The 115,343-nt window shown below is 41.3% G+C and carries 112 protein-coding genes and 1 tRNA gene (1 of these 113 running past the window's edge); 83 read left to right on the plus strand and 30 right to left on the minus strand.

Annotated elements, in window-relative coordinates:
- Window positions 1-178: 178 nt before the first annotated feature.
- From ACTFWY_RS07735 to ACTFWY_RS07745, 3 genes are all read right to left on the minus strand, one after another.
- Window positions 179-361: a hypothetical protein gene (locus tag ACTFWY_RS07735; RefSeq protein WP_029487242.1), complete on the minus strand. Its 183-nt coding sequence runs from the start codon at window positions 359-361 to the stop codon at window positions 179-181.
- Window positions 362-799: 438 nt separating this feature from the next.
- Window positions 800-1,171, minus strand: coding sequence for a hypothetical protein (locus ACTFWY_RS07740; protein WP_103300577.1), 372 nt, complete (start codon window positions 1,169-1,171; stop codon window positions 800-802).
- Window positions 1,172-1,524: 353 nt separating this feature from the next.
- Window positions 1,525-1,911, minus strand: a complete 387-nt coding sequence (locus ACTFWY_RS07745) for a YxeA family protein (protein WP_003127394.1) — start codon at window positions 1,909-1,911, stop codon at window positions 1,525-1,527.
- Between the two features lie 242 nt (window positions 1,912-2,153).
- Here ACTFWY_RS07745 and ACTFWY_RS07750 point away from each other — a divergent pair, with 242 nt between their 5' ends.
- The 3 genes from ACTFWY_RS07750 to ACTFWY_RS07760 all read left to right on the plus strand — a co-directional run bounded on the left by ACTFWY_RS07750 (window position 2,154) and on the right by ACTFWY_RS07760 (window position 4,531).
- The gene (locus tag ACTFWY_RS07750; RefSeq protein WP_005471646.1) at window positions 2,154-2,768 is read left to right on the plus strand and encodes a LysM peptidoglycan-binding domain-containing protein; all 615 of its coding nucleotides are present in this window, start codon (window positions 2,154-2,156) and stop codon (window positions 2,766-2,768) included.
- Between the two features lie 122 nt (window positions 2,769-2,890).
- On the plus strand, window positions 2,891-3,592 hold the full coding sequence (gene nagB, locus ACTFWY_RS07755; RefSeq protein WP_003127396.1) for a glucosamine-6-phosphate deaminase: 702 nt from the start codon (window positions 2,891-2,893) through the stop codon (window positions 3,590-3,592).
- Between the two features lie 228 nt (window positions 3,593-3,820).
- Window positions 3,821-4,531 carry an MgtC/SapB family protein gene (locus ACTFWY_RS07760; RefSeq protein WP_005471648.1) on the plus strand — a complete coding sequence of 237 codons (711 nt, stop codon included), beginning with the start codon at window positions 3,821-3,823 and terminating at the stop codon, window positions 4,529-4,531.
- A gap of 39 nt (window positions 4,532-4,570) precedes the next feature.
- Here the strand turns inward: ACTFWY_RS07760 and ACTFWY_RS07765 are convergent, their stop codons facing one another.
- Window positions 4,571-5,368 (minus strand): DUF92 domain-containing protein, encoded by a 798-nt coding sequence (locus ACTFWY_RS07765; protein WP_103300579.1) that lies wholly within the window; start codon window positions 5,366-5,368, stop codon window positions 4,571-4,573.
- Between the two features lie 129 nt (window positions 5,369-5,497).
- On the opposite strand from ACTFWY_RS07765, the gene ACTFWY_RS07770 reads away from it, so the two are divergent.
- The 6 genes from ACTFWY_RS07770 to ACTFWY_RS07795 all read left to right on the plus strand — a co-directional run bounded on the left by ACTFWY_RS07770 (window position 5,498) and on the right by ACTFWY_RS07795 (window position 13,591).
- Window positions 5,498-6,808: an NAD(P)/FAD-dependent oxidoreductase gene (locus ACTFWY_RS07770; RefSeq protein ID WP_138371576.1), complete on the plus strand. Its 1,311-nt coding sequence runs from the start codon at window positions 5,498-5,500 to the stop codon at window positions 6,806-6,808.
- On the plus strand, window positions 6,798-8,237 hold the full coding sequence (locus ACTFWY_RS07775) for a helix-turn-helix domain-containing protein (protein WP_208774663.1): 1,440 nt from the start codon (window positions 6,798-6,800) through the stop codon (window positions 8,235-8,237). The genes ACTFWY_RS07770 and ACTFWY_RS07775 overlap by 11 nt, the downstream gene beginning before the upstream one ends.
- Window positions 8,238-8,375: 138 nt before the next feature.
- The gene (gene glpK, locus ACTFWY_RS07780; RefSeq protein ID WP_003127402.1) at window positions 8,376-9,896 is read left to right on the plus strand and encodes a glycerol kinase GlpK; all 1,521 of its coding nucleotides are present in this window, start codon (window positions 8,376-8,378) and stop codon (window positions 9,894-9,896) included.
- Between the two features lie 3 nt (window positions 9,897-9,899).
- A complete protein-coding gene (gene glpO, locus ACTFWY_RS07785; protein WP_349703894.1) occupies window positions 9,900-11,720 on the plus strand; it encodes a type 1 glycerol-3-phosphate oxidase in 1,821 nt (606 codons plus the stop codon).
- A 1-nt stretch (window position 11,721) separates the two neighbouring features.
- Window positions 11,722-12,438 carry an MIP/aquaporin family protein gene (locus ACTFWY_RS07790; protein WP_349703895.1) on the plus strand — a complete coding sequence of 239 codons (717 nt, stop codon included), beginning with the start codon at window positions 11,722-11,724 and terminating at the stop codon, window positions 12,436-12,438.
- A 136-nt stretch (window positions 12,439-12,574) separates the two neighbouring features.
- Window positions 12,575-13,591 (plus strand): alpha/beta hydrolase, encoded by a 1,017-nt coding sequence (locus ACTFWY_RS07795; RefSeq protein WP_349703896.1) that lies wholly within the window; start codon window positions 12,575-12,577, stop codon window positions 13,589-13,591.
- 49 nt (window positions 13,592-13,640) lie between these two features.
- Here ACTFWY_RS07795 and nrdF read toward each other — a convergent pair whose 3' ends face one another.
- From nrdF to nrdH, 3 genes are all read right to left on the minus strand, one after another.
- Window positions 13,641-14,609 (minus strand): class 1b ribonucleoside-diphosphate reductase subunit beta, encoded by a 969-nt coding sequence (nrdF, locus tag ACTFWY_RS07800; protein ID WP_349703897.1) that lies wholly within the window; start codon window positions 14,607-14,609, stop codon window positions 13,641-13,643.
- Window positions 14,610-14,799: 190 nt separating this feature from the next.
- Window positions 14,800-16,959, minus strand: a complete 2,160-nt coding sequence (gene nrdE / locus ACTFWY_RS07805) for a class 1b ribonucleoside-diphosphate reductase subunit alpha (protein WP_103300584.1) — start codon at window positions 16,957-16,959, stop codon at window positions 14,800-14,802.
- A gap of 98 nt (window positions 16,960-17,057) precedes the next feature.
- Window positions 17,058-17,282, minus strand: a complete 225-nt coding sequence (gene nrdH / locus ACTFWY_RS07810; protein WP_003127409.1) for a glutaredoxin-like protein NrdH — start codon at window positions 17,280-17,282, stop codon at window positions 17,058-17,060.
- 357 nt (window positions 17,283-17,639) lie between these two features.
- On the opposite strand from nrdH, the gene ACTFWY_RS07815 reads away from it, so the two are divergent.
- From ACTFWY_RS07815 to ACTFWY_RS07890, 16 genes are all read left to right on the plus strand, one after another.
- Window positions 17,640-18,107 carry a ferrous iron transport protein A gene (locus ACTFWY_RS07815; RefSeq protein WP_138371580.1) on the plus strand — a complete coding sequence of 156 codons (468 nt, stop codon included), beginning with the start codon at window positions 17,640-17,642 and terminating at the stop codon, window positions 18,105-18,107.
- Window positions 18,104-20,251, plus strand: a complete 2,148-nt coding sequence (gene feoB, locus ACTFWY_RS07820) for a ferrous iron transport protein B (protein WP_171917645.1) — start codon at window positions 18,104-18,106, stop codon at window positions 20,249-20,251. The genes ACTFWY_RS07815 and feoB overlap by 4 nt, the downstream gene beginning before the upstream one ends.
- Window positions 20,248-20,379 (plus strand): FeoB-associated Cys-rich membrane protein, encoded by a 132-nt coding sequence (locus ACTFWY_RS07825; protein ID WP_071870149.1) that lies wholly within the window; start codon window positions 20,248-20,250, stop codon window positions 20,377-20,379. Before feoB ends, ACTFWY_RS07825 begins: the two co-directional genes overlap by 4 nt.
- Before the next feature lie 299 nt (window positions 20,380-20,678).
- Window positions 20,679-21,935, plus strand: a complete 1,257-nt coding sequence (locus ACTFWY_RS07830) for a CapA family protein (protein WP_208774666.1) — start codon at window positions 20,679-20,681, stop codon at window positions 21,933-21,935.
- Window positions 21,936-22,302: 367 nt separating this feature from the next.
- A complete protein-coding gene (locus tag ACTFWY_RS07835) occupies window positions 22,303-22,767 on the plus strand; it encodes a PTS sugar transporter subunit IIA (protein ID WP_060815089.1) in 465 nt (154 codons plus the stop codon).
- Entirely contained in the window at window positions 22,760-23,035 is a 276-nt protein-coding gene (locus tag ACTFWY_RS07840) for a PTS sugar transporter subunit IIB (RefSeq protein WP_005471675.1), read from the plus strand. The genes ACTFWY_RS07835 and ACTFWY_RS07840 overlap by 8 nt, the downstream gene beginning before the upstream one ends.
- A gap of 23 nt (window positions 23,036-23,058) precedes the next feature.
- The gene (locus ACTFWY_RS07845) at window positions 23,059-24,321 is read left to right on the plus strand and encodes a PTS ascorbate transporter subunit IIC (protein ID WP_156248206.1); all 1,263 of its coding nucleotides are present in this window, start codon (window positions 23,059-23,061) and stop codon (window positions 24,319-24,321) included.
- Between the two features lie 116 nt (window positions 24,322-24,437).
- On the plus strand, window positions 24,438-25,052 hold the full coding sequence (locus ACTFWY_RS07850; protein ID WP_003127416.1) for an SIS domain-containing protein: 615 nt from the start codon (window positions 24,438-24,440) through the stop codon (window positions 25,050-25,052).
- A complete protein-coding gene (dapA, locus tag ACTFWY_RS07855; protein WP_252712092.1) occupies window positions 25,049-25,942 on the plus strand; it encodes a 4-hydroxy-tetrahydrodipicolinate synthase in 894 nt (297 codons plus the stop codon). The genes ACTFWY_RS07850 and dapA overlap by 4 nt, the downstream gene beginning before the upstream one ends.
- Entirely contained in the window at window positions 25,935-26,567 is a 633-nt protein-coding gene (locus tag ACTFWY_RS07860; RefSeq protein ID WP_349703898.1) for a ketohydroxyglutarate aldolase, read from the plus strand. The genes dapA and ACTFWY_RS07860 overlap by 8 nt, the downstream gene beginning before the upstream one ends.
- A gap of 20 nt (window positions 26,568-26,587) precedes the next feature.
- The gene (locus tag ACTFWY_RS07865) at window positions 26,588-28,684 is read left to right on the plus strand and encodes a BglG family transcription antiterminator (RefSeq protein ID WP_439926901.1); all 2,097 of its coding nucleotides are present in this window, start codon (window positions 26,588-26,590) and stop codon (window positions 28,682-28,684) included.
- Window positions 28,685-29,202: 518 nt separating this feature from the next.
- Window positions 29,203-30,246: a DUF916 and DUF3324 domain-containing protein gene (locus tag ACTFWY_RS07870; protein ID WP_439926899.1), complete on the plus strand. Its 1,044-nt coding sequence runs from the start codon at window positions 29,203-29,205 to the stop codon at window positions 30,244-30,246.
- Window positions 30,247-30,388: 142 nt separating this feature from the next.
- A complete protein-coding gene (locus tag ACTFWY_RS07875) occupies window positions 30,389-31,129 on the plus strand; it encodes a WxL domain-containing protein (RefSeq protein ID WP_156248204.1) in 741 nt (246 codons plus the stop codon).
- Between the two features lie 48 nt (window positions 31,130-31,177).
- Entirely contained in the window at window positions 31,178-32,935 is a 1,758-nt protein-coding gene (locus ACTFWY_RS07880; RefSeq protein WP_349703901.1) for a WxL domain-containing protein, read from the plus strand.
- A complete protein-coding gene (locus tag ACTFWY_RS07885; protein WP_171917652.1) occupies window positions 32,932-33,207 on the plus strand; it encodes an LPXTG cell wall anchor domain-containing protein in 276 nt (91 codons plus the stop codon). Before ACTFWY_RS07880 ends, ACTFWY_RS07885 begins: the two co-directional genes overlap by 4 nt.
- Window positions 33,208-33,976: 769 nt before the next feature.
- Window positions 33,977-35,092 (plus strand): AI-2E family transporter, encoded by a 1,116-nt coding sequence (locus ACTFWY_RS07890; RefSeq protein ID WP_156248202.1) that lies wholly within the window; start codon window positions 33,977-33,979, stop codon window positions 35,090-35,092.
- Between the two features lie 597 nt (window positions 35,093-35,689).
- Here ACTFWY_RS07890 and ACTFWY_RS07895 read toward each other — a convergent pair.
- A tRNA-Lys gene (locus ACTFWY_RS07895) sits at window positions 35,690-35,762 on the minus strand.
- Window positions 35,763-36,045: 283 nt separating this feature from the next.
- On the opposite strand from ACTFWY_RS07895, the gene ACTFWY_RS07900 reads away from it, so the two are divergent.
- The 8 genes from ACTFWY_RS07900 (at window position 36,046) to ACTFWY_RS07935 (ending at window position 43,863) form a co-directional block, all read left to right on the plus strand.
- Entirely contained in the window at window positions 36,046-36,612 is a 567-nt protein-coding gene (locus ACTFWY_RS07900) for a DUF1836 domain-containing protein (RefSeq protein ID WP_005471696.1), read from the plus strand.
- Entirely contained in the window at window positions 36,605-37,474 is an 870-nt protein-coding gene (locus ACTFWY_RS07905) for a DegV family protein (protein ID WP_279282456.1), read from the plus strand. Before ACTFWY_RS07900 ends, ACTFWY_RS07905 begins: the two co-directional genes overlap by 8 nt.
- Before the next feature lie 379 nt (window positions 37,475-37,853).
- Window positions 37,854-38,141: a DUF1905 domain-containing protein gene (locus tag ACTFWY_RS07910; protein WP_003127432.1), complete on the plus strand. Its 288-nt coding sequence runs from the start codon at window positions 37,854-37,856 to the stop codon at window positions 38,139-38,141.
- 156 nt (window positions 38,142-38,297) lie between these two features.
- Window positions 38,298-39,002, plus strand: coding sequence for a response regulator YycF (gene yycF / locus ACTFWY_RS07915; RefSeq protein WP_005471699.1), 705 nt, complete (start codon window positions 38,298-38,300; stop codon window positions 39,000-39,002).
- A 3-nt stretch (window positions 39,003-39,005) separates the two neighbouring features.
- Window positions 39,006-40,847 (plus strand): cell wall metabolism sensor histidine kinase WalK, encoded by a 1,842-nt coding sequence (gene walK, locus ACTFWY_RS07920; protein ID WP_003127434.1) that lies wholly within the window; start codon window positions 39,006-39,008, stop codon window positions 40,845-40,847.
- Window positions 40,844-42,148, plus strand: a complete 1,305-nt coding sequence (locus ACTFWY_RS07925; RefSeq protein WP_060813632.1) for a YycH family regulatory protein — start codon at window positions 40,844-40,846, stop codon at window positions 42,146-42,148. The genes walK and ACTFWY_RS07925 overlap by 4 nt, the downstream gene beginning before the upstream one ends.
- Complete coding sequence (locus tag ACTFWY_RS07930) at window positions 42,149-43,003, plus strand: two-component system regulatory protein YycI (protein WP_060813631.1); 855 nt, start codon at window positions 42,149-42,151, stop codon at window positions 43,001-43,003.
- Between the two features lie 53 nt (window positions 43,004-43,056).
- Window positions 43,057-43,863, plus strand: coding sequence for an MBL fold metallo-hydrolase (locus ACTFWY_RS07935; protein WP_003127437.1), 807 nt, complete (start codon window positions 43,057-43,059; stop codon window positions 43,861-43,863).
- A gap of 132 nt (window positions 43,864-43,995) precedes the next feature.
- On the opposite strand, the gene ACTFWY_RS07940 is transcribed toward ACTFWY_RS07935, so the two are convergent.
- On the minus strand, window positions 43,996-44,640 hold the full coding sequence (locus ACTFWY_RS07940; RefSeq protein WP_349703943.1) for a CPBP family intramembrane glutamic endopeptidase: 645 nt from the start codon (window positions 44,638-44,640) through the stop codon (window positions 43,996-43,998).
- 232 nt (window positions 44,641-44,872) lie between these two features.
- Here ACTFWY_RS07940 and groES point away from each other — a divergent pair, with 232 nt between their 5' ends.
- Entirely contained in the window at window positions 44,873-45,157 is a 285-nt protein-coding gene (gene groES / locus ACTFWY_RS07945) for a co-chaperone GroES (protein WP_003127440.1), read from the plus strand.
- Between the two features lie 28 nt (window positions 45,158-45,185).
- On the plus strand, window positions 45,186-46,814 hold the full coding sequence (gene groL / locus ACTFWY_RS07950; RefSeq protein ID WP_060813629.1) for a chaperonin GroEL: 1,629 nt from the start codon (window positions 45,186-45,188) through the stop codon (window positions 46,812-46,814).
- Between the two features lie 394 nt (window positions 46,815-47,208).
- Here the strand turns inward: groL and ACTFWY_RS07955 are convergent, their stop codons facing one another.
- The gene (locus ACTFWY_RS07955) at window positions 47,209-47,460 is read right to left on the minus strand and encodes a helix-turn-helix domain-containing protein (RefSeq protein WP_060813628.1); all 252 of its coding nucleotides are present in this window, start codon (window positions 47,458-47,460) and stop codon (window positions 47,209-47,211) included.
- A 187-nt stretch (window positions 47,461-47,647) separates the two neighbouring features.
- Here ACTFWY_RS07955 and ACTFWY_RS07960 point away from each other — a divergent pair, with 187 nt between their 5' ends.
- Both ACTFWY_RS07960 and ACTFWY_RS07965 read left to right on the plus strand, forming a co-directional pair.
- Complete coding sequence (locus ACTFWY_RS07960; protein WP_003127443.1) at window positions 47,648-47,920, plus strand: hypothetical protein; 273 nt, start codon at window positions 47,648-47,650, stop codon at window positions 47,918-47,920.
- Window positions 47,921-47,930: 10 nt separating this feature from the next.
- The gene (locus tag ACTFWY_RS07965) at window positions 47,931-48,866 is read left to right on the plus strand and encodes a LacI family DNA-binding transcriptional regulator (protein ID WP_005471706.1); all 936 of its coding nucleotides are present in this window, start codon (window positions 47,931-47,933) and stop codon (window positions 48,864-48,866) included.
- 27 nt (window positions 48,867-48,893) lie between these two features.
- On the opposite strand, the gene ACTFWY_RS07970 is transcribed toward ACTFWY_RS07965, so the two are convergent.
- On the minus strand, window positions 48,894-49,655 hold the full coding sequence (locus ACTFWY_RS07970; RefSeq protein WP_060813627.1) for a MerR family transcriptional regulator: 762 nt from the start codon (window positions 49,653-49,655) through the stop codon (window positions 48,894-48,896).
- Window positions 49,656-49,767: 112 nt separating this feature from the next.
- Between ACTFWY_RS07970 and ACTFWY_RS07975 the strand changes: the two genes are divergently transcribed.
- The 5 genes from ACTFWY_RS07975 (at window position 49,768) to ACTFWY_RS07995 (ending at window position 55,624) form a co-directional block, all read left to right on the plus strand.
- Window positions 49,768-50,646 (plus strand): HAD-IIB family hydrolase, encoded by an 879-nt coding sequence (locus ACTFWY_RS07975; RefSeq protein ID WP_349703903.1) that lies wholly within the window; start codon window positions 49,768-49,770, stop codon window positions 50,644-50,646.
- Window positions 50,633-50,983, plus strand: coding sequence for a DUF1827 family protein (locus ACTFWY_RS07980; RefSeq protein WP_005471710.1), 351 nt, complete (start codon window positions 50,633-50,635; stop codon window positions 50,981-50,983). The genes ACTFWY_RS07975 and ACTFWY_RS07980 overlap by 14 nt, the downstream gene beginning before the upstream one ends.
- Before the next feature lie 200 nt (window positions 50,984-51,183).
- Entirely contained in the window at window positions 51,184-52,650 is a 1,467-nt protein-coding gene (locus ACTFWY_RS07985) for a nicotinate phosphoribosyltransferase (protein WP_003127448.1), read from the plus strand.
- A 51-nt stretch (window positions 52,651-52,701) separates the two neighbouring features.
- Window positions 52,702-53,526, plus strand: a complete 825-nt coding sequence (gene nadE / locus ACTFWY_RS07990) for an ammonia-dependent NAD(+) synthetase (RefSeq protein ID WP_060813626.1) — start codon at window positions 52,702-52,704, stop codon at window positions 53,524-53,526.
- Window positions 53,527-53,794: 268 nt separating this feature from the next.
- Window positions 53,795-55,624: an LTA synthase family protein gene (locus tag ACTFWY_RS07995; RefSeq protein ID WP_439926895.1), complete on the plus strand. Its 1,830-nt coding sequence runs from the start codon at window positions 53,795-53,797 to the stop codon at window positions 55,622-55,624.
- Window positions 55,625-55,816: 192 nt separating this feature from the next.
- Here the strand turns inward: ACTFWY_RS07995 and ACTFWY_RS08000 are convergent, their stop codons facing one another.
- Window positions 55,817-57,463 (minus strand): MutS-related protein, encoded by a 1,647-nt coding sequence (locus tag ACTFWY_RS08000; protein ID WP_081131199.1) that lies wholly within the window; start codon window positions 57,461-57,463, stop codon window positions 55,817-55,819.
- A gap of 54 nt (window positions 57,464-57,517) precedes the next feature.
- The gene (gene nrdI / locus ACTFWY_RS08005; RefSeq protein WP_005471716.1) at window positions 57,518-57,955 is read right to left on the minus strand and encodes a class Ib ribonucleoside-diphosphate reductase assembly flavoprotein NrdI; all 438 of its coding nucleotides are present in this window, start codon (window positions 57,953-57,955) and stop codon (window positions 57,518-57,520) included.
- Window positions 57,956-58,067: 112 nt separating this feature from the next.
- Here nrdI and gloA2 point away from each other — a divergent pair, with 112 nt between their 5' ends.
- On the plus strand, window positions 58,068-58,445 hold the full coding sequence (gloA2, locus tag ACTFWY_RS08010) for an SMU1112c/YaeR family gloxylase I-like metalloprotein (protein WP_060813623.1): 378 nt from the start codon (window positions 58,068-58,070) through the stop codon (window positions 58,443-58,445).
- Between the two features lie 93 nt (window positions 58,446-58,538).
- Window positions 58,539-59,105 carry a GNAT family N-acetyltransferase gene (locus ACTFWY_RS08015; RefSeq protein WP_228159901.1) on the plus strand — a complete coding sequence of 189 codons (567 nt, stop codon included), beginning with the start codon at window positions 58,539-58,541 and terminating at the stop codon, window positions 59,103-59,105.
- Between the two features lie 5 nt (window positions 59,106-59,110).
- On the opposite strand, the gene ACTFWY_RS08020 is transcribed toward ACTFWY_RS08015, so the two are convergent.
- Entirely contained in the window at window positions 59,111-59,632 is a 522-nt protein-coding gene (locus ACTFWY_RS08020; RefSeq protein ID WP_003127456.1) for an LURP-one-related/scramblase family protein, read from the minus strand.
- Window positions 59,633-59,670: 38 nt separating this feature from the next.
- Window positions 59,671-60,540, minus strand: coding sequence for a Cof-type HAD-IIB family hydrolase (locus ACTFWY_RS08025; RefSeq protein WP_005471720.1), 870 nt, complete (start codon window positions 60,538-60,540; stop codon window positions 59,671-59,673).
- A gap of 128 nt (window positions 60,541-60,668) precedes the next feature.
- Here ACTFWY_RS08025 and ACTFWY_RS08030 point away from each other — a divergent pair, with 128 nt between their 5' ends.
- The 5 genes from ACTFWY_RS08030 to ACTFWY_RS08050 all read left to right on the plus strand — a co-directional run bounded on the left by ACTFWY_RS08030 (window position 60,669) and on the right by ACTFWY_RS08050 (window position 64,706).
- Window positions 60,669-61,358: a uracil-DNA glycosylase gene (locus ACTFWY_RS08030; protein WP_311810922.1), complete on the plus strand. Its 690-nt coding sequence runs from the start codon at window positions 60,669-60,671 to the stop codon at window positions 61,356-61,358.
- Between the two features lie 141 nt (window positions 61,359-61,499).
- Window positions 61,500-62,483 (plus strand): phosphate acetyltransferase, encoded by a 984-nt coding sequence (gene pta, locus ACTFWY_RS08035; RefSeq protein ID WP_003127459.1) that lies wholly within the window; start codon window positions 61,500-61,502, stop codon window positions 62,481-62,483.
- Window positions 62,484-63,185: 702 nt separating this feature from the next.
- Window positions 63,186-63,659 (plus strand): tRNA (adenosine(37)-N6)-threonylcarbamoyltransferase complex ATPase subunit type 1 TsaE, encoded by a 474-nt coding sequence (gene tsaE / locus ACTFWY_RS08040; RefSeq protein WP_003127460.1) that lies wholly within the window; start codon window positions 63,186-63,188, stop codon window positions 63,657-63,659.
- Window positions 63,652-64,179 (plus strand): GNAT family N-acetyltransferase, encoded by a 528-nt coding sequence (locus tag ACTFWY_RS08045; protein ID WP_003127461.1) that lies wholly within the window; start codon window positions 63,652-63,654, stop codon window positions 64,177-64,179. Before tsaE ends, ACTFWY_RS08045 begins: the two co-directional genes overlap by 8 nt.
- A gap of 5 nt (window positions 64,180-64,184) precedes the next feature.
- Complete coding sequence (locus ACTFWY_RS08050; RefSeq protein WP_349703905.1) at window positions 64,185-64,706, plus strand: GNAT family N-acetyltransferase; 522 nt, start codon at window positions 64,185-64,187, stop codon at window positions 64,704-64,706.
- Window positions 64,707-64,752: 46 nt separating this feature from the next.
- Here the strand turns inward: ACTFWY_RS08050 and ACTFWY_RS08055 are convergent, their stop codons facing one another.
- Window positions 64,753-65,286, minus strand: a complete 534-nt coding sequence (locus tag ACTFWY_RS08055; protein ID WP_005471732.1) for a 3'-5' exonuclease — start codon at window positions 65,284-65,286, stop codon at window positions 64,753-64,755.
- A 106-nt stretch (window positions 65,287-65,392) separates the two neighbouring features.
- Window positions 65,393-66,145 carry an exodeoxyribonuclease III gene (locus tag ACTFWY_RS08060; RefSeq protein ID WP_005471734.1) on the minus strand — a complete coding sequence of 251 codons (753 nt, stop codon included), beginning with the start codon at window positions 66,143-66,145 and terminating at the stop codon, window positions 65,393-65,395.
- A 90-nt stretch (window positions 66,146-66,235) separates the two neighbouring features.
- On the opposite strand from ACTFWY_RS08060, the gene ACTFWY_RS08065 reads away from it, so the two are divergent.
- From ACTFWY_RS08065 to ACTFWY_RS08075, 3 genes are all read left to right on the plus strand, one after another.
- Entirely contained in the window at window positions 66,236-67,165 is a 930-nt protein-coding gene (locus ACTFWY_RS08065; RefSeq protein WP_003127467.1) for a Gfo/Idh/MocA family protein, read from the plus strand.
- Window positions 67,166-67,240: 75 nt separating this feature from the next.
- A complete protein-coding gene (gene murB, locus ACTFWY_RS08070) occupies window positions 67,241-68,131 on the plus strand; it encodes a UDP-N-acetylmuramate dehydrogenase (protein ID WP_369914735.1) in 891 nt (296 codons plus the stop codon).
- A 251-nt stretch (window positions 68,132-68,382) separates the two neighbouring features.
- A complete protein-coding gene (locus tag ACTFWY_RS08075; RefSeq protein ID WP_349703906.1) occupies window positions 68,383-69,543 on the plus strand; it encodes a hypothetical protein in 1,161 nt (386 codons plus the stop codon).
- 92 nt (window positions 69,544-69,635) lie between these two features.
- On the opposite strand, the gene ACTFWY_RS08080 is transcribed toward ACTFWY_RS08075, so the two are convergent.
- The 4 genes from ACTFWY_RS08080 to ACTFWY_RS08095 are packed head-to-tail and all read right to left on the minus strand — an operon-like array spanning window position 69,636 to window position 72,581.
- Window positions 69,636-70,271, minus strand: coding sequence for an ECF transporter S component (locus tag ACTFWY_RS08080; protein WP_003127470.1), 636 nt, complete (start codon window positions 70,269-70,271; stop codon window positions 69,636-69,638).
- A 1-nt stretch (window position 70,272) separates the two neighbouring features.
- Window positions 70,273-70,830, minus strand: coding sequence for a phosphopantothenoylcysteine decarboxylase (gene coaC / locus ACTFWY_RS08085; RefSeq protein WP_003127471.1), 558 nt, complete (start codon window positions 70,828-70,830; stop codon window positions 70,273-70,275).
- Window positions 70,831-70,842: 12 nt separating this feature from the next.
- Window positions 70,843-71,595 carry a phosphopantothenate--cysteine ligase gene (locus ACTFWY_RS08090; RefSeq protein ID WP_349703907.1) on the minus strand — a complete coding sequence of 251 codons (753 nt, stop codon included), beginning with the start codon at window positions 71,593-71,595 and terminating at the stop codon, window positions 70,843-70,845.
- A complete protein-coding gene (locus ACTFWY_RS08095) occupies window positions 71,592-72,581 on the minus strand; it encodes an acrylyl-CoA reductase family protein (RefSeq protein WP_349703908.1) in 990 nt (329 codons plus the stop codon). The genes ACTFWY_RS08090 and ACTFWY_RS08095 overlap by 4 nt, the downstream gene beginning before the upstream one ends.
- Window positions 72,582-72,942: 361 nt before the next feature.
- Between ACTFWY_RS08095 and ACTFWY_RS08100 the strand changes: the two genes are divergently transcribed.
- The 8 genes from ACTFWY_RS08100 (at window position 72,943) to ACTFWY_RS08135 (ending at window position 80,337) form a co-directional block, all read left to right on the plus strand.
- On the plus strand, window positions 72,943-73,485 hold the full coding sequence (locus ACTFWY_RS08100) for a helix-turn-helix domain-containing protein (RefSeq protein ID WP_003127476.1): 543 nt from the start codon (window positions 72,943-72,945) through the stop codon (window positions 73,483-73,485).
- 16 nt (window positions 73,486-73,501) lie between these two features.
- Entirely contained in the window at window positions 73,502-74,590 is a 1,089-nt protein-coding gene (locus ACTFWY_RS08105; RefSeq protein WP_003127477.1) for an ABC transporter ATP-binding protein, read from the plus strand.
- Between the two features lie 10 nt (window positions 74,591-74,600).
- On the plus strand, window positions 74,601-75,410 hold the full coding sequence (locus ACTFWY_RS08110; RefSeq protein WP_003127478.1) for an ABC transporter permease: 810 nt from the start codon (window positions 74,601-74,603) through the stop codon (window positions 75,408-75,410).
- Window positions 75,407-76,243, plus strand: coding sequence for an ABC transporter permease (locus ACTFWY_RS08115; protein WP_349703909.1), 837 nt, complete (start codon window positions 75,407-75,409; stop codon window positions 76,241-76,243). Before ACTFWY_RS08110 ends, ACTFWY_RS08115 begins: the two co-directional genes overlap by 4 nt.
- Window positions 76,240-77,313, plus strand: coding sequence for an ABC transporter substrate-binding protein (locus tag ACTFWY_RS08120; protein WP_349703910.1), 1,074 nt, complete (start codon window positions 76,240-76,242; stop codon window positions 77,311-77,313). Before ACTFWY_RS08115 ends, ACTFWY_RS08120 begins: the two co-directional genes overlap by 4 nt.
- Before the next feature lie 684 nt (window positions 77,314-77,997).
- The gene (locus ACTFWY_RS08125) at window positions 77,998-78,291 is read left to right on the plus strand and encodes a hypothetical protein (protein ID WP_176333205.1); all 294 of its coding nucleotides are present in this window, start codon (window positions 77,998-78,000) and stop codon (window positions 78,289-78,291) included.
- A 335-nt stretch (window positions 78,292-78,626) separates the two neighbouring features.
- Window positions 78,627-79,436, plus strand: coding sequence for a restriction endonuclease (locus ACTFWY_RS08130; RefSeq protein ID WP_029487211.1), 810 nt, complete (start codon window positions 78,627-78,629; stop codon window positions 79,434-79,436).
- A 70-nt stretch (window positions 79,437-79,506) separates the two neighbouring features.
- On the plus strand, window positions 79,507-80,337 hold the full coding sequence (locus tag ACTFWY_RS08135) for a sugar phosphate isomerase/epimerase family protein (protein ID WP_349703911.1): 831 nt from the start codon (window positions 79,507-79,509) through the stop codon (window positions 80,335-80,337).
- Window positions 80,338-80,601: 264 nt separating this feature from the next.
- Here the strand turns inward: ACTFWY_RS08135 and add are convergent, their stop codons facing one another.
- The 4 genes from add to ACTFWY_RS08155 form a co-directional block, all read right to left on the minus strand.
- On the minus strand, window positions 80,602-81,618 hold the full coding sequence (gene add / locus ACTFWY_RS08140; RefSeq protein WP_349703912.1) for an adenosine deaminase: 1,017 nt from the start codon (window positions 81,616-81,618) through the stop codon (window positions 80,602-80,604).
- 266 nt (window positions 81,619-81,884) lie between these two features.
- A complete protein-coding gene (gene ald / locus ACTFWY_RS08145; RefSeq protein ID WP_171917660.1) occupies window positions 81,885-82,994 on the minus strand; it encodes an alanine dehydrogenase in 1,110 nt (369 codons plus the stop codon).
- A 208-nt stretch (window positions 82,995-83,202) separates the two neighbouring features.
- Window positions 83,203-83,919 (minus strand): C39 family peptidase, encoded by a 717-nt coding sequence (locus tag ACTFWY_RS08150; RefSeq protein ID WP_195957482.1) that lies wholly within the window; start codon window positions 83,917-83,919, stop codon window positions 83,203-83,205.
- A gap of 67 nt (window positions 83,920-83,986) precedes the next feature.
- Complete coding sequence (locus ACTFWY_RS08155) at window positions 83,987-85,945, minus strand: ABC-F family ATP-binding cassette domain-containing protein (protein WP_311810910.1); 1,959 nt, start codon at window positions 85,943-85,945, stop codon at window positions 83,987-83,989.
- A 215-nt stretch (window positions 85,946-86,160) separates the two neighbouring features.
- Here ACTFWY_RS08155 and ACTFWY_RS08160 point away from each other — a divergent pair, with 215 nt between their 5' ends.
- Window positions 86,161-86,838, plus strand: a complete 678-nt coding sequence (locus tag ACTFWY_RS08160; RefSeq protein WP_060813607.1) for a redox-sensing transcriptional repressor Rex — start codon at window positions 86,161-86,163, stop codon at window positions 86,836-86,838.
- Between the two features lie 65 nt (window positions 86,839-86,903).
- Here ACTFWY_RS08160 and ACTFWY_RS08165 read toward each other — a convergent pair whose 3' ends face one another.
- Complete coding sequence (locus ACTFWY_RS08165; protein WP_156248190.1) at window positions 86,904-87,272, minus strand: thioredoxin family protein; 369 nt, start codon at window positions 87,270-87,272, stop codon at window positions 86,904-86,906.
- 195 nt (window positions 87,273-87,467) lie between these two features.
- Here ACTFWY_RS08165 and ACTFWY_RS08170 point away from each other — a divergent pair, with 195 nt between their 5' ends.
- From ACTFWY_RS08170 to ACTFWY_RS08190, 5 genes are all read left to right on the plus strand, one after another.
- On the plus strand, window positions 87,468-88,394 hold the full coding sequence (locus ACTFWY_RS08170; RefSeq protein WP_208774685.1) for a permease: 927 nt from the start codon (window positions 87,468-87,470) through the stop codon (window positions 88,392-88,394).
- A gap of 3 nt (window positions 88,395-88,397) precedes the next feature.
- A complete protein-coding gene (locus ACTFWY_RS08175) occupies window positions 88,398-89,225 on the plus strand; it encodes a TIGR03943 family putative permease subunit (RefSeq protein ID WP_349703913.1) in 828 nt (275 codons plus the stop codon).
- A gap of 165 nt (window positions 89,226-89,390) precedes the next feature.
- Window positions 89,391-89,657, plus strand: a complete 267-nt coding sequence (locus ACTFWY_RS08180; protein WP_003127496.1) for an IreB family regulatory phosphoprotein — start codon at window positions 89,391-89,393, stop codon at window positions 89,655-89,657.
- Window positions 89,657-90,088 (plus strand): Holliday junction resolvase RuvX, encoded by a 432-nt coding sequence (gene ruvX / locus ACTFWY_RS08185; RefSeq protein ID WP_005471772.1) that lies wholly within the window; start codon window positions 89,657-89,659, stop codon window positions 90,086-90,088. Before ACTFWY_RS08180 ends, ruvX begins: the two co-directional genes overlap by 1 nt.
- Before the next feature lie 22 nt (window positions 90,089-90,110).
- A complete protein-coding gene (locus ACTFWY_RS08190; protein WP_003127498.1) occupies window positions 90,111-90,437 on the plus strand; it encodes a DUF1292 domain-containing protein in 327 nt (108 codons plus the stop codon).
- Between the two features lie 129 nt (window positions 90,438-90,566).
- Here ACTFWY_RS08190 and ACTFWY_RS08195 read toward each other — a convergent pair whose 3' ends face one another.
- Complete coding sequence (locus tag ACTFWY_RS08195; RefSeq protein WP_349703914.1) at window positions 90,567-92,063, minus strand: helix-turn-helix domain-containing protein; 1,497 nt, start codon at window positions 92,061-92,063, stop codon at window positions 90,567-90,569.
- 352 nt (window positions 92,064-92,415) lie between these two features.
- On the opposite strand from ACTFWY_RS08195, the gene ACTFWY_RS08200 reads away from it, so the two are divergent.
- From ACTFWY_RS08200 to trhA, 4 genes are all read left to right on the plus strand, one after another.
- Window positions 92,416-95,877 carry a SpaA isopeptide-forming pilin-related protein gene (locus ACTFWY_RS08200; RefSeq protein WP_349703915.1) on the plus strand — a complete coding sequence of 1,154 codons (3,462 nt, stop codon included), beginning with the start codon at window positions 92,416-92,418 and terminating at the stop codon, window positions 95,875-95,877.
- Between the two features lie 119 nt (window positions 95,878-95,996).
- On the plus strand, window positions 95,997-97,859 hold the full coding sequence (locus tag ACTFWY_RS08205; protein WP_195957485.1) for a SpaA isopeptide-forming pilin-related protein: 1,863 nt from the start codon (window positions 95,997-95,999) through the stop codon (window positions 97,857-97,859).
- Between the two features lie 39 nt (window positions 97,860-97,898).
- Window positions 97,899-98,759 carry a class C sortase gene (locus tag ACTFWY_RS08210; protein ID WP_349703916.1) on the plus strand — a complete coding sequence of 287 codons (861 nt, stop codon included), beginning with the start codon at window positions 97,899-97,901 and terminating at the stop codon, window positions 98,757-98,759.
- Window positions 98,760-98,832: 73 nt separating this feature from the next.
- Entirely contained in the window at window positions 98,833-99,474 is a 642-nt protein-coding gene (gene trhA / locus ACTFWY_RS08215) for a PAQR family membrane homeostasis protein TrhA (RefSeq protein WP_021149355.1), read from the plus strand.
- Window positions 99,475-99,665: 191 nt separating this feature from the next.
- On the opposite strand, the gene ACTFWY_RS08220 is transcribed toward trhA, so the two are convergent.
- Window positions 99,666-100,187 carry an FUSC family protein gene (locus ACTFWY_RS08220; protein ID WP_349703917.1) on the minus strand — a complete coding sequence of 174 codons (522 nt, stop codon included), beginning with the start codon at window positions 100,185-100,187 and terminating at the stop codon, window positions 99,666-99,668.
- Between the two features lie 248 nt (window positions 100,188-100,435).
- On the opposite strand from ACTFWY_RS08220, the gene ACTFWY_RS08225 reads away from it, so the two are divergent.
- The 10 genes from ACTFWY_RS08225 to ACTFWY_RS08270 all read left to right on the plus strand — a co-directional run bounded on the left by ACTFWY_RS08225 (window position 100,436) and on the right by ACTFWY_RS08270 (window position 112,398).
- Window positions 100,436-101,539 carry an alpha-hydroxy-acid oxidizing protein gene (locus tag ACTFWY_RS08225; RefSeq protein ID WP_171917666.1) on the plus strand — a complete coding sequence of 368 codons (1,104 nt, stop codon included), beginning with the start codon at window positions 100,436-100,438 and terminating at the stop codon, window positions 101,537-101,539.
- A 248-nt stretch (window positions 101,540-101,787) separates the two neighbouring features.
- Window positions 101,788-102,414, plus strand: coding sequence for a glycosyltransferase family 32 protein (locus tag ACTFWY_RS08230; protein WP_219645188.1), 627 nt, complete (start codon window positions 101,788-101,790; stop codon window positions 102,412-102,414).
- Between the two features lie 147 nt (window positions 102,415-102,561).
- The gene (locus ACTFWY_RS08235) at window positions 102,562-103,068 is read left to right on the plus strand and encodes a GNAT family N-acetyltransferase (RefSeq protein WP_005471780.1); all 507 of its coding nucleotides are present in this window, start codon (window positions 102,562-102,564) and stop codon (window positions 103,066-103,068) included.
- 197 nt (window positions 103,069-103,265) lie between these two features.
- Window positions 103,266-104,108, plus strand: a complete 843-nt coding sequence (locus ACTFWY_RS08240) for a DUF368 domain-containing protein (protein ID WP_003127514.1) — start codon at window positions 103,266-103,268, stop codon at window positions 104,106-104,108.
- Between the two features lie 1,049 nt (window positions 104,109-105,157).
- Window positions 105,158-105,976 carry an alkaline phosphatase family protein gene (locus ACTFWY_RS08245; protein ID WP_029487204.1) on the plus strand — a complete coding sequence of 273 codons (819 nt, stop codon included), beginning with the start codon at window positions 105,158-105,160 and terminating at the stop codon, window positions 105,974-105,976.
- A gap of 485 nt (window positions 105,977-106,461) precedes the next feature.
- Window positions 106,462-108,234: an oleate hydratase gene (locus tag ACTFWY_RS08250; RefSeq protein ID WP_138371611.1), complete on the plus strand. Its 1,773-nt coding sequence runs from the start codon at window positions 106,462-106,464 to the stop codon at window positions 108,232-108,234.
- Window positions 108,235-108,585: 351 nt separating this feature from the next.
- Entirely contained in the window at window positions 108,586-110,037 is a 1,452-nt protein-coding gene (locus tag ACTFWY_RS08255; protein WP_103300629.1) for an amidase, read from the plus strand.
- A 46-nt stretch (window positions 110,038-110,083) separates the two neighbouring features.
- Window positions 110,084-110,926 carry a transporter substrate-binding domain-containing protein gene (locus ACTFWY_RS08260; RefSeq protein ID WP_439926891.1) on the plus strand — a complete coding sequence of 281 codons (843 nt, stop codon included), beginning with the start codon at window positions 110,084-110,086 and terminating at the stop codon, window positions 110,924-110,926.
- Window positions 110,926-111,597 (plus strand): amino acid ABC transporter permease, encoded by a 672-nt coding sequence (locus ACTFWY_RS08265; RefSeq protein ID WP_176333195.1) that lies wholly within the window; start codon window positions 110,926-110,928, stop codon window positions 111,595-111,597. The genes ACTFWY_RS08260 and ACTFWY_RS08265 overlap by 1 nt, the downstream gene beginning before the upstream one ends.
- A 159-nt stretch (window positions 111,598-111,756) precedes the next feature.
- On the plus strand, window positions 111,757-112,398 hold the full coding sequence (locus ACTFWY_RS08270; protein WP_005471783.1) for a GyrI-like domain-containing protein: 642 nt from the start codon (window positions 111,757-111,759) through the stop codon (window positions 112,396-112,398).
- A 68-nt stretch (window positions 112,399-112,466) separates the two neighbouring features.
- Here ACTFWY_RS08270 and ACTFWY_RS08275 read toward each other — a convergent pair whose 3' ends face one another.
- Complete coding sequence (locus ACTFWY_RS08275; RefSeq protein ID WP_005471785.1) at window positions 112,467-113,642, minus strand: AI-2E family transporter; 1,176 nt, start codon at window positions 113,640-113,642, stop codon at window positions 112,467-112,469.
- 170 nt (window positions 113,643-113,812) lie between these two features.
- Between ACTFWY_RS08275 and ACTFWY_RS08280 the strand changes: the two genes are divergently transcribed.
- Window positions 113,813-114,016: a hypothetical protein gene (locus ACTFWY_RS08280; RefSeq protein ID WP_003127523.1), complete on the plus strand. Its 204-nt coding sequence runs from the start codon at window positions 113,813-113,815 to the stop codon at window positions 114,014-114,016.
- Window positions 114,017-114,033: 17 nt separating this feature from the next.
- Window positions 114,034-114,246 (plus strand): DUF2922 domain-containing protein, encoded by a 213-nt coding sequence (locus tag ACTFWY_RS08285; protein ID WP_003127524.1) that lies wholly within the window; start codon window positions 114,034-114,036, stop codon window positions 114,244-114,246.
- Window positions 114,247-114,456: 210 nt separating this feature from the next.
- On the opposite strand, the gene ACTFWY_RS08290 is transcribed toward ACTFWY_RS08285, so the two are convergent.
- Complete coding sequence (locus ACTFWY_RS08290; RefSeq protein WP_003127525.1) at window positions 114,457-114,822, minus strand: PaaI family thioesterase; 366 nt, start codon at window positions 114,820-114,822, stop codon at window positions 114,457-114,459.
- 126 nt (window positions 114,823-114,948) lie between these two features.
- Between ACTFWY_RS08290 and menB the strand changes: the two genes are divergently transcribed.
- Window positions 114,949-115,343, plus strand: partial view of a 1,4-dihydroxy-2-naphthoyl-CoA synthase gene (gene menB, locus ACTFWY_RS08295; protein WP_003127527.1) — the start only. 421 nt of this gene lie beyond the right edge of the window; 395 of the gene's 816 nt are visible here — the first part of the coding sequence; it begins with the start codon at window positions 114,949-114,951; the stop codon falls past the right edge of the window.

A 115,343-nucleotide genomic window follows, 5' to 3' on the forward strand; every position in this document is an offset into this window, starting at 1 on the left:
AAGATGGGTATAGGTCATTTGTACTCACTCCTTATAATTCTTTGGTCGGAACTATTTTGAGTGTAGCACAAATGACTTTTTTAGTTGTCTAGCTTAATTTTACAATCGGCGTATCAAAAAAAATTGATACTTAATCAGTTATTCACCAAATCAGGCAACTAACGAGATGAAATCAGATTCAGTTTTGCTTTTCAGATTTTTTAAGTTTAATTGCTCGTATTAGGTGGACACAAAAGCTCGCAAAAAATAAAAGCCCTGCAATTTTTGGAATGGCACCAATTGAAGCTAAAAATAAAAAAGCTGCTATAAAGTTTACACAAGCGGCTAGCAGGTAAAGGTAGAAACTAGTTTTTCTTTTCAAAGTGCTCACTCCTTTTGAACAGCATATCATACTTTATTTTCAATGTGAAAAAATAATGCCAAAGAAAATCGAAATAAATAATTTCACTATCCGACGAAATAAAAAAGAAATAGAAAGAACTTCTATTTCTTCGAGCGATTTTTATTCGAATACAGGGCAATGATTATAGCTACGGCTATGCAAAAGATTAATACTTTTAACATATTCACACATCCTTTTTAGATTAGTTTAAATTATAACTTTCTAAAAATATATAGGGCTTTAGGCCTATTAGTAAAAGATAATTCAGTCCCACAAGTTATCGAACTCTTTTTTTCGATTATTCCTCGGCAATCAAGAGGGCCAATTTTTTCAAACAACTGTTAAAACAAAAAAGTGAAGAAACTACTGGAACTAAAAGTTTCTTCACTACTCATCAAGTAATCAATAAACCTTTGTTTATTCAAATATGTAACATCTAAATTTTTTGAAGCAAGGAAAAACAAACATACAGAACAATAGAAAGAGTTGAAAAAGTAAGATAATCGTTAAATTGACAGTTCCGTAACGCTGGTAAAGGTAGATATGTACGAGTAATTCACCAAGATTCATGAGAATCAAGATAAGATAACTACTCGCTTTTACTTGGCATCTTTTTAGTAGGTGATAGCTGATGTAATAATCGAGTAGGACAAAAAAAAGTAATAATAGTTTGTTTAAAGCAGTGATGGTATCATGTTGTTCGGCAAGCTGTTGAAAGAACAAAAGTGCTGTGGGAAAAGGGATATAAATGATTAATAAAGAAAGAAAAAAATATACAACAAAAGGCATGTTCACACTTCTAAAAAAAAATTACCAAAAGGCAGAAAATAATTTAGCAAATTTTTATTCAGAGGTCAACAGTAGGATTTGTTATTTCAATGGTTCGAGCATTAGGCATGATTGTTTTTGCTTAAGAAATGAAATCTTGGTTTACAGACTGAGGAAAATTGCGGTGATTTTCTGTCACGGAGGAATGCACCTTGATAAACCCCGTCACAATAAGGTTATAAGAGGGGTTGAATATTATTATTAAAACAATGTATAAATAAAAAAACTCCTGAAAGCAGAGTGGAGAAGACAGTTACTCTTGAGTTCAGAAGTTTTTGGTTTTTGAAAAAAATCAATTTTATCAATGAAAAATGTTATTTTTGTGCATTTAATTTTTTTAATACATCAGCTGGCACATCTTTTTCAGCGACCTCATTCGGTCCGGAGATGATACGTTTTTGACTGATCTCTGCTTTAACTAGTGTGTTAGGAGCATAAGGCTGGATATCTTCACCAGACAATTCATAGGTCATTTCTTGTCTTTCGCCATTTTCTTTAACAAATTCAAACGTATATTTATAAGAAGAATAGCCTTCGATTTTTTTTCCTGAACCGTCTACTGTTTGTTTCCTTTCAGGTGTTTCTTTTGGTGTGCGTGCATAGGCAGTGACTCCTTGATAGGTCTCAGAATAGTATTTATAACTAAAATAGCCTCCTACACCAAGTGCGACTACAAGAAGAGCAAGCATCATTTTTTTCATAATTAACCCTCATTTCTTTTTTGCTGAGACGACTATAACACGGACTAGCTTAAAAATTTCATTGAAAAAGATAACACTATTGTAAGTTTTTGATTGTTTACATGAAAATATAGCTGTAATTTTCTGTCGAGGAATTGTGATAGAAGAAAATAGAATTGAAATCATTTTGCAATATTGTAATGTTAATCTTTTATTTGTGCCTGGGGAGAGGTACAAATACACAAAAAGAGAGGTTTTTTCATTTGAAAAAATTTGTATTCACAGCTGTTGCAGGACTAGGTTTATTTATCGGAGGCACTGTTGCATCTGCAGAGGAACAAACCCATGTGGTTGCTCCAGGAGACACACTGTCAGGATTAGCAACTGAATATGGTACGACAGTGGATGACCTTTTAGCATTGAATGAATCCATTCAAGACCCTAATTTGATTTTTGATGGCGAAACATTGCTGATTTTTAGTGATGCACAACCGATGACACGCGCGCAAGAAACGACAGAAACAGCGCAAGCGCAAACTGAAACTGCGCCGGCAGCTACACAATCAAACGCTGCTAGCACTAGCGCTGCAAGTACACCAAGTACTGGTTCAGGAGTCTTGAATCCAGTGGACGGTATCAATTACTATAATGGTGTCAGAGAATCTTATTATTCACAAAAAGTATTAGCTGGTGGCGGCTTAAATATTCCTGGCCGACATGTTGCCGCTGACGGAACGATCCGTGATGCAGATGGTTATATCGTTGTAGCTAGTGACAATCAAGCCAAAGGCTCAACAGGGCAATCTTCTTTGGGTGCCTACAAAGTCTATGATACAGGCGTTGGTCACAGCGGAATCGACGTTTACACAAACTGGTAATCAGCAAAAACAGCTGCATGAAATATGCAGCTGTTTTTTTGTTATGGTCTAGACTAATTCTTGTCAAAAAAATGAGAGTGTGGTATCATTGGACTATACCAAAACGAAATGAGGAGCGTATCATGGAAATTATTCGCGTGAAAGATGCAGCTGAAGGTGGAAAAAAGGCATTTGAATTGATTCAGCAAGGCGTTGAAAACGGCGCTAAAGTTCTTGGATTGGCGACAGGCAGTACGCCAGAAACATTGTATGCAGAGATGACAGCTAGCGATGTCGATTTTTCAAACATGACTTCTGTTAATTTAGATGAATATGTCGGACTTGGCGGCGAAGATGATCAAAGTTATCGCCACTTTATGAATGCTCATTTATTTGACAAAAAACCATTCAAGGAAACCTTTGTACCGAATGGAAAAGCCGAAGATTTGCAAGCGGAATGCAAACGATACGATGAAGTGATCGCGGAACATCCAGTTGACATCCAAATCTTAGGAATTGGTCAGAACGGTCACATTGGCTTCAATGAACCTGGGGCATCTTTTGATGGCACAACATCAGTCGTTGATTTGACTGAATCAACGATCAATGCCAACAAACGCTATTTTGACAAGGTAGAAGATGTACCCACTACTGCAATCTCAATGGGTATCGGTTCAATTTTGAAAGGTAAAAAAATTATTTTGATGGCCTTTGGACCAGCTAAAGCGGACGCAATCCAAGGGATGATTGAAGGTCCGGTAACGACGGATCTGCCTGCATCTGCTTTGCAAAATCATCCAGATGTCACAGTCATCGTGGATGAAGCAGCGGCAGCCAATCTTTAACATCAATTAGTTGGCAGAGCGTCCAATCTAATCGACAAAATCCGAATGAACATCGGAAAAACCAGCTACTTCCCCATTTCATCCAGTCGGATGAAAAGTTGGTATTTTCGATGATTCTTCGGTTTTTTTTATTTTTCATGGAATACAGCTTAAAGATGGGTTGCGGAATTTGGACCTTCCTTTTTTCATTTTTAAAAATAGATGGTATAGTTGAAAAGGGGTGTTTCAATGGTTGATATGGTCTTATCGATTCCAGAAATTATTCTTAGACTCGTTTTAGCAATGGTCATGGGAGGCGCTATCGGTTTTGAGCGACAGTACAAAAGTCGGCCAGCGGGATTACGGACCCATATTTTAGTCTGTATGGGAGCATGTGTCATTGCACTGATCCAAGTAGAGATCGCTAGTGGGGCGATGCGTGATGCGTTGAATCATCCAGATCTCGCAGGGGTCATTCGTTCAGATGAAGCTCGATTGATCGCACAAGTGGTAAGTGGGGTTGGTTTTTTGGGTGCCGGGACGATTATCGTGACAAAACGCTCGGTAACTGGATTGACGACAGCTGCTTCATTATGGGCGATTGCTGGCTTAGGGATTGCGATCGGCATGGGATTTTATGCGATTTCGATTACTAGTTTTGCCGGGATCTTTTTTGCACTGACGGTGATCAAGCGAATTGTGCGAGTCCCGACAGCCAAAAAATTGGAGATTCAATACATTCATCGTGCGGAAACAAAGGAATTTTTGACAGAGTATTTTCTTGATCGAAAAATCGTGATCGAAGATGTCAACTTTGATGTGAAGTTCATGGAAGACTATCGGATCTATACCAATATTTATACGATCAACTTACCGTGGGGGCTGAGTTTCTCTGATGTTATCGAAGAATTATCAGTTTATAAAAATATCACTAAGCTGCGGTTGGTTGATGTTAGTTAAAAAAGTACTGCCAAAGGTCACACCTTTGGCAGTACTTTTTTAGTTAGGAAAGAAACATGCGATCCCGACAATCGCTAGATTGCTAAGAAAGTTGACTGCTTCATTTGTGATCAAAGCATAGCCATGCACTTTTTTCGTTGGCTGCTGGTGATGACTTTTTTGTTCGGTAAATTGATGACAAACCGTGCATTGGTAACGTACTTGAATCGTTGCTCCCAATAAACTATCGATTATACTACCGCTAAATCCTAACAAGAGTACCCAAATCAATGCTGTCAAAGAGAGCGGTTGGCCGCTGAGCCAGAGACAGATCGCCAGAAGTAAAACGATACCGCCGCTGCCCGCAAAAGAAGCAATGGTACCTAGGAGGCTGACACCGCCAGAAAGACCCGCAGGTAATTTTTTTCCCGTTAAGAGATTTCGGGGTGCCTTTTTGCTCAAAACACCGATCTCTGATCCCCAAGTGTCGGCGGTACAGCTAGCGATCCCGACAATAAATGCCCAGAGATAGTTCTCATTGTTGAAAGAGGCGTAACCGATCAATGCCAATAAACTAGGCGATAAATTAGCCAGCACTTGGATGGCATCGCGGCGCGCACCTTTGATCACCAGATCATCGGCTGAGTTTTTTTTCTTTAAGTGATTGATGATCCCAGAGCTGGCAAAAAAGAAACCAACTAAAAAGATACTGAACCAAGGTCCCAAAGCAATGATGATCGTCCCACTTAAGGCAGCTGCTAAAGCACCGGATAAAGACAACCACTGCAAAATAAAAGCGGATCCTGCTACAAACGCACTACAGATCAGTCCCAGTAAAAATTGATAGAAAAAGACCACAGCTTCCACCTCGCTTTTTTCATCAGTTTAGCATAAAGCAAACTTGTATGTAGCTTTTTTTCGTTGCTGACAGCATTTTACTCGTCAAATGAGAGCGTTTCATTTAAGCTTAGACTAAGAGGTGAGTGTATGAAAATCGTGATCATCGGCGGTTCATTCGGAGGGATCAGCTGCGCCATCGAAGCACGCAAAATCTATCCAGAATCTGAAATCGTATTGATTGAAAAAAAAGCCCATATCGGGTTTATTCCCAGCGGGATGCTCCTGTATTTAGAAGGCAAGATTCCTTCGTTGCAAGACGCATTCTTTTGCTCCAAGGAACAGCTTGAGCAGCTGGACATTCAAGTAGCATTGCAAGAAACAATGTTGAAACTTGATCCTAAGAACCATTTCGTTCAAACAGATCAGCGCAGAATCGCTTATGATCGGTTGATCTTAGCAGCAGGATCTGCACAAGAATCAGAAATTCTCTTACCGATGAATGAAGCCGCATTGACCTATAAAGATTACGGCGCTGCCAAGCAATTTATTCAGGAATTAGATCAGGCAGAAACGATTACGATCGTTGGGGCTGGACAAGCAGGTATGGAAGCAGCCAACACATTAACGGCGCTAGGAAAACAAGTCCAACTAGTGGAATCAATGACGTATCCTTTATTCAAATATTTTGATCAATCGTTTCTGGCTCCTTTTTTAGATGAATTAGCACAAATAAAAAATCTGCAGCTTTATCTGGCAGAACCTACCATTGCCATTGAATCCACGGAAACAGGCTTCCGAGTGGAGACCGCCAATCGGACATTGCTCAGCGCGCTTGCATTGACGACCGTCAATGTCCGACCGCGGCCGCACCCAGCATTTCAGCAGCTGCGCTTGCACAGTGATCATACGATTTGGACGGATGCTTATTTGGAAACTTCCGAAAAGGGTATTTTTGCTGTCGGTGACTTGATTCAGATCTACAGTCCAATTACACGGGATACGGCTTATATGCCATTGGTAAACAATGCAGTTCGTTCCGGAATCGCTGCTGCGCATAATTTGCAAGAGAAAAAAGAACCTTTTCGCGGCGGCTTACGGACAGTGGGAACCCATCTGTTTGGCTGGTATCTGGCTAGTACAGGAATGACTGAATCAGATCGCTTCTTTTATGAACAAGAAATTACCGTCAAAAAATTTACCGCTAAAGCTTCATTAGTAGATGACACACCGATCCACGGGAAACTGATCATTGCCAAGACAAGCGGGCAAGTATTGGGCGCTCAGTTACTGTCAAAGTACAATCTCTTAGAAAAAATCAACCTGCTGGCATTTGCCATTGAAAAGGAGAGCACATTGTCAGAGTTAGCGCAAAAAGATTTCTTTTTTCATCCTCATTTTACTGATGTCTTTGAACTGTCCAATGCGATTGCTTTAGGAAGTGCTGCCAATGAAATTTGAACAATTATTAGAAAAAAAAGAAGCCAAGCAATTACAGCTACTGAAAAAGCTGCTTCTAGTTGGAGGTGAACTAGAGCTTCATGAGATGGCTGCTTACCTTAGGATCAGCAAACCATCCTTAGAAAAATATGTTGATGAGTTATTTCTATATTTAGCTCCTTATTCTGATCAATGCCATCTTTTTTATCAAGGTTCATCATTAGTTCTAGAAACGAGCCCAGAGTTCTCGTTGAATCAGATTGAATATGTGTTCTACCACTCGTCGATCAAATTTCAAGTGCTGGAACATGTATTGATCAATCAAGAAATCGCCACGATTCCGTTAGCGCAAAAATTAATGATTAGTGAATCCTCCCTGTTTCGCAAAATCAAAGAATTGAATCAAGTGTTGGCAGAATTTGGATTAGAGATTTGGCAGGGGAAACTCATGGGGGAAGAAGCTCAGATTCGCTATTTTTATTTTCAGCTGCTTTGGTACTTAAATTCTTTCAAGAGTCAGCCATTACCGATTGATACAAAATTTGTGGGACTGATCGCTCGTGGGCTCAATCTGACCTTTACCGAGGAAGCACAGCAACGGGTCAGTTTGTGGCTGAAGATCATGAAGTATCGTTTGAAAGCGTCCGGACAATCGTTTCAAAGACTACGGGAAAACATGGCATTTTATGAGAAAGATCCATTGTATCAGCAACTGCGGGAACTTGTCTTTCGCAGTTTTGGGCATTATGCACTGGAAGTTCGTGAAGAAGAGGCGATGCTCCATTTTGTTTTCTTGCTTTCCTTTTCCGTTTTCTCTGAACAAGATTTTCGCCAGTACATGCTGCAACGCTCCCGATTTACGCCGACAGCACTTACCGATACGCTGATCTTGGAACATATCTTGCATTTGTATCGACCGGCTGTCCCGCAAGAAATCGAAGCCAATTGTTATTTTCATCTTTCTCAGATCCATAGTCGTTTGTATTTTTTTAAAGGAGATGTCGAAGTTTTTGATCGAGAAAATATTTGGCAATTAGAAGCAAAACTCTCAAGTCGTAATATTCGCCAGATCAGTGAACGTTTATTGAATACTGCTGTACAAGAAATGAAGCTGGAAGCATCAGAAGAAAATACATTGTATATGATGACCATGGTCAAATATTTGAGTGTCCTGACGATCATTGATTACCAAATCAATCGGGAATTTCGGGTAGGCATCGCGTTGAATATGGATGCACTTTTCAAAGAGGCAGTCTTTTATATGTGGCTGCTGTACTTAAAAAATTTGAATGGGGTCGTCGTTGAGCGCTATGCTAAAGAACAAGACTATGATCTGATCTTGACGAATTATCCGATTGAAACATCGATTCCTACATATCGGATCAGTGAGTTAGGGACGACTTACGATCGAGAAAAAATCAAAAAGATGATTCGCGAACGCTTCAACTAATGGCGTTTTTCCAGATTTCGTCAATTTCTTAGAAAATCTCTAAAAAGTTGACGAGATCACTACAGGTAATTCGAGTAAGATAAATGTAAGAAAACGGTATCAAAAGAATAAATCAACCATTTAAAAGGAGAGAGAAACATGGCAGAGAAAAACTATATTATGGCAATCGATCAAGGAACTACAAGCTCAAGAGCAATTATTTTTGACCGCAACGGACAAAATGTCGGTAGTTCGCAAAAGGAATTTCCCCAATATTTTCCAAAATCTGGTTGGGTAGAACACAATGCCAATGAAATCTGGAACTCTGTTCAATCGGTTATCGCGGGAGCCTTTATCGAATCTGGGATTCGACCTGAAGCAATCGCCGGAATCGGGATTACCAACCAACGGGAAACAACAGTTGTTTGGGATAAAAATACCGGTCAACCGATCGCCAATGCGATCGTTTGGCAATCGCGCCAATCTTCTCCGATTGCTGACCAATTGAAAGCCGACGGACATACAGACATGATCCATGAAAAGACAGGGTTAGTGATCGATGCTTACTTCTCTGCTACGAAAATCCGCTGGCTGCTTGATAATGTGGAAGGTGCACAAGAAAAAGCAGAGAATGGGGATCTACTATTCGGTACCATTGATTCGTGGCTTGTCTGGAAACTGACAGATGGGCAAGTCCACGTGACGGATTACTCCAATGCGAGTCGGACCATGCTTTATAACATCCATCGTTTAGAATGGGATCAAGAAATTTTGGATTTGTTAAATATTCCAGCATCCATGTTGCCGGAAGTCAAAAGCAACTCCGAAGTTTACGGCCATACTCGCAGCTATCATTTTTATGGCAGTGAAGTACCGATTGCTGGGATGGCAGGGGACCAACAGGCTGCTCTCTTTGGGCAAATGGCTTTTGAAAAAGGCATGATCAAAAATACGTACGGTACAGGGGCGTTTATCGTTATGAATACCGGAGAGGAACCACAATTATCCGACAATGATCTGTTGACCACGATCGGCTATGGAATCAATGGTAAAGTATACTACGCATTGGAAGGTAGTATTTTTGTTGCCGGCTCAGCGATCCAATGGTTGCGGGATGGCTTACGTATGATCGAGACGTCTCCGCAATCTGAAGAATTAGCGGCAAAAGCGACTGGCGACAATGAAGTCTATGTCGTACCAGCCTTTACGGGATTAGGTGCACCTTATTGGGATTCTGATGCTCGGGGAGCAGTTTTTGGCTTGACTCGCGGGACAACGAAAGAAGACTTCGTGCGGGCGACCTTGCAGGCTGTCGCTTATCAATCGAAGGATGTCATCGATACCATGAAAAAAGATTCAGGGATCGATATTCCATTGTTGAAAGTGGATGGCGGGGCTGCTAAAAATGATCTTTTGATGCAATTCCAAGCAGATATCTTAGATATTGAAGTACAACGGGCAGCCAATCTTGAAACGACAGCACTGGGGGCGGCTTATTTAGCTGGCTTGGCCGTCGGCTTCTGGAAAGACCTCGACGAATTGAAAGCAATGGCAGAAGATGGTCAACTCTTTACACCAGAAATGCCAGCTGATGAACGTGAGAACCTTTATGAAGGATGGAAACAAGCAGTGGCAGCGACTCAGATGTTTAAATTCAAAGTGAAGAAAGAAGGCGAGTAAGCCATGACTTTTTCTTATAAAGATCGGCAACAAGCCCTAGCAGAAGCAAAAAATACGACCTATGATGTATTGATCATTGGTGGCGGAATCACTGGTGCTGGAGTCGCCGTGCAAACGGCAGCTGCTGGCATGAAAACGATTTTGGTAGAAATGCAGGATTTTGCTGAAGGAACCTCCTCTCGTTCGACGAAACTGGTTCATGGGGGCATCCGCTATTTGAAAACATTTGATGTCGAAGTTGTGGCAGATACAGTGAGGGAACGAGCGATCGTGCAACAGATCGCTCCCCATATTCCTAAACCAGATCCCATGCTTTTACCTATCTACGATGAGCCCGGTGCAACCTTCAATCTTTTTTCTGTCAAGATTGCCATGGATTTGTATGATCGTCTGGCAAATGTAACAGATAGTAAATATGCCAATTATACGTTGACGAAAGAAGAAGTATTGGAACGAGAACCGCAACTGCAACATGAGAACTTGACCGGAGGCGGAGTCTATCTGGATTTCCGCAACAACGATGCCCGTTTAGTGATCGAAAATATCAAACGGGCCCATCAAGATGGTGCTGCAATGATCAGCAAAGCCAAAGTTGTCGGTATGCTTCATGATGAACAAGGAAAAATCAATGGTGTTCAAGTAGAAAATCAATTAACGAAAGAACAATTCGCCATCCATGCGAAAGTTGTGATCAATACCACTGGACCATGGTCTGATATCGTTCGAGAATTAGATAGCAATGATAACTTACCGCCGCAAATGCGCCCAACCAAAGGTGTCCATTTAGTGGTGGATCGTGAAAAGCTGAAAGTACCTCAGCCAACTTATTTTGATACTGGCAAGAATGATGGTCGGATGGTTTTTGTGGTTCCTAGGGAGAACAAGACGTATTTTGGTACGACAGATACGGATTACACGGGCGATTTTGCCCATCCGACTGTTACGCAAGAAGACGTCGATTATCTTTTAGAGATCATCAACCATCGCTTTCCAGAAGCTGCGATCCAACTGGATGATATTGAAGCTAGCTGGGCGGGGTTACGCCCGCTGATCACGGCTAATGGCGGTTCTGATTACAACGGCGGAGCTAAGAGCAAACTTTCGGATGAAAGCTTTGATCAAATCGTGCAAACTGTAGAAGCGTATTTGGACGATCACCGCAAACGCCCGCAAGTCGAAAAGGCGATCAAACAAGCAGAGGAACGTCTAGAAGCCAGCAGTGTGGATCCTTCACAAGTTTCTCGGGGCAGCAGCTTGGAAATGTCTCAAGACGGACTGTTGACACTGGCCGGAGGCAAGATTACAGATTATCGGTTAATGGCTGAAGGCGCCGTCAAACGAATCAATGAATTACTGGCTGCAAAAGGGCAGCAGTTTGAATTAGTGGATTCCACGCGTTATCCGGTATCTGGCGGCGAAATTGATCCGACCAATGTCGAGGACGAACTGGCGCAATTGGCGAAAACCGCCGAAGCTGCCGGTTTTTCCCCAGAAGATGCGCGATACTTGGCCGATCTTTACGGTTCAAACTTACCGATAGTCCTTACCTATAAAACCACGTTTGCGGGGCTGGATGAAAAAGAAAGCACGGCATTGAATTATGCCTTGCAAGAAGAACTGGTTCTGACCCCTGTGGATTATTTATTGCGACGAACCAATCATGTTCTCTTTATGCGAGATACGTTGGATCAGATCAAAGTTGGTGTGATCGATGCAATGGCGGATTATTTTGAATGGACAGCTGCAGACAAGCAAATGTATGCCGAAGAATTGGATCAAGTAATTGCGGAATCAGATTTGAGTGCCTTAAAAGGAGGAGAATGATATGAGTGATGCAACACAAATCTTTAGTGAATTTCTGGGAACGGCAATTTTAGTTTTACTGGGGGATGGTGTTTGTGCGGCAGTCAACCTTAAAAAGAGTAAAGCACAAGCTTCCGGCTGGATCGTGATCGCGACAGGCTGGGCAACAGCTGTGACGATTGCTGTTTATGCCTCTGGCTTCATGGGACCTGCCCATCTGAACCCTGCTGTAACGTTGGGAATGGCAATGACGGGTAATTTTTCTTGGGGATTGGCGGTACCTTTCATGTTGGCACAGTTAGCAGGCGGGATCGTCGGTGCAATTCTTGTTTGGCTCAATTACTTGCCGTTATGGGATGAAACAGAAGATCAAGGCGCTATTTTAGGGACATTTGCCACTGGACCTGCCGTTCGTAACTTAGCCGCGAATACGATGACCGAAGTGATCGGTACGTTTGTTTTAGTATTTGGCTTGTTGGCATTTGGTGCAAATACCTTTACGGATGGCTTGAACCCAATCGTAGTCGGAATCTTGATTTTGGCGATCGGTCTTTCTTTAGGCGGACCGACAGGATATGCCATCAACCCAGCTCGAGATTTAGGTCCGCGGATCGCCCATCAAATTTTGCCCATCAAAAATAAAGGAACATCTGACTGGGGATATGCGTTTGTACCAATCATTGGACCTTTTATCGGTGCAGCATTGGCAGCCGGACTATTCATGATTTTACCGCTCTAATTGACTCATTGATCTTTTAAACGATAGCGATCTGCTAGATGGCTATCGTTTCTTTTTTTTGATAAATTCCTTCGTTTGATTGAATTCTTCCAGCAAAAGTGGTTAAATAAAGAAGCTGAAAAAAGAGCAAAGGAGCATGTATGTGAAAAAATTTTTGCGTGTTTGTTTATGGCTTGTCGGTATTCTAGTAACACTAGCACTAGTCGTACTGATTGCTTTTCAAGTGTCGCCTCGTCCAGGGGCCTATCTGATTGGAAAAATGTTTAATGACGAGGTGAAGATCACAGATGAAACCGCGTATCAAAAAAGTTTGCCTCATGTGACGGTAAAAAATGATCTGACCTATACTTCTGACTATGATCGTAGTACATTTGACCTCTATTATCCCCAAGGTGCTTCGAAAGTACCAGTTGTTTTCTGGGTGCATGGTGGTGGTTACGTCGGTGGTGATAAGGAAGGGGCCAAAGAATTTGCGACCTACTTAGCAGATCGCGGACAAGTGGCAGTGGTTTCATTGAACTATGAGTGGGCTCCTAGTCTAGAATACCCAGGGCAAGTCAAACAAATCAATCAAGCCTATCAATCGATCAAGAAAGAGGCAGCGCAATATCCAATGTTAGACTTTAAAAAAGTCATTTTTGGTGGAGACTCTGCCGGCTCACAGATTGCTGGGCAATTCTTAGCGATCCAAACCAATTCGGATTACGCCAAAGATATGAAGATGACGCAAGTGATCCCATCAGGAGATATAAAAGGATTCATTTCTTATTGCGGACCTGTTGACTTGAAGCAAATGGCTCATCAAACTTCTGATGATCGCTTCATGAAATTCTTTGTTAAAACAGTCGCGTGGTCTTTATTAGGAACCAAAGATTGGAAAAACAGTAAGGAATTGCAGCAAGTGTCATTAGTCAATAAATTGACCAAAGAATTTCCGCCAACCTATATCACGGATGGCAATGCCTATTCTTTCCAGGATCAAGGAATCGCTTTTGATCAGAAGCTTCAAGAGCTAGATGTGCCAGTTAAATCTCTCTTTTACAAAGATGTTCCTGAGGCAGTCAATCATGAATACCAATTTGATTATTCGCTAGAAGAATCAAAGAAATGTTTGGATGAAACCCTCGACTTCCTTAAAAATGTGATGCTGTAAGGCTTCAAAACGCGAAAAAAAGTTGACCCTAATAAAAGGTCAACTTTTTTTAATCTCCTAGACCGATGAAATAGTCATCATCTTTCATTGCTTCTACCGTTCCTAATAGATAGCCATTCCCCACTTGAGAGAAGAAATCGTGATTGCTGGTTCCGGTAGAGATACCATTCATTACGATCGGATTGACATCATTGGCCGTATCTGGAAACAGGGGATCTTGGCCTAAGTTCATCAATGCTTTGTTTGCATTGTAGCGCAAGAAGGTTTTGACTTCTTCCGTCCAGCCGATCGCGTCATACAATTCTTCGGTGTACCGTTCTTCATTTTCATACAATTCATACAACAAATCGTACATCCAGTCCTTCAAACGCTGTTGTTCTTCTTCAGGAAGCTCATTGAAACCTAATTGGAATTTGTAGCCGATATACGTTCCATGTACCGATTCATCACGGATAATCAGTTTAATGATCTCTGCAACGTTAGCCAATTTATTATTGCCTAAATAATAGAGCGGTGTATAAAAACCGGAATAAAAAAGAAACGTTTCTAGAAAAACACTCGCAATTTTCTTTTCAAGGGGAGTACCGTTCTTGTAAATCTCATTGATACGTTCTGCTTTTTTTTGCAGATAGGGATTCGTATTGGTCCATTCAAAGATTCCATCGATCTCGGCTTTTGTATTCAATGTGCTAAAGATAGAAGAATAACTTTTGGCATGGACAGATTCCATGAATTGAATATTGTTCAAAACAGCTTCTTCATGGGGCGTGCGTACGTCTTTACGCAGCTGATCCATTCCGCTTTCTGATTGAACCGTATCGAGCAGTGTTAGCCCGCCAAATACATAACCAACCGTTGTTTTTTCTAGATCTGAAAGTGTCCGCCAATCATCTAAATCATTGGATAATGGAATACGCGTATCTAGCCAGAATTGTTCTGTCAGCTTTTCCCAAGTTGATTTATCGATGATGTCTTCAATCGCATTCCAGTTGATTGCTTCATAATAAGTTTTGCCCATCTTAGGTTCCTCCAATAGTAGTCTTGATACCAGAGACAAGAACAAAAGGAGCCTACCTGATTGTCAGTCGCAAATGCCTTCAACCTTTCGGGAGGATCTCTAATCCATCTCGATCATGCTTTGGTGAAGACAGTTGATTCAATCAGGTAGTTTTTTTGTTCTTAGTCAGTGCTTAGCTTAGCGTGCGTGATTAAATCACACAGCTTTCGCATTGATTGCTGCCGATTTCTTCTGCGTCATCCGTAAAGGTCCGTACATAATAAATCGATTTGATCCCTTTATGGAACGCATAATGACGCAGAATGTTCAAGTCACGGGTTGTCTGTTTACTGGTTTCTTTCCATTCATAGAGCCCTTCTGGAATATCTGAGCGCATGAAGAGGGTCATACTCATTCCTTGATCCACGTGTTTTTGTGCAGTTGCATAAACATCGATAACTTTACGCATATCCATATCATAGGCTGAGCGATAGTAACCAATCGTATCATTGCTCAAGTAAGGTGCAGGATAGTAAATCTTCCCAATTTTCTTTTCTTGCCGTTCTTCGATCATTCGTGTGATTGGATGGATACTCGCACTTGTATCATTGATATAAGAGATAGAACCATTTGGCGCAACGGCTAAACGGTTTTGGTGGTACAAGCCGTCTTTTTTGACTGCTTCTGCCAATGCGGCCCAATCTTCTCCAGAAGGAATAAAGACACCGTCGAATAACGCTTTGATTTTGTCTGATTTTGGTTGGTAATCCCCTGTGATATAGTCTGTGAAATAGCTGCCATCCGCATAAGCTGATTTCTCAAAGTTATGGAACACTTCGCCCCTTTCTTTGGCGATGTTATTGCTTTCTACAAGTGTCCAGTAGTTGAGCAACATAAAGTATAAGTCTGTGAATTCTAATGATTCAGGAGAACCATATTCCATTTGATTCTTCGCAAAATAGGTATGCAAGCCCATTGCACCTAAACCAATCGTATGGTTCAACGCATTTCCATTTTGAATAGAAGGAACAACGTCGATGTCAGAAGCATCTGTAACAAAAGTCAACGCGCGAGTCATGGCACGGACGGATTTTCCAAAATCAGGACTGTCCATCAAATTGACGATGTTTGTTGAACCAAGATTACAACTAATGTCGGTACCAAGTACTTCATATTCTTGCTTGCCGTTGATCACAGAAGGTTCTTGCACTTGGAGGATCTCGGAACAAAGGTTACTCATAATGATCTTGCCGTCGATTGGGTTGGAACGATTGGCCGTATCAATATTGATGATATAAGGATAGCCGGATTCTTGTTGCAATTTCGAAATTTCGTTTTCAAGATCCCGGGCTTTGATTTTGGTTTTACGAATTTTAGGATTCATGACTAAATTGTCGTATTCTTTGGTGATGTCGATATAAGAGAACGGGATACCGTATTCTTTTTCGACACTATAAGGGCTGAATAAATACATATCTTCATTTTTACGGGTCAATTCATAGAATTTATCAGGAACGATCACACCAAGAGAAAGAGTCTTGACCCGGATTTTTTCATCCGCATTTTCTTTTTTGGCAGATAAGAAACTGATGATGTCTGGATGGAACACGTTGAGATAGACGACACCAGCACCTTGACGCTGTCCTAGTTGATTGGAGTAGCTAAAGCTATCTTCGAACAATTTCATGACTGGCATCACACCGCTAGCAGCTCCTTCGTAACCTTTGATAGGCGCGCCAGCTTCCCGCAAGTTAGACAACGTGATCCCTACGCCGCCGCCGATCCGAGAAAGTTGCAATGCGGAATTGATCCCCCGACCGATTGCGTTCATATCGTCGGTCAACTGGATCAAGAAACAAGAGACCAATTCACCTCGGCGTTTGCGGCCAGCATTCAAGAAAGAAGGCGTTGCCGGTTGATAACGCTGATAGATCATTTCATCAGCCAAAGCCAAAGCTAATTCTTCATCGCCATCTGCAAAATAGAGAGCATTGAATGCCACACGGTCTTCATAACTTTCCAAATAGGCTGTTCCGTCATTGGTTTTCAATGCATATTGAGAATAAAATTTGTACGCTGCCATGAAGGACTTGAAGGTAAAATGCTGTTCAGATAGAAACTGATAAAGTTCTTCGATAAACGCAGGACGATACTTACGAATGAAAGCTTCTTCTAAGTAGTCATGTTCAATCAAGTAATTGATTTTGTCAGTAACTGTATCGAAAGTCATCGTATTTGGCTCAACATTTTCTTTGAAAAAAGCCGCTAGTGCTTCTTTATCTTTGTGTAGAGGGATCTGTCCATCAACGGGGCGGTTGATTTCATTATTCAATTTAAAGTAGCTTACATCCTTGATTTCTTTTAAGCTCATAAAAGGCAACCTCTTTCCTTGTTTTGATCGTATAAAAAAGGATCTGCAGGTCTTGACGACTGACAAATCCTCCAAAAACACATTGGTTAAGTTACTGCTTAGCTGGCCAATTGACGTAATTGATCCGGACGGAAGCCAATGATTGTTTGTGCATCAGAAGTGATGATCGGAACGCTTTGGAATCCTTGTTCTTTCAAAAACTCAATTGCTTCAGGCTGGTTGTCAATATTGATTTCTTCAAAAGAAATATGATTATCGCTTAAAAAGCGTTTTGCCATTTTACATTGCATACAGTTGTTTTTTGAAAATAGTTTAATATTCATAATGATTTCCTCCGAGTCAGTAGTAGTTATAAATCTAGTATAAATAAGTCTAGGAGAAAGTCAACGAAAAAACACTATATCTAGTGCTTGTGAAAATTACATACACTATTTATAGTGTTTATCTGGTTTTTATACAACCGAAAAAAGCCGATTTTTCCTAGGAAATCGCGATTTATAGCCAAAAAGATCCGAGAATATGCAATGGATGTGAGTAAAAAAAATTCGAATTGTGAACGAACTTTCAAGTTCATCTGTGAAACAGATTGACTTTAGTCCTAAATCGCTCTATTATAATGATAATCATTCTCAATTGAACGGATAAATAATAGGAATCTTTCACAAGAGGAGGAAGAAATCATGAAAATGGCGCAAACAGAGGCTTCCAAAATATACCAAATCGAAGCGATCGCGACACCAAAGAACGTCACGGCGCATTTAAATGATTTGGGTCTTCGGGTAGGCGTTGACATTCTCATGGTTCAAAAAAACCGCAAAAGCGGCATCATCTTGCATCGGGACAACCGGATCGCATTGGATGCCAGCGTCATGGAGCAGATTGACGTGTCCGAAAGACAACAGCAGACGGTTTTGACTTCTCTAGATCAATTACATGTAGGAGAGCAGGGCAAGGTGGTAAAAATTGCAACGACTGGTGCTTTGCGGCGGCGATTGATGGATATGGGGATCACCAAGAATGTGCCGATTCATATCGTGAAACTAGCGCCACTAGGTGATCCGATCGAGATTCGCTTAAGAGGGTATGAATTGTCGCTGAGAAAACAAGAAGCAGCTTTCGTCTTTGTTGAAAAAGGAGTAGAGGAATGACCTATCAATTCGCATTAGTCGGCAATCCCAATAGCGGCAAAACTAGCACCTTCAACCAACTGACGGGGGCCAAGCAAACCGTTGGGAACTGGCCGGGAGTGACAGTCGAACGAAAATCAGGAAAGCTCCGTAAAGCCAAAGAAATCACGATCCAGGATTTGCCGGGTATCTATTCATTGTCTCCTTATACTCCTGAAGAAGTGATCTCGAGAAATTATTTGGCAGAAGCCCCCATCGATGCTGTCTTAGATATCGTTGATGGAACGAACTTGGAGCGGAATCTCTACCTCACTTTACAATTGTTGGAAATGGGTCTGCCTACAATAGTGGGAATCAATATGATCGATCTCTTAAAGCGCAAAGGGATCCAGATCAACTTTGAGAAGCTGTCCTATGGTCTAGGCGTACCTGTTGTTGGCTTCAGTGCTTTAAAACAACATGGATTGAATAAGCTGATTGATGCCGCAAAGAAAAAAGCTGGGAATGGCGACTCAGTGGTTGTCTATGATTCCCGTTTGGAGGCTGCCTTAGCAGAGATCAAGGCCCTTTTGCCCGAAGAGATTTCTGAAAGCAAACGACGTTGGATTGCCATCAAACTGTTTGAAGGCGATGAATTGATTCGTCAACAAGTCACTTTGACGCCGAGCAATGAAAAAGAATTAGCGGAAATTATCAAAATCACGGAAATGATTTTTGACGAGCACAGTGATGCGATTATAGTAAACGAACGGTATGAATTCATTCAGCAGTTGTTGGCTTTAGCAACGATCAAGGAAGAGGAATACCGCTTGTCCTTAAGTGATAAAATCGACCGTGTGTTGACCCACCGCCTACTGGCACTACCGATTTTTGCCTTTTTCATGTGGGGAATCTACTTCTTATCTATCCAAACGATTGGCACGATGGGCACAGACTGGGTCAATGATGTGTTATTTGGCAGTTGGGTTCCGGATATTCTACAGCAGTTGATGAACCAATGGCAGGTGGCACAATGGCTGCAAGAATTGATCCAAGATGGGATCGTGGCAGGTGTCGGGGCTGTCCTTGGATTTGTCCCTCAAATTTTTGTGCTCTTTTTTTGTTTGGCTTTATTAGAAGATTGTGGCTACATGGCACGAATCGCTTTTGTGATGGATCGTTTGTTCCGGAAGTTTGGCTTATCTGGGAAATCCTTCATTCCGATGCTGATCGCTACTGGCTGTGGGGTTCCAGGAGTCATGGCGAGCCGAACCATCGAAAATGAAAAAGATCGTCGTTTGACCGTTATGGTCACGACTTTTATGCCTTGTTCTGCCAAACTGCCAATCATTGCACTGATTTCCGGGGCGTTCTTTCCCGAAAGCTCATGGGTCGCACCATCGGCTTACTTCATTGGGATGGGAGCCATTGTTTTATCAGGCATTGCATTGAAAAAGACCGCTCTCTTTGCCGGCGATCCAGCGCCTTTTATCATGGAATTGCCTGCCTATCATTTGCCGCAACTAGGAACCGTGTTGAAAAGTGCGATTGATCGGGCCGTAGCTTTCATCAAAAAAGCCGGAACGATCATCTTCGTTGCATGTATCTTTATCTGGTTTACTTCTAGCTACAACTTTACCTTTGATCGAGTGGGGGAAGAAGAAAGCATCTTAGCCTTTTTCGGCCGTTTGTTAGCACCGATTTTTGCGCCACTAGGCTGGGGCACTTGGCGAGGTGCCGTGGCGACCATTACAGGATTGGTGGCAAAAGAAAATGTCATCGGGACTTTTGGGATTTTGTACGGCCAAAGTGGGGTTTCTGAAACCGGTACAGAGATCTGGCAAGTGCTGCGAGGCGATTACACCCCAGTAGCCGCCTACTCCTTTTTGATTTTTAACTTATTGTGTGCCCCTTGTTTTGCGGCCATCGGCGCGATCCATCGTGAAATGGGGGATAGCAAGTGGACTTGGTTGGCTATTAGTTATCAGTGTGGACTGGCTTATTGTGCAAGTCTGATTGTTTACCAATTCGGGCATATCTTCTTTGAAGGAGGGCAACTGACAGTAGGAACCTTGGCAGCGTTGATTGTTCTTGGTTTGTTGCTGTTTGCTCTGATAAAGAGACCCCAACAAAAAAATTCACCACTATTACAAGTAGTCGGAGAAGTAATAGGAGGCGAAAAATGATTGCAACGATTCTTTTAAGTCTAGTGATCTTTGGCTATGCAGGAAAAGTGCTTTATCGAATGGTCAAAAAAGGCAGTTGTTCTGATTGCCATCAAAGCTGTCCGGTAAAGCATGAAGAGAAAATCTAAAATCATCCATGAATCTAACGCCAGTTTTATTAGGTAACTAGCGAGTATGAGTAAAGCAGTTAGGCAGAAATGCCTAGCTGCTCTTTTTATGAGAAAGGGCTATCAAAAGAACTGTTTCTTTAGTATGATTAATTATATATATAATATTTATTTGCTATATATAGTTCTTTTATCGAAAGGAAATTAGCGATTTTAGCTCATTCAAAGCAGAAAAGCAAGAAACCGTGCAATGCATAACGTGATAGGTAATGAGAAAATGTTGACAAAGAAGGCTAATATTGGGAAGGCGGAGAGCAGCAATGAGGCAGCAACGAAGGATTGAACAACGGAAAAGACAGCTTCTATGGGCATTGAGCATAAGTTTACTGCTTGTTACGATTGCCGTTAGTTATTGGCTGATTCACACCATGCGTACTGGGACTGATTCGTCAACAAGCTCCCCAGATAACCAAGTGGCACTGTCTACTTCCAGCCAAGAAACAACAACGGCCTCTCAATCGTCGAAAATCACTCTGACAGCAAGTGGCGATATGCTCTATCACAGACCAGTTTATATGAGTGCATTTGATGGGAAACGCTATGATTTTGACAATGACTTTGAGCAGGTGCAACCGTTGATCGCTTCTGCCGATATTGCTTTTGGTGACTTTGAAGGCACCATCAATCCCAACAAAGAACTAGGCGGTTATCCTACCTTTAATGCGCCTCCGAATGTAGTAGAAAGTATCAAAGCAGCTGGTTTTGATGTGATTGATCTAGCCCATAATCATATTTTGGATACTGGAATCGAAGGGCTTAAAACGACTGCTAATGCTTTTCAGGAGATTGGATTGGAGCCGATTGGTGTCAATGTAAATGATCAAGGGATATTCGTCAAAGAAGCCAATGGCATCAAAGTAGCGATGCTGGCTTATGCTTACGGATTCAATGGCAATGAAGCTAGCTTGGCACCGGAAGAATATACGACCTATTTAAAAGATTTATCCATGGAAAAAGTAGCAGCTGAAATCAAAGAGGCAGAGAAAGTAGCCGACATCACCGTTGTTATGCCGCAACTCGGTGTAGAATATTCCTTAGAACCTACAGAAGAACAGCAGAAGATTTATCGACAAATGATCGACCTCGGAGCGGACATCATTTTTGGCGGTCATCCACATGTCGCTGAACCAACAGAAATCATCGAAAAAGACGGCGAGAAAAAATTTATTCTCTATTCAATGGGAAATTTGCTATCCAATCAACGCTACGAAACAGTCAACAACTATTGGACCGAGCGAGGGGTCATTCCAGAAGTCGAGCTCACAAAAGAAGGTGATCGTACATTTTTGAGTGATATCAAGCTGCATCCAACATGGGTCTCTAAAGAACCGATCCCTGATCGTAGATATAACGATCCGGAGTTTGGCACTACCGAAGCCTATGATTTTCAAGTTGTACTGGCAGAAGAATATCTTCCTGGGGGGAAGTATGCGGATAAAGTACCCGAAGACAAACGCCAGCGAATCGAAACCGCGTATCATGAAATGATGGAGCTGCTAAATTTAAAATGGAAATAAGCAGCTGAATCTGTCTCACTAACCTATGACATGTATTAAGCAGACATCTTTTGAATCAAGATGTCTGCTTTTTTCTGTTTTATTCAGTGTTTAGATCAATGTGCAGCAGATCTTAAGAAGCATTTAGTCCAATTTTTCTAGTAATGGTACCTATAAGTTGAACAGAATGACAAAAACTGAGAGAGGGATAGCTGTTGTAAGTTGGTAAAACAGCAAAATTCAGCAAATTTCATTGGCTACAGTTCAGTTTTTCAAGCTTTTTTCTAGAAGAGATGAACGCAATCACTATTGCCGGTACCAGTGATATTGCTTATAGTAAACGCATACAAGAAGACTCGAGAATTCTTTGTACGAGAGGTGGTTAACTTTGTTAAGCGAATTATTAAAAGAAGACTATATCCAATTGGATATCTCAGTAGAAAATTTTGACGAAGCAATCAAAGCATCCGCACAGCCGCTATTGACTGCCGATGTCATCGAGAATGAATACATTTCATCCATCCTTTCCATTTATCATGAGATTGGGCCTTACATTGTTATTACGAAACAAATTGCGCTGCCTCATGCACCCATAGAGAAGGGTGCAAAGAAATTAGCATTAGGATTCACTCGATTAGAACGACCCGTCATTTCTGGTCATGAATCAAATGACCCCGTCAAGTTTTTGTTTCCTCTTAGCGCACCAGACAATGAATCCCATATTTCATTGTTATCCGAACTGGCTGAGTTGCTGGGCAACAAAGACTTTCTGGAATTATTAGGAAGGATGACCGAAAAAAAAGAGCTAATCGCATTTCTAAAAAAATTTGAAGGAGAGAATAACTATGCATAAAGCATTGATTGCCTGTCGAGCAGGCGTAGGCTCAAGTCTGATGTTAAAAATCAAAGTGAATGAAGTCATCCGGGAAAACGACTTTCCAATCGAGGTGGAACATGCGTCTTTAGATGCTGTCTCCGGCTTTACGGGAGATTTGATCATTACTTTGACAGATGTTGCCAATGAATTAAGAGAAAAAAATTTACAGCAAACCATTATTGGGATCAACAACATCGTTGATAAGAAAGAAATCAAAGAAAAAATCGCAGCCGCATTAGTCTAAAAATCAATGAAGGAGAAACGCTCATGGATTTAATTATCAGTTTTCTTAGTACGCCAGCCGTACTTTTAGGTTTAGTTGCAATGATTGGGTTATTGGCCCAAAAAAAATCAATGACCGAAGTGTTGACTGGAACCTTTAAAACCATCATCGGTTTCTTAGTATTCAGTTCCGGCGGTTCGATCATGACTGGCGCACTACAGAATTTCAATACCCTATTCCAAAAAGGGTTCAACATCGTAGGGGTCGTTGCATCGCCAGAGGCCGCCACTGCACTAGCCCAAACAGAATTTGCATTTGTGACCAGTTGTACATTGATTCTCGGCTTTTTGATGAACTTAGTCATTGCTCGAATCACGCCATTTAAAAATATTTTCTTTACCACAGGACATAGTTTGTTTTTCGCTTGTGTGTTGTCATTGATTCTAAAGGCTCATCAGTTTGCTGATATTCCAGCGATATTAATTGGCGGAACATTACTCGGCTTTTTCTCTGCTGCGTTACCTCAGCTGTGCCAACCATTTATGCGGCGCATTACTGGCAGTGATGAGACCGCCATTGGACACTTTAACATGGTGGGTTATGCATTGTCTGGTTACATTGGGATGCTATTTGGTAAACACAAAGATAAAACAACGGAACACATCAATTTTCCTAAATGGTTATCCTTTTTTAGAGACTTCTTGATGGGCGTTGCGGCAGTTATGCTAGTGCTATTCTATATCTCCGCATTAAAAGCGGGGCGAGATGTCACTCAAGAATTAGCAGGAACGACTCATTGGCTGGTCTTTCCTTTCGTGCAGGCATTTACCTTTACTGCGGGGATGTCGATCTTGATGACCGGTGTTCGCATGTTCTTGTCCGAAATTACGGCGGCATTTGTTTCGATCTCGGAAAAATTCATTCCAAATTCTCGTCCGGCATTGGATGTGCCAACTGTTTTCCCGTTTGCACCAACAGCAGTCATTGTAGGGTTCTTATCCTCTTATGTCGCTGGCTTATTGGGGGTGCTGATTATGGTAGTCTTCAAGTTTCCAGTCGTGATCATTCCAGCAGCCCATATTTGTTTTTTCTCCGGAGGAACAGCCGGCGTTTTTGGAAACTCTACTGGCGGTTGGCGGGGAGCGATTGCAGGGTCCTTTGTCATCGGGCTGTTACTCGCCTTTTTACCAACAGTTCTTTACCCGGTGTATGGTAGCTTAGGCATCGAGGGATCGACATTCCCAAATATCGACTACAACGTCATGGGAATCTTATTAGATAAACTATTAAGTTTGTTTGGTCAGTAATCGATCGCTAAGACATTTGTCATCAGCTGAACTTCTGAATCTTTGCACGCAAAAAGAACTATCTCAAAGTGTGCAAAGATTCAGTGAAAACGAATCAGTGACAGAAAGGATTTTCTATGGAAACAACGAATTTAGCTTATTTTTTGCAAACAACCAAAGATGAGCTTACAGCTTATTTGAATGAGATCAATCAACAACAGTTGATCGATGCAGCTGAACTGATCGTTGCTGCGAAAAAAAAGAAGGGGCGTGTGCATGTGACTGGCATCGGTAAGCCAAGTCATGTTGCGGAATATATAGCAGCTTTGCTTTCTTCCACAGGCACTCCTACCTATTTTTTAGATGGAACTGAAACGATCCACGGCTCTGCCGGACAAGCCGAAAAAGGGGATGTCGTGATTGCTATTTCCAATAGCGGCGAAACAGAAGAATTGAAAAAATCGCTTCTTACTCTGAAAGCTTTAGGAATAAAAGTCATCGGAGTGAGTGGAGGTATCGACTCATGGCTGCAAAAACATTCCGATGCCTTCTTGTTTGCTGGCATCACGAATGAAGGAGATCCGTTGAACAAGCCCCCACGAATCTCGATATTGGCAGAAATCATCGTTTTACAAAGCTTGTCGATTTTACTGCAGCAAGAAGCTGCCATTGATATTGATGATTATTATGCATGGCATCCTGGAGGAAGCTTAGGGAGTGCTATCATGCAAGAAAGAAGTGTCGAAGAATGAAGATCGAAGGAATCATTACAGCCATGGTCACTCCTTTAGACGAGCAGGGAATCGATCGAGCAGCCACTAGAAGGCTAGTCAATCAATTGATTGCGAAAGGGATCCATGGGTTATTTATTTTAGGGACCAACGGGGAGTTTTATGCATTGTCTCATGCTGAAAAGCTCGAATTGGCAACGATCGTTGTGGAAGAGACTGCAGGTCGGGTACCAGTATTTGCAGGAGCAGGCGGGATTTCGACAGAAGCTGTCATTGATTTAGTGAATGAATTTCAAACCATTGGAGTCACAGCGGCTTCCATTATCACTCCTTATTTGATCAAGCTTACGGATCAAGAAGTGATCCAACATTACAAAATGATTGCTGCAAAGACAAAGCTCCCATTGATTCTCTACAACATTCCTAAAAATACTGGCATTTCGATCAATGAAACCATTTTTAAAGCATTGCTGAAAATACCCACTATTATTGGTATCAAAGATAGCAGCGGGGATATAGAAAACCTCAAAAGCTATCTCAACTTGAATGGACGAGATGACTTTTCTATTTTAGTAGGTTCTGACTCTTTGATCTTGCAAGCATTGGAATGTGGAGCTGATGGGGCAGTCGCAGCGACTTCAAATGTCTTAACGACAACTGACTTATCTATTTATCACGCATTTAAAATGGGAGAGATCCAGCAGGCAAGAAACTATCAATTAAGTATTGAAGACTTTCGCCGTATCTTAAAGTTCGGTACAGTACCCAGTGTCCTCAAATACAGCGTAGGTTGGATGGGGATTCCTGTTGGTGATCCTAAGCTGCCGGTGCTGCCAGTAGGTGAACAGGACTATCCAGAGATTCATCAAGTTTTAGCGGAATATCGAAAAGTGGAGGGATTCAATGAATAAGAAGCTCGCGATCCTCAACCGGATCCATAAAGAAAAAATCATGGCCATCGTACGGGTCGAAACAGTGGAACGAGCCGTTGAAATTGTTGAAGGCTGTAAAGCCGGTGGTATAACTTGCTTGGAAATCAGTTATACGAATAACAATGCCGGAGAAATCATCAAGCAGTTAAAGGAAATCTATCAAGATGAAATCGTTGTCGGTGCTGGAACCGTATTGGATAGCGAAACCGCCCGGGATGCGATTATAAATGATGCTGAATTCATTATCTCACCAGCTTTTTCCAAGGAAGTCGCACAGATAAGCAATCGCTATCAGATCAGCTATATGCCAGGCTGTACTTCTATCTCTGAGGTTTTAGAAGCTCTTGAAGCAGGGGCGGATATGATCAAAGCATTTCCAACGTCTTCTTTACATGGGCCCGGGATCGTCTCAACGATCAAAACACCATTGCCGTTTGTCCCGATCTTATCTTCAGGTGGCGTTTCTTTGACAAATGTTACAGAGTGGTTGAATGCTGGTGTAGAATGTATGGGAGTTGGAACATTATTGACAAAAGGCTCGCAAGCAGAAATCGCGAAGAATGCGACACGTTTGCGCAAGGAGATTGACACATTTATGGATTAACAAAGAGGGGAGTGAGGATCATGATCGATCAACGCACATTACAGCTGATACAGAAAATGATTCAAAAACCATTGATGGAGCAAGAGGAGATGATGCGCTTCTTTTCTCTGTCAAAAAATCAACTGGATTATGCAATTAGAAAAATCAATGAACTATTAAAAGCCAACAAACAGCCGTTGATTCGATCAGATCCTTATTTTATTCAATTAGCACCAAAAGCAAAAGCTTTTTTTCTGAATGATTTCCTAAACAGTGCTGTTTATACCCAGTATGAGATGAATAGTGAAGAACGGAAAAAATATATTTTTCTGATGTTGTTTTATTATGAATCAGACTATCTCTCTGTGAATCATTTCTTATCTGCGCTGCGTGTCGGCAAGACCACCTTTATGGCAGATATAAAAAAATTAGAAAAAGAACTGGCTCTGTCAATGATCACCATTGGTTATACGCGAAAAAACGGCTATGGGTTGATGGGGAATGAAGAAAATCTGCGCAATTTTTTTATGAAGATGATGTTTCATGATTTTGGGGATAATCAGGAGGAGTTTGTCTATCACTATTTCTTGGTCAATGAAAAAATTGATGGCTTCTCGCAGATTGAAGCTGCTGCAAGGGAAAAACTAAAAACTTTTTCGTTAGAGTTAGTAGAAAATCGCTTGAATGAGTTTTCTTATTTGTTTACGATGATGCTTCCTCGCTTAAACAAGCAGTGGTTAGTTTTTTATGAAACCTATAATTACCAAACATTTTTTCAGATGAAAGAATATTTGTTTGCAAAAGAATTATTAGCAGAATTTTCCATCACAAATAAATCAGCCCAATTGTATGTCTGTGGGTGGCTGCTGGGGATGGCGCTAGGGGATACTACCTACCCATCAGCGGATTTTTCGATTATTCATGAATTGGTCGAGCGCATCATCAAACGCTTTGAACTGTTGTCTGGTATCCGCTTTAAAGACCAGCAAAAGGTCATCAATCAATTGTATAGTCACTTTCGACCAGCCTATTATCGCTTGTTTTTTCAATTGCCGATCATCAATCCCTTACATAAAAAGATTATTAAAGAATACGAAGATTTGTATCAGATTGTTCAAGAAACATTACGTCCCATCGGAAATCTTTTTGAACGCGGAATCCCAGAAGATGAAATCTCTTTTTTGACCATTCACTTTGCTTCTTTGATTAATGACTTTGATGAATATCAAGTCAATCAAAAAATTGGTGTGATTGTTTGTCCGAATGGAATCGGCAGCTCTGCCATGATCTATAATGAATTAAAAATGATTTTTCCGGACATTATTTTTATTGGACCCATTGAGACCAAAGAACTATTGCTTGAGCGCCCTGAATGTGACCTGATCTTTACTACGGTACCCAATGTCAGTCTTTATGCACTGAAAAAGCCAGTTTATGTGGTAAATCCAATAATGACCAATGAAGAAAGAAATCAATTGATTCAAGAAGTTTACCATCAGCCCAGCGAAGCTATTTCTCTGATTGGGGTGGAAGAACTTATGGCTGTTATCAAAAAGCATGCGACAATCGAAGATGATAAAAGTTTGAAGAAAGAATTGCAATTGCTCCTTACCAGAAGAGAAGTCAATCCAGCTTATTCAGCAACCCTAGGCGAGGAAAGAAAGCCCGTTGCGTTGATTGATATGCTTAACCCACAGTACATTTTGACTAATATAAAAGTACGCTCTTGGGAAGAGGCATTCTATTTGGCAGCAACGCCACTGATCAAGGATCAAGTGATCTCACGTGGTTATATTGATACGATCATCCAAAACGTTCGCAAAGAAGGACCTTTTTTCATTATCATGGATCAAGTAGCATTGCCTCACGCACGGCCAGAAGAAGGCGCGTTAAAGCTAGGCCTAGGCATCACAGTCTTACAAGAACCAGTGATAATCAACAAAAAAGCGTCGATTAAATACATCTTCACCCTCTCAGCAATTGATCACAGCAAACATCTATCTGCCATTGCCGAGCTCGTCGCTTTGTTGGAACAGGAAAGTTTTTTCAACTTACTCGAACAAGAAGCCGATCCTCAACAAATCTTTGACTGGATCGCATCTTTTCTCTTGAAAAATAAGCATATGGTTCCGATGTAATTGGACTGAATAACTACACCAGAGTGATCATCCCCAAAAAATCTAACTTATTGGGTTGCTTCAATAATCAGTGTTGTTTGTGACTCTTTCCACTACAACTGACACACGAAGATGTAGATAAGATAATACCACTGAACAGTCAAAGAGCATTTAGGTTACTTGATGAGAGATCATGCAATAAATCGATCGTGCTTTTAATCAGACGTATACGCTTGAGATAGGTTATTTACATCTAATAAGGACATGGGAATCCTATCCTTATTGAATGAGGCACTATTTAAGTTATTCCGCTGAATCATGCAGTAAACCCGCTTATAACATCCAGCAGGATCATTTTTAATAATTAAATTAACATTTTTCATATAAAAAGAGCGAGAGCAATCATTGCGTATTATTGATTGCTCTTGCTTTTTTTTAGATTCACTCCTTTTTTTAGTCAAAATGAAGGTCGATATGAATTTGGGACAGCCTTTACCGTCAAGTTATACTATCAAAAGATTAGACTGAGGAGGGGTGTGGTGGAAAACAACAATTTAAGAAAAAAAATTAGACGATTTGTCATGATAGCAGTTTTGGCGCTATTGACTATTGGTCTCTTCCAAAAAGAAGTTTTTGCAGAAAACGTCAATACGTTCTCAATCCAACCACTAGATGAGAATGGAAATGTGAATGAGAATGGCTATTACCATATCATTGACGAGCCAGGAAAGCAACGCACTGTTTCAATTCGAGTGTATAACCTTTCTGAAGAAGAAATCAGCGTGAATGTGACCGTAAATCCAGCTTCTACGAATCAAAATGGAATCCCCAGTTATTTAGGGGAAGAAGCGTATGATGCTTCTCTCATTCATCGAATGGATCAACTGGTCGCAATTGAAGAGAGTGAACTCCTGATTCCTGCAGGTTCTTCGGTACTCACAACACTGATTATCTCCTTACCACAAGAAGAATGGGAAGGGGATATCCTTGGAGGCATTCGTTTTACTGAAAAAAAGAATCAGCAGAGTGAACAAACTGTGATTCATGAAGTCGCCTATACGGTAGGCATTCTTTTAAATCGAGTAGGCGGGTCAGCAGTTGAAAATGAATTGTCTTTAAATGAGGTGACCGCGAGTCAGCGTAATTATCGGAATCACATTGAAGCAAATCTACAAAATAGAGCTGCTGTGATTGTTCGCGACATGTCTATTCAGTCAAGCATTTATAGAGAAGGAAGTGGAACCCCTATCTATACATATGACGCATACGAGTTGCGAATGGCACCAAATTCTAATTTCAACTTTGGCATCCCTGCTGGAAATCAGCCAATTGAAGCAGGGAATTATGTTCTAAAGATGCAAGTAACAGCTGATGAAAAAGAGTATCGCTTTGAACAATCTTTTTCCATTACGAATGCGGATGCCCGGAAATTAAATCAAAGTGCGGTCAATCTAGAGCGGACGACATCCTACATGTCATATGGGATATTTGTCGGAATTGGCGTGATCCTCGTTCTTTTGGTGATGTGGTGGACTCGAAGGCGGACTCGGAGAAAAAAGAGAAGAAAACGACCCATGATATAAAAAGGACTGGCTTATCGGAGTCATCCAGCAAATTAAAGAGCATAAAATGCTTAATCGTAATGAAATGAATGAGCAGGATCTTGTGAAACTATGAAGGAACACCCCGTAAAATGAACTTCAAAAGGATAACGGAGGAAAGAAAATGAAAAAAACGACACGAACATTATCAATTGTACTTTTAGCAGCTAGTCTTGGATTGGGTAGCAAAATGGGGGATGCGGCAACTTATGATGACGCAGCGAATATTACGACTGAAGGAAAAGTGAATATCTTGGAAAATGACTCTTCAAACCCAGTCGTTCCTGACCCGGAGAATCCAGGAAATGAGGTTACTCCCGAAGAACCAACCAATCCTTATCCGGGACTTTTACGGATCAACTATGTATCAAACTTTGATTTTGGTCAGATTCAAAATGTCTCGCGTGCGATTGAACAAAAAGCACGGCTCGATCATGTGTGGGTAAACGGTGAAGAAGTCTCGCGTGTGCCTTTTGTCGCGACAGAAGATCGCCGAGGAAGTGAACGGCTAGGATGGGAATTACAAGTATCACAGCCGAATCAATTGGCAGATGCGAGTGGTCATGAATTGATTGGGGCAACGATTACTTTATCCGGGCTGCGTTATGTGAATGCAACGGCTGCTACACCAATAGTCAATCAAAATGAGATCGTCCTCGGAGCAGCGGCACAAACGCTAGCCACAGCAGATGCCGCGCAAGGGTCAGGTGCTTGGGCATTAGCATTAGGACAATCAAATGGAGAAGGGCATACTGACGGTGTTGTATTGCGTATACCAGCCAATACCACAGCAAACAATACTGAATATTCTACTGCGATTGTTTGGGAGCTGGTTGCGGATCCGACTACAGGAATAGGTGGATAAATCACCCTAAATTCTTCTGGATTAATTTGAAGGGAAAGGCGCGATCAAATGAAAAGAAATGTCCTTATCACCATAGCAAGTTTACTCGTTACAGGGCACTTGCTTCCCTCGACAATCCTAATTGCGGAAACCGTTGATGCGTCAGAGAGGCAAAGGGCAGAAGACCAAAGTTCCACTCTTGATTCAGATGAACATCAATTTTTTGAACCCGTAGATGCAGAAGATCATGCGGCTGATGAATCAGAGGGAAACTTAGATTTGCTTGATTCAGGGTTGGATGAAGAGAACATTGATCCTGAATTAAGCACGATTCCAGACAGAACGGAAGAGTCTAAAACGATTCAACCAAGTGAACATAGCGGTTATTCTGACGAAACTGTGCTCACAGCCGAAGCAGTCCCTCAAAAGATAGGACTAGGTGGGAAATTTGTCGAGGAACGACTGAATGAGTTAGTGACAAACGTCAGGCTGAATGGAGATGAAGTCGCAGATGAGGACTTTAAAGTCACTCTTTTGAATCAACCGAACACCACTTTCCTGGGAAATCTGCAAGTCCCAATCACCGTCGTACATGTAGAAACACAAGCAGCGACTCAGATAAATGTACCGGTGGAAGTGATATGGGGCCACTCGATATTTTCACGAGAAGCAGCAATCAGTGCTAGCACTGGAGTAATCAGTCTTCATATCAATGATAACGGACCATCTCTTGTTGCATCAGAAGGATTTGGCAATTCTTGGCCGAATCAAGTTACATCAAGACCACGTTATACGATTTATCGCAACGATTACACCAACCAAACGCTGCTTCCTTTTTTTACAGTAAACCAATCAAGAAGCAGTGTCGTACAAGCTTGGAACAATGTGTTAAACAATAGTCCGATTGACTTTGGTGATGTGATCGGATTAAGCGTAAATAGGTTCGCAGTAGCCAATCAGAATTACAATGGAGCCAATACATGGGTCACGAGAAATGAAGAACCTGTTCGAGAGGCGATTGGCTGGCCAGAGGCTCTGTATATGATGACACCAAGCGGCTTCCAATTGTTGCGAGTGAATCAATTAACGACGAATAAATTAACTTTTGCAGCTAGCGGTTCAACAGAAGAAATCCTTCAGAGAATGACAGAATTTTTCAATTTCCATGAAGAATTTACGGAACAGGAAAAAGAAGAGCTTTCGTTTGATTTGATCCGTTCTGATGCACTATTACCAGGCAAAGAAGGCAAAGCAGTTGTACAAGTGACACAAACAAAAGAAAATGGATACCGTTTTTCAATGACGTACGAGGTATCCTTTGCAGTTGGACTTGGACGACTGGAGTTGGCGGGAATTGCTCATGGCAATTTTGATTTTGGCGACGTCCTAAAAACGAGCCGTAGACAAAATATTCCAGCGCAAGGAGAGTCTGCTCCAACGATTATGGTCAGTGATTACAGTGATACTGCCCAGTGGAGCCTTTATGCGTCGATGAGCCCTTTTATAAATGAAAGAAATCAGGAGTTAAGAGAGGCAGCCATCGCTTTGAAGGAGTTGAAAGTGATCGAATCTGTTCATACAGGTATTTCCATTCCCAAAAATGATATCCTGTTGGGAACCACCCCTCAAATGATTGCGGCAAGAGATGGATCAGAAACAAGAGATGAATACGGAAGAACAATCATTCAAATTGGAGAAGTAAAAGACCAGACATTAACCGGTGTGTCACTTCATTTGCCTGCCAATACACCTGTGGACAAGGGAGAGTATCAAGCAACAATTACTTGGGAACTAGTCGGGGATCCGACGATAGGAGGCATTCGATGAGAAAGAGAGTGGTCGTGTTTTTGGTCGGTCTATGCTTTTTTATCCCCGTCTTTTCAAGGAGCACAGTGATTGGACATGCGACAACAAATGAGAATCGTGCGGTTGTGAGCTTTTACCAAGAGGAAGAACCCACCCAACCGGACCTGAATGATCCAAGAACACTCCCACAAACTGGAAGCACCTATTCTTATATAGGAATGGTAGGCTTAGTCATTGTCTTTGTGATGTGGTACTTAAAAAACAGAGAAAAAAAGTGTAGAAGGACAAATTGAAGATTTCACAGCATGTTTGTAAAAGAGGGACATCTTTCGAGTCAAAGAACAGCAAAAAAAATTGGTTATACCATCGGCAGGCCCTTCATCAATAAGGAATGACGTGTCGTTTTGCAAAAAATCTGGGACTGTGACATAAGTCATCATCCAACAAGTTAAACCGAATAATATACGATTGCTAGGATGGACTCTTCGGACTTTTGCGACGAGGAGCCACTGCACCGCAGGAGCAATACTATATACTGTTCGGATATTGTTACTTGTAGGAGACTTATGGCACAGCCCCAGATTTTTTATTATGAGAAAGGGCTATTTAAAGAACTGATTCTTTAGTATGATTAATTGCAGATAGAAATAATCACATAAATGTTAACTATCTATAAATGAATGCGCAAAAGCGGACATCTGAGCTGGATGAATATCGTCAAACAGATAAAGGAAACGAATACTAGGGCTGCCACCACAGCAGCCATTCTAGCTATACCTTATTACGAAATAAACCCTAGAAAGGTTGGTAAGAATAGCAAACTGTCAGCGAAGAATATTTCTCCTAGATTCGATCAAAAGAACAGGAACTTAGCTAAAAGATAGAAGGAGTGGAAGATGAAGCTTATTAAGAAGAGCCGATTAGTTGAATTTGATTTAACTACCTAATATGTAGTTGTTTTTAGGATTAACTTTCATCCTATCATTGTTTAAGTTGGAACTTCTTGAAAAAAATCTCATAAGAAGATAAGACAATAGAAGAACAGAAATTTGAGGTGACTTGATGAAAAAGTTAAATGTCAATTGGAATCAGTGGGGAAGTAGATTCATTTTTTGGATGAGTATTATCATTGCAACATTGATCATTCTAAACTATCAAATAGTGCTCAATCACTTAGGAAGATTTTTGCATATTTTGGCTCCATTTGTTATAGGATTTATTTTTGCTTACTTGCTGAGTGGATTACAAAATCGTTTTAAAATGTTATTGGAAAAAATTCCGCTTCCAGCTATCCAATCAGCTAGCCATCCCTTGAGTATTGTTGTGTTGTATCTATCGATTCTTTTTCTTTTATTTATCATGTTAAGTTACTTGATTCCATTAATCATTAAAAATATCAACGATTTGATCGCTGCCATGCCGCAAATTCAAGAATCAGTGATTAGGTATGTACAAGAACTTGAGGAAAGGGGAATATTAAGACAAATTCCGTTTGAGCGTTTTTTATCAGAGCTCACGAAGAAGTTTTCCACGGAGAATCTTTCTGCAAACTGGCTACAAGTTGTTTCGTCATTAGGCGGACTTACAATAAATTTGTCAAGCTTCGTCTTGAATAGTTTTTTATCGATTGTGGTTTCTATCTATGTTTTAATTTACAAAGATTCGATAGTGAACTTTGTTTCTTTGGTATCTCAGAAATTAATGTCAAAAACAGTATTTGAAAATTCGAAAAGATGGATCCATACGACACATGTGGTTTTTTATAAATTTATCAGCTCGCAATTTTTAGATGCATGTGTCATTTGGATTTTATCCACCATCATCCTGTCTCTTTTTCAAGTAAAGTATGCCATCACGTTAGGGCTGCTTTTAGGCATTTGTAACATGATTCCATATTTTGGTGCGATTTTTGCATCGTTGGTCACTGGGGTAGTTACGTTATTTACGGGAGGACTCAGTAAAGCAATCACAATTCTGCTGGCTCTATTGATTTTACAGCAAATTGATGGAAATGTGATTGGTCCAAGGATCATGGGTGGCGCATTAAATATCAATCCGATCATCATTATCGTTTCCATAACGATTGGTGGAGCTTATTTTGGTATTGTTGGAATGTTTTTAGCAGTACCTATTGCTGCCATCATTAAAATCATGGTATCTGAGTGGTTAGCTGCTTGAGAAAAGAATAGCTACTAATGTTATTTCTTAGAAATTGACTTCTAACAATGAATTGTCTTAATTCACTGGAGAGAGATAGCATTTTTTACGTATTTTTTAAGTTTGCTAGAATCAGTATATGATTCAAAAACAATGGGTAGATGGAAGTGAAGAACGAGAAGAATTGTTCGTGATAATAAAGAAATAGAAGTGCGTTTTCTTATTTTGAGAACGTACTTTTTTTGTGGATGAATTTAAAACAGCGATTCATTGTTGAGATAATGAAAATAGAATAGATTTAGAGAACTAGATTTAGGGAAATTGACTTCATTTTCTAGTTCTAAATGACAAGAAATTAAACAACTTGAGGAAGATAAAGCGATGTACTTTGAAGAAAGAGTCACCCAAAATATGACGCAAGTATCCAATTTCTAGCAAAACCACGACTACTGTAAGGATACCGATGTAATCATTCTGCTAGTAATAAAGAAAGAAGAAACATTCAATACCTTTTTACGCAAGTATAAAAGAAGAAACAAAAAAATGAGACTACGCACATTCTTTTCTAAACGCTCGAAAGCGCCAAGAATGTACTAGTCTCGTGGGTTTGGCACCCAATGGGCCGTGAGGGGCTCGAACCCGCGACCCGCTGATTAAGAGTCAGCTGCTCTACCAACTGAGCTAACGGCCCGTATCAAAATTACTTTATTATCTTAGCACTCCGACTTTTAAAAATCAATCGTTCTGTTAAAAAAAAATCCGTTTTTTTATCTTTCGTTTCAAAAGAAGACTACCCATAGAGTACATACTCCGTAATACTTATCCCCTTCAAAAATCAAATTCTTTTGTTTTCCTAAATTTTGAGCAGAGGACTACAATCCAATACCAGTATATGGTAAAATTTATCTAGTTATCAAAACCAGATAAAAAGTTTTTGATAAACCAATATTCTGCTATTTAAGATGGAGAAGATTATGGAAAAATTACGTTCAGATTTGTTTGATTGGAGCGAGTCGCTGAATTCCTTTCATTTGCCGCGGTGGGAAGAGCTGCCAACTTTGGAACTGTACATGGATCAAGTCATTACGTTGATCGATCAGTACTTGTCGCCGGTAATCCAGTCGGAAAAACATTCACTGCTGACATCATCAATGGTCAATAATTACGTCAAAAAAGGGATGATCCCACCCCCAGAGAAAAAACGGTATAACCAAAAACATTTGGCATTTTTGATTGCCATTACGATGTTGAAGCAAGTGTTGACAATCCCAGAAATCAAGACGGGAATATTGTTTCAAGGAAAAGTAGTCGGGATACGAAATGCGTACAATTTATTTTGTGAAGAACAGGAAAAAGCCATTTGGACAGTCTGCCAAGAGGCAGCAGGGTCAAAAGAAGCGGTGTCTACCGATCCGATTCCAGTAGAACTGATCGCGATCAAAGGGGCGACCCGTTCGTTTGCAAATAAATTATTGGCAGAAAAAACGATTGAACTAGAAGTAAATTACTTGGAAACGCACAAAGGAGAATCCCATGAATAAAGAGAAAATTGCCCTGCTTGTCGACTCGGGAACCGATGTCCCGGCAGAAATCATGTCACAATATGGTATGTATATGTTGCCATTGCAGATCATATACAAGGATCGGACGTATACGGATAAAGTGGATATTACAGCGGAAGAGATCTATCAACGATTGCCGCAAGAAATTCCTAGTACGTCATTGCCCGATGGCGAAACCATCAACAAGATATTTGATCGGATCAAAGCCGATGGCTATGAAAAAGTTCTGGCAGTCACCATCTCTAGTGGGTTGAGCGGTACTTATAATGTTGTTCGCTTGATGGGAGAACAACGGAATGACTTGGATATTTTTGTTTTAGATACGAAAAATATCGGGATTGGTGCTGGATTACAAGCGATCAGAGCTGCTGAGTTGCTGAATGAGGGAATCACATGGCAAGAGCTCAAAGAACAGCTGCTACAAGAAGTTGTCCGAAATAAGGTCTTTTTCAATGTAGCGACATTGGAGTACTTGCAAAAAGGCGGCCGAATTGGTTTGGTTGCTTCAATTCTCGGAAATGCCTTGAAATTGAATCCAATCATTTCTTGTAATGACGAAGGGATTTATTACACAGTAGCGAAATCACGAGGACGTAAAAAGAGTTTGGACAAGACCGTTGAACTGGTGAAACAGTACATTGGAAATCACAAACAATTTCGCCTAGCCGTGGCCCAGGGGGATGCGTTGGCAGAAGCTAAAGAAATGAAAACTCGTCTTGAACAAGAATTTCCTCAAGTGAAAGAAATTTTCTTTGGACAGATTTCACCGGCACTGGTTGTGCATACAGGACCTGGATTATTAGGCGTCGGAGTGCAGCTGTTAGACGAAACGGGGATTTGATCGAGTGACTGTGATCGTTTTCTAAGAGCCGCTCACAATCATTCATTAATGAATGTTAAAAGGTATGAAAGTTGTCTTTTCAACTTTCATACCTTTTTTTGTGCCGATGAGTGAAAAGAAGCCTGTTTCTCTAGAGATGCCGCAATGGTCAGTGACCTGAAGGGTTTGGCTCTCTTTTGCTCTTCGTTGCTCTCCTTTGCGCCTACTTACTCCTATTTACACCTAAGTTATTTTCGTTGAATAAAACAAGCAGTATAATGATTTCATAGAACAAAGCAACAGTTCTCCAAGGAGACGGATGCTTACAGATGGAGTTTTATGCTATCCGGATTACTTAAGGCAGTATCTTGAGTTGTTTATGAAAAAGGAGTGAGTGACAATGAAAGAATATGTTTTTGAATCAACCATTTATTCTTCTGAGATTGGTAAAGGTGGAGCATACGTGATTTTTCCTTACGATTTGCGGGCTGAATGGAATAAAGGGCGGCTGAAAGTTCAGGCAACATTTGATGGCGTTGACTATCAAGGAAGTATCGTCAATATGGGGTTGAAAAACCAAGACGGAAGTATTTGTTATATTTTAGGAATCAAGAAAGAGATTCGCAAACAGATCAAAAAAGACATTGGCGATACTGTAAAAGTTGTTGTGAAACCTATTACGGAATGAATAAGTTAGCAATCATGAGTGTGAAAAAGAAAGAACATCGATACAAAATTTTCTTAAGAATAAGCATAGATCAAGGCTAAGATTTGAGGAAAGATGAAAACACATCCTAAATCATGTATAATAAGTAGGAAAGAATAAAAAATGAGGTGACATTTTTTGAAAAAGATCCTAGTCGTGGACGATGAAAAACCGATCTCGGACATCGTCAAATTCAATTTGACAAAAGAAGGCTACGAAGTATATACAGCTTATGATGGTGAAGAAGCATTAGAAAAAGTGGCAGAAGTTGAACCGGATCTGATTTTATTAGATTTGATGCTGCCGAAAATGGATGGATTAGAAGTGGCACGTGAAGTTCGAAAAAATCACGATATGCCGATCATTATGGTTACCGCCAAAGATTCTGAGATCGACAAAGTGTTAGGACTGGAATTGGGTGCCGATGATTACGTGACTAAGCCCTTCTCCAACCGTGAATTAGTAGCTCGTGTCAAAGCTAATTTACGTCGCGGTTCTGCTTCGGCGAAAGAAGCAGAAGAAGCACCGAATGCAGAATTGACAATCGGTGATTTGACGATCCATCCAGATGCCTACATGGTAACTAAAAATGGCGAAGCAATCGAATTGACCCATCGTGAATTTGAACTAATGCACTATCTAGCGAAACACTTAGGTCAAGTCATGACACGGGAACATTTGCTGCAAACCGTCTGGGGATATGATTATTTTGGTGATGTGCGGACCGTCGACGTTACCGTTCGCCGTTTACGGGAAAAAATCGAAGATAGCCCAAGTCATCCGAATTATTTGGTCACTCGTCGCGGAGTCGGCTATTACTTGCGGAACCCTGAACAGGAATAAGCTATGAAAAATAAGGTTCGCTTTTTTCGATCAGTGAACTTCAAAATCGCCCTGACTTTTATCTTGATCTTATTGATTTCGATCCAGATTATCGGGGCGTATTTTATTCGCGAATTAGAGAAAACAACGATCGATGCCTTTAAGCGCGACATGGAGGCAAGAGCTAGCACGTTGGTCGTTACTCTAGGTTCAGAACTTAGTCGAATGGACGCCGAAGACAGCCTCGATTGGGATGCAATGAATTCTTCTTTGAACCGGATCCTTTCCAGTACCAACTCTTCTGAGATTTTAGAGATGCGGGTCGTAGATGAACAAGGAATCATTCGGGCAACCACCAATATCAATGATCGAGGTTCAGTGGGTGAAAAAAACGATTACCGAGATTATGATACGAACCGTAGTGAAGTGTTGTATGACGAATCGACAGGACAGCGGGTCTACAACATTGTCCAATCGATCCAGTCGCCTACAGGGGATACGGTTTTAGGTACATTGTACCTGCGAAGCAATCTGGAACAGAAATACAGTGAAGTCAGTGATACTGCCGTGATTTTTGTGACGGCTTCTTTAATTGCTGCAGCGATCTCGATCGTTGTTGCCCTACTTGTTTCCCGATCCATCACTCAGCCGATTGGGGAAATGCGGGAACAAGCCATTCGGATTGCCAAAGGGGATTATAGCCGCAAAGTAGCAGTTCATGGTCAAGATGAACTGGGACAGCTGGCTGAAACATTCAATCAGCTAGGAGAACGTATCGAAGAAACACAAGAAGCAATGGAGTCGGAACGAAATCGACTAGATAGTGTCCTCTCCCACATGACCGATGGCGTCGTAGCGACTGACCGCCGTGGGAAAGTCATTACGATCAATGAGATGGCGATGTCGTTATTGAATGTTACTTCTGAAGAAGCAGTCGGTCAATCGATTCTGACTCTGCTCCAAATCGATGAAGAATACACCTTGCGTAAACTGCTAGAAAGTCCTGATGAAATGCTGATCGAACGGCCCAACAATGACATCGTTGGAACGAATTTGATTTTACGAATCGACTTTTCAATGATTCGCCGTGAGTCTGGATTTATTTCTGGTTTAGTAGCGGTGATGCATGATGTTACAGAACAAGAGAAAAATGAACAAGAGCGGCGAGAGTTTGTATCCAATGTGTCTCACGAATTGCGAACACCTTTGACCAGTATGCGCAGCTATATTGAAGCGTTGAGCGAAGGGGCTTGGCAAGATCCAGAAATCGCACCGAACTTCTTGAAAGTGACATTAGATGAAACGGATCGGATGATTCGAATGATCAATGACCTACTGAGTCTTTCACGAATGGACAGCGGCAATGCGCAACTGCAATTGGAATACATCAATTTCAATGAGTTGGTCAGCTTTGTATTGGATCGATTTGATATGATGGTGACGAATGAGAACAAAAAATATGTGATTCGTCGTGAATTCACCAAACGTGAACTTTGGGTCGAAGTCGATACGGATAAGATGATTCAAGTGATCGACAATATTATGAACAATGCTATCAAATATTCACCTGATGGCGGTGTGATCACAGTCAAATTGATGGAAACCCATAACAATATCGTTTTGAGTATCAATGATCAAGGCCTAGGCATCCCTAAAAAGGATCTTACCAAAATCTTTGACCGCTTTTACCGTGTTGATAAAGCCCGCGCCCGGCAACAAGGTGGTACTGGTTTAGGATTAGCCATTTCCCGCGAAGTGATCAAATCTCATGGGGGAGCCATTTGGGCAGAAAGCCGAGAAAACCGCGGTTCAACATTTTATATCATGTTGCCATATGAACCGTATGAGGAGGATTGGTGGGAATGAAAGTCTCAGAAAAAATGATTCGTTTAGGTCTGATCGTTATGGTTGCCCTAAGCTTTTACTTTTCCTACATGATTTGGCTGAATCCCACCGGTTACGATCGTTCAGTCGAACAAGCTACAGATACAGTCAATACGAGTATTCAGACCTACAAACAAAAAAGTGATTTATTTTTGCCATTGTATTTAACCTGGATCCACCAAGATGAAGTCAAGGAAACCAATTCTGAAACGTTGATTCGTGACGTTCAGGGACTGCTCTCGGATGCTCAAGTCAATGATCTGACGGTACAAAATTATGATTCCAAGTCTTTTTCAGAGGCAGCAACATTGGATGAGGGAGTGACGTTGGCGTATTACACGCCGTTCTTACTAAATGATTACGCGGAGACCTTTGATGTTGAATTGGCATTAGGTGACAACGAAGCCAACAAAATGGCTTTCTCCCGTATTCAAATCGATTTGAAAGAGAATAAAATCCAGTTTGTGAATTTGGAAGAATCACGGATCATTGAAGGCAAGATTGACTGGGATAAAAATGATGTGAATCGCATTTTGAAAGATAATCCAAGAGAATGGACAGCGATGCGCCAGGAAGAATCAGGAAAAAGCAATCAGTTCTATACACAGGACACGATCAAGCTGAAAAAATACAGCTATGTTTCCTCTTTGCAATCGGCGAATCTCTTTCGAGAAGCATTTTTTACTTCGCCAAAAGATGTCAAAGTCAATGATGATAGTGTAGATACTTATTATTATGAAGGTGGACAGAATATGGCGGTTTTGCATGATGATCAAGTAGTCAAATTTGAAACCACTGTTTCAGAAAGTGATGAAACGGATCTGTTTATGCAAAGTGCGGACTATATTCGTCGTTTGGGCAACAATTTCGGAACGATACGCTTTTTTGATCGGTTGAGCAATCAACTAGATTATCGTATTTTTGTAGAAGGGTATCCAGTCTTCAGCAGTGGTGCTCAGGGATTGATGAAAGTAACTTTTTCTAACAGTGGGCAATTAGGGAATCGAGAGATGGCAATCGAATCTAGTTTAAATGCGATCCAAGTGCCGATTCCTTCTGAGACCGAGGTGGAGCTGCCTTCAAGCTTAACCGTTCGCAGTGACTTGCTTTCTGCAGGGGCAGAGACGGATCAGCTGCAGCAGATTATTGTTGGCTATCAATGGGGCGACATCAAAGGGGCTTCTGTCGTCGATTTGACACCAACTTGGTATGTAAAGTATGAGAATAACTGGTTCAATTATCAGGAATTAATGGCTAAATTGACAGAAACGGGGGGAGTTTGATTGGATTTCAAGCGAATCGAATGGATTTTTTTCCTAGCGTTTTTGGGGTTGAATGTCTTTTTGTTCAACATTTACAGTGAAGCCCGCAGTGAACAGCAGAACGTTTTGCAGTCAAATCAGACGATCCCGATTGAACAGCGACTAGCCTCAGAAGACATCAAATATTCAGGAGAACTTTCTGACGAGTATTTGAGCGGGTACTATTTAAGTGGTGAACAAACCGATTTGGCTGCTGCTTTGAAAGAAGCGCAAGGGGACAAGCGGTTAGTCGAGGCGACTACTGTCAAAGGGCAGCAGTTGACCCATATTTCTTCCGGAGGATTCTACATTAGTGATGACACACAGGCGGAAAAGACGGTCAATGAATACCTTCAGCGAAAAGATCAAGTCCTCTATGGAGAGGAATATCACTATATGAAGAACTTGTCGCTATTAGATCAAGAATACCCAACCATTGTTGCCAGTCAGTCCTATGAAAATATCCCGTTCAATGACAGCTCAAGCCGGATCGATATGACTTTAGAATCGTCAGATAAACTGTTGCAGATCGCTAAGTATACTCAGACCCACATTTCCAATATCACCCCGCTGCGGGAGAAAATGACTCTCTATTCAGAGAAAGAAGCCGTCAACACGCTTTATTTGAATAATAAGTTGCCTAGTCATTCTAAGATATTATGGACAGAGCTGGCTTACACAAGGATTTTGATTGTTGGTGATCGGAATGTGTACATTCCGGCTTGGTTCGTTGCTGTCAAAGCAGATGCGGATGAAAATATTCAGATCGAAACTGTCAATGCTTTTAGTAATCGAATCATTACAAACAATGCAGTACAAAAAGTAGAAAATCCATAGAAAAATAGGTATAATGGAACTCGTTGAAAGTAAGAGAGAGGAAGACAGAAACAATGATGAAGGAAAGTGCCTTTCAAGTAAGCATTTTAGCTAGCGGAAGTTCAGGAAATTCGTTATATATCGAGAGCAATAAAAAACGAATCCTGGTGGACGCAGGACTGAGCGGCAAAAAGATCACTTCATTATTGGATGAAGTTGGACGCAAGCCAGAGGATCTGGATGCTATTTTAGTCACGCATGAGCATCGTGACCATATCCACGGCGTAGGGGTCTTGGCTCGCAAATACAAGTTGGATGTCTACGCAAACACGAAAACATGGCAGGCGATGGACAATATGGTAGGCAATATTGCGGTTGAACAAAAACATGTTTTTGAGATGGGAAAAGTTTTGACGATGGGAGATATGGACATCGAAAGTTTTGGCGTTTCCCATGATGCGGCAGCACCGCAGTTCTATCGGTTCCATAAAGATGGCAAATCTTTTGTGATGTTGACTGATACTGGTTACTGCAGTGATCATGTCCGGGGGATTATCAAAGGAGCCGATGCGTATCTGGTCGAAAGCAACCATGATTTAGAAATGTTGCGGATGGGTCCATATCCATGGAGCCTCAAGCAGCGTATTCTCGGGGATCGTGGGCACCTCTCCAATGAAGATGGGGCATTAGTCATGGCAGACATATTGACGGATAATACGAAGCGCGTCTATTTAGGGCATTTGAGCAAAGAAAACAATCTAAAAGAATTGGCCCATCTAACCATGGTCAATACGATGAAAGAACACGACTTAGGTGTCGGTGAAGCCTTTGAGGTTTATGACACTGATCCAGATAAAGCGACCGAATTATTCAGTATTTGAGGATGATTGACTAGCAATTTTTTGTAGAAAAGCAATAGCGATTGAATGCAGACAGTTTTTACAAAGCTAGAAATTTATCTTATAAAAAAACGATGTTGAAATTTTTCAACATCGTTTTTTTGTTTTTAGTGCTTAGGGCACATTGATATAGCCGGCATGAACCAATAGTTGAATGATAATAACTAGTGTATTCATTCCCACGTGGGTAATCATGGATGTCCAGATACGCCCTGTCAACGCGTAGAGTCCAGAGAAAAAGAGACCCAATAGAATATACACCAATAGATGATTGTCGCTGTGGGCAAAGGCAAAGGCAACAGCGCTGACAATGACACCAACCCAGATATTTGAATATTTCGCAATGATTCCCACAAGGGCACGGCGAAATACAAATTCTTCCATGATAGGCCCGCCGATCATAGCGGCAAGGGCAAAAATCGGATTTTGCAGAATAATAGAGATAATATTTTCTGTATTTTCCGATGCCGCTACTTCGCCAAATAGCGACTCAATAAAGACAGCGAAGTTTTGCAAAAGAATGGCAGCAATGATTCCTGTTAGACCATAAATAATAATAGCCGATACTTTTGGCTCCTTACGTTCAAACGATAAGGGTTCATTTTGTTTGAAATAAAGAAAAATCATCAAGATTGCGCCGACGATATACGAAACAGTCGTTGCAGGGATCGTGGCACCACTAGATATAAAAGCGACAGGAATAAAAAATGCGACCCCATAAATCAAAATCGTCGATAGTGCGTATTTTTTTAGAGACATAAGTGAAATCATCACACTCCTTTTTTTCTATTATAGACTACTGACTCATTAGAAACAAAATTTTTCCCTAGGTTTTTGCAGTATGGATCGATAAAAAGAAAAAGCCAAAATAAATTTAATCAAAAGGCTTGCAAAAAAAACAGAAAATGAGTAATATTAATTTTGTGAGTTAGCACTCTATGTGTGAGAGTGCTAATAGAAAATCTATCAAATACAATTGGAGGGATTTATCGTGTTAAGACCATTAGGTGATCGCGTGATTATCGAAGTCGCAAAAGAAGAAGAAAAAACTGTGGGAGGGATCGTGCTTGCTTCAGCAGCCAAAGAAAAACCTCAAACAGGAACCGTCATTGCAGTCGGTGAAGGACGCACGCTAGAAAACGGTGAAAAAGCTCCTGTTGCTGTCAACGTGGGCGAACAAGTTATGTTCGAAAAATACGCTGGCACAGAAGTGAAATTTGAAGGTAACGAATATTTGATCGTTGCTGCAAAAGACATTATTGCAGTAGTTGAATAAAAAATAATTTAGTTGAGGTGAATGAATCATGGCAAAAGAAATCAAATTTGCAGAAGATGCACGTGCAGCAATGTTGCGCGGGGTAGATAAATTAGCAGATACAGTAAAAGTAACCTTAGGCCCTAAAGGTCGTAACGTCGTTTTAGAAAAATCTTATGGTTCACCATTGATCACAAATGATGGCGTAACGATCGCAAAAGAAATCGAATTAGAAGATCATTTTGAAAATATGGGTGCAAAACTTGTTTCTGAAGTTGCATCTAAAACAAATGACATCGCTGGTGACGGAACGACGACAGCGACATTGCTAACACAAGCGATCGTTCGTGAAGGACTAAAAAACGTGACAGCTGGTGCGAATCCATTAGGCATTCGCCGTGGAATCGAAATGGCAACTAAAGTTGCGGTTGAAGAATTACACAACATTTCTTCCATCGTTGACTCAAAAGAAGCTATTGCACAAGTTGGTGCTGTGTCTTCTGGTAGCGAACAAGTCGGAAAATACATTGCAGACGCGATGGAAAAAGTCGGCAATGACGGTGTGATCACCATTGAAGAATCAAAAGGGATCGAAACAGAATTAGATGTAGTTGAAGGAATGCAGTTCGATCGCGGCTACCTTTCACAATACATGGTCACTGACAATGATAAAATGGAAGCTGCTTTGGAAAATCCATACATCTTGATCACAGACAAAAAAATCTCTAACATTCAAGATATCTTGCCATTGTTAGAACAAATCTTACAACAATCAAAACCATTGTTGATCATCGCTGACGATGTAGACGGCGAAGCATTACCAACATTGGTCTTGAACAAAATCCGCGGAACATTCAATGTCGTAGCAGTTAAAGCTCCAGGCTTTGGTGACCGTCGTAAAGCAATGCTAGAAGACATTGCGATCTTGACTGGCGGTACAGTCATTACTGAAGACTTAGGGTTAGAATTGAAAGATGCGACGATCGACAACTTAGGACAAGCAAGTAAAGTTGTTGTGGACAAAGATAATACAACTATTGTTGAAGGTGCTGGCGACAAATCAGCGATCGATGCTCGTGTGCAATTGATCAAAAATCAAATTGCTGACACAACGTCTGATTTTGACCGCGAAAAATTACAAGAACGCCTAGCGAAATTAGCAGGCGGTGTTGCAGTCATCAAAGTGGGTGCACCAACTGAAACAGAATTAAAAGAATTGAAATTACGTATCGAAGACGCATTGAACGCTACGCGTGCAGCGGTTGAAGAAGGTATGGTGTCTGGTGGGGGAACTGCTCTTGTCAATGTCATCAACAAAGTAGCAGCCATCGAAGCAGACGGCGATGCAGCAACCGGTGTGAAAATCGTCTTGCGTGCGTTAGAAGAACCAGTACGTCAAATCGCTGAAAATGCTGGATATGAAGGATCAGTGATCATCGATAAATTGAAACACGCAGATCTTGGCGTTGGTTTCAATGCCGCAACTGGCGAATGGGTAAACATGCTTGAAGCAGGAATCGTTGACCCAACAAAAGTAACACGTTCTGCGTTACAAAATGCCGCTTCTGTAGCCGCATTACTGTTAACAACTGAAGCAGTCGTTGCTGACAAACCAGAACCTGCTGCACCAGCAGCTCCAGCAATGGATCCATCCATGGGCATGGGCGGCATGATGTAATTATACTAAAAGAACCCCTTAGCGAAGGGGTTCTTTTCTTTATGCTTCTATTTCTATGATAGAAAGGAGCCAATACCAATGATCCATTGCTTGCTCATTGGTATATTGAATTCCTTATCATTTTGGCATTCACTGCTAACATAGCTCAAAAAAGATACTCCATATTTTTACACCAAATAGGAATTAACTTCATGTTGAATGATTCAGTGAAGAAGTTTATGATCAATCTATCAAATCTATTTCATTTTCATTCTCTTTTTGAGGCACCCACTCTTCCTACAAGAGTGGGTATTTTTGCTTAAGAAGTAGTCCTTTTACTCAAAATGAACGTGCGCCTTACTAGCTTGATTTTTATTCTAACTAGCAAGGAGCAGTTTCATGTAGCACTTTTTTATCAAGACAGCGGATAGCGCTGCATAATTTCTGTTTGGCCTAAAATGTAATCTACTGAGACATCATAAAAGGCAGCAAGATGCAAAATCGTCATAACGTCTGGTAGACGATCACCAGCTTCGTAATCCAAATAGTCTTCCAACGATACATCGATTTGCTGCGATACCTCTTTTTGCGTCAATGCTTGCCCTTCTCGCAAAAATTTGAATCGGCAACGCAATGTATCCAATAAAAAAGCTTCTTCTAATGTCAATTTGCGTTCCTCCTCGAATGGAAAAATGATTGATGACTTCTTTCCCCATTTCTATTGTAACAACATTCTAGAAATAAGCGAAATGATTCACAACCTCAGAAATAAACAAGGAGAAAAAAAGAAAACAAAGTGCTTGCTCTGGTACGCGTTTCATAGATTATTCTATTCATGAAAGGGGCGTATGAAGATGCACACTTATATGGAAGTAAAGGGAAACAATGGAATACAACGCTGCTATGTTGCACTTGAATTTGATGGGATGAACTTGATTCTCACAAAGCCCAAGGGATTTTTTAGAGAAAAGGTCGCACAAATACCGCTTGCAGAAATTGGACACCTGGTACAGGATGAATATTTTGGTGCGCAACGAATCAGTTTCATTCATCAGAATGATTATTACCAATTTTATGAATGTGGGGCAAGTGTGATAGACTATATGAAAGAACAATTATTTGTCTAAGGAGAAGCGCATGGCGAACATTCGGGATATTGCTAAGTTGACCGGTTATTCGGTCTCAACGATTTCACGAGTCATCAATAATAATCCTTATGTGGATGAGCAGAAGCGTCAGGAGATTTTGCGGGTAATGGAACAAGTCAACTATATCCCGAATCATACTGCACGTGTACTAAGCTCGGGAAAAACGAAGAACATCGGAGTGATTCTCCCATTTGTCAATCATCCGTATTTTGATATCCTTCTAAGCGGGATTACTGCAAGTGCTTTTTCCCGTGGGTATAAGGTGACTTTGTTGCCTACCCGCTATGAACCAGAAATGGAAGAAAAGTACCTGCAGGAATTTGCGGCAAAAGGGTTTGATGCTCTGATTATCACATCGAGAGCAAATCCGCTCGAAAAACTATTGCCCTATCGTGCTTATGGCCGTATCGTTTTTTGTGAAAAGATCGACTCTGTCCAAGATGGATGCACCTATATCGATCGTGAACAATCCATTCGGGAAGTGTTTGCTTATTTGAAAGAAAATGGTATCGAGCGTATTGGAATTACACTTGGAAGAAGTCGTAAGCTGAGCAGCAATTCGAAGATCACAGTTCGTTTGTGTCAGGAATATTTCCCAGCTTTTACCGAAGAATTGATTTTTTGGGATTGTTTGACGGAAGAAGATGGGCGAGAGGCAGCCGCTTTCTTTGCTGATAAAAATGTCCAAGCGATTTTTACCAATGGGGATCAGGTAGCTGCTGGTATCAAATTGGCTTCTTCCTCCGAACGACTACTTATTGGCAGAGACAATTTATTTATTAGTGAAGTTCTTCAATTGTCAACCATCGACTATCATTTGCATGAATGTGGAGAAATGGCGTTGAAGTTAGCAATCCAGGAAGAACAAGGGTCCATCCGGATTCCTTATACGTTTATCAAACGAAGAGGACTTGAGCACACATAATGCGGCTCAAGTCCTTTTTATGGGTCATTAATCTGCGTAATGAGCGATGACTGCCTGTAAACAGCTGGCTGCGCCTTGGCCTGCTTTTTGATCGTAATAGTCAGTAAAACGTGCATCATGAATGTACATTTCACCTAAACTGCGATGATAATCGGCAGAATAAAATGGCGCTGCAAGCTGCAGCCATTTTTTGTGCAACTGGAAGGCTGTTTTTGCCAAAGAAGAAGTCACGTCAAATGGCTCTTGTACCACTTGTTTCAATGTTTGAATTAGTTCGTTTTCGGTTTGTTCCAATTCTTGGTAGGTTTCAAATGACATGTTCTGCCATTTTTGATTGCTTTGTTCAACGACTTCTTCCCCATAAGCGGCACGGATCTCTTCGCCATAGGTTTCTTCATTGGCTGCGAGTTGTTGTTGTTTAAAATAAGTGAATTTTTCTTTATCTGACATAGTCTGTTCTCCTTCATAATAATTGATTGTTTGGGCTAATGTTGTCAATAAGCGATCAAGCGCTGCTCGTTCCTGAGACAATCGGTTGTAATGAGCAACCAACAGTGTTTGAACATCTTGTTTGGGATCATCTAGCAAATGACGGATTTCTTCTAGAGGGAGGCCAAAGGATTTAAAGTACAAAATCTGTTGCAGACGATCCACTTGCTGTCCCCCATAAATACGATAGCCGGCTGAATTGATCCTTTGTGGTTTTAATAATCCGATTTGATCATAGTAGCGCAATGTACGGCTGCTGACGCCAGAAATTTTAGCCAGTGCTGTTATACTATATTCCAAATTTCTCCCTCCTTATGCTCTCATCATAAAGGTTTACGTAACGTCAATGTCAACAAAAAATTTTTTGCTTCGTCAAATTATGTTATAATTATAGCAAAGAAAGGAAGATTCGATGCAAATAGTTTTTTCCGATATAGACGGGACATTTCAGGAAATGGGTCAGCCTGTCCCTGAAATCAATAAAACAGCGATCAACTATCTGAAAGCACAAGGCGATCATTTTGTTTTTGTGACTGGTCGAGGGTATGATCTGGTAGAAGCACTGATGATAGAAGAAGGAATCTCCTGTGATGTCATCTTTGGCAATGGCGCCGGCTTGAAGTTGGAAGGTCAGGCGCCTGTTTTAGCCAATTGTTTGCCGCTAGCTACCTTAGAAGCGGTGATAGCTATTTTAGAGAAAGAAAATGTTTTTTATTTTCTGCACACCGATCAAGGAGTGATCTGCAAAGATCCTGCGGATTATCAAGAACAATTGACCGCATTGACCAATAAATTAGTTACAGATCTCGGTGAGAGAGGGGCGATGATTGCTGAATACAAGCAAGCCTATTTTGTGCATGACTGCATTCATGCACCGGATCTTTTAGCCTACATTCAGGAACGGCCGACGATCAATGTCCTAAAGATCGAATTGATGGAAGCATCGGATGAAAAGATCGAACAGTTGCGTCTATTGCTGCAGACTGAACCAGTCAGTGCGTTTCAGTCATTTGTTCAGACATTGGAAGTTGTTGATCCCTTAGCAACAAAAGGAGCCGCGATCACGAATTTTATGAAGGCTTTCCCTCATGCAAAGAGTTTTGGGATCGGGGATGGTGAGAATGACTTAGCCATGTTTGAAGTGGTAGATGTCTCTGTTGCAGTAGCCAATGCGAGTGAATCGATCCGTAACGTTTGCGATCGTATGATTCCTAGTGCAGCTGACGGCGGAGTCGGCCAATTTATCATGGATGAACTAATACGAGAGGATGTTGTATATGAAATTGATTGAAACACCAGTCAACCAAAATTTGAATTTGGAGACATTTTATCCGGTCATCTCAAAATTTATTTTTGATAAAGTCGCGATTAAATACTACAAACTTTATTCTCTTGATCGAACCCAGATCATGTATGTGGATACTTTTGACAAGATCACATTGGTTTTGATCAACAATAAAAAGAAGATCAGCCGCGGAGAAGTGGATACAGCGATTCATCGCTTACTAAAAGTTGACCGCAAGGATGTCACTGTAGATGTCAATATCCGTAAAAAGATGGAAGCAGCGGGAGTCAAGTTTGCGAAACCTCGCAAAGATATCATCCTAGTTCAATTAGCAGTTGATTAACCATTAGCAGCCTGTGTTATAAGTTGAAGCAAGACCCAATGATTCGAGTGAAACTGGTGGAATACCCCATCGTATCATGAATTTTTTCGGTCTTTTTCTAACTTATGGCACAGACTTTTTTTGAGGAAAAAAACAAGAAATACTTTCTTTTTTTATTTTTTTGCTATAATAGGGAGAAGTAAGTATGAGGGAGCAAAACGATGCAAAAATTATTTAAAGATGATAGTTTCACTTTGCATACTGATCTCTATCAGATCAACATGATGCAAACCTATTGGGAATTAGGACGTGCGGATTTGAATGCAGTCTTCGAGTGCTATTTCCGTGACATGCCCTTTGAGAATGGCTATGCTATCTTTGCAGGGTTAGAACGCTTAGTCGATTATTTGAACAATTTGACCTTTTCAGATTCAGATATCGATTATTTAAGAGAAATCGGCGGATATCCAGAGGCTTTCTTGGATTATCTGAAAGAATTCAAATTTGCCTGCACGGTTCGTTCAGCTTTAGAAGGCGATCTCGTCTTCAACAATGAGCCGATCATTCAAGTTGAAGGACCTTTGGCACAAGCTCAATTGATCGAAACAGCCTTATTGAACATGGTTAATTTCCAAACATTGATTGCAACAAAAGCTGCTCGGATCAAGTCTGTGATCGGAGATGATCCCTTATTAGAATTTGGGTCTCGTCGTGCGCAAGAACTGGACGCAGCGATTTGGGGAACTCGTGCGGCTTATATCGGAGGTGCGGGTGCCACAAGTAATGTTCGAGCAGGCAAGATCTTTGGCATCCCTGCAAGCGGGACGCATGCTCATTCTCTTGTGCAATCCTATGGCAATGATTATGATGCCTTTATGGCGTATGCCAAGACGCACAAAGACTGTGTCTTTTTAGTCGATACGTATGATACATTGCGCTTAGGTGTACCAAATGCGATTCGTGTCGCAAAAGAACTAGGGGACCAAATCAACTTTTTAGGAGTACGGATCGATAGTGGAGACATGGCTTATATCTCCAAAAAAGTCCGAGAACAACTAGATGAAGCTGGCTTTACAGAAGCTAAGATCTACGCATCAAATGATTTGGATGAAAGCACGATTCTAAGTCTAAAAATGCAAAAAGCCAAAATCGATGTTTGGGGTGTCGGTACAAAGTTGATCACCGCCTATGATCAACCGGCATTGGGAGCCGTTTATAAACTGGTTTCGATCGAAAACGAACAAGGCGAAATGATCGATACGATCAAATTATCCGGTAATGCTGAAAAAGTTTCTACACCAGGCAAGAAACAAGTCTGGCGTATCACACGTAAAAAAGACGGCAAGTCTGAAGGGGATTATGTGACTCTTTGGGACGAAAACCCCCAGGAAGAAAAAGAGTTGTTCATGTTCCATCCGGTTCACACCTTTATCAATAAAACAGTGACAGATTTTGATGCTCGACCTTTGCTGCAAGACATTTTTGTAGAAGGACAGCAAGTCTATCAATTGCCGGATCTTGAACACATCAAAGCCTATGCTACAAATTGTTTGGATTCATTATGGGATGAGTACAAACGAGATTTGAATCCGCAAAAATACCCAGTCGATCTCTCTCAAGAGTGCTGGAATCACAAGATGCGGACCATTGAAAAAGTGCGTACGCAAACCAAAACAGAAATTATTTAATTGGTCCTAGAAAGCTAGGACCAATCTTCAAAAAAATTAGGAGGCGTTTCTATGACATTGCAACAAGAAATCATTCGCGAGTTAGGCGTAGTTCCAACAATTGATGCGAAAGCAGAGATTCGTAATAGCATTGAATTTTTAAAAGCATATCTTCAAAAAAATCCCTTTTTGAAAACTCTTGTTTTAGGGATCAGCGGTGGACAAGATTCAACACTGGCTGGTCGATTGGCTCAGTTGACAATGGAAGAAATGCGCAGTGAGACGAATGATCCCAATTATCAGTTCATTGCGATCCGCTTACCTTATGGAGAACAGGCTGACGAAGAAGATGCCAAAAAAGCCATCGAATTTATCAAACCGGACATTACATTACGAGTGAATATCAAAGCAGCCGTCGATGCGCAAGTGGCAGCCGTCGAAGAAGCTGGCTTACCTGTTTCTGATTTTAATAAAGGCAACATCAAGGCACGTCAGCGGATGATTACTCAATATGCCGTTGCAGGCGAAAAAGCTGGCGCTGTTTTAGGAACAGATCACGCGGCCGAAAACATCACCGGTTTCTTTACAAAATTTGGTGATGGCGGAGCTGACCTCTTGCCGCTATTTCGTTTGAATAAACGTCAAGGACGTCAATTGTTGCAAGAATTAGGAGCGCCGGAAGCACTGTACAAAAAGGTTCCTACTGCTGATTTGGAAGATGGCAAACCAATGATCGCTGACGAAGTAGCACTTGGTGTGACTTATGATGAGATCGATGATTACTTGGAAGGAAAGACCGTTTCACCAAATGCGCAACAAACGATTGAAAATTGGTGGCGCAAAACACAGCATAAACGGCATCTGCCAATATCAATCTTTGACGATTTCTGGAAATAAATCTTTTTTACTCTGTGATAGTTTTTGGTCCATCGCATCTAGGAGAAATTAAATATCCGAACGATTTATGAATGAACCTTCTCTGGAAAGCCTTCGCTGTATCAATCAGCAAGGGCTTCTGGAATTCATAGATTGTTCGGGATTTTTTGTCTTAGTCATAACTCTCGTCAAGGAAGAATGGCAAGAATAAAAAAACAAAACAAGCAAACGGCTCTTTACATTCTAAATCACAAAGCATAAAATACAGGTTATGGTTAGAAAAGGAGGAATGTCCTTCGTGAAAAGAAAGATTCATCCCAATTTGAAGTTGGCAATAAAACTAATCGCTAGTTTTATTCTGATCATCTTTAGTAATCTATACCTACAATGGTGTCAAAACAACCTTTCTGTTGAGCTAGCATTAAAATTTGCTTTTTCTTGGCATACAGAAAAGTTTTTCTTAGCTTGTCTGGTGCTGCTGCTTTTCTACGGATTATTGGCAAGTCTTGCTGGCTCGCTAGGAGTCGGAGCGCTGTTCTATAGTATTGTGATCGGGATCTTGGGTTATGCAAATTACCTCAAGATGGCTTATCGTCAAGAACCAATTTATCCAGATGATTTGAAAATGATTATTCAGTTTGACTTGCTGCATACAATGATCGGAACTGGACCTTTCGTTTTGGCGATGCTTTGTGTGATACTCGCATTGGGAGCAATTATCTGGAGCATTTACCGAAGCCGTAAATTATCAAAAAAGAAACAGATCCTCAGAGGGCTGACAATGCTCGTTTGTACAGTTGGTTTAGTTTATGTTTCGCATTTTAATGACAGCAATAATCTGCTTAGAAAAGCGTATAACCGGACCGCATTATGGATTCCTTATTCACAAAAAATGAATTATTACAATACCGGTTTTATTGGTGGGTTTCTATTCAATCTACGAGTGGAGGCAATGGAGAAACCAGCAGATTATTCTGAAGCTGCGATAAAAGAGATCGCAAAAAAATATACCGCGGAAGCTGCCGAAACAAACAAAACGCGTGACCAAGAAGCGCCAAATATCGTTTATGTCATGAGTGAAAGTTTTTCTGATCCAAGTCATCTAAAAGGACTGACGATCACGGGAGATCCGTTAAAGGATTATTATGCGGTAGCCGATCAAACGATCAGTGGGAAAATGTTGTCGCAAAATTATGGCGGTGGGACTGCAAACATTGAATTTGAAGCATTGACCAGTTTTTCAATGGGGCTGTTGAATCCGCAAATGACCACGCCCTACACGATGTTAGTGCCTAAATTGACACAATTGCCTTCAGTGGTCTCATTCTTGCAAAAACAAGGATATGATGCGACTGCGATCCACCCCTATGATACATCGATGTACAAACGTAAAGATGTCTATGATGTGATGGGTTTCCAAACCTTTTTGGATCAAGACACGATGACTTACACGGACAAGATCGAGAACAATCCTTATATCTCGGATGCTTCTGCTTATAAAGAAGTTCTGTCTCTTTTGTCAGATGAGAAAAAGCCGCAATTCGTTCACTTGGTGACGATGCAGACCCATATGCCTTATGAAGGAAAGTATCAGACATTAAATTATCAAGCCGCAGGCGATGGAAATAGGACTGCTCTTGAAAATTATCTGCAAGATGTTTCTTACAGTAGTACCGCACTAAAAGACTTTATTGAACAATTGAAGCAGCTGAATCGAAGAACAGTAGTCGTTTTCTGGGGGGATCACCTGCCAGGCATCTACTCGGATGCGATTAAAGATCAAAATGATACTGCTGCGCTGCATGAAACGGAATTCTTGATGGTGGATTCTGATGGAACCTTTTCAACTGACACTGTTCCGGTAACGAGTCCCTTTTACTTTGCACCTAACGTGTTGAATGAAAGTCAGCAACCAATCAATGGATTTTATGCGTTGCTGCTAGCACTGCAAGAAAAATTGCCGGCTTTTGAACACGGGCAATATTACCAAGGCGAACAGTGGCGGAGTGAGCTAAGTTTAGATGCAAAATCACGGCAGCTCTATGAAGACTATCAGATGATTCAATATGACATTTTACAAGGAAAACAATATAGTTTACAGACAGATTTATTTGGCTAAGAAAAATTGTCTAACATAAAAAGGCTGTGACAAAAGAAGGATCAAGGAAGAAACACGTTGCTCTTATTCAGAGTAGGCTGGTTTCTTCGCTAAAAGTCTTTCTTTTGTCATAGCCTTTATTTATTGAGCAATCCTAGCGATGTGTTTTAAGCAGCATGTCTTTACTAAGGATCACAGATTTCTTGTAGGTCATTATAGATCTTGCCAAGTCCGTTGCTGATTGAAGTAAGCTGCTTCATTTTCAGCCTGTTCAACGATTGATTTCGGATAACCAAGCACTCGCAGTAGGGCAATCGCATTACGGCTTGTTGAAGGACCTTGTTTGACCTTATAGTCAAAAGAGATACCGTCATCGGCTGTGACTTGTTCAGAAAAATGGATATTGCTGCAGTCATTTTTCAATATTTCAGTCAGTTCAATATCATGAGTCGCAATAAAAGCCAAACTTGGATAACGGCTCAACCAATGAATGATACTAGCAGAAGCAGCGATCCGCTCAATCGTATTGGTTCCCTTCAGTATCTCATCGACAAAGCAATAGCAGCGTTCTTTTTGCTGAACTTGTTCCAACAATCGTTTGATCGACTTGATTTCTGCAACAAAATAGCTATCGCCCTCAAACAAATCGTCTTCGACCGCCATTGAGGTCAACACATGACCAGGTTCCATCGTAAATGATTCAGCAACAGCTGTTTGGATAGTTTGCGCCAATAGACAATTGATAGCGATGCTTTTGACATAGGTCGATTTGCCAGAAGCGTTTGACCCGGTTACCAGTGTATTGGTTTGCCAGTCGACATCATTCATGACAGCTTCAGTCAGAAGGGGATGATAGGTCCCTTTTGCGCTGACCGTTCCTTTTTTGAATTCAGGGATACAAGTGATCGGCATATAGGTACGGAAATTAAGGATCGCGCAAGCAATTTCCAACTTGCCTAACAATTCCCATAATGCGATTGCTTGTTGATTGTATCGAGCCAATAAGGTAACAACGTAATGGTACGAGATAAAAGGCAGCATAAAGATGATATTGATGTATTCAAAAAGCATATCGCCTTCACTGCCATTTTTTGAACGAAAAGAAACGCCGAATCGGGGGATTTTTTTCAGAGGCAGCAGTTCTTTTTTGATTTGCTCTTGTAATGGTGTGGCAAGTTTGGCAATCTTGTTGCCGCAGGCCACTGTCTGAACTAGATAGCGCATACTGTTGAGTTCTGTTTCTAGTGTGGCTTTTTTGATCGAATAGTAAACCGTATTAAAGAGGACGCTTATCAAAATCACTGCAATTCCTGGCAAAAAGCCAAAAGCTATCAAAATCAGCCCAACAATCGGCAAACAGCCCAATAAAATAAAGACAGGCAAGTTGCCAATACTTTCTTTCTTCCCTGATGCCAGATAGTTTTTGGAAAAGTTATTATCCAGTTTCCCAAGTTGGGCAAAGGTATATTGGGTATCTTCGCGAATTTTTGGATTGGCTGCGAAAAAATCAATTAACGCGGTCAGCTGTCGATCCGGCTTAAATTGAAAGTTGCGCAACTGCTGATAGAGAGCTTCAGAACCTACACTGGAGTAAGTACTGTTGATCATTTCAAAAACCTCGAATAAGTCTAAGTCATACCAAGTAATGTCATCGATCTCACTATCATGGGGATAAAAATCTTTCTCTACCATCCAGGCCTTTTTGAGGCTTTCTTCTTTGTCAAAGCGAGGCTGACGGGGGAATTTTCCCCATTCTTGTTTGACGCGACGTCTTAATTTTATTCGGTTCCAAGTATCTAAGCCAATAATAAGTGCACTAACGAACAAGATAATCAAGATAACCATATATTTTGCGTCCATGTTTTTCTCCGTTTCTAGGAGCAAAAGCAGGATCTAGCTCCTGCTCCTTCCAAGTTAATTGATTTTACGCAAGACATCGTAAATGCGTGCGATGTCCTGCGTTGTTCCTCGCAGTTCAAAATCAGCTAGAAATGGAATCTGGAACTGTTCAGCATATTGTTTGGCAGTCAGGCAGTATTGATAATTGAAATTTTTGTTGCCGCTGCCGATCACACCGCGACAATAGCGGGCATTATCCGCATAATCAATATACTCCCGCATGGTTTCTGTCAAAATTTCCTGATCCCCATTATCTACGCCGTTGCCGCCTTCAAGATAGGTCGGCACAAACACGACAAAAGGTTCGCTTTCTTCTTCGAAAATGGAATTGTCATCAATTTCTTTGACGGACCATTCTAGAGGATGCGCTGTTGGCTGCTGGGCGGCATAGTCCATTAGTCGTTTGACAAATGCCCGGGTATTTCCTGAGATTGAAATATAAAGTAGTTTCATGTCATCACCTTCCGTATCCAGTATAACAGAATCAAAATAAAATAGAGCAGGTCTTTTGTAGCCAAAGGAAGGAAAAATAGGTAAACTAAGTAGATAGAAAAGGAGTGAGCATATGTTTTCTGAGATGCATCATGTGGCCATTATTGCCAGTGATTACCAACGAGCAAAATCATTTTATGTCGACAAATTAGGATTTAAGGTGATCCGTGAGCACCATCGTCCCGAAAAAAACGATACCAAAATCGATTTGGCTTTTGGCTCATCTGAGATTGAGTTGTTTATCGTGGATCAACCACCTAAACGAGCAAGTTATCCGGAAGCAACCGGCTTACGACACTTGGCTTTTCGAGTAACAAACATTGAGAAAGTGGTAGCAGAACTTGAAACAAAAGGAATTACGTGTGAGCCGATTCGCTTTGACAGCTTTACGAATAAAAAAATGACATTCTTCCAAGACCCAGATGGGTTGCCACTGGAACTACACGAATAGTATCGAGGATTCATTCGAAGCGCAACGACACTTTTTTACTTGGGATGACAAAAAAATGCTGTTATTCTGAAGAAAACACAAGGAGGAGAAATCGTGATTCGATTTGCACGAAAAGAAGATCGTTTTGCTATGGCGAAACTTGTTTTAGTCATTTTAAAAGATATGGAATTACCGTTTGTGGCAGAAATAGGAGAAGAAAAAACGCTCGAGATCTTGGCTGAAGCGATGTTAGAGCCTGATTATCGTTATGGTTATACCAGAGGATTGGTCAATGAAATCGATGGACAAGTGGCTGGGGTTGCTTTTGGTTACCCAGATAAAGATGAACCTACCATTGATGAACCGTTAACGAAGATTCTGGAGTCCTACGGTTTGGATAAAGAAATGAAACTGTTCGTTGATCAAGAAACGTTGCAGAACGAATGGTACTTAGATACCATTTGTGTCGATGAAAAATTCCGTGGAAAAGGGGTTGGCTCAGCTTTATTGGCTGCACTGCCAAAAATTGCCCAACGAGATGGCTATACCACAATTGGTTTAAGTGTCGATAAAGCCAATCCACACGCCAAACGTCTCTATGAACGTCACGGTTTTCAAGTGGTTGCTGAACGAAAGATCAGTGGTCATCTATATGATCATATGCAAAAAGAAACCAGTTGAGTATCTCAACTGGTTTCGTTCGTTAATCGTAACTCCAAATGTTGCTGGGTCTTGCGTTTGCGATTGTAGAGCCAATAATCCATAATCGCAGCAATACAAATGCAAACTGGCGCATCCTCATCGTTGACCACATCGATCACATAATAATCGCCAGTCAATAGTGTTGCTTTATCCATTTCCATGATCTTCTTGTTGAAATGATGGATCGCATACCGATGATTGTAGATATCCCCATGGACAGCCCAATGGAGCTGTTGGATATAATAAAAATCCCCAGGCCAGTTGAAAATTTTTTGTAACGTACCTACTTTTTCAAAGTCCTTGTAGATCTCAAATCGTGTGCCAAAGGTAAAACTGATTTGCTTAATACTGGCGACCAGTGTGCCGTCCAAACGATAGAGGGAAAGTGCATCGCCTTTAGTTCCCCAGCGCCCGACCATCAAGAATAACGATTTGCCCTTTTCGTCTTTAACGATCGTTCGCGTGATACTGCTGAGTTGTCTGTCTTGAATAAAAAATTCCGACATATCTACGCCTCCTCTTGTATCCCGAAAAGCTGCGTCAATTATAAATTCTCATCGATTGCCCGAATAATTGCTTTGCCGACTCCTGATTCAATGTTAGTATCCGTCAGATACTTCGCATATTCTTTGACTTCGATTTCCCCGTTACCCATAGCAAAGCTGACACCAGCAAGCTGTATCATGCTGACATCATTCAAGTTGTCACCAATCGTCATGACATCCGACAGTTGAATCGCTCGCTCTTTAGCCACGTGTGCCACCGCGATCCCTTTTTGGGCATTGCGATGATTGATTTCAATATTGTTTTGTCCGGAAGAAGTAACCACTAAGTCGCCATAACCATCGATTTCTTGTGTGATCGGTCCTAAAACACGCGCGCCATCTTGATGGAAGCAAATGATTTTTAAGATTTCCAGATCTTCAATCGCAAACAGTTCATTGAAGTCTTTGACATAATTGATGGGAAGAAAAGCTAGTCGTGCAGCAGTCATGGCAATGGCCATTTTGTGGGTCAGATGGGGCATTGCTTCTGCTGTATGGATCGCAAAATTCTCGATTCGGCGCGTCTGGCTTTCTGAATAAATGCCATTGCTCGTGGAAATCTCAAAATAAATGTCTTTTTCTCTTAATAAGTCCATCAATGAACGGGTTTTTTCTTTAGAAATAGGAACGGTGAATAAAGAAGTTCCTGATTTGTCAAACACTTGTGCACCATTAAGTGTGATCATAGCACAATCAATACCGGCTTCTTGCAAAGGCGGCAGAGCTTCTTTTCGGTTGCGCCCAGTGGCCACCATGAATTCGACTCCTTGGGATTGGGCATATTTGATCGCTTGGATATTTTCTTCTGAAATCTGCATGTTGGCGTTTAGTAAAGTACCATCCATATCAGAAGCGATTAATTTTATCATTGTCAGCGTCCTTTCTTATGGTTTCTATAGAATAGTGTACCACAAATCAGCAATTATTTTTGAGAATGTCTTCTTGTTTCTTAGGCAGATCTTTTGTTATCCTTAACTAAAAGCAAAGGAGCGAGACGATGAGAAAGATTTTAGAAAATGATTGGCAAGAAGTTTTGCAAGCTTCATTCGATCAAACCTATTACCAACAGTTACGGGAATTTTTGAAAGTAGAATATGCAACACAGAAGATCCACCCGGCAATGGACCATATTTATGAAGCACTGAAACTGACTCCGTATCATGAAGTGAAAGTAGTGATCTTAGGACAAGATCCATATCATGGTCCGCATCAAGCCCATGGGTTATCTTTTTCAGTCCAACCCGGAGTACGGATTCCGCCTTCTTTACGCAATATCTATAAGGAATTGCAAAGTGATCTAGGCATCGCGCCAGTCTCTCACGGTTATTTGGTTCCTTGGGCGCAACAAGGAATTTTACTACTAAATACGGTGTTGACAGTTCGTGAAGGACAGGCTTATTCGCATCGAGGCAAAGGATGGGAACGATTGACAGATACTATCATCGAAAAACTGAGTCAACGGGATAAACCAGTGATCTTTGTATTATGGGGAAAACCAGCCCAGCAAAAGAAAGCGTTGATCGATACGAAAAAGCATATCATCATAGAATCTCCCCATCCAAGTCCGTTATCTGCCAGTCGTGGTTTCTTTGGATCGAAACCATTTTCAAAAATCAATCAAGCATTGATTGCGTTAGGTGAATCACCTATCAATTGGCAATTACCAGAAAAAATAGTACAGGTGTGAAACTGTAGTAGTGCAGAAGAGACAGACTGTGAATTGTGTAACAAAAATTATCTTTTTCGATTAGTACAGCATTTTTATCTGTTCTTTTTTTTGCAACTATTGTACAATGTAAGGGTATAAAAAAACTGGAGGTCTTTACCCGTGGAACTATTCGAAAGTTTAAAATTTAAAATCGTGCGTCGTCATATCAAAATCGTTTTCCCAGAAGCAACAGATCCTCGTATCCTTGGTGCAGCAAGCCGTCTACGTTCAGAAGAATTGGTAGAACCAGTTTTGATTGGTAACCCTGCTGAGATTGAAAAAGCAGCGGAAGCTCGAGGAATCAACATCGCTAATTTTGAGATCCTAGATCCTGAAAACTATGACCGGTGGGATGAAATGGTCGAAGCATTTGTTGAGCGCCGAAACGGCAAAGCAACAAAAGAGCAAGCCGAAGAAATCTTAAAAGATGTTAATTATTTTGGTACGATGTTAACTTACATGGGGATCACTGAAGGAATGGTTTCAGGTGCGATCCATTCAACGGGTGATACGGTTAGACCTGCATTGCAGATCATTAAAACAAAACCAGGCGTGAGCCGCACAAGTGGTGCCTTTTTGATGGTTCGTGGTCGTGATCAAGAAAAATACCTATTTTCTGACTGTGCCATCAATGTGAACCCTTCTGCACAAGAATTAGCAGAGATCGCTGTTGATTCAGCAAAAACAGCGGAATTATTTGATATCGATCCAAAAGTTGCTATGCTTAGCTTCTCGACAAAAGGTTCAGCTAAAGCACCAGAAGTCGATAAAGTGGTTGAAGCAACAAAAATTGCCCAAGAATTGGCGCCTGAGTACGAAATCGATGGTGAATTGCAATTCGATGCTGCTTACATTTCAGCTGTCGCTCAATTAAAAGCACCAGAATCAGAAGTAGCTGGTAAAGCAACGGTCTTTGTCTTCCCAGATTTACAATCTGGAAACATTGGCTACAAAATCGCACAACGCTTCGGTAACTTCGAAGCAATTGGACCAATCCTGCAAGGATTGAACAAACCAATCTCAGACCTTTCTCGCGGATCAAACGAAGAAGACGTCTACAAACTATCCATCATCACAGCAGCACAAACATTGATGGATAAATAAGATAACTAATCAAACAACCAAGCCGTTCCTTGACAAAAGGAACGGCTTTTTGCTGCGAATCACTGCGATTGGCTTGCATAGCAAGACAGAGCAGATGATGAGCAGTACTAGGCGACCAAAGGGAGCGTAGTAACCTTCAGCCTGAATCACAACGATTGGCTTGCATAGCAAGACAGAGTTGATGATGAGCAGTACTAGGCGACCAAAGGGAGCGTAGTAACCTTCAGCCTGAATCACTGCGATTGGCTTGCGAAGCAGAGAGCAGATGATGAGCAGCGGGGATCAAAGAAAGCGTGATAACCTTCAGCCTGAATCACTGCGATTGGCTTGCGAAGCAGAGAGCAGATGGTGAGCAGCGGGGACCAAAGAAAGCGTAGTAACCTTCAGCCTAAATCACTGCGATTGGCTCGCGAAGCAGAGAGCAGATGATGTGCAGCGGGGACCAAAGAAAGCGTAGTAACCTCAGTATGAAGCACAACGATTGCCCTTAGAGTGGCATGGAAGTCTAGTTAGCGCAACAAGCTTAGAAACAATTGCAGGCAAAGCAAGATGAGGGGCGTCGCTTCCAAAAATACTGCCCACAGCAGGATAAAAATGGCTTTTCTTTCAAACTCCTTGCGACGGTACGCTCTTTACTTTTGTTTCTAAAACAAGCTATACTAACTACTAACAGCAAGTGAAAAGATAAAGGACGGATCAAACATGATAACGATCGCTGATTTAGATGCAACAGAAAAATTTGCCGAAGTGATTGGCAGAGTGGCCCTGCCTGGAGACAATTTGGTGTTAACTGGGGAACTGGGAGCCGGTAAAACGACGTTGACCAAAGGGATCGCTCGAGGTCTGGGGATCAGTCAACTGATCAAAAGCCCAACCTATACGATTATTCGTGAATATACTGAAGGTCGGTTGCCACTCTATCATATGGATATTTACCGGGTAGAATTTGGCGCATCAGACTTGGGATTAGATGATTATTTTGAAGGTGATGGTCTTTCTGTGATCGAGTGGGGAAATCTTCTGGAAGAGTCTTTACCGGAAGATTATTTGGAACTGATTTTGGAAAAAGATAATACAGAAGAGCAAAAACGCTTTGTGAAATTGCTTACATTTGGTCCGAAAGCTGAGGCTTTCCAACAGCGTATTTTGGCGCAATGGGAGGCAGATAATGAGTGACATTCACTTGACGTTGCGTGAGGCTCGGGGCGAAGATGCGGCAGAACTCTTGGCAGTCAGTCAAAAGATTGGTCAAGAAACTGACTTTTTGGTCATGGATGAAACAGGCCTCGCCCTGCCTGAAGCAATGTTGGCACAGCAACTAGAAAGCTTGTATGAACAAGACAATCACCTCCTATTGTTAGCCCTTGATGGAGAACGAATTATTGGTATGGCTTCTATCAAAGGTTATTCGGAATGGCGCATGGCCCATGTAGGAGAAATAGGTCTATCGATTTTAAAAGACTATTGGGGAATGGGACTAGGGTCACTTCTTTTAGAAGAATTGCTTGAATGGGTCAGTGAAGTAGGGTTGTTGACACGCTTGGAGTTGACGGTCCAAGCGCGCAATGAACGAGCTATCCATTTATATCAGAAGTACGGATTTGAAATTGAAGGTTGTATGAAACAAGCCGCCCAAACAAAAGATGGGCAACGAATTGATGTTCTAATGATGGCAAAATTAGTTGATGAGGAGTGAGAAGGATGATCCTGCTTGTTGAACCGGCCCTAGCAGACAAAGAACAGTTAACAGCTTATCGCGCATCATTTTTAGAAGACAATGAAACTATCCACGGAGGTTCTGGGCTAGAAACAGCGGAGACAATCGAAAAATGGCTTGAACTGCAAGAAGCCTACAAATCACCGGCAACTGTTCCTGCTAGTCATGTCATTAGTCGGGTTTATCTTGCAAAACAAGCAGATACAGTCATCGGAATCTTGAATCTGCGGCTAGAGCTCAACGACTATTTGCTGCAGCAAGGCGGTCATATCGGTTATTTTGTGAAAAAAACGTATCGCCAAAAAGGATATGGGACAGCAATGCTTGCTCAATCCTTGTCGATTGCCAAAAGCTTCGGAATAGAAAAAGTACTGGTGACATGCGATGCTCACAATCAAGCATCTGCTAAGGTCATTGAAAAAAATGGTGGTCAATTAGAAGATATATGGATCGATCCGGTAAATGGGAATAGTACTCGTCGCTATTGGCTTTCAACAAATAACTGAAAGACAAAAGAGTAAGAAAGTAAGAAGAAAAGTAAAAAACTGATACTCATTTTACGAGTACCAGTTTTTTTAATGGGTCGATCCCGAAATCGTTTTCTTGACGTAATAAGATCTGAGCACAGGCACGACTATCTTCAAGGGCATCGTGGTGATTCAGCAAAGGAATCTGCAGCTGTTGGCAGACAGTATTCAGCTTGTGATTCTCGAATTCAGGATAGAGTTTGCGGCTTGTACGTACTGTACAGAGTGAAAGATAATTTGGCTGTTCTATCCCATAGTAATCAAGACATCCAGCTAAAACGCCAGTATCGAAACCAGCATTGTGGGCAACGATCAGACTGTTGAGATTATAATATTGCTGGATTTGTTTCCAAATGTCAGGAAATTTAGGAGCATTGACGACGTCTTCCGGATGAATGCCATGGATTTGGATATTTTTCCAAAAGAAATCTGTCTCCGGCTGGATCAACGTGTAGTATTCTCCAACAATTTTACTGTCCCGAACCATGACTAATGCCAATGAACAAGCACTGTGCTTTTGATAATTGGCTGTTTCAAAGTCCATTGCGATAAAATTCATTGCCTTCACCTCAAAGCTATTCTAGCACAAATCTTTGAAATGAAAAGATACAAGATTTTTTTGGCAGGATGGCCGATAGGACACAGCGAAAGAATATGGTAAGCAATTAGTTTAACTGCAATTCGACGGGGCAATGATCACTGCCTAAGATTTCTGTATGGATTTTTGCATCAACCAGGCGGTCATTTAAATCGTCTGAAACAACGAAGTAATCGATGCGCCATCCAGCATTATTTTTGCGCGCATTAAACCGGTAACTCCACCAAGAATAAATCCCTTCAGCATCGGGATAAAAGTAGCGGAAAGTATCCGTAAAGCCTGCTGAAAGTAAGGTTGAAAATTTTTCTCGTTCTTCAGGAGTGAAGCCGGCGTTTTTTTGGTTGGTTTTCCAGTTTTTAAGATCAATGTTTTGATGAGCGACGTTCAAGTCACCGCATAGGATAACTGGCTTTTGCTGTTTCAGATCGGTCAGATAGGCACGAAAAGCATCTTCCCATGTCATGCGATAATCGAGACGACGCAATTCATTTTGGGCGTTTGGTGTATAGCAAGTGACTAAAAAGAATTCGGGGTATTCCAGTGTGATCACCCGGCCTTCGGCATCATGTTCCTCGATGCCAATCCCATAATGGGCAGCAAGTGCCGGTTCCTTAGCAAAGATCGCTGTACCAGAGTATCCTTTCTTTTCTGCATAATTCCAGTATTGCGTGTATCCTGGCAGATCCAACTCGATCTGCCCTGCTTGCAGCTTCGTTTCTTGCAAACAAAAGAAGTCTGCATCGAAGGTCTCAAAGGCTTCTAAAAAGTTCTTTTTGACGATTGCTCGTAAGCCATTCACGTTCCAAGAAATAAATTTCATATTTGTCCTCCTCGGTTCAACTATATTTTCCATTCTACCGAAAAAAAGTGTAAGATTAAAGCAAGACGTAACGTTTAGGAGGAATCAGTCATGAAGATCGGTGTTATCGGGTTAGGAAATATTGCACAAAAAGCATACTTGCCAAGTTATATTGCATTGCAGGATCAAGCGGATTTTTATTTTGCCACCCGGCGTGAATCCGTTCAGAAAGAATTGCAGCAACGCTATCGGTTGGCGCATATGTACACTAATTTAGACGAGCTGATCGATCAGGGAATCGAGGCTTGTTTCATTCATACAGCTACTGGCAGCCACTATGAGTTGATCAAAAAATGTCTGACAGAAGGAATCCATGTCTTTGTCGATAAACCGGTCAGCGAGAATTTTGCTGAAGTAGAAGAATTGTTTGCTCTAGCTAAAGCAAAACAAAAGTTGTTGATGGTCGGCTTCAATCGCCGCTTTGCCCCGATGGTCGATCAATTAAAACAAATTCCGGATAAGCGGATGATTTATCTGTCAAAACACCGGCAAGCTGCTAGTCATGATACCAAGTATGTGATCTATGATCTCTTCTTACATTTGGTGGATACTGGTGTCTATTTATTGGATGAACCGATCATCGCGCATACTAGTCAGATCAAAGAATCAGCGGATGGATTGGAGACGGCCACACTGATCTTGGAAACAGCACATACAACGGCGATTTTGACGATGGATCTCAAGAGTGGTGCCAATACGGAAGATTACCGGATCACCGCCAAAAGCGGAACCTATGATGTGAGGAATTTGACTGCTCTTACGGAGTATGTGGAGGGGAAAACGGTGGAACATGAGTTTGGCGATTGGGAAACAACGTTGAACAAACGAGGGTTCTATCCATTAGTTTCGGCATTTATTGCAGCAGTCGCCGATCCAACAGCTATCGATCTGCGACAAGCGCAAGTGATAGACAGTCACCAGCTTTGCCAAGAAATGATCGCTGCCAATCATCGGGCAAAAAGTGATTCTTTAGAGAAGTAGCAACTTTTCAATGAACATGCTAAAATAAGGAAGATGTTTAATGTGAAAGGACTCTTTCTTGTGAATAAAGAATTAATGATCAAGCAATTTCCAGAAATTGCGTTACTAAAAGATGAAGCTTTATTGAATTATACGTATACGAAAACAGGAGGGCCTGCAGATATCCTGGCTTTTCCCAAATCAGCAAAAGAAGTAGAACAAATTGTCGCCTATTGTCGAGAAACTGATACTCCTTGGTTGGTCTTAGGCAATGCTAGCAACTTGATCGTTCGTGATGGTGGGATTCGCGGTGTTGTGATCATGCTATCAGAAATGAATCAGATAACGGTAGAAGATACCACTTTGATCGTCGAAGCAGGCGCGAAGCTGATCGATACAACGTATGTGGCACTCCATGAATCGTTGACAGGATTTGAGTTTGCTTGCGGGATTCCAGGAAGCGTCGGGGGAGCGGTATTTATGAATGCCGGTGCTTATGATGGTGAGATTCAAGATATTTTTGCGTCCTGTGATGTCTTGCTCGCAGATGGCCGCGTCGTGACTATGATGAAAGAAGAGATGGCGTTTTCTTATCGCCACAGTACGCTTCAAGACCAACATGCGATCATTCTGTCGGCTCGTTTTGATTTGGCGCAAGGGGATCAAGATCAAATCAAGAAACGAATGGATGAGTTGACGGAACTCCGTCAGCTGAAACAACCATTAGAATATCCTTCTTGCGGCAGTGTCTTCAAGCGGCCTGTTGGTCATTTCACTGGCAAGTTGATTCAAGACGCCGGTTTACAAGGATTGAAATGGGGCGGCGCGCAAATTTCTGAAAAGCATGCTGGCTTCATCGTCAATGTCGATCATGCTACAGCAACGGACTATGTGGAACTGATCGCTCATATCCAACAAGTGATCAAGGAGCGATTTGATGTCCAGTTAGAGACAGAAGTGCGTATTATCGGAGAAGAAGCAAAATAATTCAACATGTTCGTAATTGTGACAACGTCTGATGACAAATCGATATCTGAAGAATGAATGTATTGCAAGGCTTCGTAAGGCATCGTTGCGATGTATCGAGAACCTATAGCATTACTTGAATCTTTCAGAACGGTTGTTTATTTGGGCAGTTGTCACATTTTTTATTAAAAAGGGCAATGGGAAGGCTGTACTATTTGTCTACCCATTCCGTCTTGGCTACAATAAAGAAAAGGGGAAAATGGAGGGATAGTATGAAAAAGTGGTTGGGTATTGGCTTGTTGGTTGGGCTATTCTTTTTAACCGGTTGTACGAAATTACCGCAGGATCAGTTTGCTGATGGGTTAACAGTACAAAAAGATATGAATGCTGGTGACTTTAGCGTGACGATCGATACATTTGAATTTGCTGGCGAGGACAGCCAAAATTCACAAGAAAGCATGATCGCAGGGATGATTTTCTCCCAGTTGGCGGGAACCAAGATCACAGGAAATTTTGTTGAAGATCCAAAAAGCAAAAATATTCGTTTGGATGCCTCACTGTCTTCTGGAGAAATCGATGTTCCACTGAATCTTTTGATCGATGGGAAGAGCCATGACACCTACCTTTCAGCAGAAATCGTTGAGGCAATGAGCAATCTGTTTGCATTTGATACATTCGGTACATCGGATACGTTTGCATCGGATACATTTGATAGCAGCGAAACGCCAGATACGATGGGTAAAGATAAATATATTCGTCTGTCACCAGATGAGATGTCAGATCTTGACACGGACCAGCTATTGAACAATAGCTTATTTTCTTCTGAGACATTGGCAGAGTATGTCAAAACGTTGGATCGTGAATCTTTTAAAAGAGATGGTGACACCATCACGCATACATTCACAAAACAAGAGCTGTTGGACTTTGTTGACTATGCCAAAAAACAAAAGGCAGACACTAGTGAGATTACGCAGTGGGAAGATCTGCTGAAAGACAGTGAGCGTATTGATTTGACTGTATCTGTCAATGCAAAGAAACAAAACCAAAAAGTTGTGATGAACATGACCCAATCTGGCGAGCTGCCTTTGGCTATTGGGATCACGTTTACTATCAGCGGCAAACAAAGTGATGAAAAAGTCCAGTTACCTGCTTCAGAAAATGTCGTTGATCAGCAAGAGTTTTTTGATTCCTATCAAGAAGACTCTTTTTGGGATGACAGTTATTACGGCGATGATCCCCTCTCTGATGAAGATTGGACAAATTATACGCTAACAGACGAGGAGTTTGACCAATTATTAGAGATGGTTGCCACTGATCTACAGGGCATGACGGATGAAGAAATCGCTGATTTTTTGTTGATTTATGAAGACTTACTGACCGAAGAACAGTACCAGCGTTTGGCTGAGGCATTGCAAGTAAGCCAAAATTTATGAGCAGCATAAAGGAACACTAAAAAAAGAGCCATTGAAGCAAGCTTATCAAGCTGCTTCAATGGCTCTTTTTGTTTGAAGTTCTTTCAAATGAATCAAAAACGTGGCTTTTTCGTCAATCTCAGTAATACAGAAGCAACAGCCATGGTCGCAATTCCTGCAACGATCGCCTCTGGGATACCTTGTGTCAAAATAACGCCAAGGATGGCAGTATAGACGGCAGTTCCAGCATTACCGATCGCAGCGGCATATTCTTGTTGGAATAAAAAGTAGATGAGGTTCATCACGAGAATCGTATTCGTCAATCCTCCAGCGATTCCAGCAATCAGCAACGAAGTGCTTTGCCGCTTGTTTTGCCACATTTTCTGGCAGGCTTTAAAGACAAAATAAGGGACGATTCCGATCAGAATGCGAGGAATCAGAGCAACCAAAATCGCTTTCCAACTTCCATGATCCATGCCATAGACTGGGACAAATGGCGAGAACACAAAAGAAAGCGGCGAGATGATCCACGTTGAACGGACCATACTAATGATGCCAAAAGCCCCTCCCAGAAAGCCGCCGATCCGTGGTCCTAAAATGATGGAAGCAATGATCACGGGAATGTGCATCGTAGTAGCATTGATCGGACCTAAAGGAATGAACCCTAGAAAAGGAACGGATGCTAAAAGAATCAAGATCCCCAGGAAAAATGCAGTTAAAACTAAATCAAAAGTGGCTATTTTTTTCATGTTAGACTCCTCGTACTTCCAATGCTGCAACAGCTTGTTCAACGATCGCTTCCACGGTCGCCAGCGCGCCGCGGCCGAAATCCCCGCAAGCCAACAAGGCTTCGCGAGGAGCGATCTCTTGATAACCGACCTCTTTCAAAATGGCTAGATTTCGTTGCACGATTGGATTTTGATACATATTGGTATTCATCGCTGGTGCAATCAGTTTTGGTACCTCCGCAGTCAATGCCAAAGCGACCGTTGAGATCAGATCATCTGCTAAACCATGAGCCAATTTACCAATCAAGTTGGCACTGGCTGGTGCGATCAAGAAAAGGTCCGCTTGCTTCGCTAATTCGATATGGTTGATCCGGTCAGGTTGGCGTTCTTGCATCACATCCACATGGATTGGTCGCTTAGATAATGACTGGAGAGTCAATGGTGTGATGAATTGCGTACTATTAGCAGTCATCATCACGTCGACTGCATACCCTCGTTTTGTCAACTCATTCGCGATATCCGCTGCTTTATAAGCGGAGATACTTCCGCTAATACCTAATAATACATGTTTTTGTTTCATTTTAATTCCTCCTTATCCAAGGGGCTCTTCATTTTTCAATAATGTATCTACGATCAATGCGGCAATTTCTAGCTTAGTATGGCCGGTACCGATTTTTTTATCGGCAGTTAGTAAGTGACCAATATGCTGATCTTCTTTGATCGTAGTCAAGTCATTGGCCAAGACATAATCTGCTTGATTTTTAGCTAGACTATCACGGGCTACTTGAAAAAGTGTTTCTTCCGAAACATCGACTAATAATTTGAAACCCACCAACTTTGTCTGAGGTTGTTTTGCTTTGATTCGCTGGATCACTTTAGGTGTTTTCTTTAAGACCATCACTAGATGATCAGTATTCGAAGAGAGTTTACCTGACAGTTCCATTGATTGTGCTACTAATGTCTCTAACAACTCAGGAGATACTTGGTTGTCAAATTGTGGAAGCAGCTGATTGATCGCTGTCAAGAATGCTTCTTGTGACCAACTGTTAGCAGGTGTGAAATCACTGACCGCCATGCTGTGGATCACTGCAAAGTAAGTATGTGCCAATAATAAGGACTCAAGACAATTCAGTAATCCAAGAGTGCCTTCGATATAGTGGACCGTCAATCGTGAATCGTTAGCTGGCTGTTTTGCTTGACGAGTTGTGACATAATCAATTTCAATCCCTTTTTCTAATAACGCTTCAGCGATGGCTTTGCCTAATGAACCTGTTGAATGATTCGTGATCGCCCGTACTGAATCAATTTTTTCGGAAGTCCCGCCGGCAGTGATCAATATTCTCATGCTTCTGATGCCACCTTGACGATCGTCCGACCTTGATGGGTACCGGCTAATAAGGATGCGAGTGTTTCCGGCAATGTTTCAAAGGTAATCTCATGACTATGCAGCTGATCTGCGACATACCAGCCTGTTGCTAGACGTTGCCAAAGTTCGTTACGAGTGGCAGTGTCAACATTGACCGAGTCAATACCGATCACGCGGATGCCGCGAAGAATAAAGGGTAAAACCGTCGTTTTGATGTTGATCCCCCCAGCATTTCCGCATAAAAAGGCACCGCCGCCGTAACGGATTTGCGGCAATAATGCGGAAAGAAGGGAACCACCGACGGTATCAATAACTGCCGCTACTGTCTGCTTCGCCAGCGGTTTGATTTTTTCTGGTTGCCAATCAGCTGGATCAGTGATTTTGGTTGCTCCTAGTGCCAATAACCAGTCTGCCTCTTTTTTACGAGAAAGTGCGACGATGTTTGTATAGCCTAACTTATGCAGCAATGCGATGCTGATACTTCCGACACCTCCGGAAGCTCCGGTAATGACGATCGGCGCTTCTTTTTCAAGGGCAAGTTTTTCAAGTTCGGTGACAGCCAGTGCAGCAGTAAAGCCAGCAGTACCATAACGCATACTATCTTTAGCCGATAAGGTTTCTGGTCGTTTGATCAGCCAATCAGCCGGTACCCGTTGGTATTGGCTGAAGCCACCGGGATGAGAAACACCTAGGCCGTAACCTGTCAGCAGTACTTGGTCGCCGGTTGAAAAATCCGGACTTTGACTTTCAATGACTTCACCAGCCAAGTCGATGCCTGGTGTCATCGGATAGGTACGGATAACGCCGCCATTTTCTTTAGCTGCTAAAGCATCTTTATAATTGACATCGGAATAAGCGACTTTGACAAGAACGTCTCCCTCAGGTAAATCTGTCAGTTTGCAGGTCTTTAAAGTGGCAGTAAATGTTGGTTCATTTGTTACGATATAAGACGAAAATTCTATCATTCAAGGCAACTCCTTTAATGGTTTGAACTCATGATACCATAATCTGGTTGATTTTTAATCATTGTTGCGAAACAGATGATTATTCATGAGCCAATTTCTTCGTTAGAATGAGAGAAGGGTATTGAGAGCTACTGAATGAAAATGGCTAAATAAAGGCATTATGTGACAGCTGCCCATTGGCTGCAGCTCATTTAGTCAATAAGAAAGCTTCGAAAAATTCTCTTCAAAAAAGGTAAAAAAAGACTTGTTTTTTTTAGAAAAGTTTGTATACTGGAAAAAGTGAAATTAAACTTGAAGTTTACTATTAGCAAACTTTTTTGTAGGATTTTTTTACTATATTTATGATCGAGGGGGAATGTAGATGGAGATTGGCGAGAAGCTCCGCAATTTGCGGGTCCAAAAAAATCTGACACAAGAAGAATTAGGGGAACGAACCGATTTATCCAAAGGGTACATCTCCCAATTAGAAAGGGATTTAAGTTCACCCTCAATGGAAACTTTTTTTACGATTTTAGAAGTCCTTGGAGTGACCCCGGAAGAATTTTTCCGTCAAGAAAATGCAGACCATCAAGTGGTCTATCGAGAAGAAGACAGTACGAGTTATTATGATGAAGAAAATGGCTATGAACTGCGGTGGCTGATTCCAGACTCGAATGAAAAAGAGATGGAGCCAGTCGTGTTGACTTTTGAGAAAGCCGGCGAGTATAAGACATTTGAACCTTCTTTAGCGGAAACTTTTATTTATGTTTTGGAAGGAACGATTGCACTGAGCCTCGGGGAATCAGAATACAAAGCACGTAAGGGACAGTCCATTTATTACCAAGCAACAGAACCGCATCAATTGAGAAATATCGGCCGGCAAAAAAGCCGCGCCTTGATCGTTGTAACTGATTCTTATTTATGATTTAGGGGGAAAAAGTGTGGGAAAAACAATTATTTCGTTCAATAACGTGGTCAAGCGATTTGATGACGATGAAACCGTCTTGAAAAATGTTAGTTTTGATATTGAAGAAGGGCGTTTTTATACGCTTTTAGGTCCTTCAGGATGTGGGAAAACCACGATCTTACGGATCATTGCCGGATTTTCCGAAGCAACAGAAGGCGATGTTTACTTTGATGGCCAGCGTATCAACGATGTTCCGGCAAATCAGCGACAAGTTAATACTGTCTTTCAGGACTATGCGTTGTTTCCACATATGAACGTGTTCGAGAATGTGGCTTTTGGCTTACGGATCAAGAAGCTGCCGAAAGACGAAGTCACAAAGAAAGTCAAAGAAGCATTGCGATTGGTCCAACTTCCAGGTTACGAAAATCGTGAGATCAGTGAAATGTCCGGTGGACAGCGTCAACGGGTGGCGATTGCGCGAGCGATCGTCAATGAGCCGAAAGTTTTACTCTTAGATGAACCTTTGTCAGCTTTAGACTTGAAATTACGAACAGACATGCAGTACGAATTGCGGGAACTGCAGCAGCGATTAGGAATTACCTTTATCTTTGTGACCCACGATCAAGAAGAAGCATTAGCGATGAGTGATGAGATCTTCGTCATGAATAAAGGAAAGATCATTCAAAGTGGAACACCGGTAGACATTTATGACGAGCCGATCAATCATTTTGTGGCGGACTTCGTCGGCGAAAGTAATATCGTGAATGGCACGATGATCGATGATAATTTAGTCGAGTTTGTCGGCAAACGCTTCGAGTGCGTGGATGGCGGTATGCGGGCGAATGAACCCGTTGAAATCGTGATCCGCCCAGAAGATCTAAGTTTGACCACCGCTGAGAAAGGGAAATTGATCGTTGAGGTAGACACGCAATTGTTCCGCGGCGTACATTATGAAATCATTTGTTACGATGAACAAGGCAATGAATGGATGGTCCATTCGACTAGAAAAGCCAAAGAAGGCAGCAAGATCGGTTTGTTTTTTGAGCCTGAAGACATTCATGTCATGCGTTTCAATGAATCAGAAGAAGATTTTGATGCTCGTTTAGAGAGCTACGAAGATTAGGAGGGAGCACATGACGAAAATGCGTCGTTTCTATGCAATACCCTATGTCTTTTGGTTATTGCTATTTGTTATCGCACCAGTATTATTGATCGTCTATCAGTCCTTTTTCGATATGGATGGGAATTTTTCACTGGTCAATTATCAAAGTTATTTAGGTTCCGGCAAGTATTTGATCATGACATTGAACTCCGTGTGGTATGCCTTTTTGATCACATTGATCACGCTGGTCATCAGTTATCCTACGGCTTACTTTTTGACAAAACTACGTCATAAAGACTTATGGTTACTGCTGATTATTTTACCTACATGGGTCAATTTGCTGTTAAAAGCCTATGCCTTTATTGGTATTTTTGGAATTCATGGCAGCGTCAATCATTTTTTGGAAATCATGGGTGTCGGACCAAAACAGATTTTGTTCACCGATTTTAGCTTTTTAACGGTAGCGGTCTATATTGAGCTGCCCTTTATGATCATGCCGATTTTCAATGCACTAGAGGAGATGAATCCTTCATTGATTAGTGCGAGCCGTGACTTAGGAGCGAACAGCTATGAGACTTTTCGCCGGGTCATTCTGCCTTTGTCATTGAACGGTGTCAAAAGCGGCGTACAAGCAGTTTTCATTCCTTCTCTTTCACTCTTCATGCTGACACGTTTGATTGGAGGAAACCGTGTAATCACGTTAGGAACTGCGATTGAGCAGCATTTCCTTGTGACACAAAACTGGGGCATGGGTTCGACGATCGGTGTAATTTTGATTATTGCTATGTTCTTAGTGATGCTCCTGACAGGTGAGAAGAAAAAAGGAGGACAACGAAAATGAAAAAATTCCACTGGTCAAATCTTTATCTTGTCGTTGTCTTTATCCTATTGTACGTCCCAATTTTTTATTTGATTTTTTATTCCTTCAATGATGGCGGTACAATGAATGACTTTACTGGGTTTACCTTTGAACATTACCAGTCCGTCTTTCAAGATACACGTCTGATGATCATTGTATTGAATACCTTTATGCTGGCATTTTTATCCGCCCTTTTAGCAACAGTGATCGGCACGTTCGGTGCGATGGGGATCTACTATACGAAAAAACGGCGAACACGAACAGCGTTGTTAAGTTTGAACAATGTCTTACTGGTTTCTCCAGATGTCATCATTGGAGCCAGTTTTCTGATTTTCTTCACGATGATCGGAAATTTGTTCCGCGGCTTTAGCCTAGGTTTCTTTAGTGTGTTACTGTCTCATGTGGCCTTTAGTATTCCCATCGTTGTTTTGATGGTTTTACCAAAGCTACAAGAAATGAATGATTCCATGATTGATGCCGCTCGTGACTTAGGTGCCAATAATCTGCAAGTAATCAAGAACATTATTTTGCCGTTTCTGACACCGGGGGTCATTGCCGGCTATTTCATGGCTTTCACTTATTCACTGGATGATTTTGCTGTGACGTTCTTTGTAACAGGGAATGGCTTTAGCACACTTTCTGTAGAAATCTATTCTCGTGCCCGTCAGGGGATCAGCCTAGAAATCAATGCCTTGAGCACATTGGTCTTTTTATTCTCAATGATTCTAGTCGTAGGGTACTACTTTATCAGCAAAGAAAATGTGTCGAAAAAACTACGTAAAAATCGGCGAGCGGAGGTGGCAAATCTGCGATGAAAAGATTACAATCTTTGGTCATAGGAATTGTCGCCATCATTTTGGTACTGCTGTTTGGTGTACGGGAGTTGGAACATTCTTCAGGAATGGCGGGCGCCAAAGTTTTGAATATCTATAACTGGGGTGATTATATCGATCCAGATCTTTTGAAGAAGTTTGAGAAAGAGACCGGCTATAAGGTCAATTATGAAACCTTCGATTCCAATGAAGCGATGTTTACGAAAATTCAGCAAGGAGGAACGTCCTATGACATTGCCATCCCAAGTGAATATATGATCCAAAAAATGATGGAAGAGCACTTGCTGAAACCTCTTGATCACAGCAAGATCAAAGGGTTAGACAATATTGATCCCCGCTTCTTGGATTTAAGTTTTGATCCTGACAACCGCTATTCGATCCCATATTTTTGGGGGACTCTTGGTATCGTCTATAATGATAAATTTTTTGCTGAAGGTGAAATCAAGGAATGGGATGATCTGTGGAAACCAGAACTAAAAGACAGTATCATGCTGATCGATGGCGCGCGGGAAGTCATCGGTCTAGGGTTAAACAGTTTGGGATATTCATTGAACAGCAAAGACGACAAACAGCTTACAGCAGCCTTCAACAAATTGCGCAAAATGACGCCAAACATCAAAGCAATCGTAGCAGACGAAATCAAAATGTATATGGCAAACGAAGAAGCCTCTGTCGCTGTGACTTTCTCGGGAGAAGCAGCCGATATGATGTATGAGAATGAACATATCCATTATGTGATCCCATCCGAAGGATCCAATCTTTGGTTTGATAATATGGTTATTCCCAAAACGTCAAAAAATGAAGAAGGGGCCTATGCATTTTTGAACTTTATGCTTGAACCAGAAAATGCTGCCCAAAATGCTGAGTATATCGGTTATTCCACACCAAACAAAAAAGCACTCGAGTTATTGCCAGATGAAATCACGCAAGACAAACAGTTCTATCCTTCAGATGAGCTGATGAAGCATTTGGAAGTCTATGAAAATCTAGGCGCCCAATATTTAGGCATTTATAATGACCTATTTTTGGAGTTGAAGATGTATCGAAAGTAAGTATGCAGCTGATTGACTGATACAAGGGAAGGAAGCAAGTTTCAAAAATATCTTTCCCCATTGTGTTTTAAAATAGTTACAGCTTCCTAGCGACCTGTAGAGAGACAGCAAAAGTCTTTGTCTACAGGTTTTTTTGTCTTAGAAAAGAGTCGCTGAGACAATTGGAAGCAGCTGCCCTGCAGAAGAAATACTAAGCAGTACTAGGTCGAAACAAGGAATAGTCCCAAACAAAGCGCTATCCTATAAAAACTAAAAATACAACGCGTCAGTTACAGTAACTTTTTTTGAAAAGGGCCAAGGGTTTATAGCCGTAGTTTTTAGAATGAATCAGCTAATTCGAAGATAATGATATGGAATTTTTCTAGAAATTATCGCATGAAATGACCCTTGATTGAGAACGCCATGAAAGGTGGAAGAAATGCAGTTGTGTATGTAAGCGAAAGCTGTCTCTTCTTTCCCAAGAAGACTGGATGATTTTGGAATCTGTTTTTCTTTGGCTTAAAGGGCAAAATAGTTTGTTTTTTTGGGAGATTAAATTTATACTAATTTTTATAGCTAATTTAGTGACTTGTTAAGTAGATACGAAACAACTCCTGAATTAGATAACAAATGAATGGGAAAGCGAATGTTTGATGACAGCTATCATTCGCTTTGCTGAACCGTTTGCCTAAGGAGTGGAATGTCGTGTCAGATCTAGTAAAGTTTGTATTGGTTATTTTAGTTATTTGGGTTATTTATCAATTGGTTACTTCTGTTTTATTTAGCTTATCGCAAAAAGCCGTTAAAAAACGACTGAAGAGTAATAAGATGACAGATCAACAACTTGTAAACTTGTATCATTCTGTTGCAAAGTCAAATCAATATAATACGATGCAAGCCATATTTTCTTATGGAATTTTTTACAAAAGTCATGAAAAACAAAGTAATGAAGTGTACAAGTTGTATCGAGATGAAATGGAAAAAAGAAACTTGCTATAAAAGAAATTTTAAGGTCACTTATTTTTCTGATAAGTGACATCAAACATAGATATGGCTAAAAAATAGATCCTTCTTTGCAATTTTGTGAGGAGGGCTCTATTTTTTTGAGCAAACAAAATAAATAGGTGAATAGAAAGGGACTCTTTTTTTGATGGAACATCGTCTCTGCGCTTCTACTGGTAATAGTAGTGTAACAGTAGAATTTTTAAAGAGTCTAGCTAGATATGCAATGCTGCTTATCAAAGACAGGATTTCATAAAAATCTATGAATCTAGTTTGTTTAGGGGTATTATAAATATAGCAACAAAGTGGATAAACAATCTGGAGGAGGAAGCATGATTCAACAATTTTTGCAAAAATTTACACGAAAAACTGGGAAAGTAGAACAATCATTCGAAGTAGTATCTAAAGAACACAGAGAAATAAAAGGGCTTTCTTTTGAACAAAACGAAGATGAATCGATCGTTATGGACTTTTTGAATCATATGGACAGAGAGTATGACACAACGCCTGCAGGACGGAAACAGCAAGGGGATGCCTTTGAGCAATTTTTGGCAGCGGTCTTTCGGCTAGCAAACTACGATGTTGAGATCACCAGAAAAAGCTATCTGCAAGGCAAACAGGTCTACACTGGTGATGACAATGTAGACTTGATTTTAAGCAAAGATGCGGAACGGATTGCTGTTCAAGCCAAACATTACCGCTTGAACACGAAAGCACCCAACTTGATCACGAAAGAGTTTGTCAATAAATATTCAGGAATCTCAGATAAAAATTGGACAAATAAACTTTTTATCACAACATCTTTATTTAATCCCCATGTTTATTTAGAGATCGAGAAGAATGAAAAAGCACAAAACATTGAATGGTATGACAGGTACGGGTTATTGCAGTTGTTGAACACATTGATCCCAGAAACAATGGAAAAGCACATGTTTTTAAATAGTTTGCCAGAACAAGTAGTCAAATGTCCGGAATGTGAATCAGGGTTTATTGTCCAAAAATGGAATAAGCAAAAACATAGCTATTTCAAAGGATGTACGATGTTTCCAGAGTGTGCCCATACGGAAAGTGTTTCATTCAGGCACACACGTAAAAGTTTTACTACGTCCTCAAAAGAACTAGATAATAGCATTTCTTCTTAGGATAACTGGTACTCTAAAATGCTCATTTGTTGAACGAATCAGACACTTAGTAGAAGAAAGGAATGAAAAGATGTTTAATCTCGCTGTTCGTGGCCACGACTTAACCAAGGTTTGTGATCCACAAGATCTCGCTTGTCAAATCGCTGAAAAAGGCATCAAAAATGTTCAATTTGCACTAAATGCTTCATTTCCGGAACTTAGTGCTGCTGCCCAGATCAATCCGGGAATGGGGACTTTTTTTAAAAATGAATTCGGGCAACAGAATGTTCAAGTGGCATTGTTGAGCTGCTATAGTAATTTGATTCATCCAGATCCTCATGAACGAGAGAAGATTCTGCAGAAATTTGAACGCTATCTTTTTCATGCACGCTATTTTGGGGCGTCAATGGTTGCTTCGGAAACGGGTTCCGTTATTCCCACACTTGGTTACAGTGAAGAAAATTTCACAGATGAAGTTTTTGATGAGCTTGTAACTGTTGTCCAGCGGTTGGTAAAAACCGGGGAACGTTATCAAACAATGGTTGGGATCGAAGCGGGATTAAATCACCCCCTATTTTCCAATGACCGAATTCAGGAATTGATCGCAAGCGTTCCTTCTGATTTTCTGGGCATCGTCTATGACCCTACCAATCTCATCACTCCAGAAACGGCAAGTAAACAAGTAGAAATCGTTGCAGAGGCCTTTGAGAAGTTTGGTGAACGAATTGTCTGTCTCCACTTAAAAGACTACGTGATTGAAGAGGACCGCATTGTTTCTGTCCCTTTAGGAGAAGGAATCATTCCTTATCAAGCCATTTTACAAATCGTTGACCAATACAAACCTTATTGCTATGTCGTATTGGAGGGAACAAAAGATGAAGGAATCAAACGGGCGGTTGCTACGATAGAGGGGCTAAGCTGAATCGAATGAACCCATTGGCAAAAAAATCATTTGACGTCAAAGAAGTGATTGCCTCTAATCGCGAACACATTTAGAGAGCACGCTTATTTAAAAGAAGCGACAGCATAAGTTAGAATGGGACAAACAGACACTAGCGCATAATCCTGCCAATATTCTGAATTAACGCTCAAAATATGCGATGAGGATGTTTGTGTTCTGTCCCGTTAAACGTTAATCTGTCGCTTCTTTTTTTGTTGGGAATGATACGTTCTAATTGAGGCTGTTTTATTCGTTGATCTGCCAATGACGAATCCTATGGATCAGCTGTTCTTTCTCTTTTTCACTGGCAAAGGAATGGCGGGCGGCGGTCTCATTCAATAAGCGCAGCTCACTTTCCGACATTTGGCAGTGACGGGTCATGTGTATGTATTCATCAGTTAATGTTGTCTTAGAAACGGTGCGGTTATCTGTGTTTAAGCAAAAAGGGACCCCAGCTGTCAGCCATTCCCTGAAAGGATATTGGTGATAATCCGTGATGGCTTTGGTATGCACATTACTAGTAGGACAACCTTCAATACAGATTTGATTGCGGGAGACAAATTCTTGGGCTTTCTTATCCCCTTTCAAAATGATACCGTGGCCAATGCGTTTTGCACCACTTTCGATTGCTTGATAGACATTACGGATACAGCCGCATTCACCGGCATGCAATGTCAATTGCACGTTTTGACCGTCTATGAAAAGTTGGTAAGTTTGCGCTAATTTGGGAACATAGTCATCTTCTTCAGGACCAGCTAAATCGATGCCCACGACTTTCTCTTCAGAAACAGACTCCGAAAAAATCTGGGAGATTGCAGCAGCAGACTCTTGCCGCATCCCGATGATCAAGATATTCCCTTTTACCGGATAGATGGACTCCGCACGAGCGATCCCTCTAGCTACTGCTTGAATCGTTTGTGGGCAGGAAAGACCCTGTTCCATTGACTGACTAGGAGCAAAGCGGATTTCGATATACGCGACACCATCTTCAAACGCTTGTTCCATGACATCAAACGCTGCGGCTTCTAATGCAAATTCACTTTGGAGATAAGGAAGAACGAAATCAAAGCGTTCCAAGTACTCATTAAGATCAGAACAGTCTTGGGGGGCTTGCATCCGTTTTTCAAGTATCGACAGTTCTTGTGGGATAGGCAGATTTTGCTGATTGGCGATCTTAAGTAATGTTTCTGGACGAATCGATCCATCCAAATGGCAGTGCAATTCTACTTTAGGGAAGGCTTGGATTTGGCTTTTCGTTAACACGTCATTCCTCCTCGCATACGCAGGGTACGCTGAATTTTTTTATGTATGAATATAGCATAGATACGGGTTATGTGCTAGTGAAAAAAGGAAATTCTCATGATAAACACTCTCCCTCTCAAAAAAGCTTCTATAAAAAGCCTCTATAAAAAGCCTCTATAAAAAAGCTCCGGTCAAAAAAGCTCGTATCAAACAAGCCGCTGCCATGGGAGGATTGTCTCATGGCAGCGTACGATTTTGTTGAGTTGGCACTTTTTTTGCTGAGAAAACTAAATCAGCTCTGAGAGTTCGACGGCATCGATCGCCAGATCTTGTGCGGCTTCCTTCAACGTGAAGTGACCGTCAAATGCGATGACACCACGCGCCAGTGCAGCGTTTGTTCTTAATGCCTTTTCAGGATCGGCAGCTAATTGTTTAGCGTAGGGTAATGTGGCGATACTCAATGCCAATGTAGCAGTCTGTGGAACTGCGCCAGGCATATTGGCAACAGCATAATGGATCACATTTTCTTGGATGTAGGTAGGATCGTCATGAGTAGTGACACGATCTTCTGTCTCAAAAATGCCTCCTTGATCAATCGCAATATCTACAATCACTGATTTTTCTGCCATGGTTTTCACCATCTCACGAGTTACTAGATTTGGCGCTTTTTTGCCTGGCAGCAAGACGGCGCCAATCACCAAGTCTGCTTGTTGAATAGCGGCTTCAATGTTGAAACGATTAGAGAAGAGTGTCTGAACTTGTCCGTCAAATAGCTGGTCTAATTCTTGTAAGCGTGGGATGGATACATCGAGAATCGTGACTTGCGCACCTAGCCCTAACGCCATTTTCGCGGCATTGGTTCCGGCAACGCCACCACCAATAATCGTGACCTGACCTTTTCGAACACCCGGGACACCGGACAGGAGGACTCCTTTGCCGCCATAGATTTTTTCTAAGAATTGTGCGCCGATCTGAACTGCCATTCGACCAGCAATTTCACTCATTGGAGAGAGGAGAGGCAGCGTCCCATTAGCCAGTTGGACATTCTCATAGCCAATCGCTCGAACCTTGGAGGACATGAGCGCTTTTGCTAATTCTGGATTGGCAGCAACATGTAGGTAAGTAAATAACAGCAATCCCGCTCTTAAGTAGGAATACTCTTCTGGCAGCGGTTCTTTGACTTTCATCACCATGTCAGCCGCCCAGACGTCTGCAGCGTTAGCAACGATCGTTGCGCCGACTGCTCGATAGGCTTCGTCTGAAAAAGTTGATCCGATACCTGCATTTGCTTCAACCAAGACCTCGTGCCCTTCTTGAACCAATTCATAGACGCCAGCTGGCGGCAAAGCTACACGATTTTCATTGTTCTTGATTTCTTTAGGAATTCCGATTTTCATATGCGTCACACCTTTCTTTCTTCTATTATAAAGGAAAGCGGATCCATTGTAAGGAGAAAGCGAAGATTTCTCAAGGTAGCTGTCAAGAGGCGCGGTCATTATCAACATGCATTGATGAGGACTATTTATAAAAAAAACTACCTATAGAGTGTCAAGAAAGAGGTAATCGTGCTTGATCCTTCCTGACAACTTATAGGTAGTTTCTTTTTTATAAATTAGTACTTTCGTCCTCTGTAAATGTCCAAAAATGTAAACTTTGAGCAGCGATTTCTTCCAATGAATAGGACGTTAAATAATGTTTTTTTTCCGGCGTATCGTTTGGATCTAAAACAACCACATTTTCGTCTTGCATAGCAGCCAGCACCATGATATGACCAGTATCTGTGAAATCTCCACTGGTCACAGAGACGATCACTGGCTGTCCAACTGCCAGATAATTGGCTACTTGCACTGTGTCTATGCCCAAATCGTGATACGAGTAACCAAAGGAATCCGCAAAATCAGAGAAAATCCGCCAATCGGTTCCTTGCCCATCGACATAGTAGCTATCTTGTGCCCAATCCAAAACTTCAAGCGGCGAAACGTTATCCTCTCGCAAATAAGCGAGTACCATTGAAAGAGAGAGCAGGGCACAGCCGTTATCGCTTAAAGTTTGCGTACCATCTGAACCATAGGAATAATCAGCCCATTCTTCATTTGTTTGTAGGTAAAGAGGCGTAGTCACTCCATTTTCTTGTAAATACTCGTTCGCTTGTTCATTGTAAGCTGCTTGATCAAAATCCATGTCATCCATCATGGGATATTCTTCATAATCTTGGCTGGAATAGCTCACATGAGAAAGTCGGATAAATGCAGCAAAAATCAATAATAAACCCAACAAAACAAGAAAAACATAACGCTTTCTTTGTTTCCCTTTTTTCTTCATAGCTTCCCTCCTGAAGTATCGTGCCTTTTTTGCCTTACTTCAAGTAAAGCAGAGGGAATGAAGGTTGTCATCCGCCTGTGGACTGATTCGTGTCAGTTGTTTCTAGTTCTTCCAATTCCAGACTCGTGTTTTCCCAAGCTTCCATCAGCTGTTCTTGCGTGGCTTGGACAGTCTCCATTGCTTGATTCAGCGAAGACAAACGGACGTGGTCGTTCAATGCGTCAGGATGAGTCATCGCTTGTTCGATTTCTTCAAGCTCTGCTTCGGTTTTGGCTAGGTCTGCTTCAATTTGAGTGACTTTACGCTGCAATGAGCGAATGGCTTTTTGTTGTTCTTTGCTCTGGAAGAAAGATTGTTTGCCTTGTGAGATGGCTTTCTCTTGAACATCAGATTGCTGCATCGCAGCTAGTTCTGTTTCTTCCAGTTTTTTCTCCACGTAATAATCATAGTCCCCTAAATACAATTTGCTGCCGGTTTCAGATAATTCAATGACTTTGGTCGCGATTCGATTGATAAAGTAGCGGTCATGAGAAACAAAAAGCAATGTGCCTTCATAATCAATCAAGGCATTTTCGAGTACTTCTTTGCTGTCGATGTCCAAGTGGTTAGTCGGTTCATCTAAGATCAGGAAGTTGTCATGATCCATCGCAAGTTTTGCTAAAGCGACCCGTGCCTTTTCGCCGCCACTGAGCAATGTGATTGGTTTTTCAACATCTTCACCAGAAAAAAGGAAACTTCCTAAAATTGTGCGGATCTCTACTTCTGGCGTAGTGGGGTGCTCATCCCATAATTCTTTCAAGATTGTTTTTGTTGAATGGAGATCTGATTGGGTTTGATCATAATACCCAATTGAGACATTGGCACCTAGATGAACGTCACCGCGAATCAAAGGAATCTTGTGGATCAGTGATTTTAATAATGTCGATTTGCCAATTCCATTAGGGCCGACTAATGCAATGGCATCTTTCCGGCGAACATCCAAATCGATCGGCTCGGATAGAACAGTCTCTTGATAACCGATGGCTGCGTTGGCTACTTGCATTACCACATTGCCAGAAGGTTTACTGATTGAAAAAAGGAAATTTGCGGATTTTTCATCTCCTTGAGGCCGATCGAGCCGCTCCATTTTTTCTAATTGTTTGCGCCGGCTTTGCGCCCGTTTAGTTGTGGAGGCACGAACTAAATTACGCGCTACAAAGTCTTCTAATTTATTGATTTCTTCTTGTTGTTTTTCGAAAGCTTTCCATTCACTTTGCAGCTGCTCGGCTTTCAAAACCAGATAACGACTGTAATTCCCTTTGTAATGGTGCATTTTCCGTCGGCTAAGCTCATAGACCTCATTGACGACTTTATCTAAGAAATAACGGTCATGAGATACAATCAAAAGAGCACCGGCATACCCTTGAAGATAGTTTTCAAGCCAAGACAATGTCTCAATATCCAGGTGGTTAGTCGGTTCATCCAAAATCAAGATATCTGGCTTTTGCAACAGCATCTTTGCTAGTGCTAGACGAGTTTTTTGACCACCAGACAATGTTTCAATGGATTGCTCATAAAAAGTGCCGTCGAACTTAAAGCCGTGTAGAACAGAACGGATCTCATTTTCATATCCGTAGCCGTTTTTTTCGGCAAATTCATGTTGTAGCTGGTCATATTCTTTTAATAGACCATCATAATTGACTGCTGTCGGGTCTGTTTCTGAAATGGCGACTTCTAATGAGCGCATCCGCTGTTCCATCTGTCGAATGCCGGCAAAAGCCGTCAACATTTCTTCCCAGACTGTAGCAGTACTGTTTAAACCAGTGTCTTGGGCAAGATAACCTAGTGTCGCAGTTTTATTTTTGGCGATCGTTCCTTTATCGGGGCTTTCGATCCCGGCAATGATTTTTAACAGGGTCGATTTTCCGGCGCCATTTCTTCCCACAAGCGCGATCCGGGAATGGCTGGCAATCTCTAGGTTGATATTCTCAAATAAAACTTCAGCGCCAAATAGTCTGGCGATTTGATTTGCTTGTAATAGTATCATATGTATTCATTCCTATTCTTGAAGTCACTTGTCTCCTTGGTTGCAATACTATCAGTCTATCACATTTTGTGATAAACAGCGATTATGAAAAAAGAATGATTGTATCATTAAATAAAAAAAATTTCAAATTGTGAGCAATCAAATTGATTTTTGAGCAAACTATTTGATATGATAGCTACATCACACGTGAATTTTTCACAATGGGGGAGTATTTCTTGAAAGATCATCAAATTCCAAAGGCAACAGCGAAACGTTTGCCTTTGTATTACCGCTATTTACGCATCTTGCACAATGCTGGAAAGTTGAAGGTTTCATCTACTGAATTAAGCGAAGCTGTCCAAGTGGATAGCGCAACGATTCGTCGCGACTTCTCTTATTTTGGGGAATTGGGAAAACGCGGCTATGGCTATGACGTGGAAAGCCTGATGCAGTTTTTTGCTAAAACGTTGAATGAAGACCATATGACAAATGTCGCGCTAGTAGGTGTTGGTAATCTAGGTAGCGCACTGTTAAAATATAAATTCCATCAGAGCAATAGCATTCGGATCAGTGCTGCATTTGATGTGAATGAAGATATCGTAGGACGAATCGTGGATGGCGTTCCTGTCTATCCAATGAGCGATATGAAAGAACAAGTGAAGATCCAACAGATCGATGTCGCGATCTTGACGGTTCCCGCACAACATTCGCAAGACTTAGTCAATGAGCTTGTGAAAGCAGGGATCAAAGGAATCTTGAACTTTACGCCTGCGCGCATCACTGCACCAAAAGGTGTGCTGATCCAAAATGTTGATTTGACCAATGAATTACAAACACTGATTTATTTCTTGCATTCTGGCAACGTCTTAACGACAGATGAACCGGAAAACCACGAAACGACTGAATCAGAATAAAACCCAAAAACACTGTCTTTCCATCAACCTTCGCGTCTAGTAGGTGATGGAAAGACAGTGTTTTTTTATTCCATCAGTTGATCAAAAAGATCGTCATAAGAGATGGTCTCGGTTTTGGTCAAGGCAGTCCTATAGCGATCAATAATAGCAGCCAGCCTATTAAAATCAATGATTCGTGCTTCTCTGTGGCGTTCATCTCCTTGAAAATAAAGAAGGACGACAGGAGCAGTCAATGCTGAAAATTGGCCAGCCGCCTCTGGGACTTCCGCTACATCGACAGCATAAAGTGGAACATTCTTCTCTAAAGCTAATTTATTAAGACGAGGTTTGTCTGCTAAGCAGACACTGCAAGCCGGCTGTGAGAGATAAATAAGTGCCAATGGGGTTTCTTTTATCTTCGTCAGCAGTTCATCTAATGTATTCATTTGTATCATGCAAATTCCTCCAAGCAGATTCTCTGTCTAATGTACGTTTTGAGGGACAACTTGTCAAAGAAACTGCTGGAAAAGAATAAAAACTAAAGCAAGCTTTAAGGTGCCAGCAAAGACTGTAAAAAACATTGTGCATTGAGGCAAAAAAACGTATAGTAGTTCCAGCGCAATTATTTTTTTATAAAGAAGGTTGAATATATGTTACAAAGCTTACCTAATTCTGTTTTGCAGATGAGCGTGATCTTTCTCTCCATCGTCATTGAAGCCTTGCCTTTTGTCTTATTAGGCTGCTTGATTTCAGGGGCGCTGCAAGTTTTTCTGACGCCAGAACGAGTGACAAAAATCCTGCCAAAGAATAAATTGGCCTCCATTGCAATGGGGTGTGGTTTAGGCGTTTTCTTCCCGTCTTGTGAATGTGGAATCGTTCCGATCGTCAATCAATTCGTCAAAAAAGACGTACCAGTCTACACGGCTTTTGCTTTTATGCTGACAGCCCCTATTGTGAATCCCATTGTGATTTTTTCGACATTCATCGCATTTGGCAATTCAGCGAAGTTTGCCTTTTTGCGAGTACTTGGCAGCTTGTTGGTGGCAATGGTGGTAGGTGTTTGGCTGGCTTATTTCAGTAAGCAAGAGATTTTGAAAACCCAATTGATCACAGCTTCAGAGGATACCCATCAAGGACATCACCATGGGCATGCTCATGATACAGGTTCTGAGAAACGAAAATGGTCCCATCAAATACGGCATTTGTTGCAACACAGTATTGATGAATTCTTCGATACTGGTCGGTATTTGATCATTGGCGGATTGATTGCAGCAGCGATGCAGACGTATTTGCCAACGGGAATGATGTTGACTTTGGGTTCTACGAAATTCTTGGCGGTATTGGTCATGCTTGTTTTGGCATTGACGATGTCGCTGTGCTCTGAAGCAGATGCGTTTATCGGTTCTTCGCTGCTTAGTCTGTTCGGCGCCGGTCCAGTCGTGGGTTTTCTGGTCTTTGGTCCTATGGTGGACATCAAGAATCTTCTGATGATGAAACGATATTTTACCGGTCGTTTTATTGCAACAATGGTGGGATTAATTGCTGTTGTAGTATCAATTTATGCATGGGTGGTGTAAAAAATGATCCGTTTTTTGATTTTATCTGGATACTTTGAGTTGATGATGTACTTGCAGGTATCAGGAAAACTGAATCAGTTCATCAATGTCCACTATCGTTATCTAGCAATACTTTCGATGATTGTCGCTTTATTTTTGGCATTAGTCCAGTTGTATTTTTGGGTCAAACAAACGCCTGATGAACATGAAGATGAACATCACCATGGACTCGAAAAAAAATCTCAGCGCATCATTGCGTATTTCTTATTAGCATTGCCAATCATTGTTGGTTTGTTTTTCCCAACAGTCAGTCTGGATACGACCATTGTTGAAGCAAAAGGGTTTAATTTCCCGCTGAGTGAAGAGTCTGTCGGCGATCCCGAAATGAATACCCAATACCTTAAACCAGATACTAGTCTTTATTACAATAAAGATGATTATGACGAGCAAATGACGACTTCGTTAGCGAAGTATGCCGATAAACAAACGATTGCTGTCACCGAAGAGAATTATTTGGAACTCATGGAATTGATCTATACGTATCCAAGTGAATTTATCGGGAAAAAAATCAGCTATGACGGTTTTGTTTATCATGCAGCGCAAGATGATCGTAATGAAATCTTTCTGTTTCGTTTTGGGATCATTCACTGTGTAGCGGATTCAGGTGTTTTTGGATTACGTGTTGAGTTACCTGAACAAACGGTTACCGAGAATGACCAATGGCTGCACATTGAAGGAACCATCCAGTCGCAATACTATCAACCCTTTAAACGAGATTTGCCAATGGTAGTCGTTGACCAAGAACAAACCATCGAGGCACCGGCTAACCAATATGTTTATCGATCATTCTAGCGAAATGAGAGAAATATCGGTTTTTTTGAAAAAGTTCACAAAAATATCATAAAGCTTTGTTATAATAAAGATAAACTAGTGCAGATGTTTGTAGTTTTACAAAACGTCGAGTACAATAGAAACGTACAATGTGCTAAAAAACAATATAAAGAGAGGTGTCGTGAAATGGGTTTTACAGATGAAACGGTACGGTTTGATTTTGATGATAGCCGCAAGAAAGAAATCAGTGAAACACTGGCTATCGTGTATCGTGCATTAGAAGAAAAAGGTTATAATCCAATCAATCAAATCGTCGGTTATCTCCTTTCTGGCGACCCGGCTTACATTCCTCGTTATCGGGATGCCCGGAACTTGATTCGTCGTCATGAACGCGATGAGATTTTGGAAGTTTTGATTCGTTATTACTTAGGAAATCACGGGATCAACCTATAATGAGAGTCATGGGTTTAGATGTCGGTTCACGAACAGTTGGTGTAGCTGTTAGTGATCCTATGGGATGGACTGCGCAAGGAATCGAGATCATTCGAATCAACGAAGATGAAAATGACTTTGGCTATGATCGTCTTGGAGAATTAGTCAAAGAGTATGAAGTGACTCGTTTTGTGGTGGGACTGCCCAAGAATATGAATAACACCATTGGTCCAAGAGCAGAGGCTTCACTAGCTTACGGCAAGGCCATCGAAGAACGTTTTGATTTGCCTGTTGACTACCAAGACGAACGCTTGACGACTGTTCAAGCAGAACGAATGCTAGTTGAACAAGCCAACACATCTCGTGCCAAACGTAAGAAAGTCATTGACAAATTAGCAGCAGTAATGATTTTGCAGAATTATTTAGATGGTGCTGGAAAACAATTGTTTTAGTTTACAGAAAAGAGGAAAAAATATGTCAGAACATACGCATGATCACAATCATGATCACAACCACGACCATGAAGGTCACGAACACATTACATTGGTCGATGATCAAGGCAATGAAACATTATACGAAATTCTTTTGACAGTAGATGGACAAGAAGAATTTGGACGCAACTACGTGTTGCTTTATCCAGCTGGAGTACCAGAAGAAGAAGATGTCGAATTACAAGCCTATGCCTACGTTGAAAACGAAGATGGTACAGAAGGCGAATTAGAACAAATTGAAACAGAAGCTGAATGGGACATGATCGAAGAAGTCTTTAACACATTCATGGCTGAAGAAGAATCTGAATAAAGAATTGATGGCTGAACCTTTGATAGATAAGGGTTCAGCTTTTTTATCTAAAAAACCGTCAGAAATGAAATAGCTCATTTCTGACGGTTTTTTTTTGAATTTTACCACAGCCAGTTTTACATAAATCAGTTAACTAGAAAACAAAGTTTGTAGTTTTTGATGATGGACTTCTAGAAGGCGTTGATATAAATCAGTTTCGAAATCACTGTAATGGCAATAATCAAGGACCGTATATTTAAAAGGATCTAGGCCCTTCGGAATCAGCAAAGGTGACCCTAAGATGATAAAGTCATATTCTTCAGTGATTGGAAGTGTCAGCTGTTCGATAGCAACAAATGGGATCTTTTTGCCTAGGTTTAAGATCTCAGCGGAAATCAGATGCTCAGAAACATTGACAAAACCAACTTTCAACTTATAGCTTTCGTCGATTTCTGAATAATACGGATAAAGCAAACAAGCTTGGATGAAAGCTAATTCACTTACACAAGATTTCAGCCACGTATAATTTTTCCGTTGGGAAAATTTTTTCCAGAAGCCTTCGATTTTGATTGTCAAGATATGTAAGAGTGGGTACTTTTCTTGGATATACGAAGAAATAAACAATGTGGTCAAAGGGATTTTTTGTTTGAACAAGCTAAAGTTACCAATCGATAGGTAGATGTTCAAATATAGAGCTGGCTCATTTTCAAAATGAAACGTACCGATAAACGTCTGACAATGGTCTTGGAATTCGTCCAAAATCTCCTTGGGGTCATTACTTGGTTGCTGATAAGAATGTTGGATGATCGGCAGACGAATGTCTTGGTTGGAAGTCAGAAACGGCCAATAATAAAACAAATAGAACAAAGAGTTTACCTCCAAGAGGTCTAAACGCAGATTGGCGATCTTGAAGAAATCGTAAAAGAAGTTGAGGTCTGTACCACTTGGAATGAAAGAATCCCTTGATAAGTGATAGATATCAGTAAAGTGGCTGTTTTTGATCCTCAGCAAACAAATCAGACAATGGAGACTGGCTTGTTTTTTTCCTAAGTCAAACTTGTTCTTATGCTGTGCTTCTTCATGTTTATAAATCAATGCTCTCACTTCTTGGCTATAAGGAACTATGTCCAAACTTTCACCTAATGATACAAACCAAAAGAAATTAAAAAAGAGGATACGAATCAACATTTCGGAACCTGACAAGGTCAGATTCGATAAATTCAAGTTGATATTGTATTCCTTCAAATATTCAACCAGCTTTTTTGTTTGACGAAAACAGGTCGAGCGACTGATATAGTGCCGGTTACAAAAAGCAGCGAGATCGTCGTCCTCTTCTATTAGCATACTGAGCAACAATTTATAAGGAACACTTTCAGTTGAAAGGTAATGTTGGTATTGGGTGTATTGAACAAGTTGTTCATTGACGGTTAACTTATTTTTACTATGTAATAGCTCGATGGTAGTAAATTTTTCTAAATCATCTTGGATTGCACTCAAGATTTTTTTGAAGCGTGCAGGGCCGTAATAAAAATCCAAGTTTTCCCGCACCTGATCTATGCTGTATTCCCCGGGTGAGAGTGTCATCAACTTGCCGTAGACACTCAATTTCGTTCTGGCATGATCATCTAACAAAATTTTTTCAATCAATTGATCACCTTCCTTTTTTTTGTAATTATTATTAGCGTATTTAACTTCTCTTGTAAATACGTGTCTCAGATTTCTAACAAGTCTATACAAGGTTTAGAAATATTTCTATTTCACTTGTCTCAAAAATAGCGTTCAGCGAGTATGTTTTTTGAGAGAAAAGAAATAATCCATGATTTTAAATAACGATATCCATTTTGTTTTTGCTTCCTTGTTAGTGTGTTTAATGGATATAAATAACTATAATTGAATATTTAGAAGCTGAAGGGGAAAGAATTAGAAATATTAGTGAATCTTTTCTTTTTTTTTTATTATCTATTTGAATTTTAAAAAAATTTCGAAGGAGGCACTAAAAATGAAAAAGGGAAAGCATCTTGTCCTTCTTAGTTTGTTGGCCATCTTTTTCATCGCTTACTTATATTCTCAACACATAAACAAGGTAGTAGCAAATGATGAAGATGTTGTTGATGTAGTAGAGGTGCTGAAAAATGATTATGGAGAAGTGGCTATCAAGCAAAAAGATGATCATTTGATCCTCTTTTACCGCTTAAATGAGTCAACACAAGAAAGACGATTTTTATTTCAGCTGCATCCCAAGGATGCAGCTGAAAACAATTTGCTTACTTCTTACACTTCTCAGGAATACCAAGAATATACAGATGAGAAGCAACAGAAATGGATAGGCAGTGATTTTTCGCAGGGAGGTGTCGAAAAAGAATGGAATGTCGCATTGTCAAATACTAATAAAGAGTTTCAACTCAATATTCAGATTGAAGAAAAAGCAGGAAAGTTACTTTTATCAGAAGCCGCTTCTTATCCATTCTCTATCGCTAATGAGAAGAAAGAGCCGTCAACTACAAGTGAAGATATAGCGGAAACAACAGCATCCTCTGAAGTATATGATACATCAGAGGATTCCTCGGTCATCTCGGACGAGTATCATCCGTTTGGTCAGCCGCAATTGTTCAACGGACAGGTGAGTTCCGATGGATTAGCTACGATCGAACCAGAGTATGTAACGGATGGGCAAGGTACTTATCCGAAAGCGATGTGGCAACCAAATAATAATCAGTATGTACGAAATCACCAAGGCAATCGTCAGGGAAAACAACAATGGGATGGGGTGACTAATTGGGATGGTGATCCAACCAATCAAAATAATTCTTATATTGAATATGGTGGGGAGAAAGAAGCAGCCGATTATGCGATCCGAAAATTTGCTAAAGAGACAGCAACTCCAGGTTTGTTTGATCTGTATGTAAATGTCCGAGGTAACACGCAAAAGGACATTCTTCCACTTGATATCGTATTCGTTGCAGACTGGTCTGGGAGTATGAATGAAGAAAATCGGATCATTGAGGTGAAAAATGGCATTGACCGATTTATTGATACATTATCAGATAGTGGCGTGACGGAAAAAATCAACTTAGGGTATGTCGGATTCTCAAGTGAAGGATATAGCAACCGTACGATTCCGCTAAAAGCCTTTGATAGTGTAAAAGAAGAAATCAAAGCAGCAACCCCTCTTTCAACAAGTGGCGGAACATTTACTCAAAATGGGTTACGACAGGCAGGAGAATTATTATCAGAACAAAATGGACACAAAAAAGTGATCGTTCTCTTAACCGATGGCGTTCCGACTTGCTCGTATCAAGTATCTAATGTAATGACCGATGAAGATGGTAGTTATTATGGTACAGCCTTTAGCGGACGTATTGATCATCCAGACTATACTTCGAAAATCTCCCCCCCTTATCTTGCTTCAGTAAGCAACCAATCTTCGCAACGGCGTTGGATCAATTCGACATTTATTGCTACGATCGGTGAAGCAATGGCATTGAAGCAACGAGGAATCGAAATCCATGGGTTAGGAATCCAACTACAGGGGGATGAAACCGCAGGACTCACGAAAGAAGAAGTCGAGAGTCGAATGCGGAAAATGGTCTCGAATGGGGAGGATGGGACACTGTATTACGAGTCTGCAAATGATTCCTCAGATATTGCTGATTATTTAGCCAGAAAAGCTGTGCAATTGTCTGGGACCGTCGTTGATGGGAAAATCACTGATCCGATCATTGAGCCATTCGTTTATGAAACAGAAAGTGTTTCTGTTAAAAGTGTCGGAACGAGTCCTTTATCTGTTGAACCGATTCTAGCCATTGAGGATTCTATCATTCGAGTCGAGCAAATCTATTTAGAAAAAGGCCAAGAGATCCAACTGCATTATCAAGTTAGAATCCAAACAGAAAGTAAAACATTCGAACCAGATAGGTGGTATCAGATGAATGGTTCGACCACCTTTCAGCCAACGTCCAACCCAGATGTAGTTGCTAAATTTGGTATTCCATCAGCGAAAGCGCCCAGTGTTTCTCTTGATTTCTTCAAAGAATGGGAAGAATTTGATGAAGATCTGACAACGCGACCAGAAAAAGTGATCTACGAAATCAAGCGAAGGGGGATCACTCAATCATCAAGTTGGGAAAATGGCTATATACAATTAAATAAGCCGGCAAAGGACGAAACAAATCGTTGGGAGCGAACAAAAGTCACCAAAGTTTCAGAATCTAGTGAAGAAATCAGAGAAACCCTTTGGCTACCGAAATACAACAATCTAGGGCAAGATTTCCACTATGAGGCGGTCAATGAAGAAGCGGTTCCCGGCTATCAATCAGAAAAAGTCAATGCAACAACTTGGAAAAATACAAAACAATTTGTCCCTTTAGACTTAAAAGTAACCAAGAAATCTTCTGCAAATGATCATCTCCTAAAAGGCGCGGTATTCCAACTAACGATTGAGGAGCGGGAGATTCAGCTGATCGATCATCAAGATGGTACGTATTCGTTGCCAGAAGGAACACTTCTTGAAAAAGGAAAAAACTATACATTGACAGAAATCAGTCCACCCACTGGACACGAACGCTCAGAAAAGCACATGTGGGATATCGCGATTTCTAATAATGGCGCAGTAACAGTGGGCGGTCAAAAAACAGCAGTTGACGACCAAGTCATCCAGTTGACAATCGAGAACACTTTTTTAGACCTTCCGATCGCTATAAGAAAGTATACAGAAAAAGGCAAAGAAGAAGTAAACTTGGCAGACGCGACCTTTGCATTACAAATAAAAGCGGATAAAGGAAGCTATCAAACACTGAAAGAAGCCACCACAGCGGCATCAGGATTGGCGCAATTTACCATCCAAAAATCTGGCAAATACCGAATAGTGGAAACCGCAGGACCGCTTGGCTATGATACGATTCCAGGAAATTATGAGTTTGAAGTGGATCCTTATGGAACGATTGAATATGACGGGAAAAATGTAGAACATGCAGCAGTTTGGACACTGACACATAGCAATCAAATCAAACCATTTGATTTAACTGTCTTAAAGCAAACAGACACAGGTCAATCGTTGAAAGGCGCGGCATTCCGACTATCTGGTTCAGCCGAACAAATCGAATTACCAAGTGATGAAACAGCAATCGACACCTTTGTTTTTGAAGATCTCAAACCCGGGAATTACACGCTGGAGGAGATCAAAACACCAGAAGGCCATGTCGGGCTAAAGGAACCAGTGCAAATTGTTATCCAAGAGGATGGCGAAGTGACAATAACTGGAGAACCAACAGAAGTGCACTTACAAAGTGGGAACAAAAACAACCAATTGCAATTAGTGGTTACCAATCAGGCGTTGATCTCTCTGCCGGAGACCGGCGGCATGGGAGGGCTTGGCATCATTGCTAGTCTCAGCGGCATTGTTTCATTTGCCATCTATTTGTTTTTGCGAAGAAAAAGGGAAATCAATGAGAAGCACTATTGATTAGAGGATTCCTTTTTTGTTCATTGTTGGTTCTGAAATGGAGTGAAAAAATGGTTTTCTTGATGGCAAATTGATCGTAGGAAAATTCATTGTTTATTAAAAGAATAGGAGTAAAGAAAATGAAGAAGAGAAAGTATATCAAACGATTGGTACTATGTTTTATTTCACTAGTAACATTGGCAGCATTGATTTCTATCCAGCACGTGTATGCTGATGGAACTGAGGTGCAACTGGTGATCCACAAGAAGAAAATGTTGGATTTTCCAAGTCAAGGGATCCAAAACACAGGGAAGGAAATGGCAGAGTTTGATGACTATCAAGGACTAGCTGACGTCACCTTCCATGTCTACGATGCGACCGCAGCATTTACTAAAGCAAGAGAAAACGGCGCAACGATTGAAGAAGCGAAAGCACAGGTGCAATCACAAACTTTTAGCACAGCTCTTTTTTCAGGCAGTACGGATACCCATGGGGATCTTTCTTTATCATTGCCCAAAAAACAAGCAGGAAAAGATGCCGTCTATGTGATCAAAGAAGCGGCAAAACCAGGGGTGACTGCTGCTGCAAATATGGTCGTGGCGTTTCCTGTGTATGAATTGATCAAACAAGCAGACGGTACGTATCAATATGGAGCAGAAGAACTATCGATGATTCATTTGTATCCTAAAAACATTGTTGAAAATGATGGCACACTGCAAGTCACGAAAATTGGTTCCGCTGAGGGTGAAGCACTGAACGGTGCGGAATTCGTCATTGTCAAACAAGAATCAGAGGTAACAAAATATATACAAGGCGTTGCACAAGGTATGTATACATGGACGTCAGACAAATCAAAGGCGAAACACTTTGTCAGCGGCAATCGTTATGAAATAGGAGAAGAGGACTTTGTCGAGAGTGCTGCGGCTAAAGGACAAATGATCGTCGCTGGTTTAGAGGTCGGAGAGTATGTATTGGAGGAAGTCAAAGCGCCTGAAAATGCTGAGATGATTGCCGACCAAACAACTACGCTATTTACCATCATTTCAGGAAGTCAAACGCCTGTAGCAAAGACGGTAAAAAATGATACGACTAAAGTAGAAAAAGACACGCCCCAATTAGAAGGACAAGATGTAGCCATCGGTGAAGCAATCAACTATGAGATCACCGTCAATATACCTGATGGGATTGCCGATAAAGAGGAGGAGAGCAACAAGTATACCTCATTCAAATTGATCGATAGCCACGATCCTGCATTGACATTTATGAATCAGTCCAAGGGAGAAACAAGCTATGCACTCTATGATGGTGAACGTCTCATTGATACTAATAATTATCAGATCACTGAACATGCCAATGGTTTTACAGTAGCAATTGCGCCCACATATATCCCTTCCCTGACTCCAGGTGGAACGTTGCGATTCGTTTATTACATGTATTTGAATCAACTAGCAGATCCGACGAAAGGTTATAAAAACGAAGCAAATGTCGATAATGGTCACACGACAGATCAAACACCACCGACTGTTGAGGTTCTGACAGGGGGAAAAAGATTCATAAAAGTAGATGGGGCAGTGATTGAGCTACGGCCATTGGCAGGTGCATCGTTTGTCGTACGCGACGAAAATTCGGCGACCGCAAACTATTTGATCATTGATCCAGTCACAAAAGCAGTGGCGTGGACGAATTCTCCGGAGAAAGCAACAACTTTCAATACAACGAACGATGGATTAGTAGACATTACAGGATTAGCTTATGGAACCTACTATTTGGAAGAAACCAAAGCACCGAATAGCTATATCAAATTAAATGAACGAATTGCTTTCAAAGTAGATGCACAATCTTATGCGGTGGCGAATGAATTGGTTACTCCAGAAAAAGTACCAAACAAACAGAAAGGAACATTACCAGCAACTGGCGGCGAGGGAGTTACTTTGTATATTGGTTTAGGTGTCGTTTTATTGACGATAGTAGGTGTCTACTGGATAAAAAGATATAAGGCTTAGTGTCAAACGAAGAACGAATGGATAGCTGAGGAGAATGAAATGAAGCAAAAAAAAAGGCATCCTTTAGATCTAATCATGCTATTGGTATTTTTTATCGGTATCCTCAGCTTGGTGTATCCCTTTGTTAGCGATACATTGAATGACTATCTCGATCAACAAATCATCAAAAACTATCAGAAAAAAGCAAAATCTGAACATGCGTCAGTGATTGCTGAGTTGAACAAGCAGATGCGTGAAGCAAATGAAAAAATGGCATCAAATGAACCTAAGACAGAAGCAGACCCATTTTCCAAGGAAAAAAAGGAAAATCAGAACTCGCTGAAATCTTATATAGAAGCACACACGATAGGTGTTTTGACGATCCCAAAAATCAATGTCAATTTACCAATCTTTGATCAGACGACAACAAAACTATTGGAGAAAGGGGCCTGTTTGCTCGAGGGAACTTCATATCCAGTCGGAGGAGTATCGACGCATGCGGTACTTTCTAGTCACCGAGGATTACCACAAGCAAAACTCTTTACAGATCTACCTCGGTTACAGATAGAGGATCGCTTTTATATCGAAATCAATGGTCAATATCTTGCGTATCAAATCGATCAAATACAAACCGTCGCGCCGACAAAAACAGAAACACTTCAGATCCAAGATAACCAAGACCTAGTCACACTAGTTACTTGCACCCCTTATATGATCAATAGTCACCGTTTGCTGGTTCGCGGACACAGGGTCGCAGTTGAGCAAGAGGAAATAAGCGCGTCATTGTCAAAAGTGCAGCAAGCAAAACGAACGACCTTTTTACTCGTGACTGGTTTGATCGTTGTCCTTTTGATGCTGTCTTTGGTGATGGTGATAAAACATTTTACAAAAGTTAAAAATACATGTAGTTTCAAAAACTAGATGAAAAAGTTTTGGTAATCAGATAGTTTTTCGAGTATAATGGAGTCGAAGAAATGAAACGGAGTGGATCAAGATGGAGATAGAATTTAGTCGAAAGTATCAAATCATCAATGAAGTATTAAATGCAGTGACCCATGGGATCGCAGCGTTGTTAAGTTTGTTTTGCTTTAATTTGCTGATGGATCGCGCCCATACCACCTTAGATTATGTCGCTTTTGCGATTTATGGAAGTTCGCTTTTTCTGCTTTTCTTTTCCTCTACGTTATTTCATAGCCTGATTTTTACGAAGGCAAAGAAAGTTTTCCAAGTATTCGATCATTGCTCGATCTATCTCTTGATCGCTGGTACGTATACCCCATTTTGCCTCTTAGTCGTACAGGGAATGGCTGGGTTGATCTTGCTTAGTGTCATTTGGACCACCGCAGTAATAGGGATTATTTACAAATCTTTGACGTTGACAAAAACGAACAAAGTATCGAAAGTTTCAACGATCATCTACAATGTGATGGGGTGGGCAATCATTGTTGTCTTACCTAAGCTCTATCAGAATATCGATTTGACCGGATTACTACTGTTAGTTGCTGGAGGAATCGCTTATTCTGTAGGTTCGCTCTTTTATAGTATGAAAAATAGACGATTCACCCATGTAATCTGGCATTTGTTTGTCATGTTAGGTGCAGCATTGATGTTTTTTGCGATTTACGTAAGTAATTAAGACGTTGTGCATGATGAAATAAGAATGAACAAATTGTTGGGACATAGGTTCGTTACACTCTCAAAAAAACAGAAGCACTCGAAAATGGTTTATTTTTCGAGTGCTTCTTGTTTGAAAAGGGAATCCGAGGAAATCCTTTATGACTAAAGCAAAAACGTGCCGAGCAATTTAGCTCAGCACGTTTTTTTACCTTATTCTTCTACTATTTTAGCTGATGCAGGCAAGCAGCGGTTGACGGCAATCGCAACGGCCATCCCAATGAAACTATCGATCACCCGGTTAAAGGCATAAAGATAGGATTCAGTTTGGGGAACCATAAATAAAATCGTCAATAGGGTAGCACAGGCACCGACCGTTCCTTCGTGATAGTCGAATTTCACTAATAATGCGATCATCAGCATGATAACGAAAGGAATCGATAGCAGCTGAACAAGGTGTGTGTAGCCAAAAAATTTAAAAATTCCGATACAGATGATCGATGCTAATGCGCCAAAGGTATTTCCAGCAATCCGATGCCGGCCGTATTTGACAGTAGTCCCATGATCTTCTCTTAAGGTAAAGACAGCGGTGATCGTTGAAACAACGTATGTCTCACGCTGTAGAAGAAAACTTAGAAGAATACAAGTGAAGACGCTGATCCCCGTTTTTAGATTTCGCAAACCAAATTTTAATCCGAATAGATTCAATAATGCCATCCTTTCATAAGAAATCATCTTAACCCTTTCAAACGAATCATATCATACCATAAGCTGTATTTGCTAGTGAAAAAAAGTCCGAAAGGTTGCTGCAAAGGCTTCTCTTTGTGAAAAACCTTCGTGGCTCTCCTGGAGAATACGTCAATCAGCTTGAGAGTGATCAAAAAAGAGTGACTACCAGCGTTGGAGCGAATCAGTTGCTTGGTTGACCAAACAAGCGTAACATAATATTGTAAACGTTATCTTATTGGAGAGCAGGGATAGGGATGGAAAAAATTTATCAAGCAAGTACGGCAGAAGGCGCAGTCGATTTTATCAACATGCGTGATTTAGAAGAGGCAGCAAAAGAAGTGATTCCCAAAGGAGGCTATGGCTACATCTCTAGCGGTGCGGGAGATACCTTCACTTATCGAGAAAATGAACGCGCATTCAATCATAAGCTGATTATTCCTCATGTCCTCAAAGACATTGAATTACCAGACACCAGGACTACTTTTTCCGGTGATACATTAAATGCACCGATCATCATGGCTCCGGTGGCCGCTCATGGCTTGGCCAATGTCAATGCGGAGAAAGCCTCGGCAAAAGGAGTTGCGCGCTTCGGTACAATTTACACAGCTAGTTCTTATGCTTCCTGTACGCTAGAAGAAATTCGGGCAGCCGGCGGAGAACAAGCACCTCAGTGGTTTCAATTCTATATGAGCAAAGATGATGGCATCAATCGGGATATTTTGTCGATGGCGAAACGCAATGGTGCCAAAGCGATTGTTTTAACGGCGGATGCCACAGTTGGTGGCAACCGAGAAACGGATCGCCGTAACGGCTTTACCTTTCCATTGGCTATGCCAATTGTGCAAGCTTATCAGTCTGGAATCGGACAAACAATGGATGCGGTATATGGCTCCTCCAAACAAAAACTGAGTCCTCAAGATGTGGCGTTCATTGCGAAGGAATCTGACTTACCTGTTTATGTCAAAGGGGTTCAATCAGAAGAAGATGTAGCACGTGCGTTAGATGCTGGAGCACAAGGGATTTGGGTCTCAAATCATGGTGGCCGTCAGTTAGATGGTGGACCAGCTGCTTTTGATTCTTTACAGATCGTAGCAGATGCCGTCGCTGGCAGAGTTCCGATCGTCTTTGACAGCGGTGTTCGCCGTGGGCAGCACGTCTTTAAAGCAATCGCCTCTGGTGCTGATCTAGTGGCGATTGGACGTCCAGTGATTTACGGATTAGCGTTAGGCGGTTCAACAGGCGTTCAGCAAGTGTTCGATTTCTTCAAAAAAGAATTAGAGATGGTAATGCAATTAGCAGGGACTCAAACGATTGCAGATATTCGCCAAGCGAAACTACGGGACAATCATTATATGTAATAAAAAATAGTAATAAAAAGAGCCTTCCTCTGCCGCACGCAGCCAGAAATTCAAAGAACTGAAACCTTTGAAAGCCACGGCAGCGGGGCTTTTTTTAGGGCTTTTTTGTATCTGGGTTGATTATAGGAAATCACCGGTATCAAGAACGAACTGCTACGATTTATTTGATAGGAACAGTGTATATGATTTTGAAAAGGAGAGAAAACCCTGTACACTTAAATTAACGAAATCAAAAAGGAGAGGGTAAAATGATTCCAAAAATCATTCATTATTGCTGGTTTGGGGGCAATGAATTAGGGGAAAGCGAACAGAAATATATCGAAACCTGGCGCAAATTTTGCCCAGACTATGAAATCAAACGCTGGGATGAATCAACGATCGATCTTTCAAAATTTGGTTCTTACTTACAAGAAGCCTATGAACAAGAAGAATGGGCCTTTGTTTCTGACGTTGTTCGTTTGTATGCATTAGTGACAGAAGGCGGTATTTATATGGATACCGATGTCGAAGTGGTGAAACCATTAGATGATCTATTAAACTATGAGGCATTTATGGGATTTGAGATCGAAACCAAAATTTCCACCGGTATCATCGGTGCAGTGCCCCATCATCCTTTCATGGAAGAATGGTATCATGACTATGATGATCGTGAATTTGTGCGAGCAGAAAAAACGGAAGATGTGGTAACCAACGTCATTCGAGTCACTGAATTGTTGCAGGAATATGGTCTGCAACTAAACAATCAGCGTCAAACGGTTAAAGGGGTAGAAATTTTCCCGCAAATGACTTTCTCGCCAAAAAGTTATATTACCGGCGAAGTTGAGGAAGATCCAACTACTATGGTGATCCACCAATTTTCCGGATCTTGGCTATAAATAGTTTTTTACTGATCCGATAGTTCGTCAAGCAGAATCCCAGCAACAGTTGAATGGGCGCCTGCTGACGAACTATTTTTTATTGTCTTTGGCAATGAATTATGCCACAATAGAACGAAATGAAATGGATCGGAGTGAGAGTTTATCATGGGAATTATCCAATGTACACCGGCTGACCTTGTTGAGTTGAAAGCCATCAGTATTGAGACGTATCAGGACACATTTGCGCCATATAATACGGAAGAAAATATGCAAGCTTATTTAGAGGCTGCTTATCATTCAGAAAAGTTGCACAAAGAACTGAAAAATCCTCAGTCTGCTTTTTTCTTTTTGCAAGAAGAAGCAATTGCTGGTTATCTAAAGCTTAATTGGGGAACAGCTCAAACTGAGCCGATTGCACCAGAGGGACTTGAAGTTGAGCGGATCTACATCCGAAGTGACTACAAACGCCGCGGCTATGGTCAGCAATTGTTGTCTTTTGCGGAAGAGTTTGCCAAGGCAAAACAAAAGACGTCTTTGTGGTTAGGCGTATGGGAACACAATGCCAATGCATTGGCTTTTTATAACAAGATGGGCTTTCGACGAGTAGGCAGTCATTCTTTCTTCATGGGGGATGATGAACAGACCGATTATTTAATGGAAAAACAAATATGAAGAGAGTCACTCTTCTTCGATTCGTTGTTGTTGAAAAATCAAAGTCGAAAACCTGTTGATGAGAGATGCCATTAGTGACTTCGAAAGAGGGAGCAAGAGGAGGATGAAAATTCCTTTTCAATTAATAGAGCTTCCAGTATAGTAGTAAATGACTAACTAAAAAATGAAAATTATGGTGACAGATGAAGGAGACAAGAATGGGACAACAAAAAACTGAAAGTGTATTATCACGATTTTTAAAAGGAGTCGTTATTGCTTTAGGATTTATTTTGCCGGGGGTCTCCGGTGGAGTTCTAGCAGCAATTTTAGGGATCTATGAACGAATGCTGCGTTTTATGGCACATTTAACGAAAAACTTCAAAGAAAATCTGCTCTTTTTCTTGCCAGTAGGGATCGGCGGGATCGTTGGGATCGGGCTTTTATCGAAACCGTTAGAATGGCTGCTGCAAAATTATCAGATTGTCGTCTTATGGGGATTTGCCGGAGCCATTATTGGTACATTGCCTGCACTTGCAAAAGAATCGACTCTTAAAAGCAAACGAACTATGGGGGATCTGTTTTGGTTCTTTGGTACAATGATCATCGGTTTCTTATTTCTTTATTTCATGGGTGATATTCTAGGAACGATCCCAGCAAACTTTTTAGGATTTGTTTTGGCCGGCGGATTGATTGCATTAGGTGTGTTGGTGCCTGGATTAAGCCCATCTAACTTATTGCTCGTATTAGGTTTGTATGATCCGATGTTGAAAGGCTTCAAGGGGTTCGACATTTTAGGCGTCTTCTTGCCGATCGCAATTGGTGGTCTACTCGTGATGCTGCTGTTCTCAAAATTGATGGAGTGGCTCTTGGAGCATTATCATTCGAAAGTCTATCACTTTATTTTGGGAATTGTGATTGCATCAACAGTATTAATCGTCTTGCCACCAGTGGCTGATTATAGCGGATTTACTTGGCTGACTGCGGTCAGCGGTGTGATACTGTTTGTTTTAGGGTACTGGTTAGGAGCTTGGATGAGTAAATTAGAAGAAAAATATAAATAACCACTGCGTGGACAAAAAAACAATCGGTCAGATGATCGATTGTTTTTTTATGGAATAGAAACCGAGGCAACCTTTGTCTGAATAGCGACGTTCACACGTACTATCCTCACTCCCCCTTGGAAGATAATCATGAAACGTCGCTGGAAAAAGGGGACAGGATCGAACGGGACAACTTACATCTGATCGCTAAGCGCCCAAATTTAAAAAAGGATATATATAAAAAAGAGGTATCGGACGATCCTGCCCAATACCTTTGTCATAGTGAAATAAGCAGACCAAAGCGTGTTGATTTACCTAAAAAGAGGTAGAAATCACCCAGAAAATTGGGTACAATAAACACGTTGATGTACTGCATTGACTATGGCAAACTTGATGGTCAGTTGCTGCTGACAAATCAAGGCCCTATTCCTTAGTTGCCGCTAAGGGATGGGGTGCCTTTTTTGGTTTCTATTCGCTTTTATTTTATAGAAAGCGAGGGTATAAATCAAGGGAACGTTTCCATATTTAATGAAAAAATGCAAGTGTTTTATTAGAAAAACGTGAAAAGATAACAGAATTCTGTGAGATTTGTCAATAAAAGTCAATATTTATTTATTGATATGAGAAAGACTGAAAAAATAAATTTTTCCTGTGAGAGCCAAGCCATCAAAGTGATGATTTGGCTCTTTTTTGTCGCTTTTTTAAGGGGGGACACTTACGAGCCCTTTATTGTGTTAGGCAAAAGTTTACCAACTTAACATGAACTTTTCATAACGCTTACTGGATGTTAACGATTGCTTGATAGGATGGAGTAAATGAGTAATGAGGTGAAAAGATGAATCATGATAGGCTAAAGGTACTTATTGAAAAGAGACTGCCCCATATCCCTGCAAGGGATTGTAAACGAAACACCTCCAAAAGCAAACGGATTTTGGATCCTCAAAAAAGTATCCGGTTCCAACGTGGACTTGCTAAGAAAAAGATGCTAAATGGGCTAGCTATAATAGTAATTAGGAAATGGCTTTTGAGAATCAGCAAAGACCGACAGATGGGGGTGACAAGCTATGTCCATTAAATCGCAAATAACCGAAAAGCTGCTTTTACTGGTTTTGGATGGCTGCCGATACGATACCGCGGTTGAACAGATGGGGATCTTGAATCATCATGTGGATTATAAACAAGCACAACTGATCAAAGTCCATGCTGAAATGCCTAGCAGTTCTCGGCCATTGTATGAAGTGTTGGCTACTGGTGTACCAAGCTACCGGAATGGGATTCTGACCAATGCTGATGGTCAACATTCCAAAGAACTCTCGATTTTTGATCTTGTCAAAGCTGCCGGCGGAAGTACTGCAGCTGCAGCACATTATTGGCAAAGTGAATTATTCAATCAAGCACCTTATGAAATCAAACGAGATCGTATTCAACACGACCACAAAAAAAGTATCCAACATGGAATCTTTTATAGTGAAAACCAGTATCCCGATTCACATGTGTTTGCAGATGGACATTATTTACTGCACACGTATCAGCCGAATTTGTTACTGATACATTCCATGAATATCGATGCCGCGGGACATCGTTATACGGCTGTTTCAAAAGAATACCGAAAAGCCGTCAACCAAGCAGACCAATTGATTGGCCTGTATTTGCACGATTGGTTGGCTGCAGGTTATCAAGTGATTGTTACTGCGGACCACGGGATGGATGAATATGGGTTGCATGGCGGAAGCATGGCTGCTCATCGCGAAGTCCCCCTCTATATTTTTTCAGATATTTTTCCGCCAGACTGTGGGATCGAAAAAATGAATCAATTAGAGTTGGCACCACTGATTTGCAGTTTATTAAAAATCGATACTTCTGAACGCATGCAGATTGGGCGCAGCTGATTTGTAGAAACGAGCAAAGCCGCTAAAGTCAGGTGCTCAAATTAGGGCATCATTGCTAGAAGTCTATTTGGTTTGGCTTAACGGGCATAAATAGATGGCTTATATCAGATGAATAAGCAAAAAAGTAATCGATTGTTGTTCCGCTACAGAGAACTGTGCCATGAGTGAAAATAAACGGACATTGTAAATGAGAGAAAGTGGCTGCCGCGTCTTGGAAACTGTGAGAGTGCCTAGGTACTATAGCAGCAGTTGCGATCGTTAGAATTTATCGGGTTTTGTTTAGATCCGGTCGTTCCGTCTGTTTGTTGACTGTTTATGGGACCGTCTTTTTTAATTAGAACAAGGCAACGAAGTGCTGCTATTCTTTGCACTTTTGGACAAACGACTTTATTTGTCTAAATCTGTGAAAAATAGCGGTTGTTATTTTTGTCACAAATAGAAGATACTGCTACCATGGATTCGTACCAATATTAGGAGGGGATCATATGAGATATACAAACGGAAATTATGAAGCTTTTGCAAGAAGCAGAAAACCGAAAGATGTCGAAAAGAAACAGGCCTATATTGTTGGTGGCGGATTAGCTGGATTAGCAGCAGCAGTCTTTTTGATTCGTGACGGACACATGGAGGGAAAGAAAATCCATGTGCTGGAGGAGCTGTCTCTTTCAGGCGGCTCACTCGACGGCAAATTTATTCCTCATGATGGCTTTGTCACTCGAGGCGGCCGTGAAATGGAAAATCATTTTGAATGTTTATGGGATTTATTCCGTTCGATTCCATCATTGGAGGTAGAAGATGCCTCCGTCTTAGATGAATTTTATTGGTTGGATCATGACGATCCAAACTCATCCAATTGTCGGATCATTCATGATCGTGGCCAACGAGCAGCAGATGACGGAGAATTCACTTTATCAGCAGCAGCCCAAAAAGAGTTGGTCCAACTATTTATGACTTCAGAAGATCAGCTTGTTGGCAAACGGATCGAGGATGTTTTTGGAGACGAGTTCTTTGAATCAAACTTTTGGCTTTATTGGTGTACGATGTTTGCTTTTGAAAAATGGCATTCTGCCATCGAAATGCGTAGATATGTTTTAAGATTCATTCACCATATCGATGGATTGCCTGATTTCACGGCTTTGAAATTTACTCGTTACAATCAATATGAATCGTTAGTTAAACCATTATTAGCTTACCTTGATGCACAAGGTGTCGATTTCCAATATGAAACCAAAGTCATGAATATTGACGTGAAGATCACTGAAGGAGAGAAAATCGCCCAAAGTATCACACTGATGAGAAATGGCAAAGCCCAAGAAATCACTTTGACAGCAGATGATCTGGTGTTTGTAACAAACGGCTCAATCACGGAGAGTTCGACTGAAGGGGATCACCATACGCCTGCCCCTATTACTCATGAATTAGGCGGCAGTTGGAATCTTTGGAAGAACTTGGCTGCTCAATCTCCTGAATTTGGTCGCCCAGAAGTCTTTTATGACAATCTGCCAGCAGAAAGCTGGTTTGTATCAGCGACAGTCACATGGCAAAACTTTGATATTGAACCTTATATTTCTCGTTTGACAAAACGGAAATTACGGACAGGAAGAGTAGTGACCGGTGGGATCGTCACCATCAAAGATTCAAATTGGCTGATGAGTTTTGCGACCCATCGTCAACCTCATTTCAAAGAGCAAGGCGATCAACAAACGGTGACTTGGGTTTATGGTCTATTGTCTAATACACCAGGAAATTATATCAAAAAACCGATTGAACACTGTTCCGGACAAGAAATCGTTCAAGAACTATTGTATCACTTAGGTGTTCCAGAAGATGAAATTCTACGGATCTCTAATGAATCATGTTCAGCGATCCCTGTGTATATGCCTTTCATCACTTCTTACTTCATGTTGCGGGAACCTGGAGATCGTCCGCTTGTGATACCGAATGGTTCACGAAACTTAGCCTTCATCGGCAACTTTGCCGAAACGCAACGTGATACCGTCTTTACGACTGAATATTCTGTACGAACGGCGATGGAAGCTGTCTACCAATTGTTAGCTATTGAACGAGGCGTTCCAGAAGTCTTTGCTTCCGCCTATGATCTGCGTACATTGGCCAATGCGATTTACTATTTATCGGACAAGAAAAAATTGACTGAGATGGAGCTGCCATTTATCGAACGCAAATTAGTAGAAGGATTTGTTAAGAAGACGAAAGATACCTATATCGGCGAAATCCTTGAAAAAAATCATTTAGTTTAACACACTTGAATGCTGTGACATCCGTTACTTAAAGACAGGATACCCGAAAGAACCAGAGAGGCCATTAAACGGCCTCTCTTTTCTTCGGGGTTACGTATGTCTGACGGATGGCACAGTTTTTTTGGGAACGATTTCCATGCTGTAGAACCCCCCTGTGTGATGTACACAAGAGTAGCGAAAAATAAGGGAACCGCTATCAAACAAATTGCTTCTTTTTGATAATACAGAGTGTTATTCTGTTATATTTGTATTGAACTTTTTCACTCTGTTTGGTATATTGGTTGTTAATTAAAAGCTTTTTTTGTTTTTAGTACAGAAGCTATAATTGTTACGATGAAAGGCGGGAGATTTATGGAAGATGCGACCTATTGGGCAGAGCAATTAACGCAGAAGAAAATCAGTTTTTCGGAATTGACAGCTAGGATCGAAGAAAAAATTCAGCAAGTTGAGCCAACGTTAAATGCGCTTGTTTCTTTTGATCGGCAAGCAGCAATTAAGCAGTATGAACAAAATCCGCAAACAAAAGCGGCTTTATTCGGCGGGCTGCCAATACCACTTAAAATATTGGGTCAAAGTAAAGCGGGGTGGCCGGCCACATCGGCGGCTGCATTGTTTGCAAATGCAAAAGCAGAGCAGACGAGTGCATTTGTCAACGGGCTGGAACAGCTAGGATTGATTCCTTTGGGACAAACCAATGCCCCGGAATTTGGTTTCAAAAATGTTACCGATCCAGTATTGTACGGTCCAACACGCAATCCGTGGCAGTCCGCCTATTCGGCAGGGGGATCCAGCGGTGGAGCGGCGGCCGTCGTAGCGGCTGGACTATTTCCATTAGCTGCTGCTAGTGATGGAGGCGGTTCCATTCGTATCCCAGCTTCTTTCAACGGACTAATTGGGTTAAAACCGACGCGAGGAACTATGCCAGTGGGACCGCAAGAATGGCGTAGTTGGCAAGGTGCTTCGATCAATTTTGCATTGACGCTTTCTATGAGAGATACGGAACGTTTGTTTTATGGATTACGAACGTCTCAACCGGCGGCTCCCTATCAGGCACCTAGAATCGAATGGAAACATCATGGACCCAGTCAGAATCGAACACTGAGAGTTGCGTACACAACCGAGTCTCCAGCCGGGAGTCCAGTTTCACAAACTGCTGTCTTAGCTGTCAAGAAAGCTGTCGCATTTTTGGAAGATCAAGGACATCAGGTTACAGAAATCCGTTATCCTGTTGACGGTCAAACGATGATGGCAAGCTATTATCGTATGAATGGTGGAGAGACAGCAGCAATGTTTGCCGAGATCGAGGCAATGCTGCAACGACCAGTGGAACAGAAAGATATGGAGCTGATGACTTGGGGGCTGTACCAATATGGCAAAAAATTAGCGGCTGCCGATTATATCCAGGCATTGCAATATTGGGATCAGCTGGCAGTAACGATGGAAGCTTTGTTTGCAGATTATGAGTTGTTTTTGACCCCTGCAACAGCACAAACGGCGCCATTGATTGAAGAGGATTTGCAAAGTGATACGATTCGTCGCGAACTGCAAGAGATAGAAAGACGAACAGCTGCTGCTGCCGGAGACTTGATTTATCAGATGTTCGACAAAAGTTTGGCACTGACGCCCTATACGCAATTGGCCAATCTAACGGGCCAACCTGCAATCAGCCTTCCAACAGCTGTTAGTGAGGAAGGTTTGCCATTGGGAATTCAGTTTATGGCATCAAAAGGCCGTGAAGATTTACTTTTTCAAGTGGGTGAATTGTTTGAACGATGGGAGCAATTTCATTTACCCAAAAAATAACTGTCGATGAATGACGGTTCAAGAATGATTTTCTAGGGGGATAAAGATGGAAACAATCAAAATAAACAAGTGGAAAAATATCGTTGTACTAGGTGCCTTTGTGATGTTGTTAGGTGCTTGCGGAAGTAAGGCTAAAGAGGACAATAGTTTAAGTCGTGTTCAAGAGTCAAAAGAATTGACTGTTGCTACGTCAGGTACGTTATTTCCTTCCTCTTATTACAATGATGACAATCAATTAGTTGGCTATGACGTAGACGTTGCAAAAGAAGTAGCCAAGCGGATGGGTGTTTCGATCCAGTTCAAAGAATACAATGTAGACGGACAAGTGGCGTCCTTGACTAGAGGTGAAGCGGACTTTGCCGCAAATGATTTCGGTCTCAGCGGAGACCGTGGAGATAAGTTTCGTCTGTCTGAACCAATCAAGTATTCATTTGATAGTATGATCGTGCGAAAAAGCGATGATTCTGGCATTGCCTCTCTAGATGATTTAGCAGGCAAAAAAGCAGCGGGAGAACCCAATACAAGCTACATGAAGTTAGCCGAAGAATATGGTGCGAAACTTGTGACCTATGATAATGCCACGAATGACCAGTATCTGACAGATGTGGCAAACGGACGGACCGATGTGATCCTTAATGATTATTATCTGCAAAAGATGTCGGTGGCAGCTTTGCCAGATATTCCAGTTAAAATCTTGGAAGATGTCTACTTCAATCCGAACGAAACAGGCTTTCTTTTTGCGAAAGACAACCACGCACTGCATGACGAAGTCGATCGTGTTTTAAAAGAGATGAAAGCAGACGGGACGTTAAAAGAAATTTCCGAAAAATACTTCCAAACAGATGTATCTGTACCATCTGACAAAGAGATCCAAAAGGTTGAAAAGTAATGTATATCCCAACTCTTGATCTTTCACTGATGTGGGAGTCGCTTCCTTTTTTACTGACAGGGTTATCCTATACGTTAGGGATTGCCATTGCTTCTTTTCTCGCAGGAAATGCGTTAGGTTTATTGCTGACTTTTCTGGGGATGCTTCAAAACCCTTGGGTAAGAAGGATCGTTCGAGGCTATATTTCCTTTCTGCGAGGAGTACCCGCATTGGTGCTGTTGTTTTTGCTCTATTTCGGATTGCCGTATCAATTACCCGCATTGACAGCTGCCATTATTTGTTTTAGTTTGACTAGCAGTGCTTTTATTGGAGAAATTTATCGAGGATCGATCGCCGGAGTGGATCGCGGGCAATGGGATGCAGCGTATGCTCTGGGATTGAGTTTTTCTAAAACATTACGGTTGATCATTCTGCCTCAGGCATTTCGCATATCGGTCCCAGCATTAAGCAATGTCGCGATGGACCTGTTGAAAGGAACCTCGTTAGCGGCAATGATCACGATCCCGGACATTTTTCAAAAAGCCAAAATTGTTGGCGGCCGGACGTTTGATTATATGTCGATGTACGTGTTAGTGGCGATCATTTACTGGTTGCTGTGTATCGGGATCGAAGCGCTCCAACATCGCTTAGAAAAACGATTTGCTGACCGCTTTGAAAGTCAAAAAGGCTGATCGTCAAAAAAGCTGATCGTCAAAAAAGCTGATCGTCAAAAAAGCTGATCGTCAAAAAAGCTGATCGTCAAAAAAGTAGCTAAAAAAATTCGCTGGTTGGATTATTTATGAATCAATCTCTTTGTTTGTGGTACACTTTACAAAAAAGGAGTTTGGACAATGAAATATGAATGGCGAAAACAAGAAAAAGCTTACTATTTACCAAAAGAACCACAGCTGATCGAAGTGCCTGCTTATCAATTCATTACGTTGACTGGCGAAGGAAATCCTAACCGTCCTGAATTTTCCGAGCAAATCAGTGCACTTTATATGATGGCCTATGGATTGCGCATGGGATTGAAAAAAGGCTCCTTCGGCAATACGCCTTTTGAGTATACGGTATACCCGCTAGAAGGCGTATGGACTTTACCTGAAAAACCACAAGGACCGATTGCTAAAGAAGAGTTGATCTATAAAATCATGATTCGGCAACCGGAACAAGTAACTGCTGATTTAGCCGCCGAACAGTTGACACAAATCATGAAGAAAAAAGAAAATCGTTTTTTGGAACGAATTCGTTTCGAAGAATACCAAGAAGGCTGGTCCGTGCAAGCTTGTCACATCGGTCCTTTTGACACAGAAACAGAAACGTTTGCGAAAATGCAAGACTATTGCGAAGCCCACGATCTATCAATTGTTCCCACGATGGGCAATTATCAGCATCGTGAGATCTATCTGTCAGATCCGCGAAAGACAGCACCAGAAAAAGCAAAAACAGTCTTACGCTGGCGGGTAGCCAAAACAAACAAAGAATCCGCTTGATCCATTTAACCGTTGGTGTACTTAATGAAAAGAGAGAGAACCGCGCTTAAGCGATTCTCTCTCTTTTACTACTCATCTTTTAAATAGTCTTCACTGGTGAATTCACTGTGAAAATACTTGCCTTCGTCGCCGTAATAGGTATTGTACCGTTGCTTGAATTTGCGGAATCCATACACCACTAATACTTTTAAGAGACAGTAGATCGGTATTCCGAAAATGACACCTACGATCCCCATCAAATCCCCCATAACTAATAAAACAACGAGAATCGTGATCGGATGGATCTGCAGACGATCTCCCATTACACGAGGAACGACCAAGTCACCATGAAGCAGCTGTACGGCGAACCAAGCAATCAGGAATTTGATCAGCATTCCTGTTGAATCTTGTGCTGCGATGAAAAGGGCCGGGAAGAAGACGATAAATGGACCGATATATGGAATGATACATAAAATCCCGGCAGCGATCGCCAAGATACTTGCATATTCTAAACCAATCAGCAAAAAAATCACCCAATAAATTCCGCCTAAAATAAAGGAAGAAATAATCTGTCCTTTCAGAAAGGCACCAACTTGTAGGTCAGCGATCTTTACGATCGTGTTGAAATCTTTACGAAATCGTGGTGGTACGATTGACAGGAGAGAATAATAAAACTTGTTTGGATTTCTTAGTAAGAAAAAAGCAATGATCGGTCCTGTAAACAATGCGATAAACAACGTTGAGATCGTCGAAAAGATACTGCTAAGCCCTGCAGCACCGGTTTGCCAATAGTCACCAATGAAATCCATGATATTGTTGGCAACTTTTTGAAGAGTATCCGTGATCTGATCGATCTGAGCACCAAATGGCGTATTCGCTAGGAATGAGTCAGCGTTTCGCTCGAAATCAGCAATCAAATCTGGGAATTGATTGATCAAATCGGTTGTTTGTTTTTGGATGATTGGATAAAGCTGAAACCCAGCCAAAACGATCACTAAAAGAATCAGAAGATAGATCCCGCCAATGGAAACAATGCGAGGAATCTTTTTCGTTTCTAAGCGATCAACTAACGGATTGAACAAATAATACAAGATCAGGCCGAATAAAAATGGTGGAATAAGAGTAGAAATAATGACAAAAAAAGGATCAAAAAGAAACGAGATTTGTTTAAGTAAAAAAGCAGCGATCGCACAGAGAATGATCAATCCCAGTACATAATAGCTGGTTTTTCCTCCTAAAAATTGGATTAAACGGTTTTTTTTCATAGAAGAGCCTCACTTTCTTAGCCTCATTATAACGAAAGCAGCACTTTCTGTAAAAAAAGAGCGAGTCAAACCAATTTTATTTTTTACTTTTGCTTATTTGATTCGTTTATAGATATGTAAGGGCGCCACTTACGAAGCAATCAAAATACAATAGAGGAGGAAAAGAAGCGATGAAGACCAAAACCACCACAAGGCTGACAATTCGAATCCAAGCACCAGATGCAGAAAAAACTGTCAGTCAGACCGTCAATCAAGTCATGAATGCTCCAGAGGAGGCTAAGATGTTAGCGTTTGGTGAAGCCATGGCAGGATTTTCTAAGAATGCGTCTTTGGCTGGCGTGGTAGAAACGATCCAGAATGAGTACGTAAAATAACGAAAGGAGAGAAAGCGATGAAAAAGCTTCATGCATTATTTTTGACTAGCGAGGGCAAAAAACACACATTGCAGCCAAAAGTTTTTGATGAAGAGATAACGGCAGAAGCAGCACGAACAGCAATGGAGAATATTACAAAAATCGGTATCTTTGAATCAGATGGTGTCCGTTATTACAATGAGCTGTCTGGCGCCAAAATCGTAGAGACGATTGAGACGCCATTGTTTTGAAATAAGTTGAAGTAGAACGTTCATCAAGAAATGCTCGACAATCAAAAGGGACTGTGCCATAAGTCAGTATCCAACAAGTTAAACCGAATAATAGTCTGTTGCTAGGATAGATTCCTCTGACTTTTGCGACGAGGAGTCCCTGCACCGCAGGAGCAATAATCATTAATGTTCGGTTAGTGTTACTTGTAGGAGACTTATGGCACAGTCCCTTTATTTGGTGACGGCAGTTAATGTACAACGTCCGACAGCCGTTTTCGTGCCATCGGATTGTCTGATCGTAGCTTGCCAAGTTTGGATCTTTCCACCGATTCGATCAGGGACAGCTTCCACAGTAACAGTTCCTTGTTTGACCGCTTTTAAATGATTGACTTGTAGATCAATCGCGGCGGCAAATTGGTCTTCAGCTACGGCTTGATTTGCCCCCAGACTACAAGCTGTTTCAATCAAGACGGCATTGATACCACCGTGCAGAAGACCAAAAGGTTGTTTATGCTGATCGGTGACCACTAAAGATAACCGAACCTGAGTAGCGGTTGTTTCTTCGATCTGGATGCCTAAATAGTCAAGTAAGTTCATAGAGTTCCTCGTTTTCTGAGAATTTGATGATTTGATTATAACAAACGTTTGACAGAAAGCAATTTCTAACGAAATTCGCTCAGAAATGTGTATAATGGAAACATGTGACATAAGGAGGAACCTGTAATGAGAGAATGGAAAACCTTAAAAGAATACGATGAAATTTTATTTGAACAGCATGGTAAAGTGGCGAAGATCACGATCAATCGTCCAGAAGTCCACAATGCCTTTACACCGAAAACGGTGTTTGAAATGATCGATGCTTTTTCAATCAGTCGCGATGAACCTGGCATTGGTGTGATCATTCTAACAGGGGCTGGCGACAAAGCTTTTTGTTCTGGCGGCGACCAAAAAGTTCGCGGACATGGCGGCTATGTTGGTGAAGATCAAGTTCCTCGTCTCAATGTGTTGGACTTGCAACGTTTGATCCGGACATTACCAAAACCGGTGATCGCTATGGTCAAAGGTTGGTCTATTGGAGGCGGAAACGTGCTGCAGCTGGTTTGTGATCTAACGATCGC

The sequence above is a fragment of the Enterococcus sp. 125944 genome, assembly GCF_051909435.1.
Classification (GTDB): Bacteria; Bacillota; Bacilli; order Lactobacillales; family Enterococcaceae; genus Enterococcus_D; species Enterococcus_D gallinarum.

What these genes read in the sequence shown, in the direction of transcription:
- ACTFWY_RS07740 (WP_103300577.1), bottom strand. Translation starts at nt 1,171, where the DNA reads ATGCCTTTTGTTGTATATTTTTTTCTTTCTTTATTAATCATTTATATC.
- ACTFWY_RS07745 (WP_003127394.1), bottom strand. Translation starts at nt 1,911, where the DNA reads ATGAAAAAAATGATGCTTGCTCTTCTTGTAGTCGCACTTGGTGTAGGA.
- nagB (WP_003127396.1), top strand. Translation starts at nt 2,891, where the DNA reads ATGGAAATTATTCGCGTGAAAGATGCAGCTGAAGGTGGAAAAAAGGCA.
- ACTFWY_RS07760 (WP_005471648.1), top strand. Translation starts at nt 3,821, where the DNA reads ATGGTTGATATGGTCTTATCGATTCCAGAAATTATTCTTAGACTCGTT.
- ACTFWY_RS07770 (WP_138371576.1), top strand. Translation starts at nt 5,498, where the DNA reads ATGAAAATCGTGATCATCGGCGGTTCATTCGGAGGGATCAGCTGCGCC.
- ACTFWY_RS07775 (WP_208774663.1), top strand. Translation starts at nt 6,798, where the DNA reads ATGAAATTTGAACAATTATTAGAAAAAAAAGAAGCCAAGCAATTACAG.
- glpK (WP_003127402.1), top strand. Translation starts at nt 8,376, where the DNA reads ATGGCAGAGAAAAACTATATTATGGCAATCGATCAAGGAACTACAAGC.
- glpO (WP_349703894.1), top strand. Translation starts at nt 9,900, where the DNA reads ATGACTTTTTCTTATAAAGATCGGCAACAAGCCCTAGCAGAAGCAAAA.
- ACTFWY_RS07790 (WP_349703895.1), top strand. Translation starts at nt 11,722, where the DNA reads ATGAGTGATGCAACACAAATCTTTAGTGAATTTCTGGGAACGGCAATT.
- ACTFWY_RS07795 (WP_349703896.1), top strand. Translation starts at nt 12,575, where the DNA reads ATGTATGTGAAAAAATTTTTGCGTGTTTGTTTATGGCTTGTCGGTATT.
- nrdF (WP_349703897.1), bottom strand. Translation starts at nt 14,609, where the DNA reads ATGGGCAAAACTTATTATGAAGCAATCAACTGGAATGCGATTGAAGAC.
- nrdE (WP_103300584.1), bottom strand. Translation starts at nt 16,959, where the DNA reads ATGAGCTTAAAAGAAATCAAGGATGTAAGCTACTTTAAATTGAATAAT.
- nrdH (WP_003127409.1), bottom strand. Translation starts at nt 17,282, where the DNA reads ATGAATATTAAACTATTTTCAAAAAACAACTGTATGCAATGTAAAATG.
- ACTFWY_RS07815 (WP_138371580.1), top strand. Translation starts at nt 17,640, where the DNA reads ATGAAAATGGCGCAAACAGAGGCTTCCAAAATATACCAAATCGAAGCG.
- feoB (WP_171917645.1), top strand. Translation starts at nt 18,104, where the DNA reads ATGACCTATCAATTCGCATTAGTCGGCAATCCCAATAGCGGCAAAACT.
- ACTFWY_RS07825 (WP_071870149.1), top strand. Translation starts at nt 20,248, where the DNA reads ATGATTGCAACGATTCTTTTAAGTCTAGTGATCTTTGGCTATGCAGGA.
- ACTFWY_RS07830 (WP_208774666.1), top strand. Translation starts at nt 20,679, where the DNA reads ATGAGGCAGCAACGAAGGATTGAACAACGGAAAAGACAGCTTCTATGG.
- ACTFWY_RS07840 (WP_005471675.1), top strand. Translation starts at nt 22,760, where the DNA reads ATGCATAAAGCATTGATTGCCTGTCGAGCAGGCGTAGGCTCAAGTCTG.
- ACTFWY_RS07845 (WP_156248206.1), top strand. Translation starts at nt 23,059, where the DNA reads ATGGATTTAATTATCAGTTTTCTTAGTACGCCAGCCGTACTTTTAGGT.
- ACTFWY_RS07850 (WP_003127416.1), top strand. Translation starts at nt 24,438, where the DNA reads ATGGAAACAACGAATTTAGCTTATTTTTTGCAAACAACCAAAGATGAG.
- dapA (WP_252712092.1), top strand. Translation starts at nt 25,049, where the DNA reads ATGAAGATCGAAGGAATCATTACAGCCATGGTCACTCCTTTAGACGAG.
- ACTFWY_RS07860 (WP_349703898.1), top strand. Translation starts at nt 25,935, where the DNA reads ATGAATAAGAAGCTCGCGATCCTCAACCGGATCCATAAAGAAAAAATC.
- ACTFWY_RS07865 (WP_439926901.1), top strand. Translation starts at nt 26,588, where the DNA reads ATGATCGATCAACGCACATTACAGCTGATACAGAAAATGATTCAAAAA.
- ACTFWY_RS07875 (WP_156248204.1), top strand. Translation starts at nt 30,389, where the DNA reads ATGAAAAAAACGACACGAACATTATCAATTGTACTTTTAGCAGCTAGT.
- ACTFWY_RS07880 (WP_349703901.1), top strand. Translation starts at nt 31,178, where the DNA reads ATGAAAAGAAATGTCCTTATCACCATAGCAAGTTTACTCGTTACAGGG.
- ACTFWY_RS07885 (WP_171917652.1), top strand. Translation starts at nt 32,932, where the DNA reads ATGAGAAAGAGAGTGGTCGTGTTTTTGGTCGGTCTATGCTTTTTTATC.
- ACTFWY_RS07890 (WP_156248202.1), top strand. Translation starts at nt 33,977, where the DNA reads ATGAAAAAGTTAAATGTCAATTGGAATCAGTGGGGAAGTAGATTCATT.
- ACTFWY_RS07900 (WP_005471696.1), top strand. Translation starts at nt 36,046, where the DNA reads ATGGAAAAATTACGTTCAGATTTGTTTGATTGGAGCGAGTCGCTGAAT.
- ACTFWY_RS07905 (WP_279282456.1), top strand. Translation starts at nt 36,605, where the DNA reads ATGAATAAAGAGAAAATTGCCCTGCTTGTCGACTCGGGAACCGATGTC.
- ACTFWY_RS07910 (WP_003127432.1), top strand. Translation starts at nt 37,854, where the DNA reads ATGAAAGAATATGTTTTTGAATCAACCATTTATTCTTCTGAGATTGGT.
- walK (WP_003127434.1), top strand. Translation starts at nt 39,006, where the DNA reads ATGAAAAATAAGGTTCGCTTTTTTCGATCAGTGAACTTCAAAATCGCC.
- ACTFWY_RS07925 (WP_060813632.1), top strand. Translation starts at nt 40,844, where the DNA reads ATGAAAGTCTCAGAAAAAATGATTCGTTTAGGTCTGATCGTTATGGTT.
- ACTFWY_RS07935 (WP_003127437.1), top strand. Translation starts at nt 43,057, where the DNA reads ATGATGAAGGAAAGTGCCTTTCAAGTAAGCATTTTAGCTAGCGGAAGT.
- ACTFWY_RS07940 (WP_349703943.1), bottom strand. Translation starts at nt 44,640, where the DNA reads ATGTCTCTAAAAAAATACGCACTATCGACGATTTTGATTTATGGGGTC.
- groL (WP_060813629.1), top strand. Translation starts at nt 45,186, where the DNA reads ATGGCAAAAGAAATCAAATTTGCAGAAGATGCACGTGCAGCAATGTTG.
- ACTFWY_RS07960 (WP_003127443.1), top strand. Translation starts at nt 47,648, where the DNA reads ATGCACACTTATATGGAAGTAAAGGGAAACAATGGAATACAACGCTGC.
- ACTFWY_RS07965 (WP_005471706.1), top strand. Translation starts at nt 47,931, where the DNA reads ATGGCGAACATTCGGGATATTGCTAAGTTGACCGGTTATTCGGTCTCA.
- ACTFWY_RS07975 (WP_349703903.1), top strand. Translation starts at nt 49,768, where the DNA reads ATGCAAATAGTTTTTTCCGATATAGACGGGACATTTCAGGAAATGGGT.
- ACTFWY_RS07980 (WP_005471710.1), top strand. Translation starts at nt 50,633, where the DNA reads ATGAAATTGATTGAAACACCAGTCAACCAAAATTTGAATTTGGAGACA.
- ACTFWY_RS07985 (WP_003127448.1), top strand. Translation starts at nt 51,184, where the DNA reads ATGCAAAAATTATTTAAAGATGATAGTTTCACTTTGCATACTGATCTC.
- nadE (WP_060813626.1), top strand. Translation starts at nt 52,702, where the DNA reads ATGACATTGCAACAAGAAATCATTCGCGAGTTAGGCGTAGTTCCAACA.
- ACTFWY_RS07995 (WP_439926895.1), top strand. Translation starts at nt 53,795, where the DNA reads ATGTCCTTCGTGAAAAGAAAGATTCATCCCAATTTGAAGTTGGCAATA.
- ACTFWY_RS08000 (WP_081131199.1), bottom strand. Translation starts at nt 57,463, where the DNA reads ATGGACGCAAAATATATGGTTATCTTGATTATCTTGTTCGTTAGTGCA.
- nrdI (WP_005471716.1), bottom strand. Translation starts at nt 57,955, where the DNA reads ATGAAACTACTTTATATTTCAATCTCAGGAAATACCCGGGCATTTGTC.
- gloA2 (WP_060813623.1), top strand. Translation starts at nt 58,068, where the DNA reads ATGTTTTCTGAGATGCATCATGTGGCCATTATTGCCAGTGATTACCAA.
- ACTFWY_RS08020 (WP_003127456.1), bottom strand. Translation starts at nt 59,632, where the DNA reads ATGTCGGAATTTTTTATTCAAGACAGACAACTCAGCAGTATCACGCGA.
- ACTFWY_RS08025 (WP_005471720.1), bottom strand. Translation starts at nt 60,540, where the DNA reads ATGATAAAATTAATCGCTTCTGATATGGATGGTACTTTACTAAACGCC.
- ACTFWY_RS08030 (WP_311810922.1), top strand. Translation starts at nt 60,669, where the DNA reads ATGAGAAAGATTTTAGAAAATGATTGGCAAGAAGTTTTGCAAGCTTCA.
- tsaE (WP_003127460.1), top strand. Translation starts at nt 63,186, where the DNA reads ATGATAACGATCGCTGATTTAGATGCAACAGAAAAATTTGCCGAAGTG.
- ACTFWY_RS08045 (WP_003127461.1), top strand. Translation starts at nt 63,652, where the DNA reads ATGAGTGACATTCACTTGACGTTGCGTGAGGCTCGGGGCGAAGATGCG.
- ACTFWY_RS08050 (WP_349703905.1), top strand. Translation starts at nt 64,185, where the DNA reads ATGATCCTGCTTGTTGAACCGGCCCTAGCAGACAAAGAACAGTTAACA.
- ACTFWY_RS08055 (WP_005471732.1), bottom strand. Translation starts at nt 65,286, where the DNA reads ATGAATTTTATCGCAATGGACTTTGAAACAGCCAATTATCAAAAGCAC.
- ACTFWY_RS08060 (WP_005471734.1), bottom strand. Translation starts at nt 66,145, where the DNA reads ATGAAATTTATTTCTTGGAACGTGAATGGCTTACGAGCAATCGTCAAA.
- ACTFWY_RS08065 (WP_003127467.1), top strand. Translation starts at nt 66,236, where the DNA reads ATGAAGATCGGTGTTATCGGGTTAGGAAATATTGCACAAAAAGCATAC.
- murB (WP_369914735.1), top strand. Translation starts at nt 67,241, where the DNA reads ATGATCAAGCAATTTCCAGAAATTGCGTTACTAAAAGATGAAGCTTTA.
- ACTFWY_RS08075 (WP_349703906.1), top strand. Translation starts at nt 68,383, where the DNA reads ATGAAAAAGTGGTTGGGTATTGGCTTGTTGGTTGGGCTATTCTTTTTA.
- ACTFWY_RS08080 (WP_003127470.1), bottom strand. Translation starts at nt 70,271, where the DNA reads ATGAAAAAAATAGCCACTTTTGATTTAGTTTTAACTGCATTTTTCCTG.
- coaC (WP_003127471.1), bottom strand. Translation starts at nt 70,830, where the DNA reads ATGAAACAAAAACATGTATTATTAGGTATTAGCGGAAGTATCTCCGCT.
- ACTFWY_RS08090 (WP_349703907.1), bottom strand. Translation starts at nt 71,595, where the DNA reads ATGAGAATATTGATCACTGCCGGCGGGACTTCCGAAAAAATTGATTCA.
- ACTFWY_RS08095 (WP_349703908.1), bottom strand. Translation starts at nt 72,581, where the DNA reads ATGATAGAATTTTCGTCTTATATCGTAACAAATGAACCAACATTTACT.
- ACTFWY_RS08100 (WP_003127476.1), top strand. Translation starts at nt 72,943, where the DNA reads ATGGAGATTGGCGAGAAGCTCCGCAATTTGCGGGTCCAAAAAAATCTG.
- ACTFWY_RS08110 (WP_003127478.1), top strand. Translation starts at nt 74,601, where the DNA reads ATGACGAAAATGCGTCGTTTCTATGCAATACCCTATGTCTTTTGGTTA.
- ACTFWY_RS08115 (WP_349703909.1), top strand. Translation starts at nt 75,407, where the DNA reads ATGAAAAAATTCCACTGGTCAAATCTTTATCTTGTCGTTGTCTTTATC.
- ACTFWY_RS08120 (WP_349703910.1), top strand. Translation starts at nt 76,240, where the DNA reads ATGAAAAGATTACAATCTTTGGTCATAGGAATTGTCGCCATCATTTTG.
- ACTFWY_RS08130 (WP_029487211.1), top strand. Translation starts at nt 78,627, where the DNA reads ATGATTCAACAATTTTTGCAAAAATTTACACGAAAAACTGGGAAAGTA.
- ACTFWY_RS08135 (WP_349703911.1), top strand. Translation starts at nt 79,507, where the DNA reads ATGTTTAATCTCGCTGTTCGTGGCCACGACTTAACCAAGGTTTGTGAT.
- ald (WP_171917660.1), bottom strand. Translation starts at nt 82,994, where the DNA reads ATGAAAATCGGAATTCCTAAAGAAATCAAGAACAATGAAAATCGTGTA.
- ACTFWY_RS08150 (WP_195957482.1), bottom strand. Translation starts at nt 83,919, where the DNA reads ATGAAGAAAAAAGGGAAACAAAGAAAGCGTTATGTTTTTCTTGTTTTG.
- ACTFWY_RS08155 (WP_311810910.1), bottom strand. Translation starts at nt 85,945, where the DNA reads ATGATACTATTACAAGCAAATCAAATCGCCAGACTATTTGGCGCTGAA.
- ACTFWY_RS08165 (WP_156248190.1), bottom strand. Translation starts at nt 87,272, where the DNA reads ATGATACAAATGAATACATTAGATGAACTGCTGACGAAGATAAAAGAA.
- ACTFWY_RS08170 (WP_208774685.1), top strand. Translation starts at nt 87,468, where the DNA reads ATGTTACAAAGCTTACCTAATTCTGTTTTGCAGATGAGCGTGATCTTT.
- ACTFWY_RS08175 (WP_349703913.1), top strand. Translation starts at nt 88,398, where the DNA reads ATGATCCGTTTTTTGATTTTATCTGGATACTTTGAGTTGATGATGTAC.
- ACTFWY_RS08180 (WP_003127496.1), top strand. Translation starts at nt 89,391, where the DNA reads ATGGGTTTTACAGATGAAACGGTACGGTTTGATTTTGATGATAGCCGC.
- ruvX (WP_005471772.1), top strand. Translation starts at nt 89,657, where the DNA reads ATGAGAGTCATGGGTTTAGATGTCGGTTCACGAACAGTTGGTGTAGCT.
- ACTFWY_RS08190 (WP_003127498.1), top strand. Translation starts at nt 90,111, where the DNA reads ATGTCAGAACATACGCATGATCACAATCATGATCACAACCACGACCAT.
- ACTFWY_RS08200 (WP_349703915.1), top strand. Translation starts at nt 92,416, where the DNA reads ATGAAAAAGGGAAAGCATCTTGTCCTTCTTAGTTTGTTGGCCATCTTT.
- ACTFWY_RS08205 (WP_195957485.1), top strand. Translation starts at nt 95,997, where the DNA reads ATGAAGAAGAGAAAGTATATCAAACGATTGGTACTATGTTTTATTTCA.
- ACTFWY_RS08210 (WP_349703916.1), top strand. Translation starts at nt 97,899, where the DNA reads ATGAAGCAAAAAAAAAGGCATCCTTTAGATCTAATCATGCTATTGGTA.
- trhA (WP_021149355.1), top strand. Translation starts at nt 98,833, where the DNA reads ATGGAGATAGAATTTAGTCGAAAGTATCAAATCATCAATGAAGTATTA.
- ACTFWY_RS08220 (WP_349703917.1), bottom strand. Translation starts at nt 100,187, where the DNA reads ATGATTTCTTATGAAAGGATGGCATTATTGAATCTATTCGGATTAAAA.
- ACTFWY_RS08225 (WP_171917666.1), top strand. Translation starts at nt 100,436, where the DNA reads ATGGAAAAAATTTATCAAGCAAGTACGGCAGAAGGCGCAGTCGATTTT.
- ACTFWY_RS08230 (WP_219645188.1), top strand. Translation starts at nt 101,788, where the DNA reads ATGATTCCAAAAATCATTCATTATTGCTGGTTTGGGGGCAATGAATTA.
- ACTFWY_RS08235 (WP_005471780.1), top strand. Translation starts at nt 102,562, where the DNA reads ATGGGAATTATCCAATGTACACCGGCTGACCTTGTTGAGTTGAAAGCC.
- ACTFWY_RS08240 (WP_003127514.1), top strand. Translation starts at nt 103,266, where the DNA reads ATGGGACAACAAAAAACTGAAAGTGTATTATCACGATTTTTAAAAGGA.
- ACTFWY_RS08250 (WP_138371611.1), top strand. Translation starts at nt 106,462, where the DNA reads ATGAGATATACAAACGGAAATTATGAAGCTTTTGCAAGAAGCAGAAAA.
- ACTFWY_RS08255 (WP_103300629.1), top strand. Translation starts at nt 108,586, where the DNA reads ATGGAAGATGCGACCTATTGGGCAGAGCAATTAACGCAGAAGAAAATC.
- ACTFWY_RS08260 (WP_439926891.1), top strand. Translation starts at nt 110,084, where the DNA reads ATGGAAACAATCAAAATAAACAAGTGGAAAAATATCGTTGTACTAGGT.
- ACTFWY_RS08265 (WP_176333195.1), top strand. Translation starts at nt 110,926, where the DNA reads ATGTATATCCCAACTCTTGATCTTTCACTGATGTGGGAGTCGCTTCCT.
- ACTFWY_RS08270 (WP_005471783.1), top strand. Translation starts at nt 111,757, where the DNA reads ATGAAATATGAATGGCGAAAACAAGAAAAAGCTTACTATTTACCAAAA.
- ACTFWY_RS08275 (WP_005471785.1), bottom strand. Translation starts at nt 113,642, where the DNA reads ATGAAAAAAAACCGTTTAATCCAATTTTTAGGAGGAAAAACCAGCTAT.
- ACTFWY_RS08280 (WP_003127523.1), top strand. Translation starts at nt 113,813, where the DNA reads ATGAAGACCAAAACCACCACAAGGCTGACAATTCGAATCCAAGCACCA.
- ACTFWY_RS08285 (WP_003127524.1), top strand. Translation starts at nt 114,034, where the DNA reads ATGAAAAAGCTTCATGCATTATTTTTGACTAGCGAGGGCAAAAAACAC.
- ACTFWY_RS08290 (WP_003127525.1), bottom strand. Translation starts at nt 114,822, where the DNA reads ATGAACTTACTTGACTATTTAGGCATCCAGATCGAAGAAACAACCGCT.